General features: G+C 54.7%; 81 protein-coding genes and 5 pseudogenes (2 of these 86 only partly in view). 49 read left to right on the forward strand and 37 right to left on the reverse strand.

What is annotated here, in order from left to right; genetic code table 11:
- From FRY98_RS19580 to FRY98_RS19610, 7 genes are all read right to left on the reverse strand, one after another.
- Positions 1-2,592: the 5' portion of a winged helix-turn-helix domain-containing protein gene (locus FRY98_RS19580; RefSeq protein ID WP_148455108.1), read on the reverse strand. Its footprint begins 36 nt before the window's first position; 2,592 of the gene's 2,628 nt are visible here — the first part of the coding sequence; its start codon is at positions 2,590-2,592; its stop codon lies beyond the left edge, outside the window.
- Between the two features lie 107 nt (positions 2,593-2,699).
- The gene (locus FRY98_RS19585; RefSeq protein ID WP_148455110.1) at positions 2,700-4,181 is read right to left on the reverse strand and encodes a glycoside hydrolase family 32 protein; all 1,482 of its coding nucleotides are present in this window, start codon (positions 4,179-4,181) and stop codon (positions 2,700-2,702) included.
- A gap of 27 nt (positions 4,182-4,208) precedes the next feature.
- The gene (locus FRY98_RS19590) at positions 4,209-5,033 is read right to left on the reverse strand and encodes a carbohydrate ABC transporter permease (protein WP_148455112.1); all 825 of its coding nucleotides are present in this window, start codon (positions 5,031-5,033) and stop codon (positions 4,209-4,211) included.
- On the reverse strand, positions 5,033-5,917 hold the full coding sequence (locus tag FRY98_RS19595) for a carbohydrate ABC transporter permease (RefSeq protein ID WP_148455114.1): 885 nt from the start codon (positions 5,915-5,917) through the stop codon (positions 5,033-5,035). Before FRY98_RS19595 ends, FRY98_RS19590 begins: the two co-directional genes overlap by 1 nt.
- Positions 5,918-6,273: 356 nt before the next feature.
- Complete coding sequence (locus FRY98_RS19600; RefSeq protein ID WP_148455116.1) at positions 6,274-7,611, reverse strand: ABC transporter substrate-binding protein; 1,338 nt, start codon at positions 7,609-7,611, stop codon at positions 6,274-6,276.
- A 1,292-nt stretch (positions 7,612-8,903) separates the two neighbouring features.
- On the reverse strand, positions 8,904-9,881 hold the full coding sequence (locus tag FRY98_RS19605) for a LacI family DNA-binding transcriptional regulator (protein ID WP_148455119.1): 978 nt from the start codon (positions 9,879-9,881) through the stop codon (positions 8,904-8,906).
- Between the two features lie 88 nt (positions 9,882-9,969).
- Complete coding sequence (locus FRY98_RS19610; RefSeq protein WP_148455891.1) at positions 9,970-11,145, reverse strand: GntR family transcriptional regulator; 1,176 nt, start codon at positions 11,143-11,145, stop codon at positions 9,970-9,972.
- A 443-nt stretch (positions 11,146-11,588) separates the two neighbouring features.
- Between FRY98_RS19610 and FRY98_RS19615 the strand changes: the two genes are divergently transcribed.
- From FRY98_RS19615 to FRY98_RS29490, 7 genes and pseudogenes are all read left to right on the forward strand, one after another.
- A complete protein-coding gene (locus FRY98_RS19615; RefSeq protein ID WP_148455122.1) occupies positions 11,589-12,833 on the forward strand; it encodes an extracellular solute-binding protein in 1,245 nt (414 codons plus the stop codon).
- Positions 12,833-13,708: a carbohydrate ABC transporter permease gene (locus FRY98_RS19620; protein ID WP_148455124.1), complete on the forward strand. Its 876-nt coding sequence runs from the start codon at positions 12,833-12,835 to the stop codon at positions 13,706-13,708. Before FRY98_RS19615 ends, FRY98_RS19620 begins: the two co-directional genes overlap by 1 nt.
- Positions 13,709-13,729: 21 nt before the next feature.
- Entirely contained in the window at positions 13,730-14,575 is an 846-nt protein-coding gene (locus tag FRY98_RS19625; RefSeq protein ID WP_148455126.1) for a carbohydrate ABC transporter permease, read from the forward strand.
- An 85-nt stretch (positions 14,576-14,660) separates the two neighbouring features.
- Entirely contained in the window at positions 14,661-16,151 is a 1,491-nt protein-coding gene (locus FRY98_RS19630) for an alpha-N-arabinofuranosidase (protein ID WP_148455128.1), read from the forward strand.
- Between the two features lie 116 nt (positions 16,152-16,267).
- Positions 16,268-16,780: pseudogene (locus FRY98_RS29480) on the forward strand (S-layer homology domain-containing protein); the annotation flags it as partial.
- A 642-nt stretch (positions 16,781-17,422) separates the two neighbouring features.
- Positions 17,423-19,825 (forward strand): annotated as a pseudogene (locus FRY98_RS29485) (LamG-like jellyroll fold domain-containing protein); the annotation flags it as partial.
- Positions 19,826-20,017: 192 nt separating this feature from the next.
- A pseudogene (locus tag FRY98_RS29490) lies at positions 20,018-20,515 on the forward strand (LamG domain-containing protein); the annotation flags it as partial.
- Positions 20,516-21,277: 762 nt separating this feature from the next.
- On the opposite strand, the gene FRY98_RS29030 reads toward FRY98_RS29490, so the two are convergent.
- The 3 genes and pseudogenes from FRY98_RS29030 to FRY98_RS19645 all read right to left on the reverse strand — a co-directional run bounded on the left by FRY98_RS29030 (position 21,278) and on the right by FRY98_RS19645 (position 22,579).
- Positions 21,278-21,469, reverse strand: a complete 192-nt coding sequence (locus tag FRY98_RS29030) for a hypothetical protein (RefSeq protein ID WP_225039689.1) — start codon at positions 21,467-21,469, stop codon at positions 21,278-21,280.
- A 96-nt stretch (positions 21,470-21,565) separates the two neighbouring features.
- Positions 21,566-21,739: pseudogene (locus FRY98_RS29035) on the reverse strand (recombinase zinc beta ribbon domain-containing protein); the annotation flags it as partial.
- Positions 21,740-21,901: 162 nt separating this feature from the next.
- Positions 21,902-22,579, reverse strand: coding sequence for a lactate utilization protein (locus FRY98_RS19645; protein WP_148455132.1), 678 nt, complete (start codon positions 22,577-22,579; stop codon positions 21,902-21,904).
- 113 nt (positions 22,580-22,692) lie between these two features.
- Here FRY98_RS19645 and FRY98_RS19650 point away from each other — a divergent pair, with 113 nt between their 5' ends.
- The gene (locus FRY98_RS19650; protein ID WP_148455134.1) at positions 22,693-23,358 is read left to right on the forward strand and encodes a Crp/Fnr family transcriptional regulator; all 666 of its coding nucleotides are present in this window, start codon (positions 22,693-22,695) and stop codon (positions 23,356-23,358) included.
- Between the two features lie 898 nt (positions 23,359-24,256).
- Entirely contained in the window at positions 24,257-25,579 is a 1,323-nt protein-coding gene (locus FRY98_RS19655; protein ID WP_211373339.1) for an MATE family efflux transporter, read from the forward strand.
- Positions 25,580-25,641: 62 nt separating this feature from the next.
- On the opposite strand, the gene FRY98_RS19660 is transcribed toward FRY98_RS19655, so the two are convergent.
- A complete protein-coding gene (locus FRY98_RS19660) occupies positions 25,642-26,697 on the reverse strand; it encodes a hypothetical protein (RefSeq protein WP_148455138.1) in 1,056 nt (351 codons plus the stop codon).
- 222 nt (positions 26,698-26,919) lie between these two features.
- Between FRY98_RS19660 and FRY98_RS19665 the strand changes: the two genes are divergently transcribed.
- The 4 genes from FRY98_RS19665 (at position 26,920) to FRY98_RS19680 (ending at position 33,169) form a co-directional block, all read left to right on the forward strand.
- Positions 26,920-28,713: a cache domain-containing sensor histidine kinase gene (locus FRY98_RS19665; RefSeq protein ID WP_148455140.1), complete on the forward strand. Its 1,794-nt coding sequence runs from the start codon at positions 26,920-26,922 to the stop codon at positions 28,711-28,713.
- Between the two features lie 2 nt (positions 28,714-28,715).
- Entirely contained in the window at positions 28,716-29,567 is an 852-nt protein-coding gene (locus FRY98_RS19670; RefSeq protein WP_148455142.1) for a response regulator transcription factor, read from the forward strand.
- A gap of 112 nt (positions 29,568-29,679) precedes the next feature.
- Positions 29,680-31,026, forward strand: a complete 1,347-nt coding sequence (locus FRY98_RS19675) for an extracellular solute-binding protein (RefSeq protein ID WP_148455144.1) — start codon at positions 29,680-29,682, stop codon at positions 31,024-31,026.
- A gap of 127 nt (positions 31,027-31,153) precedes the next feature.
- Positions 31,154-33,169, forward strand: a complete 2,016-nt coding sequence (locus tag FRY98_RS19680) for a bifunctional diguanylate cyclase/phosphodiesterase (protein ID WP_338114607.1) — start codon at positions 31,154-31,156, stop codon at positions 33,167-33,169.
- Between the two features lie 121 nt (positions 33,170-33,290).
- Here FRY98_RS19680 and udk read toward each other — a convergent pair whose 3' ends face one another.
- Complete coding sequence (udk, locus tag FRY98_RS19685; protein ID WP_148455146.1) at positions 33,291-33,926, reverse strand: uridine kinase; 636 nt, start codon at positions 33,924-33,926, stop codon at positions 33,291-33,293.
- A 210-nt stretch (positions 33,927-34,136) separates the two neighbouring features.
- Between udk and FRY98_RS19690 the strand changes: the two genes are divergently transcribed.
- Positions 34,137-35,309, forward strand: a complete 1,173-nt coding sequence (locus FRY98_RS19690; protein WP_148455148.1) for a TraB/GumN family protein — start codon at positions 34,137-34,139, stop codon at positions 35,307-35,309.
- A 496-nt stretch (positions 35,310-35,805) separates the two neighbouring features.
- On the opposite strand, the gene FRY98_RS19695 is transcribed toward FRY98_RS19690, so the two are convergent.
- A complete protein-coding gene (locus FRY98_RS19695; protein WP_148455150.1) occupies positions 35,806-36,270 on the reverse strand; it encodes an Lrp/AsnC family transcriptional regulator in 465 nt (154 codons plus the stop codon).
- Positions 36,271-36,396: 126 nt separating this feature from the next.
- Here FRY98_RS19695 and FRY98_RS19700 point away from each other — a divergent pair, with 126 nt between their 5' ends.
- On the forward strand, positions 36,397-36,831 hold the full coding sequence (locus tag FRY98_RS19700; protein WP_148455152.1) for a carboxymuconolactone decarboxylase family protein: 435 nt from the start codon (positions 36,397-36,399) through the stop codon (positions 36,829-36,831).
- 644 nt (positions 36,832-37,475) lie between these two features.
- Positions 37,476-39,008 carry a hypothetical protein gene (locus FRY98_RS19705; RefSeq protein ID WP_148455154.1) on the forward strand — a complete coding sequence of 511 codons (1,533 nt, stop codon included), beginning with the start codon at positions 37,476-37,478 and terminating at the stop codon, positions 39,006-39,008.
- 38 nt (positions 39,009-39,046) lie between these two features.
- Here FRY98_RS19705 and FRY98_RS19710 read toward each other — a convergent pair whose 3' ends face one another.
- Positions 39,047-39,703, reverse strand: a complete 657-nt coding sequence (locus FRY98_RS19710) for a YitT family protein (RefSeq protein ID WP_318249401.1) — start codon at positions 39,701-39,703, stop codon at positions 39,047-39,049.
- A 140-nt stretch (positions 39,704-39,843) separates the two neighbouring features.
- Positions 39,844-40,767 carry a serine hydrolase domain-containing protein gene (locus FRY98_RS19715; RefSeq protein WP_148455156.1) on the reverse strand — a complete coding sequence of 308 codons (924 nt, stop codon included), beginning with the start codon at positions 40,765-40,767 and terminating at the stop codon, positions 39,844-39,846.
- A gap of 391 nt (positions 40,768-41,158) precedes the next feature.
- On the opposite strand from FRY98_RS19715, the gene FRY98_RS19720 reads away from it, so the two are divergent.
- From FRY98_RS19720 to FRY98_RS19750, 7 genes are all read left to right on the forward strand, one after another.
- Positions 41,159-42,172 carry a LacI family DNA-binding transcriptional regulator gene (locus tag FRY98_RS19720; RefSeq protein WP_148455158.1) on the forward strand — a complete coding sequence of 338 codons (1,014 nt, stop codon included), beginning with the start codon at positions 41,159-41,161 and terminating at the stop codon, positions 42,170-42,172.
- A gap of 33 nt (positions 42,173-42,205) precedes the next feature.
- Complete coding sequence (locus FRY98_RS19725) at positions 42,206-42,958, forward strand: alpha/beta hydrolase (protein ID WP_148455160.1); 753 nt, start codon at positions 42,206-42,208, stop codon at positions 42,956-42,958.
- 27 nt (positions 42,959-42,985) lie between these two features.
- The gene (locus FRY98_RS19730) at positions 42,986-43,945 is read left to right on the forward strand and encodes an ABC transporter permease (protein WP_412067008.1); all 960 of its coding nucleotides are present in this window, start codon (positions 42,986-42,988) and stop codon (positions 43,943-43,945) included.
- Positions 43,946-43,961: 16 nt separating this feature from the next.
- The gene (locus tag FRY98_RS19735; RefSeq protein WP_148455162.1) at positions 43,962-44,837 is read left to right on the forward strand and encodes a carbohydrate ABC transporter permease; all 876 of its coding nucleotides are present in this window, start codon (positions 43,962-43,964) and stop codon (positions 44,835-44,837) included.
- A 57-nt stretch (positions 44,838-44,894) separates the two neighbouring features.
- Positions 44,895-46,532: a type 2 periplasmic-binding domain-containing protein gene (locus FRY98_RS19740; RefSeq protein WP_148455164.1), complete on the forward strand. Its 1,638-nt coding sequence runs from the start codon at positions 44,895-44,897 to the stop codon at positions 46,530-46,532.
- A 101-nt stretch (positions 46,533-46,633) separates the two neighbouring features.
- Positions 46,634-48,886, forward strand: coding sequence for a glycoside hydrolase family 3 N-terminal domain-containing protein (locus FRY98_RS19745; protein ID WP_148455165.1), 2,253 nt, complete (start codon positions 46,634-46,636; stop codon positions 48,884-48,886).
- Positions 48,883-52,314 carry a GH36-type glycosyl hydrolase domain-containing protein gene (locus FRY98_RS19750; RefSeq protein WP_148455167.1) on the forward strand — a complete coding sequence of 1,144 codons (3,432 nt, stop codon included), beginning with the start codon at positions 48,883-48,885 and terminating at the stop codon, positions 52,312-52,314. The genes FRY98_RS19745 and FRY98_RS19750 overlap by 4 nt, the downstream gene beginning before the upstream one ends.
- A 964-nt stretch (positions 52,315-53,278) precedes the next feature.
- Here the strand turns inward: FRY98_RS19750 and FRY98_RS29040 are convergent.
- Both FRY98_RS29040 and FRY98_RS19755 read right to left on the reverse strand, forming a co-directional pair.
- The gene (locus FRY98_RS29040; RefSeq protein WP_249043370.1) at positions 53,279-53,449 is read right to left on the reverse strand and encodes a hypothetical protein; all 171 of its coding nucleotides are present in this window, start codon (positions 53,447-53,449) and stop codon (positions 53,279-53,281) included.
- 99 nt (positions 53,450-53,548) lie between these two features.
- A pseudogene (locus tag FRY98_RS19755) lies at positions 53,549-54,504 on the reverse strand (IS110 family RNA-guided transposase); the annotation flags it as partial.
- A gap of 301 nt (positions 54,505-54,805) precedes the next feature.
- On the opposite strand from FRY98_RS19755, the gene FRY98_RS19760 reads away from it, so the two are divergent.
- From FRY98_RS19760 to FRY98_RS19795, 8 genes are all read left to right on the forward strand, one after another.
- Positions 54,806-55,900, forward strand: coding sequence for a threonine aldolase family protein (locus FRY98_RS19760; RefSeq protein ID WP_148455169.1), 1,095 nt, complete (start codon positions 54,806-54,808; stop codon positions 55,898-55,900).
- 144 nt (positions 55,901-56,044) lie between these two features.
- Positions 56,045-56,794 (forward strand): suppressor of fused domain protein, encoded by a 750-nt coding sequence (locus tag FRY98_RS19765; RefSeq protein ID WP_148455171.1) that lies wholly within the window; start codon positions 56,045-56,047, stop codon positions 56,792-56,794.
- Between the two features lie 180 nt (positions 56,795-56,974).
- Positions 56,975-57,655 (forward strand): response regulator transcription factor, encoded by a 681-nt coding sequence (locus FRY98_RS19770; RefSeq protein ID WP_148455173.1) that lies wholly within the window; start codon positions 56,975-56,977, stop codon positions 57,653-57,655.
- Positions 57,652-59,022, forward strand: coding sequence for a sensor histidine kinase (locus FRY98_RS19775; RefSeq protein ID WP_148455175.1), 1,371 nt, complete (start codon positions 57,652-57,654; stop codon positions 59,020-59,022). The genes FRY98_RS19770 and FRY98_RS19775 overlap by 4 nt, the downstream gene beginning before the upstream one ends.
- Before the next feature lie 113 nt (positions 59,023-59,135).
- Positions 59,136-60,857, forward strand: a complete 1,722-nt coding sequence (locus tag FRY98_RS19780) for a S41 family peptidase (protein WP_148455177.1) — start codon at positions 59,136-59,138, stop codon at positions 60,855-60,857.
- Between the two features lie 241 nt (positions 60,858-61,098).
- On the forward strand, positions 61,099-62,217 hold the full coding sequence (ald, locus tag FRY98_RS19785) for an alanine dehydrogenase (protein ID WP_148455179.1): 1,119 nt from the start codon (positions 61,099-61,101) through the stop codon (positions 62,215-62,217).
- Between the two features lie 51 nt (positions 62,218-62,268).
- Entirely contained in the window at positions 62,269-63,690 is a 1,422-nt protein-coding gene (gene pyk / locus FRY98_RS19790) for a pyruvate kinase (protein ID WP_148455181.1), read from the forward strand.
- Between the two features lie 145 nt (positions 63,691-63,835).
- The gene (locus FRY98_RS19795; protein ID WP_148455183.1) at positions 63,836-64,648 is read left to right on the forward strand and encodes an alpha/beta fold hydrolase; all 813 of its coding nucleotides are present in this window, start codon (positions 63,836-63,838) and stop codon (positions 64,646-64,648) included.
- A gap of 7 nt (positions 64,649-64,655) precedes the next feature.
- Here the strand turns inward: FRY98_RS19795 and FRY98_RS19800 are convergent, their stop codons facing one another.
- The 4 genes from FRY98_RS19800 to FRY98_RS19815 are packed head-to-tail and all read right to left on the reverse strand — an operon-like array spanning position 64,656 to position 68,867.
- On the reverse strand, positions 64,656-65,762 hold the full coding sequence (locus tag FRY98_RS19800) for a GerAB/ArcD/ProY family transporter (protein WP_148455185.1): 1,107 nt from the start codon (positions 65,760-65,762) through the stop codon (positions 64,656-64,658).
- A 20-nt stretch (positions 65,763-65,782) separates the two neighbouring features.
- A complete protein-coding gene (locus FRY98_RS19805) occupies positions 65,783-66,019 on the reverse strand; it encodes a hypothetical protein (RefSeq protein WP_148455188.1) in 237 nt (78 codons plus the stop codon).
- Positions 66,020-66,029: 10 nt separating this feature from the next.
- On the reverse strand, positions 66,030-67,259 hold the full coding sequence (locus FRY98_RS19810; protein ID WP_338114609.1) for a Ger(x)C family spore germination protein: 1,230 nt from the start codon (positions 67,257-67,259) through the stop codon (positions 66,030-66,032).
- A 3-nt stretch (positions 67,260-67,262) separates the two neighbouring features.
- Positions 67,263-68,867 carry a spore germination protein gene (locus FRY98_RS19815; RefSeq protein WP_148455190.1) on the reverse strand — a complete coding sequence of 535 codons (1,605 nt, stop codon included), beginning with the start codon at positions 68,865-68,867 and terminating at the stop codon, positions 67,263-67,265.
- A 190-nt stretch (positions 68,868-69,057) separates the two neighbouring features.
- Here FRY98_RS19815 and FRY98_RS19820 point away from each other — a divergent pair, with 190 nt between their 5' ends.
- The 5 genes from FRY98_RS19820 to FRY98_RS19835 all read left to right on the forward strand — a co-directional run bounded on the left by FRY98_RS19820 (position 69,058) and on the right by FRY98_RS19835 (position 74,707).
- Positions 69,058-69,960, forward strand: a complete 903-nt coding sequence (locus FRY98_RS19820) for an aldo/keto reductase (RefSeq protein WP_148455192.1) — start codon at positions 69,058-69,060, stop codon at positions 69,958-69,960.
- A 747-nt stretch (positions 69,961-70,707) separates the two neighbouring features.
- Positions 70,708-71,169 (forward strand): hypothetical protein, encoded by a 462-nt coding sequence (locus tag FRY98_RS28500; RefSeq protein ID WP_170287139.1) that lies wholly within the window; start codon positions 70,708-70,710, stop codon positions 71,167-71,169.
- Positions 71,166-71,921 (forward strand): IS4 family transposase, encoded by a 756-nt coding sequence (locus FRY98_RS19825; RefSeq protein ID WP_148450154.1) that lies wholly within the window; start codon positions 71,166-71,168, stop codon positions 71,919-71,921. Before FRY98_RS28500 ends, FRY98_RS19825 begins: the two co-directional genes overlap by 4 nt.
- A 924-nt stretch (positions 71,922-72,845) precedes the next feature.
- Positions 72,846-74,318 (forward strand): helix-turn-helix domain-containing protein, encoded by a 1,473-nt coding sequence (locus tag FRY98_RS19830; protein WP_148455196.1) that lies wholly within the window; start codon positions 72,846-72,848, stop codon positions 74,316-74,318.
- Positions 74,319-74,545: 227 nt separating this feature from the next.
- Positions 74,546-74,707 carry an aspartyl-phosphate phosphatase Spo0E family protein gene (locus FRY98_RS19835; RefSeq protein ID WP_373317760.1) on the forward strand — a complete coding sequence of 54 codons (162 nt, stop codon included), beginning with the start codon at positions 74,546-74,548 and terminating at the stop codon, positions 74,705-74,707.
- Between the two features lie 92 nt (positions 74,708-74,799).
- Here FRY98_RS19835 and FRY98_RS19840 read toward each other — a convergent pair whose 3' ends face one another.
- Together FRY98_RS19840 and FRY98_RS19845 are read right to left on the reverse strand one after the other, a co-directional pair.
- Positions 74,800-76,380 carry an oleate hydratase gene (locus tag FRY98_RS19840; protein ID WP_148455200.1) on the reverse strand — a complete coding sequence of 527 codons (1,581 nt, stop codon included), beginning with the start codon at positions 76,378-76,380 and terminating at the stop codon, positions 74,800-74,802.
- Between the two features lie 166 nt (positions 76,381-76,546).
- On the reverse strand, positions 76,547-77,116 hold the full coding sequence (locus FRY98_RS19845; RefSeq protein ID WP_148455202.1) for a TetR/AcrR family transcriptional regulator: 570 nt from the start codon (positions 77,114-77,116) through the stop codon (positions 76,547-76,549).
- Positions 77,117-77,254: 138 nt separating this feature from the next.
- On the opposite strand from FRY98_RS19845, the gene FRY98_RS19850 reads away from it, so the two are divergent.
- From FRY98_RS19850 to FRY98_RS19865, 4 genes are all read left to right on the forward strand, one after another.
- Positions 77,255-77,959, forward strand: a complete 705-nt coding sequence (locus FRY98_RS19850; RefSeq protein WP_148455204.1) for a response regulator transcription factor — start codon at positions 77,255-77,257, stop codon at positions 77,957-77,959.
- Positions 77,941-78,894: a sensor histidine kinase gene (locus FRY98_RS19855; RefSeq protein WP_225039721.1), complete on the forward strand. Its 954-nt coding sequence runs from the start codon at positions 77,941-77,943 to the stop codon at positions 78,892-78,894. The genes FRY98_RS19850 and FRY98_RS19855 overlap by 19 nt, the downstream gene beginning before the upstream one ends.
- 191 nt (positions 78,895-79,085) lie before the next feature.
- On the forward strand, positions 79,086-80,009 hold the full coding sequence (locus FRY98_RS19860; protein ID WP_148455206.1) for an ABC transporter ATP-binding protein: 924 nt from the start codon (positions 79,086-79,088) through the stop codon (positions 80,007-80,009).
- On the forward strand, positions 80,002-80,688 hold the full coding sequence (locus FRY98_RS19865) for an ABC transporter permease (protein WP_170287141.1): 687 nt from the start codon (positions 80,002-80,004) through the stop codon (positions 80,686-80,688). Before FRY98_RS19860 ends, FRY98_RS19865 begins: the two co-directional genes overlap by 8 nt.
- A 468-nt stretch (positions 80,689-81,156) precedes the next feature.
- Here the strand turns inward: FRY98_RS19865 and FRY98_RS19870 are convergent, their stop codons facing one another.
- Positions 81,157-82,494, reverse strand: a complete 1,338-nt coding sequence (locus FRY98_RS19870) for a TolC family protein (protein WP_170287142.1) — start codon at positions 82,492-82,494, stop codon at positions 81,157-81,159.
- Positions 82,495-82,654: 160 nt separating this feature from the next.
- On the opposite strand from FRY98_RS19870, the gene FRY98_RS19875 reads away from it, so the two are divergent.
- From FRY98_RS19875 to FRY98_RS19885, 3 genes are all read left to right on the forward strand, one after another.
- Positions 82,655-84,031 carry an efflux RND transporter periplasmic adaptor subunit gene (locus FRY98_RS19875; RefSeq protein WP_148455212.1) on the forward strand — a complete coding sequence of 459 codons (1,377 nt, stop codon included), beginning with the start codon at positions 82,655-82,657 and terminating at the stop codon, positions 84,029-84,031.
- On the forward strand, positions 84,028-87,159 hold the full coding sequence (locus FRY98_RS19880; RefSeq protein ID WP_148455215.1) for an efflux RND transporter permease subunit: 3,132 nt from the start codon (positions 84,028-84,030) through the stop codon (positions 87,157-87,159). The genes FRY98_RS19875 and FRY98_RS19880 overlap by 4 nt, the downstream gene beginning before the upstream one ends.
- A 79-nt stretch (positions 87,160-87,238) precedes the next feature.
- Positions 87,239-88,153, forward strand: a complete 915-nt coding sequence (locus FRY98_RS19885; protein WP_148455217.1) for a TetR/AcrR family transcriptional regulator — start codon at positions 87,239-87,241, stop codon at positions 88,151-88,153.
- A 94-nt stretch (positions 88,154-88,247) separates the two neighbouring features.
- Here FRY98_RS19885 and mmsB read toward each other — a convergent pair whose 3' ends face one another.
- The 6 genes from mmsB to FRY98_RS19915 form a co-directional block, all read right to left on the reverse strand.
- Positions 88,248-89,411: a multiple monosaccharide ABC transporter permease gene (gene mmsB / locus FRY98_RS19890; protein ID WP_148455219.1), complete on the reverse strand. Its 1,164-nt coding sequence runs from the start codon at positions 89,409-89,411 to the stop codon at positions 88,248-88,250.
- Between the two features lie 5 nt (positions 89,412-89,416).
- Positions 89,417-90,949, reverse strand: coding sequence for a multiple monosaccharide ABC transporter ATP-binding protein (mmsA, locus tag FRY98_RS19895; protein ID WP_148455221.1), 1,533 nt, complete (start codon positions 90,947-90,949; stop codon positions 89,417-89,419).
- Between the two features lie 16 nt (positions 90,950-90,965).
- Complete coding sequence (gene chvE / locus FRY98_RS19900) at positions 90,966-92,087, reverse strand: multiple monosaccharide ABC transporter substrate-binding protein (RefSeq protein ID WP_148455904.1); 1,122 nt, start codon at positions 92,085-92,087, stop codon at positions 90,966-90,968.
- 136 nt (positions 92,088-92,223) lie between these two features.
- Positions 92,224-93,459, reverse strand: a complete 1,236-nt coding sequence (locus tag FRY98_RS19905) for a response regulator (protein WP_148455223.1) — start codon at positions 93,457-93,459, stop codon at positions 92,224-92,226.
- The gene (locus FRY98_RS19910) at positions 93,449-95,362 is read right to left on the reverse strand and encodes a cache domain-containing sensor histidine kinase (RefSeq protein WP_148455225.1); all 1,914 of its coding nucleotides are present in this window, start codon (positions 95,360-95,362) and stop codon (positions 93,449-93,451) included. The genes FRY98_RS19905 and FRY98_RS19910 overlap by 11 nt, the downstream gene beginning before the upstream one ends.
- Positions 95,343-96,344, reverse strand: coding sequence for a substrate-binding domain-containing protein (locus FRY98_RS19915; RefSeq protein ID WP_148455227.1), 1,002 nt, complete (start codon positions 96,342-96,344; stop codon positions 95,343-95,345). The genes FRY98_RS19910 and FRY98_RS19915 overlap by 20 nt, the downstream gene beginning before the upstream one ends.
- Before the next feature lie 145 nt (positions 96,345-96,489).
- On the opposite strand from FRY98_RS19915, the gene FRY98_RS19920 reads away from it, so the two are divergent.
- Both FRY98_RS19920 and melA read left to right on the forward strand, forming a co-directional pair.
- Entirely contained in the window at positions 96,490-97,425 is a 936-nt protein-coding gene (locus FRY98_RS19920) for an AraC family transcriptional regulator (RefSeq protein WP_148455229.1), read from the forward strand.
- A 143-nt stretch (positions 97,426-97,568) separates the two neighbouring features.
- The gene (melA, locus tag FRY98_RS19925; protein WP_148455231.1) at positions 97,569-99,080 is read left to right on the forward strand and encodes an alpha-glucosidase/alpha-galactosidase; all 1,512 of its coding nucleotides are present in this window, start codon (positions 97,569-97,571) and stop codon (positions 99,078-99,080) included.
- A 519-nt stretch (positions 99,081-99,599) separates the two neighbouring features.
- Here melA and FRY98_RS19930 read toward each other — a convergent pair.
- From FRY98_RS19930 to FRY98_RS19950, 5 genes are all read right to left on the reverse strand, one after another.
- The gene (locus FRY98_RS19930; protein WP_148455233.1) at positions 99,600-101,588 is read right to left on the reverse strand and encodes a response regulator; all 1,989 of its coding nucleotides are present in this window, start codon (positions 101,586-101,588) and stop codon (positions 99,600-99,602) included.
- A gap of 13 nt (positions 101,589-101,601) precedes the next feature.
- On the reverse strand, positions 101,602-103,434 hold the full coding sequence (locus tag FRY98_RS19935) for a cache domain-containing sensor histidine kinase (RefSeq protein ID WP_148455235.1): 1,833 nt from the start codon (positions 103,432-103,434) through the stop codon (positions 101,602-101,604).
- Between the two features lie 36 nt (positions 103,435-103,470).
- Positions 103,471-104,304 (reverse strand): carbohydrate ABC transporter permease, encoded by an 834-nt coding sequence (locus FRY98_RS19940; protein ID WP_148455237.1) that lies wholly within the window; start codon positions 104,302-104,304, stop codon positions 103,471-103,473.
- Complete coding sequence (locus FRY98_RS19945; RefSeq protein ID WP_148455239.1) at positions 104,301-105,197, reverse strand: carbohydrate ABC transporter permease; 897 nt, start codon at positions 105,195-105,197, stop codon at positions 104,301-104,303. The genes FRY98_RS19940 and FRY98_RS19945 overlap by 4 nt, the downstream gene beginning before the upstream one ends.
- Positions 105,198-105,303: 106 nt before the next feature.
- On the reverse strand, positions 105,304-106,611 hold the full coding sequence (locus tag FRY98_RS19950; protein ID WP_225039736.1) for an ABC transporter substrate-binding protein: 1,308 nt from the start codon (positions 106,609-106,611) through the stop codon (positions 105,304-105,306).
- Between the two features lie 265 nt (positions 106,612-106,876).
- On the opposite strand from FRY98_RS19950, the gene FRY98_RS19955 reads away from it, so the two are divergent.
- Positions 106,877-109,540, forward strand: a complete 2,664-nt coding sequence (locus FRY98_RS19955; RefSeq protein ID WP_148455241.1) for a beta-mannosidase — start codon at positions 106,877-106,879, stop codon at positions 109,538-109,540.
- Between the two features lie 1,123 nt (positions 109,541-110,663).
- On the opposite strand, the gene FRY98_RS19960 is transcribed toward FRY98_RS19955, so the two are convergent.
- Positions 110,664-110,870 carry a hypothetical protein gene (locus tag FRY98_RS19960; RefSeq protein WP_148455243.1) on the reverse strand — a complete coding sequence of 69 codons (207 nt, stop codon included), beginning with the start codon at positions 110,868-110,870 and terminating at the stop codon, positions 110,664-110,666.
- Between the two features lie 170 nt (positions 110,871-111,040).
- Here FRY98_RS19960 and FRY98_RS19965 point away from each other — a divergent pair, with 170 nt between their 5' ends.
- Together FRY98_RS19965 and FRY98_RS19970 are read left to right on the forward strand one after the other, a co-directional pair.
- On the forward strand, positions 111,041-112,054 hold the full coding sequence (locus FRY98_RS19965; protein ID WP_148455245.1) for a LacI family DNA-binding transcriptional regulator: 1,014 nt from the start codon (positions 111,041-111,043) through the stop codon (positions 112,052-112,054).
- 56 nt (positions 112,055-112,110) lie between these two features.
- Positions 112,111-114,030: an LTA synthase family protein gene (locus FRY98_RS19970; protein ID WP_249043474.1), complete on the forward strand. Its 1,920-nt coding sequence runs from the start codon at positions 112,111-112,113 to the stop codon at positions 114,028-114,030.
- Between the two features lie 75 nt (positions 114,031-114,105).
- On the opposite strand, the gene FRY98_RS19975 is transcribed toward FRY98_RS19970, so the two are convergent.
- On the reverse strand, positions 114,106-114,519 hold the full coding sequence (locus FRY98_RS19975) for a hypothetical protein (protein WP_148455249.1): 414 nt from the start codon (positions 114,517-114,519) through the stop codon (positions 114,106-114,108).
- Positions 114,520-114,736: 217 nt separating this feature from the next.
- Between FRY98_RS19975 and FRY98_RS19980 the strand changes: the two genes are divergently transcribed.
- Positions 114,737-115,343, forward strand: the 5' end (the start) of a protein-coding gene (locus tag FRY98_RS19980) for a copper amine oxidase N-terminal domain-containing protein (protein WP_148455251.1). Its footprint extends 2,504 nt past the window's final position; only the first 607 of its 3,111 coding nucleotides appear in the window; the start codon lies at positions 114,737-114,739; its stop codon lies beyond the right edge, outside the window.

The raw sequence follows: 115,343 nt of genomic DNA on the forward strand, positions 1-115,343 counted from the left end.
CAGGGCTTGGGTGCGCGAGGAAACGCCCAGCTTCCCGTAAAGCCGGGACAGGTAAACTTTGACCGTTCCTTCCGATAGGGATAGCGCTCCGGCAATTTCCTTGTTGGAAGCCCCTTGGCGGACCCACCGCAGGATTTCCAGCTCGCCTGACGTGAAGGATTCCGGCGGGTTCGCCTCGCTCCGGGCGTTCTCCGGACGGGCCTCACCCGGATCGGCTTGAGAAAAGCTTGCCAGCAGCGCGGCGATATAGGCGCCGGATATGGCTTTTCTCGCAATCCGCGAAGGCTCCTCCGCCTGCGGCTGAAACGCGGCATACTGCCGCAGCAGCCTGTCCATGGCCGAACCGGCATCCGTAAAGCAGCGGACGTACCCGTTCGCTTCGCCGATTTCCAGCGCATCGTGGAGGAAGCGCCGAGCCTGCTTCAGATAGCCTGCGGCATGGGAGAAGACGGCCTGAAGGCACAGGATTTCCGCGGTGGCCATGACGCAATTTTCCCGCCGCGACAAGGGCAGGAGCTGCTCTAAAATACGCAGGGCTTCCGGCTCCTTTTTCTGCGCCCCCAACACTTTGGCCAGCGTGACATACTCAAAATAACGGTTGAAGGAAGGCTTGTCCTTGGCCGAGATCGAAAGGTCGGCCAGCGATTTCTTGGCTTCTCTCGCCTTGCCTTCCATCACATAGAGCCGGGTCCGCATGGCCCAGAGGTAGCGGCGCCAATGGGGATCGGTCGTATTCGGCAGATGGTCCAGCGCGTCGCCGATCGTGTCCTGGGCAGCCGCCCACTGTCCGCGGGCCGCATGGACTAGCGCCTGGGTCATCCGGTTGGGCACGAACAATCCCGGAATTTCGCCCACCCGGGAGATGCTCTCCAACCGATGGATCAGCGTTTCGCTATCCTCCAGCCGGTTCCACTCATAGTACCCCTCGCAAAGCGATTGGACGACGTAGAGATGAATCAGGGAGTCCTGCCACCCATGGGACTGCAGTACCCCGGTAAACAGATGGCCGATCCGCTCCATATCCTCGGACAGCCCGCCCCGCAGGCCGAGATCCGTAAGCCGGACGAACGGTTTGCTCTGGTTATAGTTGAAATTGTAGAAGATCGGCTCCGGCGTCAATATGTCATCATCCGGGATGGCGCTTTTAAAGGCGAACCATTTCTCGAAGCTGCCGGAGGTAAACAGCAGGTTGGAGCGGACGAACAAAAGTCCGCTCCGCAATTTCTCCGCTTCCTCGCCTTGGGCGGCCGGGAGTTCCCGCCGTTCCATCTTGTCGAGCTCCGCTTCCGCCCGCTCGGTCTGGCCGGTAACGACCTGAATAAACGCCCGCAGCAGCCGCATATCCGAGGAAAGAGGAAACTCGTCCGGAAACTGGTCGAACCACCGGGTCAGGGTGGAGAACTCCCCTTGTTCCACCTTCCCCTGAATCTGGTCGCGGATCCGCTGCTCGGCGAGGCCGAAGTCTCCGGCGGCAAACGTATGCTGCGCGGCCTGTTCCATCGCTCCCCGCTCCGCCGCCCAGACGCCGGCCTTGCGATGACACCTTTTCCACCCTTCGGCATCCCGCTTTTTCATCAAATTTTGCAGAAAGTCCGCGAAAAGGTGGTGGTATCGATACCAAGCACGGTGGGCGTCCAGCGGAATCAAAAACAAATTGTTGGCCTGCAGCCGTTCGAGCATGCTCTGTCCGTCGCTGCGGCCGGTAACGGCGTTGCAGGCGGAGGCGTTCATCTGCGGCAGCACCGACGTCTGCGTGGTGAATTCCTGCTCATCGGCGGAGAGCCGGTTAAACACTTCCTCGAACAAAAAATCGCGGATATGCAGGTGGGAGCTATTCAAATCTGAAATATAGCGGTCAAGTTCGTCTTCAAAAGGGAGCGTCAAGGAAACGAGCTGGAGTCCGGCGGCCCAACCCTCCAGTTTGGAGGACAGGATCTGGAGCTGCCGTTTGGACAGTTCCACTTGGGCGGTGTTCCGGTAGAAAGCGCCAATTTCCGCTGCATTGAACTCCAGATCGCGGGCCGCAAGCCGGACGGCATCGCCCTGCGCCAGCCATTTGACGGTGGGGAAGGGGGGATCCACCCGGCTGGATAGAAGGAGATGGACATTTCCGGGCATATTGTCTATGAAGTAAGAAAGGCTCGAATGAATGGCGGGGTTCGTAACCAGATGAACGTCATCCAGGACAAGCACGATCTCCGCGCTTGTCCTGTGCAATTCATTGATTAACGCGTCAACGGCCAGATTTACGGACAACCCGGGCATTTCGCGGATAAGCGGGGCGGTGCGATCCGCAGACGGTCCATTGCCGTCCTGATACAAGGCCTGGATGACATACCGCCAAAATCGAACGATGTCGTTGTCGTTTTCGTCAAGCGAGACCCACGCCGCCTGAGCGCCGCATTGATGCACCCATTGACTAATCAATGTCGATTTGCCGTAACCGGCAGGGGCGCTGATGAACGTCAGTTTTCTGGACAAGGCCCCGTTCAGGCTATGGATTAAACGTTCTCTCGGGACCAGGGCTTCCTTAAGAACGGGAAGGGCCGTCTTGGTGGCCAGCATCCCGGAATGGGCAGGCTGCAGCAGCATAGAACCTCCTGAGGATCTCAAAGATGATTAGCTAGATTTGCTGCTCCTATTATACGGGAAAAACATAGGCACCGCTTGTCAAATTTATAGAAGAGATTCGTTCGGGATCATCCTTTTACGAGATCCCACTTCCGCAGCCGATGCACCCGACACTCCCCCGTGGAAAATAAGGCCATCCCCAGGGAGGCGGGCCCCGGATAAATCCGCGCCGTCATGACGACCTCCCCGTCCCCGGCAAATACCTCCACGGATGATTTATCCACAAAAATCCGCAGCCGGAGCCGGTCGCCCATAAGGGAGACGGCGGCTTTGCGCCGGCCTCCCGGGCCGATCCCGGCCCGGTCCCGGTCCAAGACAAGCATGCCTTCGGAGCGATCGTAAGCAATGACGGTTTCTTCTTTCCCCGTTCCATCGCATCGCAGCTTCAGCCCGAATTGCGCCGCGGTTCCCGGCTCAAACTCCACCTGAAGCTCATAGCAATCTCCGGAGATGTCCAAAGGAAGCTCGCCATCGAGAGGGGTTGCTCCCAATTCGTATGGAGCGTTGCGCCAGGTCTCCACCTCCGGCACCGGCTGGAACAGAAGCCGGTCACCGTCCGGGACGACCACGCGCGGGAGACTCATGGCACCGGCCCAATGGTGCCCCTGCTGGGTGGGGATGTCCTGTTCCCACATGTCCATCCAGCCGATCACGATCCGTCGTCCTTTGTCGTCGACGGCGGATTGCGGGGCGTAGAAGTCAAAGCCATGGTCCACTTGGGCCCGGAAGTTCGCCTGGAATGACCCGGTTTCCGGGTCAAACTCCCCAACCATGTACATGGTGGAGTGGAGGTTCCGGTACTGTTCTCCCTGTGCGGGCATCCGCTGGGGCGACAGCATCAGAATGTACTTGCCGTCCAGCGGGAACAGATCCGGGCACTCCCAATTGTCGCCCATGGTGCCGTCGCTCTTGGCCAAGATGCTGACAAAAGTCCATGCTTTCAAATCGGAAGAACGGTAGAGCAAGACGAGGCCGTTGCCCTGCGCGTCGTTCGACCCGAGCACCGCGTAATAGTGTTCGCCGATCTTCGTGACCTTGGGATCCCGGAAGTCTTTGCGGCTTACCCCCGCGGGAATTTGACCGAGGCCGATCACCGGGTTCCCCGAATATTTTGTAAAGGCGATCCCGTCTTCGGAAACGGCCAACGCTTGCACTTGCTCATAATCCCGATCCGGATCGGCTCCGGTTACCCGGTGGCCCGTATACATAAGCACGAGCTTGCCGTCCACTTCCACTGCGCTGCCCGAGAAGCACCCATCCTTGTCGTAAGCTTCGCCGGGGGCAAGCGCTACGGGGAGATACTCCCAATGAAGAAGATCCCGGCTGACGGCGTGCCCCCAATGCATGGGTCCCCAAAAAGGCTTGTACGGATAATGCTGATAGAACAGGTGATAGACACCGCCCGAATAAATAAATCCGTTCGGATCGTTCATCCAGCCGTATTCCGCCATCAGATGGTAATTCAGTCTGTACTCCGGGTTTAAGGAAGGTTTCGACTCCCGAATAAATCGATCCGCTCGTTCTACGGTGTAAGTTGATTCAGTAAACATATTTGAATAAGCCTCCTGAAAAATTCCTTATTTGATGGAACCCTGCATGACTCCCTGAATAATGTATCGCTGGGCGAATATATAGACGAGCATGATCGGCATGACCGTCAACACGAGACCGGCCATAAGCGGCCCGTAATCCACGGAATAGGTACCGTAAAAGTTAAACGTCGAGAGCGGCAAGGTTCTGTTCTCCGGCGACACCAGAATCAAGGAAGGAAGCAGGTAGTCATTCCAGATCCAGAGTACGTTCAGAATCGAGATCGTAGCCGTTGTGGGCGCCAGTACCGGAAATACGATCCTGAAAAAGGTTTGCCGGCGCGTGCATCCGTCGATGAGGGCGGCTTCCTCCAGCTCCGCCGGAATCCCTTTGACAAAGCCGTGGTAAATAAACACCGCCAGCGGACTCCCGAAACCCAAATACATATAAATCAGCGACCATTTGTTGTCCAGCAGGTTCAAGGATCCGTAGATTTTAACGAGCGGGATCATAATGGCCTGGAAGGGGATAATCATCGCCGCAACCATAATCATGAACGTGTATTGGTTGAATTTCGTATTGTTTCGTACAAAATAGTGGGCGGTCATCGCGGCAAAAAGCGAGATCAAAGCGACGCCCAACAGGGTGATCACCAAAGAGTTGAAGAAAGAAGCCGTGTAGTTCATTTTTTCGAAGGCGTTCCGGTAGTTGTCCCAGTTAAATACTTCCGGGAAAGCCAGCGGATTCGATGTGATCGCCGTATTTGCTTTAAACGAGTTCAGCAGCAGAAAAAAGAAAGGGAACACGAACAGGCAGAGGACTACAATCAAGCCGGTGATTCTTAACCAGGTTGAAGATTTGGAGCTGCGCATCAGGCTTCCACCTCCATCTTTTTGCCGAAGTAGACTTGAAGCAATGTAATGGCCGCCACCAGAAGAAACAGCACGAGAGCCTCAGCCTGACCGAGCCCGTAATCCCGGGACAGGAAAGCCTTTTCGTAAACATGCATGGAAACCATTTCCGTGCTTTTGAAAGGCCCGCCTTTGGTTAATGAAAGGTTCACATCGTAGACCATAAAGCCGCGTTGCAGCGTCAAAAAAATACACACGATAAACGAAGGGACCATCAGCGGCAAAATCATGCGGCGCAGTTTGGTCCAGCGGTTGGCTCCGTCAATGCTGGCCGCTTCCAGCACATCATGAGGTACGCTCATAAGTCCGGCGATATAGATCACCATCATATACCCCGCGTACTGCCATACTGTAACGACAACCAGAGCCCAGAACGCTTTCTCCGGGTCCGCCAGCCAGGAGTAGCTGAACAGAGGGATGTTCGCTTTTTCGCCAAGGAACACAAAAACATTCGAGAAGATAAACTGCCAGATTAACCCGAGCACGATGCCGCCTACGAGGTTGGGCAGAAAGAAGCCGGCCCGGAACAGGTTTTGGCCCTTTAAGCCGCGGGACAGCCCGAGCGCCAGCAAAAAGGCCACGGCATTGACCAGCACGACGGTGAAAAATACATATTTAAGCGTTAAACCGAAGGATTGCCAGAATACTTTATCCTGAAAAACCTTGGTATAGTTATCAAACCAAACCAGCGTATGCGAGGTCGCGATGCCATCCCAGTTCGTCATGGTCAAATAGATGCCGTAAAGGAACGGGACGATCATCACCGTGATAAAAGCAAACAAGGTAGGACCGGTAAACAACAGCCGGTTCTGCAGCCGGGGCCACCATTCCTTCTCCTTAATCATACTGATTCCTCTTTTCCGTTAAGTCGTGTAGATGGAAGAACAGAGAGGGACAAGACCAGGCTTGCCCTTTCTCTGTTAGCTGATGAATTGCGTGCGGATGAGCCGATTTTTGTAGCTTTGCTTGCTTTCGTTGTTTAACTTGCGTTGCTGCTTAACTTGTTGTTCTTGCTGTGCTTGCTGTATTGCTGTACTTGCTGTATTGCTGTACTTGCTGTATTGCTGTACTTGCTGTATTGCTGTGTTTGCTTTACTTGCTGTATTTGCTGTATTTTGCTGTATTTTCTTAACTTGCTGTACTTTCTCTACTTGCTTGACCTTGTTTTGATTTGCTTCGATTTACTTCGATTTACTTCGATTTATTTTACGGTTTTCCAATATTCCTCAATTTCCTGAATCAAGGTGCCGCGGTCTCCGGCGCCGCTCAAATATTTCTGCATGGAAGCGCCGAGTTTGGCCCAGTGGTCGGCGGGCAGAACGCTCATCGATTCCTGGAATTGACCCTTCGCCATGTACTCCTGAATGGAGCGGCCGAGCGGATCGGCGGCCGGCAGGGTGATGCTCTTGAAGGCCGGAATAATATTAGCTTGATTCACGAGGAAGTCCTGTCCTTTTTCCTCATACACCAACCAGTTCAAAAAGGCTTTAGCCGCTTCCTGCTGTTCGGGCGTGCTCTTCTCCTTGTCTACAACAATTCGCTTGGACGTGGCCAGGGAGATTTCCCGGTTTCCGAAATCGTCGGGAGTATCGCTGATCGGTACGGGAATAAACCCGTATTCGCCGTTCGCCGTATCGAAGGATTTAATCTGCGGCCATGCCCAGTTGCCCTGGAACCAGATGCCGACTTCGCCCTTGCCGAGAAGCTCGGCACCGCGTTCATAGACGCCGGAGAGCGGGGATTTCTTATCGATGTTGTACTCTTTCATCAGATCGAATGTATCGAGCAGCCCATTGAGAGCTTTGTTGTCGGCGAGGGCCGTTTGCCCAGCTTTCAACGAATCGATAAATTTGTTGACTTCCGCCATATCCTTGTTCTGGGTAGCATAGGCCAGCGGCAGGAAGTGAGCCCCGAGCGACCAGTCCATCGGCGAAACAATCAGCGCTTTCTTTCCGGAAGCTTCGATTTGTTTGAACAGGTTTTCCAAGTCGCTTCTGGTCTTTATCGTACTTGGATCAAATTGGCCGCCGACCGCTTGATCGAGCACCGGCTTATTGTAAATGAAACCGTAGCCTTCGATGGCCAGAGGAAAGGCGAGGTTTTTGCCATCGAATGTCGTCAGGCTCGTCGCGTTTTCCACGATGTCGGCGTTCCATTTCTCACCGCTCAAGTCGAGGATCCGGTCCTTGAATTTCTCGACATCCCCCGTATCCAGCATGATCATGGTCGGCGGGTTTCCCGACGCGTACATGGTCGAGGCGCGTTCGAAAGGCGAGGTTCCCGCCGGAGCCGCCATAATCTCGAGAGTAACGCCGGGATGGTCGGCTTCAAACGTCTTGGCCGCCGCCTCAAGTTGGGTTTGAATTTCTCCCTTTGAGTTCAGCAAGGAGATTTTTACCTTGCCGCCCGAGCCCCCGGCCGAGGAACCGGCGCCTTCGGCGTTTTTGGAGCCGGCCTGATTGCCGCCTCCGCAAGCCGAGACGAGGAGCGTCAAAATTGCGATCATGACCGTCATGTTCATCCAGGATACTCGTTTCATCTTTGTTTCCCCCTGTTAAATGTAATCGCTTGCATCATTTACGAGATCATTGTATGTCAAACGTTTAACATATGTCAATCGTTTGACATAAAAAATCGCGAAAAAAATTAGGGGCTGCCTCAAGACGGGTTTGCTCCCGTAACAAATCGAACTCAACTTACCGAGCGGATTAAGCGGTCGTTTATGGCCCTGGCCGCGGCCACCATAGGCGCTATGTCGCGAAAGCTACGCTTGCGGAAATCTAACGGAAATAATAGCTGCTATTTTGCGAATTTTCCCTTTCGCGAAATTCTAACGGAAATAGTAGCGCCTATTGTGGTAATATCGCGTCCAAATGACCTCATTTTGCCAAAATAGCCGCTACTGCGTCCGTTAGAATTTTAAAACATGCCTAAAGGACGAAATAGCGGCTATGGCTTCCGTTAGATTCCCGGGTGATCTTCGGGTTTTTGTTGGAGTACCTGAGTGAGCTTCAGGCTCCTGTAGAATACCTGGCTGATCTTCGGGCTTCCGTTGAAGTGCCCGTGCAGAGCTTCGGGCTTCCGTTGAAGTGCCCGGCGAACTTCGAACTTCCGTTGAAGTGTCCGGCAGAGCTTAGCATTTTCGTCGAAATGCCCATCAGGCTTCGGCCTTATGCGCTCGGCGTTAAGTGCGGTGCTCCCCGGGGAACAATAACGGCCATTATAGCCGCTATGTCGCGAAAGCTACGCTTACGGAAATCTAACGGAAATAATAGCTGCTATTTCGCGAATTTTCCCTTTTGCGAAATTCTAACGGAAATAGTAGCGCCTATTGTGGTAATATCGCGTCCAAATGACCTCATTTTGCCAAAATAGCCGCTACTGCGTCCGTTAGAATTTCAAAACATGCCTAAAGGACGAAATAGCGGCTATGGCTTCCGTTAGAATGCCCGGGAGAACTTCGAGTTCTCGTTGGAGTGCCCGAGCAGAACTTCGGGCTTCCGTTGAAATGCCCCGAGCAGATTCTCGGGCTTCCGTTGAGATCCCCGAGCAGATCTCCGGGCTACCGTTAGAATGCCCGTCAGAACTTGGGGCTTCCGTTAGAATGCCCGGCATAGCCTCGAGCTACCGTTAGAATGCCCGTCAGAACTTCGGGCTACCGTTGGAATGCCCGGCATAGCCTCGGGCTCCTATAGAAACCCGAGCAGATCTCCGGGCTTCGCGTTAAAAAGCCCCGCAAGCCTCGGGCTTGTGCGCTCCGCGTAAGTGCGGTGCCCCCTGGGCACGATACACTCGGAAAATAGTATAGTTACTGCAATTAGTTAGAGCATTTTACGCGGAATCCCGCACAATAAGTTCTACTGGCAAGATATTGGCAAAATCGACGTTTTCCCCTTCCACCTGTCTGCACAGCAAATCTACGGCCAGTTTACCCATTTCGTCAACGGGCTGGCGTATGGAAGTCAATTCGGGCGTTACCCAGCGGGCTGCGCTCACGTCGTCATAGCCGATGATTTTGACTTCTTCGGGGACCTTTTTTCCGACTCGCTTGCACTCCTTGATGGCGAAGGCGGCGATAATGTCGCTTGTGGCGAATATGCCGTCGATATCCGCGTGCTCCTTCAACAGCTGGCTCAGCAGCTCTTCGTACTTGGCCTGATCGAACACGTTCATGTCCGTTTGAATGATCAGATGCTCGGTACCGTGCTGGCGGACCACGTCAAGAAAAGCGCTCGTTCTCCGGTTGGCCAGCAAATCCAGCTGCAAGTTCCCGCAAATATGCGCGATTTTGCGGCAGCCGAGCGCGATGAGGCGTTCGGTGGCCAGGCGGCCGCCTTCGTAGTTGTCCGAGCTGATAAACGGAATCTCCTCCCCGATCTTCCGGTCAAAGGTCAGAATCGGCGAGCGCAGACTTTGGTATTCCTCCACTTCCAAAGTATGGCTCCCCATAAAAATCCCGTCCACCCGGTTGCGCTTCAACATTTCGATATAATCCCTTTCCTTGATGGGATCGCGTTGGGAGTTGCATAACAGCACTTTGTACCCTTTCTGATAGGCGTAATACTCCACCCGGTCCGTCAGTTCGCTGAAGAAGGGGTGAGAAACGCTGGGGACGATCACACCCAGAATATTAGACTGCTTACGAAGCAGGGACCGGGCGATCTCGTTCGGCTGATACCCGAGCGCATCCATGGAATCATATACTTTTTTTCGCGTCGTTTCGCTGATGTATCCCCGGTTGTTCAGCACCCGGGATACCGTAGTGACGGAGACGCCGGCCTTGGCGGCCACATCGTGAATCGTTGCCATTGGATATCCTCTTTCGTTTCTCTAATCTATCAACATCAACAATATACCTTAGGGGCGGGCCGAGGGACAAGAAGACCGGCCGGCCGCTTCATCCTTCGCGTTCGCTTCCCTTTACCGGCGCAGTGGAACTGCGGATGACCAATCTGGGCTCGTATACGACGGACTGGGGCGGCTGTTCTCTGCCCTCGACCGCGGCGACGATCCATTTGGCCGCATCCGTGCCCATTTCCATTTTGGGATGGGTCACGGAGGTCAGCTTTACCTCGGATGCTTCCGCCAGAGGGGAATCGTCGAATCCGACGATCGAAACCTCATCCGGTACCCGAAGGCCTTGTCTCCTCAACAGGTCCAGCACGGCCAAGGCCAATTGATCATTGTAGCAGACGATAGCGGTGGGAAGGGGCGAAGTTCCGTTAAAGAAGGGCTCCAGGCGCCGAATCACCGCACTGCTTTGTTCCTCGGTCGTATACGTCAGAACCATTTCCGGAAAAAAGGTGACCTGGTTCTCGCGAAAGGCGCGAATGAATCCCTTCATCCGGTTGACCCCCTGCAGGTCATCCGTTTTGAACAGCCCGACGATACGTTCATGGCCGAGCCGGATCAAATGGTCCGTGGCCATAAAGCCGCCGAGATCATCATTCACGATTAGATGGGGGGGCATCAACTGCGAGTAAAATTGGTTGATCATCAGGTAGGGGATCTGTTTCTGCTCGAGCGTCAAATAGTAATTGATATTCGGATTGTAATTACTGCTTCGCGTCGGCTCTACGATCAGCCCGTCGATCCCGCGGTCCAGCATCGCCTGCAGGCATTGTTTCTCCTTCTCCACATCGTTGTCCGTACAAGCCAAGGTGAGGGAATAGCCTTCGGCGGTCAAATAAGATTCGATGCCTTTGATAATCGAGGGAAAAATATAATCGGAGATGTAGGTCGTTATGACGCCGATGTTCTTCCGATTGACGTTAGCGGGAGAGAAGCCGGAAGGCCCCGCACCTACACCTGCACTCAAACCTGCACTCAAACCTGTGCCCAAACTCGCACCCGCATGCGATTCGTTGACCGATAAATTCGGGCTTGCGGAACAGAACGTCCCCGCCCCTTGCTCCCTGTAAAGCAAGCCTTCATGCACCAGAGCCCCGATCGCCTGCCTGACGGTGTGACGGCTGACCCCGAACATGCCGGAGAGCTCCTTCTCCGAATATATCTTATCTCCGGGCTTCACCTTGCCGTCCCGAATCCATTCCGTAATTTGTTCCTTGACCATACTGTATTTTGTTTTCTGCACCGACACGGTATCACCACTTCGATCTATATGATTAGCCTATAACACTAAGCTGCCCAATCTGTAAACAAAACTATCGTATCAAATCGGACGCGAATTTACTATGAATAAATAAGAAGCAGAAAAATACACATAAAAATATGTACGTACAAAAATGATGAATACGATTGACATGTACGAACATGTAAATTAATATTTGTTACATAGAATGCGCTTACAACAAATACATCGCTAATAAGTTTTCTTTTAGTTAAGGATAAAACAGCTTTTAGCTTGCTAGAACTGGTTATCCAGCGAGAGGGGGTTCCATAATTGTCTAAACATGTACGTACATCTAAAGGGCTAGTGGGGGCAACGGCATCTGGGAACTGCAGCGTGGTAACCGGGACTTATGCATGTAGAAAGAAATCGAGGAGGAGAACAAATTGAAAAGAAAAACCATTTCTTTAATTTTGCTGACAGCTATATTCAGCGCTTTACTTTCGGCCTGCGGAAGCGGATCGGACAAAAACACCATCGTCTTCTGGACGCCGTTGACCGGGGACGACGGGGCTTACATGGACCAAATCGTCAAGGAATACAACGCGACCAATCCGGAATTTAAAGTGAAGCACGTCATTACCTCGGATATGTACACCAAAATTTCCACAGTCATCAATTCCGGCAAAGGGGTACCCGACCTGGCCATCATTCACGCCGACCGCGTGCCGGGGTTCGTGAAGCAAGGCGTGCTTGAACCGTTGACCGGGGTGCTGTCCGCCCAGCCGGAACTCAAGCAGGACAACTATTTGCCCCAGGCCTGGTCGACCGGCACGATCAGCGGCACGCAGTATACGGTTCCCCTGGATATTCACAGCAACGTGATGTATTACAACAAGGACCTGCTGAAGAAATATAACGCCGAATCTTTCCTGGACGATAACATAGTCACGATCGATGAGATGCTGTCCCTCCAAGGCAAGCTGGACGAGGGGGATTATGTCGTCAACGACGCGCTCCTCGGCTGGGTCATCCTGGCTCAGGTGCAGAACCTGGGCGGCGACATCCAGCAGGACGGCAAGCCGGCCGTCAACACCGAAGTGATGAAAAAGGCGTTTGAGAGCGTGAAAAAAATCGCCGATGCGGGCTTGATGACTCCGTTCGGCGAGGACGGGTACCTGATGTTCCAAGGCGGGCACGTGCTTTTCTCCACGGACGGGACCTGGAGTTCCACCGCGCACGCCAAAGTGGAAGGGCTTAACTTCGGCGTGACCAACATTTACTCGCCGACGCCCGACAAATTCACGAACCGGGCTTCCTCGCACCTGTTCGCCATGCTGACCAACGAGAAGCGCACGGATGAGAAGGAGCAGGGCATCGGCGCCTTCCTGGAGTTCATCCGTCAGAATTCCATGGAATGGGCGAAGGCCGGGCAGATCGTCGCCAGTAAGCAGGTCATCGAAAGCCCGGAATACAAAAACTACATCCAATCCTTCTTTACTTCCGACGAAAAGGAAATTGAATCCCTTTACATCTATACGTATGAGCACTATCCGTACATTGCCGAAGCGGTAGACACGTATTGCGCGGATATCGTCCGCGGCAACGTGGACCTCGATGAAACTTTGGCCACCATGCAGAAGTTTGTCGAAGACAAAATCGCCGAGAACAACAAGGCGGCGGGACAATAATGAAAAAGAGATCTTTTACACCTTACTTCTTTATTGGTCCCCATCTGATCTTGTTTATCGTCTTTATTCTGGTGCCGACGATTTACGGGATTTACGCTTCGTTCACGAAGTGGAATTTGCTCGGGGACCCGGTCTGGGTAGGTTTTGAAAACTATAAAACGATATTGTTCGACAGCACTTCCACCTTTAACGCTCAATTTATGAACGGAATGAAGAACACCTTGATCTTCGTGGGTCTCAGCGTTCCGATTCTTATCGTGATCCCGCTGATGGTCGCGGTGGCGCTGGAGCATAAGAAGGTCAAAATGAAGGGGCTCATGCAGTCCATTCTCTACATTCCCGGTCTGATTTCGATCTCCGCGGCGGCGCTGATCTGGCTGTTGATCTTCAACAAGCAGCTCGGAATCACCGGCAACGTGTTCGGTTCGCAAATTCCGTGGCCGGCGAATCAGCCTTACGCCTGGATCATCATTATCGTGATCACGGTTTGGGGCGGTGTCGGCGGCAACATGATCATTTACCGCGCCTCCATCAACGGCGTGGCGAAGGACCTTTATGAAGCGGCGGAAATGGACGGGGCCGGCTCCATCCGGAAATTTACCAGCATTACGCTGCCGTCGATCCGTTTTCCGCTCATCTATACCTTCGTGATGACGACGGGCGGGGCCTTTAACGTTTTCGGCCAGCCGTTGATGATGACCAAAGGCGGCCCGCAGCAGAGCACGCACGTTCTGATGATGTATATCCGCCAGTTGGCGTTCGGCCACGGGGAGTCTATCGCCGGGATGGCGTCCGCGATGGCGGTGCTGCTGGGTCTGGTGATCCTGGTCATTTCCGCCATGCAGTACTATGTGATGAACCGGAATGCTTCCTAAAGGAGAGGTGGGTGAGACATCATGCTGAAAAAAATCAATCTATCCAAATATTTGGCCTATTTGTTTTTAATCGTGCTTTGCTTGATCTGGATTATCCCGGTGCTGTTCGGGATCACTACGTCCTTCCGGACGGAAGCCGAGGTCGTCTCCAGCGGGTTCCGGCTGCTGCCGGAGAGCTGGAACTTCGAGAACTACAAGGCGATTCTGGAAAACACTTCAACCGCGCCGATTCTGCGCTGGCTGTTTAACTCGCTGTTCATTGCGATTACCCATACCTTCCTGGTGGTTGTCGTCATTTCGTTGACCGGCTACGGGTACACGCGCATTAACTTTAAGGGCAGGGATACGCTGTTTTTTACGCTGCTCGGCATTTCCTTTTTTCCGGGAGTCGTCAACCTGATTCCTTCCTACAAAATCATCGATGCGCTGGGCTGGGTCAACACCGCCTGGGCGATGATTATTCCGGGGCTGGCCGGGATGGGGAATATCTTTCTCGTCAGACAGTTCCTCAAGGGGATTCCGACCGAGCTCGACGAATCGGCCCGCGTGGACGGCGCCAGCGATTTCCGGATTTACTATTCGGTCATTCTGCCGCTCATCAAGCCGGTGCTGATCGTGTGCGGGCTGTTCTCTTTTATCGGCTCCTGGAACGATTTCCTCTGGCCGGTCATCGTATACACCGATGTCGACAAAATGCCGGTGACGGCCGGATTGCTGCTTCTGCAGGACATTTACGGCAACTACCGCATGATCGGGCAACTGGTGGGGTCGGCCATATTGGCGATCATTCCTACGTTGGTTCTCTTTTTGTTTGCGCAAAAGCATTTCCTTCAATCGATCAATCTGAATTCCGGGCTCAAAGGCTGAGCTTTGGAAACTCTCGAATTAGGGAAGCACGGGAAACAACCCAGGACCAAGAAGACAAAGACAAAAGACATGGAGGCGAGTGGATTTGGCGAACCAAGTCATTATCAATACCGATATCGTGAAGGGGAAAATCAACAGGAACATCTACGGCCATTTTGCGGAGCATTTGGGCAGATGCATCTATGAGGGGATTTGGGTCGGAGAGGACTCCCTCATACCGAATACGCAGGGCATTCGCAACGACGTGCTCGAAGCGCTGAAACGGATCAAAGTACCGGTACTGCGCTGGCCGGGCGGCTGTTTTGCCGACGAATATCATTGGAAGGACGGCGTCGGTCCGCGCGAGGGACGGAAGCGGATGGTCAATACGCATTGGGGCGGCGTGGTGGAAAATAACCATTTCGGCACTCACGAGTTCATGCTGCTCTGCGAGCTGCTGGAGTGCGAACCGTATATTTGCGGCAACGTAGGCAGCGGTACCGTTCAAGAGATGTCCGAGTGGGTGGAGTACATGACGTTCGACGGGGAGTCCCCGATGGCGGCCTGGCGCGCCCAAAACGGCAGTGAGCAGCCTTGGAAGCTGAAGTATTTCGGCGTCGGCAACGAGAACTGGGGCTGCGGCGGGAATATGCGGCCGGAGTACTACGCCGATCTGTATCGGCGTTACCAGACTTACGTGCGCAACTACGGCGATAACAAACTTTACAAAATCGCGGGCGGAGCCAATGTGGACGACTACAACTGGACGGAAGTGCTGATGAAACATGCCGGCTGGCTGATGGACGGCTTGAGCCTGCACTACTATACGATTCCGGGCGACTTCTGGCTGGGTAAAGGATCGGCGCTTGATTTTCCGGAGGACGAGTGGTTCATCACGATGAAGAAAGCGCTTCATATGGATGAGCTGATTACGAAGCACAGCACGATTATGGACAAATACGACCCCGACAAGCGGGTCGGCCTGATCATCGATGAATGGGGCACCTGGTTTGACGTGGAACCGGGCACGAATCCGGGCTTCCTGTATCAGCAAAACACGATTCGCGACGCTTTGGTCGCCGGTCTTCACTTTAATATTTTCCACAACCATTGCGACCGCGTGCATATGACGAACATTGCGCAAACCGTGAACGTACTGCAGGCGATGATTTTGACGGAAGGCGAAAAGATGATCCTGACTCCGACGTACCACGTCTTCGACATGTACAAGGTGCATCAGGACGCGGAGCGGCTGGCGGTCGATTCCTCCTTCGGCAGCTACGAGTACAACGGGGAGAAGTTGCCGCAAGTCACGGTATCCGCTTCAAGGAATGACAGCGGGAAGGTGCATATCAGCTTGTGCAACATCGACCACCAAAACGGCGCGGAACTGAGCCTGGAGCTGCGCGGCGGCGCTCGGTCTAGCGAGGCCAAGGTATCGGGCACCCTGCTGACCGCGGCATCGATGAATGCCCACAACACCTTCGAGCGCCCCGATGCCGTGAAACCGGTGGACTTCTCGGACGTGACCATACAGGCCGATCGTCTGCAGCTCAAGCTTCCGCCGATGTCCGTAGTGACGTTAACTGTGGAGTAGTTTGGAGCATAGCAAGGGTTCAAAAGAATCGGTAATAAGGAGAGATGTCCGTGAAGGGAAGGTTCGGCAAGTTTCTGGTCGCAGCGCTGGTTTGGACGCTGTTGTGGCCGTCGAATATGTTGGGTTTCGGTTACGCGGCCGCGGCGAAATCGGGCTCCGATTTACAGGGACACTGGGCGGAGAAGGAATGGTCCTCCTGGATTCAAAACGGCTGGATCCGCGGTTATGGCGACGGCACATACCGGCCCGATCGGCCGATCTCGCGAGCGGAGTTTGCGGCGCTCGTCAATCGGGTGCTGGGTTTTGCCGAGATCGGCGGCGCGGCCTTTACCGATCTAAAACCCGAAGACGCCGCCTATCCGGAAATCGGGAAGGCGGTTGCGGCGGGGTATATGAACGGTTTTGACAATGGGACCGTTCGCCCCGCGGATTTCGTCACCCGGCAGGAAGCGGCGGTGATGCTGTTCCGGGCGTTCCGCCTGGAGCCGGCTGCGGACGGCGTTACCCCCGGGCTTCGGGACCTGGCGTCCATGCCGGAATGGAGCCGGCCGGCGGCGGCCGCCTTGTGGAGCGGCGGTTATGTAAAAGGGTCGGCGGACGGCGCCTTTAACCCGGCCCGGCCCGTTACCCGCGCCGAGGCGGTCGCCCTGCTGAACCGCCTCTCCGGCAAAGTGCTGCTTGCGCCCGGAACGTACGGCGGAGATTCTGCGCGGAATAGGATCATTCAACGCGGAGGGGTGACCTTGAAGGATGCGGTGATTCCCGGCAACCTTTATCTTTCCGAAGCGATGGGCGGCGGGGAGGTTGTGCTGCGAAACGTAAAGATCGGCGGCAAGGTGTTCGTATGGGGCGGAGGGAAGGACACGCTCTCGCTGATCGACTCGGATGTGGCGGAAATCGTTATGGATAAACAAGGAGGAGGCCGTATCCAGCTCGACGCCCGGGGCGCGACATCGGTGAAGCGGGTCACCGCCGTATCCGGTGCCGTATCGATTCATATCGAAGAGGACAGCGTTATCGAGAGCGTCGACATTCGAGGCGGCCAAACCATTCCTGTCACCGGGAAAGGAAAGATCGTTTCCGCCGACAGCCGGTTGGTCCGTCAGGAACAAGGGCAAGCGCAAGAGCAGGGACAGGGTGCGGCGTCCGGAGGCGCGGGCACGAGCCCGGGCTCCGGCTCTGGCTCGGGAACCTCCGGTTCCGGCGGTTCTTCCTCGCCTGGAGGCGGCGGGCCGGCGCCGGTTCCGAATCCGTCACCGGGGACCGGCCTCCCGTCCTTCACCGATGTGTCCGTGCATGATCCTTCGATCATCAAGGACGGCGGCGCTTATTATGTATTCGGTTCGCACATCGAAGCGGCAAAATCGACGGACCTGATGCACTGGACGCGATTTACGAACGGGTACGACACGCCGGGGAACGTGCTGTACGGCGACCTGTCCGCCAATCTGGCGGCCTCGTTCGCCTGGGCCGGGGAGGACGACGCGGACAGCAAGGGCGGGTTTGCCGTCTGGGCGCCGGATGTGTTCTGGAATAAAGATTACAAAAATGAAGACGGCACTACCGGAGCCTACATGATGTACTACAGCGCCTCGTCCACCTACATCCGGTCCGCGATCGGTTATGCGGTGTCCAAGAAGATCGAGGGCCCTTACCGTTACGTGGACACGGTCATTTACACCGGATTCACGCGGGATGAAGCCTACGACAACAACAGCGCTGTCAATAAAAAATGGGATAACACCAATATCAAGCCTCTGATTGAAAAAGGCGATTTGCCGGGCGTCAAAACCGACTGGTTCAACAGCAACGGTTCCTACAACAACGCTTCCTATCCTAACGCGATCGATCCGACGCTGTTCTACGACAAGGACGGCAAGCTGTGGATGACTTACGGCTCCTGGTCCGGCGGGATTTTCGTCCTGGAGCTCGACCCGGCGACAGGGCGGGTCAAATATCCGGGACAGGACGGCCGAACGGCGGACGGCCGGATGATCGACCGTTACTTCGGCACGCATATTGCCGGCGGGTATACGAAGTCCGGCGAGGGTCCGTTCATCCTTTACGACGAGGAGACCGGGTATTATTATCTGACCGTGACTTACGGCGGCTTGGCGGCCAACGGCGGCTACAACATGAGACTGTTCCGGGCGCTTGCACCGGAGGGGCCTTATGTGGATGCCGAAGGAAAAGGAGCGGTGCTGCCGGACCGATCGACGGCCAATACCGCTTATGGCACCAAGATGATCGGCAATTTCCTGTTCGAACGGGAGATCGGCGATCCGGGCTCGGGCCAGGGTTACGGTTACGTGTCCCCGGGGCACAATTCGCTGTATTTTGACGAGGCGACGGGCAAGCGATTCCTGATCTTCCATACCCGCTTTCCGCAAAAAGGCGAAGCTCATGAAGTCCGGGTGCATCAGCTCTTTTTGAACAAGGACGGTTGGCTGGTTACGGCGCCTGCGCGCTATACCGGGGAGACGGTTCAGCCGGTCAGCGCCCGGGATATAACGGGGGATTACAAGTTCGTCAATCACGGTTTGGCTTACTCCGGCGGGATTACGAAGTCCGTAGCGATCCGGCTGAAGGAGGACCGGACGGTGGCGGGCGACGTGACGGGCACCTGGAGCTTAAGCGACGGCTACCGGGCGTCCCTCACGCTGAACGGGGTAACTTATGACGGGGTGTTCGTCCGTCAGTGGGATGAGACGCGGGGAGCGGAAACGATGACCTTCACCGCCAGCTCGGCGGCGGGGGAAACGGTTTGGGGTATCCGGCAGCCGGATAAAAGCGACGAGAGCCTCGTGGCGGACGTCCGCCAAGCCTTGACCCTTGGCGATACGGGGCGGGTGATGGCAAATCTGGCGCTGCCGGCGCGCGGAGCCCGGGGGACGGTTATTTCGTGGAAGTCCTCGGACCCCGGCGTCATCACCGATCAAGGGGTGATTTCTCCGCCGGAGCCGGGAGAACCAAACCGGACGGCTACTTTGACAGCGACGATAACCAAAGGGAACGCTTCCGCCGCCAAAACCTTTTCCATCGTTGTCGTCCCGGTGGACATCGCAGCCGGGTTGGTGGCGCACTATGGGTTCGAGGAAAATCTGGAGGATTCGTCCGGCCGGTTTGGCGTTGGGGTCGTCACGGGGGACCGGATCGATAAATCCTCAGGCGGAAACATCACCTTCGGCGAGGGCGTGCACGGCAAAGCGGCCGTGTTCGACGGGGCTTCCGGCGTCCGGCTGCCGGACGGATTAATCCGAGGGAACAAATACTCGGTTTCGCTGTGGTTGAATCCGGAAAAACATACGGCCAACACGACAACCTTCTTCGGCGGCACGAACCGAAGCTGGATCAGTCTCGTTCCGCAGGCCTGGGACAACAACACGATGCTGTGGTCCGGCGAAGCGTGGTACGACGGCACGACAGGGTCGCGAATCCGCGCCAACCAATGGACGCACATCGCCTTTACCGTCGACGGGGATATGGTTAAGGTCTATGTCGACGGCGTGTTGAAATACTCGGGGACGGGATTCCCCGATGTCTTTAAAACCGGCCAGGAGTCTTTCGGCTTGGGCGTCAATTGGTGGGATGCGCCGTTCCAAGGCCGGATGGATGAAGTGCGCGTCTACAACGTCCCGATCACGGACGCGGTTGTCGCCAAGCTGGCGGGTGCCCGCCCGGACGGAGTGGAGCCGCCGGCCGAACTGACGGCGAAGTTCTCCTTTGAGGGGAACTTGGCGGATGTGGCCGGCAGCGCGGGCGCCGGGACGGTCGTTGGCGAGAAAATCGACGACGTTTCCAAAGGCGGCGTGATCGGCTTTGCCGACGGTGTTAACGGGAAGGCGGCCGTGTTTGACGGGAAATCGGGCGTCCTTCTGCCGAAAGGACTGATCTCCAGTCCAAACTACTCGGTGACGATGTGGGTGTACGCCGAACGGCTGACGACTTACACACCGGCCTTTTTCGGCGCGCAGACCAACAACAGCTGGATCAGCCTGCTTCCGGCCGGTCCGGAGGCCGCCGACGGAGGGAGCGTAGGCGAAGGGGAAGGCGCAGGCGCAGGCACATCCTCCAAGCTCTGGTCCGGATCGGCCTGGTACGACGCCGTCACCGGGGGGAGCACGCCGCTGCGTGCGTGGACCCACCTGGCTTTTACCGTAAATCGGGGCAAAGTGACGGTCTACGTGAATGGCGAGGCGAAATTTACGGGAACGGGATTCCCCGATATATTCACGGACGATCAGGGCACCTTCGCCCTGGGCGTGAACTGGTGGGACCCGCCATTCCAAGGCATGCTCGATGAGCTGCATGTCTACAAAGGCGCCCTTACAGCGGAGCAGGTCGCAGACCTGGCCGCCCGCTAAAAGGGCGAGCGCCGCCTTCCGGCTATCGGGCCGGGAGGCGGCTTTTTTGCCCGAAGGCATAGGGGTGGGGTTAGGTGTAGAGCTAGGTGAGGGCTAGGTGTAGAGCTGTGTAGGGCTAGGTGTAGAGCTAGGTGTAGGGCTAGGTATAGAGTTAGGTGAGGGTTAGGTGTAGAGCTAGATGAGGGCTAGGTGTAGGATTAGGTGCCGGGCGAGGTGTGGCGTGGCCTTAATCGGGCTTGCCTTGTCTTGAACCGCCGTTTTCGCTCCCTGCCCTCGTCTCTTTCAGAATAACCGGTTTTTAAGTAGGGTAGATGCGGCGTTCTTTTGCTCTAACGGACATAATAGCCGCTATTTCGCCAAAAGAGGCTCCTTCCCGATTCTAACGGAAATAGTAGCGCCTATTTACGGATTTCCTTGTCAAACTGATCTCCTTTTACCAAAATAGCGGCTACTGCGTCCGTTAGAATTCCGTTTTGCCCTGAAAGGACGAAATAGCCGCTATGGCTTCCGTTAGAATTTTCGCCGGTCCGTCGAACCTTCAGGCCCGGTTGACTCAGTTTTATTAGGAAAACAAACTGCCTTTTTATTAGCGGCCTATTAAACCGCTTCGGATTGGGTAGTGATTTCAATGTATTCCATTGCTCGGCGTAGCTGGTCGGCAACCTTAAACTTTACACTGAGGTTGCCATTCTCATGTACCTTGATATGGTCTACAAGCTCAATCAAAACCTCTCTTGTCAGCTTGTCGATAGTTTCAAACTTCTAAAAAACTACTAAGCAAGAGCTTTCATCGGTAATGCCATTTTGCAGTTCCTCACGCTCTGCGTGGAGGTTTTTCAAAACTTCGCCCAAAGCGGCTATTTGCCGTTCGTAATCTTTAATCATGTGACGGTAATCACTGTGAGTGATTTCTCCGTCTTTCCAATCCTGATAAATGGATCGCTTGTAACGCATGATTTTGGAGTGTTTCTTTTCTTTTGCTCTATTAAGGCTTCAATCCGAGTGGACTGGCTTTTTTGAAGCGGTGCGGATCTGATTTATTCTAAAAAGTTAGCATAGTGTACCGCAAGATATACCTGTTGTTGAATGGCATAACAATACCGCCGCTCCCAGTCGATTATGCTTAATGGAATGTTCGGTGCAAGCCGATTTTGACTGGTTTTTGTAGGTGCGGCAAAAGTAGTACACAGTGCCTTTTACCTGACTGCGACTAATAGCCTTGCCGCAATCGGCACAATGAGATTGGAAATGCTGTCCGGGTTCAAGTAGCTGTCAATCCTCTGTCAAGCTGATAAACCGTACATTCATCTGCACAAACGGATTTTCAATCAAGCTCCCTGCGTCCGTGTAGTTATGGGATAGGCAAGGCGGTTCAACACCTTCAAATCAAAATCCCAAAGATTCACCAACGAGGATAACCTTTATTCTCCCCGCTGTTTTACACATTCTTGTTTGGACGATGTAAGAACAGATACAATCATCTGTTTTACAATCTCCACAAGCACCGTTGATCAGACAGGGCGTTTTTTGCGGCGAATGTAAAAACGGGCTGGACGAGCACGAACAGCGGTATGCATTAATGGGGGCCGCATATGTTCTGGCTCTTATAACTGCGTCATCAGCGGTCTTGCAAACCTTATTCATCCCAACGACAGCAATAACACTTTTCGGTCCAAAGGTAATCGCCGCCGTTCGATTGCCCACACTGTCGATATTGACCAATATGCCATCTTCGCTAACGGCGTTAAAGCTCGTTAAATAGGTGTCGCACAAAAGAGATTGGCGCATGAGGTCATAACGTTCCTCCATTGTTTGCGCTTTATCACGATCAGTGATTATATAGCTGCCTTGACGTACTCGATTAAGAAGCCCGATTTCCTCAAGCGTGACTGACCCACCCCATGATACCGAAGAATGTTCCGGAATAAATGATAGTGCCTTTTCTACAGCTTCTTTGGCGTTATCACAGTAATAAGCCTCAAACTTTCTGCTTTGCAGATTTTTAATAACCTTTGAGGCTAATAGTCGATTTCTCGCTTTTATTGAATTTTCTTTTCCTTGCATTGTGTTTCCTCCATTCTGACGTTAGAAAAGGTGACTAAACTTCTTGTGTATTTATGATTAATATAGGATAGTAAAAAGAAAAAGTATGTTGCACGTGCAACGAGGGGCCTCTCATGAACAACTTAGATTCCCTATGTCAATCACGTTTATTTTCGGGGATTTCCCCAAATGATATTCCCCAAATACTTAAATGTCTGTCAGCCAAACGGAAAGAATATGCAAAAGACGAGATGGTTGTCCGTGAGGGTGATTTAGTTGATGATGTCGGTATCATATTGCAGGGCAGCGCTCAAAGTACGAAATTGAGCGTCACGGGAAAACAAATTATTGTATCCCTCCATTATCCGGGTGGATATACCGCTGTCTTAACAGCGGCTAGCCGTGGAAGAAGATGCCCTATGTCAGTACAGGCAATAGAACCGCTTGAGGTTCTGTTTATTCCTATCAAAAGCATATTGAGCCGTTGTACGAAGTTATGTATGGCGCACGAACAATTACTTGGCAATCTTTTTGATAGTATTGCAGAACGAGCGTTAGAACTACATGACCGAAATGATTGTCTGATTATGCCTACTATTCGGGATAAGGTCTTAACTTATTTAACAAGGGTTATGCGTGAAACTGGAACAGAAGCTTTTACTATTCCTTTTGATAGAGAAGCGATGGCCGATTATTTAGATGTAGATCGAAGTGCTTTATCCAGAGAGCTTGCATGGATGAAGCGGGACGGCTTGATTGACTTTTATAGAAACGAATTTAAGCTATTGCAAAAGCAGTAGAAAAAGATTTTCACTAACCGGCAAGCAGAGCAAGTGTATTGACACTTGCCGCTTCCAGTGTGACGGGTGATAAGGCGGGGAGTTGCCATGTGCATTTCCTTCTTTCCTCTAAAAACAACTTCGAGCCAAGTTGACCCGAAGTTCCGCTATCCAGATACAAAAATACCGCCCATCTTGTCCAATAGGGCGGAGTATCCTGTGTAATGTGATAGCTCATATTTTATTTTGGTATTCCCTGGTTCAGTGGTGGCAGGTACGACGCCGAAGAACGGGGGCACGATATTTAGCGATGCATTGGCCGATCAACTCTCCGGTTACTGTCATACCGGCTCTTGCCATTCCGTCGGCAACCACGCCGGGCGGACGCGAGTTCCCCTCAATCGGTTGCTCTAACGGACATAATAGCCGCTATTTCGCCAAAAGAGGCTCCTTCCGGATTCTAACGGAAATAGTAGCGCCTATTTGCAGGTTTTCCCGCTCAAACGACCTCCTTTCACCCAAATAGCGGCTATTGCGTCCGTTAGAATTCCGTTTTGCCCTGAAAGGACGAGATAGCCGCTATGGCTTCCGTTAGAATTCTCGGCGGTCCGTCGAACCTTCAGGCCCGGCGGTGGCAGGTACGCCGCCGAAGAACGGGGTCACGATGTTTATAGCATCCGATGACCCGGTTCATTGACATAACCGACCCCGAGTGATATGTTCAAACAGATACGGTTTAAATAAAGAGTGATTTCGATTTCGATATCTATAGTTCTTTTTTGTAAAAGCTCTTCATTTCGAAGGGTTTTTTCCATTTTATTTTTCCATTTTAAAAGTAAAGATGTGATGAATAGTGATTCGTTTACCCGAACGTTTGCGAAATCCGGCGATTTTGAACAAATATTTTACCGGCGAGACGATGGATTACCGGCAGATTATCGCCCTCTTCATTCCGATTCTGATCGACCAGGCCTTCATCGTCGGGCTTAACCTGGTGAATACCGCCATGATCAGTTCCTCCGGTGTGGCCGCGGTCAGTGCGGTGAATATGGTGGATTCCCTCAATATTTTCTTGATCAACGTGTTTGTCGCCGTGGCGACCGGGGGCACCGTGGTGGTGGCCCAGTACAAGGGCAGCGGCAACGATTCGATGGTATCCCGGGCCTCGGCGGCTACCGTGACGGCGGTGGCGATGATCGCTTTGGCTATCGGCCTGCTGATCATGGGCTTTCACAACCCGGTGCTGAACGTGCTGTTCGGGACGGCCTCGGCGGAGGTCCTCGGCAACGCCAGGGTTTATCTGATCGGCAGCAGTATTTCGTATGCGGGCATCGCGGTGGTTCAAGCGGTCTGCGGCGCCTTGCGGGGGATCGGCAAGACCCGGGCCTCGCTGGCCCTGTCGCTGATTATGAACCTGCTGTACGTGCTGCTCAACATCGTCTTCATTACGCTGCTTCATATGGGCGTGGTAGGCATGACGATCGCGGTAAACATCGCCCGTTACGCGGGGGCGGCGTGCGCGCTGTATTATTTGTTCAAACTCGACGTCACGCTGCATTTGCGCATCCGCGATCTCTTTCATTTTCCGCTGTCGATGCTGCGCAAAATTATGTTCATCGGCGTGCCGTTTGCGGCGGAACAGATGTTTTTCAACGGCGGGAAATTGTTGACCCAGGTGTTCATCGTCAGCTTGGGGACCTATGCCATCGCGACCAACGCGATCAGCGGTTCGCTCGCCATGGTATTCCAGATTCCCGCCAGCGCGATGTCCCTGGCGATCGTGACGGTGGTCGGGCAGTGCATCGGACGCGGAAATATCGCCGATGCGCGGAAGTTCATCAAGTCCTTTCTTTGGCTGGGATCGATCTCCCTCGCGCTGATCGGACTGATTTTAATGCCGTTTTTCCGGCCTTTGGTAGGCTTGTTTGATCCGCCGCCGGAAATTGTGGACGACATCTTCCTCGTCCTGCTGGTCAACACGCTGGCCCAGGTACCGCTCTGGGCGATCAGTTTTATTTTGCCCTCGGCTCTGCGGGCCGCCGGCGATTCGAAATTCACTTCTATCACTTCGATGCTGACGATGTGGCTGTTCCGCGTCATCCTCGGGTATATTTTGGGGATTACGCTGAATTTCGGCATTCTCGGAGTCTGGCTGGCGATGAACTGCGAATGGGGCGTTCGCGGGGCGATTTTCCTGTGGCGGTTCCGCGGCAAAAAGTGGTACGCGCATAAGCTGATATAACGTCCGCCGTCCTCCATAAAACTGGAAACAAGAAATCCCGGCCATCAGGACCGGGATTTCTTTTATTCGTAATCGACGTTCTCCTCGTCGAATATACTCATGTCATACTCATATTTCTCGTTGACGTAGTAATCGAGGAACCCGTCTTTGTTCTCGTCTTCATGCCACATCACATAGTAAGCCCCGTTTACTTTTTTCAGAATAAACAACTGCGCGTAATCATCCTTCTCCCATTCTACCATCAAGGCGAAATCCTCACCGTATTCCTTGGCCATTTTATCGCGCAAGTCCGCCTTGATCCAGGCTTTATCGATTTCTTCAATCCGCAGACCTCCCGTCGATCCGGCCTTCATAACCCGTTCGGCCATCCAGGAGGAATGAATCTTCTCGGTACTGAACTGCGTGATATTCTCAAAAACGTCCTTGTCCCCATTTAATGCCGCCTCATAAAGTGCGACGATCGTGTTGTAGGGGCTGCCCCGCATAATATCGGTCAGCGAGACCTGGTCCTGGCCGCCGCCGGAGTTCGCGGATTTCCCCGGCTGTTGTGCAGTCTGGCCGGTTTCCTTTCGCTCGAAGAAGGTAAACTTGCTGCCCTCTTCCAAATCAAGGTCCCGCCGAATTACGCGGTTTTCCTGGTCCCGGCGCTCAACGATCCAGGCCATCGGCTCCGTATCATGGCTCAGACTCCACTCGATGACGACGACTGCTTTTTCCCCGTAAGGGCCAAATTGCTCTTCAATGCGGGCCAAATAAAAGGGGGCTAATTGTTCCTTTGTCGCTTCTTCCAGGGTAATCCCTTCGGCTCCGCCTTTCATCTCAAAAAGTTCCGCCAGGTTCCCCATCGTTTCGCTCGGCGACTCCGCCGTAGAATTTGCGTATCCTTCGGCAATCTTTAAAAAGGTTTCCTGATTCCCCGTACTTGCCGCCCGGTACATGTCCAGGATCGTTTCTCTGGCTCCGGTAACGACGCCGGGATCCTTGGTGGTTTGGGCCGCGGCTTCTTGCGCGGGCGGGTTGGGAGCGCTGCTTTCGGAAGGGGCTTTCTCCTTGGACCCGCAGCCGGCAAACAACCCTGCAATTAATATGAAGCTCAGGCATACTTTACTAGTTCTCATGACTTCCTCCTATAGTCCTATTCGTGCTGCTAAATCATTTATCGGAGAAACGTGGTAAATTGTTAAATGGATTTTTGTTCCTTTGGCTCTCCTTTCGCCATGAACCTGACAGAGATATGCCCTTATTTTCCTCTAGAAAAAAAGGACTTTTTCCTTCAACCTAGAATTTAGGTAACTCGAAAACGGAGAACCACCGTCAAGGGATGGAAAGGGGATGGACGGATGCGGCGTTTTCGAGAGTGGAATACCTTGCGCAATCAAATGCTGGTGGGGTTCCTCGGGGTTATGATCATTATTTTGTGCGTGGTCGGGGTCTTTACCTTCGATTCCGTATCCCGACTGTTAAAAAACAATGCGGAGAAGCATATCCAACAGACGGCGGTGGAGGCCAACGGCCGGCTGGAGGCCGTGCTGAACCAGATCGATTCCTTGACGACGCAGGTCGCCACGAATGCCTATGTCCAGAAAGTACTGCTGAATGAACAGGGGGGAAAGCGGGCGACATTTGCGGAACGCCAGGCCCTGCTCTCCAGCATCAAAATCGTGCAGACCTATGCCGACGGCATCACCTCGGTCGAACTGTACAGCGGCGATAATCGACGGCTGTTTCCGCTTGACGAGGGGCGTCTGGACAAGAAGGTGGGCCAGGAATGGATCGCCAGGGCGAAGGAAGGCAAGGGGCGGATGGTATGGATCGGCAAGGATCCGCTGGAGCCGAACACGGTGCTGGCGATCCGCAGCGTCAGTCTGATGGACCATTGGTTTACGCACGGCGGGTATGTCCTGGTTCGGATGGACCGGGAGGCGTTCAGGCTGAGCGAATCGTTAAGCGGCGATGGCGGTCGTGAGACGATGCTGGTCGTGGGACCGAATTACAGTCTCATTGCCAGCAGCGCCCCGACCTTTAATGCGGGGGCGATCCAGCCGTTGGTGGAGGCGGAAGAGACAGTCGTCTCGATCGGCAAGGAAAAATACATGTTGGTGAAGCAATCTTCCGAAGTAACGGGGTGGATCTTTTTGATTCTGACGCCCGTCAGCGCCATAACGGAGGGGATTTCCGTACTGCGGACGGCTATTCTGATGTCGGCGGGGCTCGGTACGCTGCTGTTTATCGTGCTGTCCTTTCCGATGTCCACGATCATCACCAGGCCGGTGTTCAAGCTGATCAAAACGATGCGCAGCGCCCGGCTGGGCGGTCTGAAGCCGACGACGCGGATTTCGTCGACGATCGAGATCAACGAACTGAATCACACGTACAACCAGATGGTCGAGCATATGAACGAGCTGATCGAGCTGGTTTACGAAAAGGAGCTGATCCAAAGCCGAACGGAACTGAAGGCCCTGCAGGCGCAAATTCATCCGCATTTTTTGTTCAATACGCTGGAAGCGCTTTATTGGTCTTTGCAGGAGAAGCAGGAGGAGGAACTGGCCGAATATGTCATCGCCATGGCGGATTTATTTCGCTATACGATAACGGGACCGAATAAAGAGGAATGGGTCACCTTGGGGGACGAACTGGAGCATATCGAGCGTTATTTGCTGATTATGAAAATGAGGCTCGGCGACCGCATCGCCTGGAGCGTTTCGATGCCGCCGGCTTACGCGGCGGTAAGAATGCCGAAGCTGCTGATCCAGCCGCTCGTCGAAAACGCGATCCTGCACGGCATTGAAGGGCGGATCGGCCCGGGGACCGTGACGATCCGGGTAGAGCCGGCCGGAGACGGGATCCACTTGGGGATCTCCGTCGAAGACGACGGCCGGGGGATGGATGAAGAGACCCTGCGCTCGGTGAACCGTGCGCTGGAGTCCGGCCAATCCCCGCCTTCCAAAGGGACGGGGATGGGAATCTTCAACGTGCGGCAGCGGTTGAAGCTTTACTACGGCCGCCGCGGAGGGCGCGCCGGCGGAGAAACGGAGCGTCCCGGCCGGTTGGAGCCGGGATTGTCCGTCAGCAGCGGCAGCGGCGAAGGGACTCGGGTCACGATAACGATTCCATTGCGGACGGGAGAGGAATGAACATGTGGAGGAGAAAAGTTATTTTAATCGTCGATGATGAACCGAGAACCCGCCAAGGGCTGAAAAATATGCTTGAGTCCTGGAGCGGCGGCCGTTATGAAGTGTTGACGGCGGAGCATGCCCCCCAAGCGATGGAACTGCTGGCCAAAGAGCCGGTTGTGCTGCTGATATCCGATATCCGTATGCCGGAAATTAGCGGGCTGAGTCTGGTGGAGCGTCTTTCCGCGGCCGAAGCGGAGGGGGAGGCGGGGGCGGCATACCGGCCGGCGGTCATTCTGATTTCCGGTTACGCCGAATTCGAATATGCTCAACAAGCGATCCAGCTCGGGGTGGTCAACTATCTGCTGAAGCCGATTCGGAGGGAGAAACTGATCGATACGGTGGAGCGGGCGCTGCAGATCGGCGAGGAGCGAAGTCGGGCGACGCTGCTGGCGCGGATGATGGACCGCAAGCTGCTGGAGGCGGCGGGAGAGCTGAACTCGGTGGCGGAGCCCGTGAAGGAAGCGCTCCGCTATGTGGAGGAGCATCTGGAACAAGGCCTTGGCCTGCGCGATGCGGCGCAGCACGTGCACTTGAACCCGAGCTATTTCAGCGTGCTGTTCAAGGAGCAGATGGGGATGACCTTCATCGAATATGTCACCCGCCTGCGAATCCAGAAGGCGAAGGAACTGCTCCTGCAGACGAAGCTGCCGGTAGGGGAGATCGCGGAGCGCGTCGGATATCAGACAACCAAATATTTTAACAAGGTATTTAAAGAGTACGAAGGACACAGCCCCGGTTCTTACCGGAACGAGGTGAAGGGACAGGCGCCGGAAGTGCCGGGACCGAACGAAGATCCGAATGAACCAAATTAATTGGTATAATTCCCAATCGATATGACCTTGTCTCCCGGCGGTAGGGTGCTACACTGGCTTCAGGAAGGAAGCGCATACATTTTTCCAAGGCGAATAAGGGGGATAGGAAGAAATGAAAAGAAAAATGTTTTCCGTATCCCTGCTTTTGCTGGCGCTGGCCTTGGTACTGGCTGCTTGCTGGGACAAAAACAAAGCCGGACCGGAAGGCTCGCCGGCCACGGACGCAAAGGGATATGAAGCGAGTCAAGGCGCTTCCGCGGACAAGGTGACGATCAAAATGATGCATCTTTGGCCGGATGTTAACAATTCCGCGCAAAACAAGCTGGTCAAACAGATCATCGGCGAATACGAGCAGGCCCACCCGAATGTAAAAATCGAAATCGAAATGCTGGAGAATGAACAGTACAAAAATAAAATCAAGGTATTATCCGCTTCGAACAGCTTGCCGGACGTCGGTTTTACCTGGGCCGCGGGATTCCTGGAGCCCTACGTAAAAGGAAGGCTGTTTGCCCCGTTGGACGATCTGCTTCAGGACGAACTGAAGAACAAGTTCGTGGCCGGAACGACCGAGGCTTACGCTATGGACGGCCAAACCTACGCGCTTCCCGTAGAGCTGAACATCGTGCCGGTCTATTACAACAAGGAGATTTTCGCGAGGTACCGCCTTCAGCCGCCGCAGACCTATGAAGAATTCAAAAACATCATCAGGACGCTGAACGAGCACAATGTAACGCCGGTCGCCCTCGGTTCGAAGGATGCGTGGACCGGATCGATCTGGTACATGTATCTGGCCGATCGAATCGGCGGGCCGGATGTGCAGGATCAAGCGGTTGCCCATAGCAGCTTCAGCGACCCAACCTTATTGGAAGCGGCGAGGGAGGCCCAGGCTCTGGTCAACAGCAACGCGTTCATCAAGGGCTTCAACGGTTTGTCGAATGAAGAAGCGAAGGCCGAATTCATGAATGGGAAGGCCGCCATGTACGCGATGGGGACTTGGGAAGTGCCGAACTATACGACAAACCCGGACATACCGAAAGCGTTTAAGGACAAAATCGGCTTTTTTAAGTTCCCCATCGTCGAAGGCGGTAAGGGAAATGTCAACGATTGGGTCGGGGGCGTCGGCGTCGGATTGTTCGTGTCTGAGAACTCCAAGGTGAAGGAGGACGCCAAGAAGTTCGTCAGCTTTTTTGTGCAGCGGTGGGGGGAATTGTCCGTGACCGATGCGGGCATCATTCCCGGAACGAAGGTGGATACGTCGAGCGTCGAACTGCCCCAGATGTTTAAGGATGTCCTGAACGAGCTTAACAACGCCAATAAGGTCATTCTCTATTTGGATGTGCAGATGAAGCCGGTGGCCTCCGAGGAACATCGGAATCTGATTCAGGCGCTGCTGGGCAACGCCTTGACGCCGGAGGAGTTCGTCAAGAAGCAGGAAGAGGTCTTGAAGGCCGGAAAATAAACCGCCGCACGGTGGAGCCGATGCCCGGAAGGGCGCTCGGCTCTTTTTATGTTCTCTTGTCAGATTATTCTGTTCATTTATTTCATTATCATATTATAATCACTTTAGACAGCAGGTGAAGACAGGAGTGAGTGCGTTGGTTATGGTGGGCATCTATAATTACTACATTGTTGCGCTATCATGTTTGATTGCCGTATTAGCTTCGTACTCTGCGCTAAATATTACGTCGCGGATTTCCCGGGCAAGCGGAGGAATCCGCTTTTTTTGGACATTGGCCGGGGCGTTCGTTATGGGTACGGGGGTCTGGGCTACCCACTTTGTAGGCATGCAGGCGGTGCATTTGGGGATGGAAGTGAGGTATGATTGGTGGCTGACCGTCTTTTCGATGTTCGCAAGCATGATGTCCTCTTGGATTGCTTTTTACATCACCTTGCCCAAGAAGGTCGGCTGGAAGGCCTTGATCCTCGGCAGCGGCGCGATGGGCGGCGGGATCGTGCTGATGCATTACATCGGGATGGAAGCGATGATTATGCCGGCCCGGCTGGAATATGATCCCCTATACGTGGCGCTGTCCGCCGCGATTGCCGTAGCCGCCTCCTTGGTGGCATTGATGTTGTTCCTCCGCTTCCGCTATCAGCCGAAGGGAAGCGGGATGAAATGGGCGGCCGCCCTGACCATGGGGGCGGCGGTGTGCGGGATGCATTATACGGGAATGAAGGCGTCCCGCTTCCTGGGTCATCCCGGGATGAAGATGACCAACGAACCTACCGTGGACATGTTATTGCTGTACGGAGTTACCGTGATCATCCTCATCATCCTGTTTATTTCCTGGACGGCGATATTCCTGGACCGCTTCGTTCTCGAAAGCATGGCTTATCGCGACACGGTCACCGGACTGCCGAACCGGAATGAAATGAACCGCTTTTTTAATACGATTTCGGACCGGGATAGCCTGGGGGTCTTGTTCCTGGATCTCGACCAGTTCAAAGCGATCAATGACACGCTGGGGCATCCCGTGGGGGATCTGATGATCGGTCATGTGGGCCGCAGGCTGCTCCGGTTTGCGGGCGATGGCCGGGAGGTGTTCCGAATCGGCGGGGATGAATTTTTGTTTATCGTCTCCCCTTGCGACGAGGACCGGGCCAGGCGGCTGGCGGAGCATATTTTGCAATGCGTGAAGCAGGTCTATTTTATCCAAGGAAATGAACTATACATAACCGCAAGTATCGGAATCAGTCTCCGTTCACCGCATATGACGGACGGCTCCTTTCTGCTCAAATCGGCGGACACGGCCATGTACCGCGCAAAGTCGGCGGGGAAGAACCGGTACTGTTTCTACAGTAATGAAATGGAACTTCAAGAGATTCGGAGAATGGAACTCGAGAAGGATTTGAGAAAAGCGCTGGACAACCGGGAATTTTATTTGGTGTATCAGCCGAAATGGAGCGTCAAGGAAAACCGGCTGGTCGGGTGGGAAGCTTTGATCCGGTGGAGCCATCCCCGTTTGGGGACCGTGTCCCCGGGAGAGTTCATCCCGATTGCGGAGGAGACGGGCTTGATCGTTCCGATGACACGCTGGTCTTTGAAGCAGGCCTGCCGTCAATGCGTCGCCTGGGTGTCTCGCGGCATTCTTCAGCCGGTTTCGGTCAATTTGTCGGTCGGCATGTTCTGGACGGGGAGCCTGCATAGCATGATCAGCAGCGCGCTCGACGAGTCCGGTCTGGATCCCTGCCTCCTGGAGCTGGAGATTACCGAATCCATGGTATTGCATGATATTCATGAGATTATCCGGCAGATCGAAAGGCTGCGCGAGATGGGCGTTCGCATTTCCATGGATGATTTCGGCAGCGGATATTCCTCGATCGGTCTGTTGGACAGGATTCCGTTGGACGCGCTGAAACTGGATCGCCTGTTTACTAACGATCTGGAAACGCCGACGAAGCGGGCGATCATCAGCGCCATTATTCAGATGGCCGGAAATCTTCATCTGGATGTGATCGCCGAGGGAGTGGAGAACGAGGAGCAGGTTTCCTTTTTGACCGAGCTCGGCTGCCATGTGATGCAGGGGTATTATTACGGCAAACCGATGCGGGTGGAACAAGTTGACGAATGGATGCTTCGGAAAGGCATTTTATCCTCATGATCCTCATCGGAATCCCTCTTGTGCCAGGCCAAAAAGCAGGAAAAAACCGGACCGTCCTGCATGTACCCGAAAAAGGTTCATAAAGCGGGACAACGTCCGGTTATTATCATAGACGGATTCTTTATCCGACGGGCCATTCTTCTCCACCCGTCAGGTATTTCTCGGTAAGGATTCTCAGGAGCTGAATGCCGACCTCGTTATGCCCGCCCTCGGGAATGATGAGGTCGGCATATTTTTTGGATGGCTCGATAAACGCTTCGTGCATCGGCTTCACCGTGGCCAGATACTGTTGGTAAATCGAATGAATCGAGCGGCCCCGCTCCTCCATATCCCGCAGCACGCGGCGCAGCAGACGGACATCGGCATCCGTGTCAACAAACACTTTGATGTCCAGCAGCTTGCGCAGCGGTTCGTCATAGAGGACGAACAAGCCCTCGACGATGGCGATCCGGTTGGGCTGGAGCAAGACGGTTTCCGAGGTCGAGCGGGTATAGTCGGTGAAATTGTAGACCGGCGCGTGGGCAGGCAGCCCCTTTTTCAGCAATTGAAGATGTTCGATCAGCAGTTCATTGTCGAAAGCGAAAGGGTGATCGTAATTGGTCAGCAGCCGTTCTTCCATGGTCAGGTCCGCCTGGTCTTTATAGTAATTATCCTGGGATATAAATGTGACTTTGTCCGAGCCGAGCTGCTCGATGACAGAGCGGGCCACCGTGGTTTTTCCCGAACCGGTGCCGCCGGCGATTCCGATAATCAGCATGCGATTTTGTTAACCTCCTAGGCAATTTCCCGTTGAACATTCCGTTATTGTAGCACAGCGGGCGTTTTTTTTCATCTTGTCTTCCAATAGACGAGGGCCGCCGGATTATATTAAATCTGCCCAACGGCAGGCGTTTCTTATGCGGGGTTGGCTTCGACGACCGACTTCGCTATACTAATTAGATATACATAAGAGAGGAGTTACTAGAAAATGAGATTTAAAAAATGGACAGCCTCGCTGTTATCCATGATCATGTCGCTGGTTGTGCTCGTCCCTGCGACTTCGGCTGCGCCGAATACGGTATCGGTTAAAGTGGACGGAGAATGGGTACAGTTCGGTGAACATGCGCCTGTCATCGACCAAGGATCGACCCTGGTTCCCGCGGAAGAGATCTATAAAGCTCTGAAACTGAAGCCGGAGCAACAAGCCCAAAACGTTTCGGGCTCCAAAACGGTGGACGGCGTCACGTACCTCCCGGTCCGTTCGTTCGGGGAAATTTCCGGTTACGATGTACACTGGGGCGCCTCGGAGCGCGCCGTTTATATTTGGTCCAAGCAACCGGCGGCCGCCAGCGGCCGCGGCTTCCTGTGGGAAGTCGAAAATGCCGGAAATAAAGTTTACCTGCTGGGAACCATGCATGTCGCGGACGATAGCTTCTATCCGCTCGACCCTGCGATTGAAAGTGCCTTTGCCGAAGCGGATAACCTCGGAGTCGAAGTCGACGTGACCAAGGGGTCTTCTCCCGAGATGCAGAAGCTGCTGTTGGATCTGGGGACTTATCAGGACGGAACCACTTTGAAGGACCATATTTCCGAGACAACTTACGCGAAATTGGCCAAATTCCTCACCGAAAACGGGATGGAACGGGATGCGTTCGATCCGTTCAAACCTTGGGTGGTCGAAATGACACTCCAGACCCTGCAGGCCAGCAAGAGCGGGTATCAAGGACAAGTCGGCATCGATTACTATTTCGTTTCGAAAGCTATGGAGCGTAAAATTCCGGTTATCGAACTCGAAAGTTATGAATCGCAGCTGGGAATGTTCAACGAGTTCTCTCAGGAACTGCAGGAAGCCAATCTCTTGACCACGCTGAACAGTCTCCAGGCGGTAGACGACAGCGTAAACTCGATGGCCGAAATGTGGAAAACCGGCGATGATCAAGCGCTGATCGAAATGGTTAATGCCATTAAATCCAGCGGCGACGAGTACTACAAAGCCATGCTCGTGGATCGCAATGTTAAAATGACCGAGAAAATCGAAGGTTATTTGAAAGGAAAGGACTCCTCGACGTACATGATCGCTGTGGGCGCGGCTCATATGCTCGGCGAGAAGGGCATCGTAACCTTGCTCCAAGAAAAAGGCTACACCGTTACGCGTAAATAATTTGAAAGAACCCTTGCCTCGGTGATGAGGAGGGGTTCTTTTTTTGTGCTGTGGGAGAGCCCGGGATAGCCGGAGGCAGATCAGGGATAGGTTCGGGGGTGGTCGGAATAGGTTCGGGGTAGGTGGGGAGTTCGGGATAGGGTCGGGAGTTTCGGGATAGGTCGGGAGTTCGGGATAGGTCGGGAGTTCGAGATAGGTCGGGATCGTCCGAGCTAGGCCTGTCAGTGAGAATTCCTGCAAATCTGCAGGTTTTTTTCTCATATGGAGCCCCGATGGAAAAATTGATGCAAATCTGCAGCTTTTATCGGGAAATAGCATCCTGCGGCCCCAGCCGCCTGAAAATTCCTGCACATTTGCATCTTTTTGAGCGGAAGTCTAGATGGCTGGCGAAAATTCCTGCAGATTTGCATCTTTTTGTGCATGAGCGCCTCCTTGCGCCAAGTCGGGATAACGAGACGGAGCACTTGGAGCGGCGGGTAGCGGGGCAGGCATACAGTTAAAAATCAGCAGGGCCGCCGGACAACTGGTCTTTTAGCGGGGTACGAATTTTGACCTCGGAAAAAATAATGTTGGTGGAGGGAGCGGTAAACGAGGCGATTCGGTCTACAAACTCCTCGATCTCCGCCAAGTCTTTGGCGTACAAATGTACGAAGAAGCAGGCCTTCCCCGCGGTCCGCCAACAGCCAAGGACACGGGGATGATCCTGAATAAGATTCCGGAGCCGTTCGTAATCTCCATTCCGCACAGTAATTTCCATGATGCATTCCAGTCCGAAGCCAAGCCGTTTCCGGTTCAGGCGGATCGTGTAACCCTCGATGATCCCCTCGCTTTCCAGACGGCGTACCCTCTCGGTGACGGAAGGTGGGGACAGATTGACCTTTTTGGAGAGTTCCCGCATGGACAGCCGGGCGTCTACAGCCAGTTCGTTCAGGATGGCGATATCGATTTCGTCAATTTTCATATGAAACCTCTTTTTCTATAAAATGATTATATATGATCGGAAAACCCATATGATTAATATCAATTATAATTCATTCGCCCCCGGTTGGTATATATAATCAAAATAAATCCAAAGGGGGTATTTTTTATGCCAAGAATTGCTTATTCCGACCGGGGAGACACGCCGTTTCAGAGGCTGTTGGGACATAATGAGGCGATCTTGACGGAGTGGACTAGACTCGAGGAAACGTTCTATTCCGCGGGAACGCTGGATCGGAACTTAAAGGAGCAGGTTCGCCGCACACTTGCGTTCGGCAACGGCTGCGAGTACTGCCAGGCCAAGGGCCGGGCTGACGCGAGCCAGGAGGACATGCGCACCAGCCTCGCGGTCGGGTTCGCGGAGCTGTTTCTGAAGGACCGCGGCGCCATAGGGGAAGCAAGCTTTAACATCCTGCGGGAGCTGTTCACCGAGCAGGAAATAGCCGAGCTCTGCGCTTATATTTGCTTCACCACGGGCTCCCAGTTGTTCGGGGCGATGATGGACTTGAAGCCGGAAGGCCCGGCGGGGAGTGAGGGGGCTTAAAGGGAGAAATTCCCGTTAATTCGGAGGCGAACCGCCGCAGCTCACAATTAGCTGGAAAACCTCCAGCAAATCTGCGGGCAGAGGCCTCGTTCGCCCCTTTTGGGCGGTATTATCGGGATAATTTCCAGCTAAGTTCACTAGCGTTGCATGAACCCGAGGGGTCTAATGGCCGTAACCGCCACCTTTTGAAGCCGGGCGGGTGGATAACGGCCTTTTGCGGCGCTATTTTGTCGAACTTGGCTCTTTGCTGTGAAATAGCGGTCTTTTGGGGCCTTATTTTGAAAAAAAGCGGGCCAAAACCTGATTTCTGTACTCGCACCAGAGAAATAAGGCCCTTTTTAGCCGCTATTTTTCCCGAAAAAGCATATCTGGGCGAAATAGCAGCCCAAAATGCCGCTATCATAACGGGCGGTAAGTGAGATGGCGGGGGCGGCAGCACCATGTCAGGTTTGATGCAACGCCAGTGAGCTAAGTTATGTCCTATGGACGTAACGAGCTAAATTAACGGGAGAAACTTCCGTTAACGCTGGATTGAGCCACCTAAATATTAACATTTTCACCTGTCCCACCCGATAAATGAAAAGATAAATAATTCATTAACAGATTTTGGATGGTGGGAGGAAGCTATGAGAATGAGGCAAGGAATGGATAGGTTGTGGTGGCTTGCCTGCATCGTGCTGTTCGTTTTGATTACGGGATGCCAGTCGGGGGAGAACGGCAATGCAAATCCTGTTCAAGGGAAGGAGCAGGGCCTTACTTTGTTGCGCGAGCCGCTTAAAACGGTCGGGAGCAAGGACGGGACGGTTCAAATTTCCGTTCCGGAGTCTTGGTGGTTGGATGAAGGGGACCATACCTACGGAAGTACCCGTCTTGTACTTCACGGCTATGGAACAAATCGAACTCTTGTAACTTTAAGCATTATGCAGGAACTTCGCGCGGATGCTAGCGAAGGAATGACTCTCGAAGTATGGGAGAAAGAGTTGGATAAAGAGTATGCGAGTGTTGATGTACAAGTCGTCCAAACCGTAGAGATCGATGGGGTTACGGCAAAAGAGAGATATATCATGCGAATACATAATAACGCAACGGAATATGTAATGCAGACATTTTTAGAAAAGGAAGATGCATTTTACTTAATAGAAATTACCGGCCCGGAGGCGTCTTCTCACCCAAAAGAGGAGTCCCGGAAACTAATGTCGACGTTTAAAGTTCTGAAACCTGCGGAGAAGGAGCAATTTATAGAATATCAAAGTGAAACGATCGTTAATAATGATCAATCCTTGCAAATCAAGGTCCCTTTGAAATGGAACAAGATGAGGACCCCGTATGATCAAGTCGCCGAGTTTATACTGCACGACGACAGGAATGCCCAATTATTAGTTGCTAGGGTGTTCGAGTCGAAAATGACGGAAGGGAAAGAACCTGAGGCGATTGTCAATGAGAGGTTCGATTCTCTTCAACTAGTGGGACACGGTGAGAAGACCGGCTGGAGAAATCTTACCATTGACGGTCAGCCGGCGTACCAGTTGGAAGGAAGAACGGAGTTGGAGGGGGAAAAGCGAGGAGTACTGATGACAGGGCTAAAAAAAGGGAACGCTTATTATTTTTTAACGGTCACATGCCCACCCGAAGATTTTGTTTCACACAAAAGGGAGTATAAACGTATTGTGGATTCCTTCAAAGTGCTGAAAGAGGTAGAAGAACCAAACCTTTCATTTGACTTCAGTAAGGAAAAATCCAAGGTATTCAAAAATAAACGTGCTTCAATGAAGGTCGAGCTTACCGAGGTATGGAAAGAATTTAAGCTGTTTGATGATGGTGAGATTGAGCTGCGTCACGATGGCAGCGACAACACCCTTTTTACGGCATATGCCGAAGACGCCGCTGGACTCGAATCCGTAACAATGGAAGATGCTTACCAACTCTATATCGAGAGTTTAGCGCTGGAAAATCCCAGTTGGACCAAGCCCGAACCCATCAACATCAAAGGTTATGAAGCGATTTATTTTAAAGGAACTGGAATCTTCAATGGGAGAAGGGCGATGGTAATCATGGCGATTACCCGCTCATCACGTCAATTTACCCAAATGATGTTTATAGGGGAGCAGGATTTTATGGAAGCTAACGAGGATTGGTTTAAAAAAGCTCTGACCACATACAAGGAAACTCTGGACTAACCGTGAAATCTTCCCCACTCGGTACGCAGGGATGGCGCTCAGCCATCCCTTTTGTTGCGCCAGGCCATTTGCAAAACGGGCGGAAATGAAACGCGGTAGAGCCAGCTCACGATTCGGGTGGACAGCCACTGGCAGAGCAGCGCCTGGATCACGATCTGCCAGTTGATCACAACGGCCGTAAGGAGGAAGATGAAGCCGTTCATCCAGAACAGGGCTTTGCCGGGATCCACTTTCTTCTGTTTGGAAAGGGCGAGCGCGACGAATCCGATCCCGCCGTTGGACACTCTTTGCTTGAGCAGAAGGGTAATGCCGAGGCCGAGAAAGATGGAGCCGATCAAGAGGTCGAGCCAGATGTTCTCGAAGGGAGAGCGGAAGTAAACCTCGAAGAAATTGACGGATACCGCGGTCGTCGTGATGACGCCGATCGTGCCCACCGCGCTGATTTTACCCAGATACTGTATCGAAGTGATCAGAAAGAGAAAGTTCATCAGCCATAACCCGATGCTCATCGGCAGTTGAAACCAGTAGTTCAGCAGCACCGCGAGACCCGCGGCCCCGCCGGAGGGAATGGCGTGTGGAAATAAAAAGACGGCCATGGCAAACCCCTGAATCATGGAGCCGGCAAAAATCATGGAGCCTTTTTGGAGAGAACGGCGAACAAGATAGGCTTTGGTTCTGCGTGTTAATAAATTCACAAGGGACCATCCTTTATTCGAGATGAAGGCATTGGTTCGGGCCAGTCCTACAGCCTGCTTGTCACAAGTGTATGCTGGCCGGACATCGAACATGCCTTCAATCCATGGAACCGGATGTTCCAACTACCACGCATTTATTTTCAGAGCTGAGGGTAGATCTCCTCCCAAACGGCGTTCAAGATCCCCTGCATATTTTCTTCCTGACTGTTGATGGCGACCACCGCATCCCGTTCGGGAAGGACGATGCAGAATTGTCCGTACATGCCGTCGGCCCGGTAGGCCCCGTGCGTGCAGCGCCAAAATTGATAGCCGTAACCGGCCCCCCAGTCACCGCCGTCTTCGGGCGTGGCGACCTGCTTGCTCGTCGCCAGATCGATCCAGGCGGCGGAGACTAGTCGTCGGCCTTTCCACACCCCCCGGCGCAGCAAAAACTCCCCAAACCGGCTCAATTCTTCGGTGGTTAAATACAATCCGGTGCAGCCGAGCGTTCGGCCAAGCGGACAGGTATCCCAACGCACGTCATCGATTCCCATAGGTTCGAACAAGCGGGGGACCAGGTAATCCTTCACCGTCTGCCCGGTTACGGCCTCCAGCATGGCCGAAATCATATAGGTATCCCCGCTGCTGTATGTGAACAATTCCCCGGGAGGTCGGTCCAGCGGCCGGGATAAATAATGCTTCACCCAGTCGGGCTCCTCCAGCACGGCTCTCTCCTCATAAGTTAAAGGCGGGGTATCATGGCCGCTGGACATCCGCAGCAGATCGATCAACCGGATTTGTGCGGGATCCAGGGCTTCGGAGGCGCAGGAAGCCCGATCCGAACCGGCCTCGGGAAACACGTCTCCGATCCGCGTATCCAAATCCAGCCGTCCTTCCTCAAGGGCGAGGCCGACCGCCATACTCGTAAAAGATTTGCTGACGGAATGCTGTAAACGACGAATGTCGTCGGCACCCGCAAAATTTTCCGCCCCTACCGCCTCGCCATGCTGCACTACGCGAACGGAAAAAACATGAAGCCCTTCACGCTCAAGCCTTGCCTGAAACGCGGACAGATTCAGCGCCATCTTGGTTCCTCCTTTATGAGACACTCCAATCCGAATAAAGAAAGGATATTAAGTATAGGGAAACGTTTCCCTATACTTTTCTGTGGTTTATCTAAGACGATCGTAAAGGAGCGCCGCAAAAATGTCAATAACATGCCAAGCTGCGGGGGAACTCATTGGAAAATGGTGTAAATCAACTTTGTAAGCGCATTAAATCAAGAGACCCGCTTTAAAAATTGATTATTGACAACTCGGAAACATCGGGTGCATAATGTTATCCATCGAAAGAATGTCTTGCCATGGGCTGGATTTACCCTGAACGGGAAACGTTTCCCGAAAACAATGGAAATCCTGAAATCCCCGATCCACCCAGGTGGGATAAGGCATTATAGCAGAGGTGGTCCGTAAGAAAATGAATATAAAAGACATTGCAAGGCTCTCCGGAGTTGGCATTTCCACCGTTTCCAGAGTTTTAAATAATACGGGATTTGTAAGCGATGCCACCCGGACCAAAGTGATGGAAGTGGTAAAGAAGTACAACTATATCCCTAACAGCAGCGCACGCAACCTGAAGATGACGCAGTCCAACACGATTGCGCTTATGGTTAAAGGGATATCCAACCCGTTCTTTTCCAACATGATTAAAGAAGTCGAACGCCAGGTGAACCTCCGGGGCTGTCCGCTGCTGATCCAACATGTCGAAGACGGCAGCGACGAGATTAACGCGGCGCTTCAACTGGTCAAAGAGAAAAATTTGTACGGCGTTATTTTTATGGGGGGAACCTACGATCACTCCGAAGAGAAGTTCCGGCAGCTCAATATTCCCTTCGTTCTGACCACAATCACGACGACCCAGGAAGTGGATCCCACGGTCTTCTCCAGCGTCATCATCGACGATGTCCAGGAGGCCTACAAGGCGACAAGTTACTTGATTTCCCTGGGACATACGAAGATCAGCTTCCTGGCCCGGTTTCCGCTTGTACAGCATACGACGGGGAACCGGCGGCTGCTCGGTTACATCAAGGCGCTTGAGGAGCATGGCATTCCTTACGACCCTTCCCTGGTCGAGGATTGCGAGTACAGCCCAAGCTCGGGATTCACCGCCACGAAACGGCTGATGAACAAGAACAAAGATATGACCGCGGTGTTCGCGGCCTCGGATACGATCGCGATCGGGGCGGCCAAGGCGATTCTTTCCTCGGGTTTGTCCATCCCGGGCGACATTTCGGTCATCGGCTTCGACGGGATCGAGATGGCGGAGTACTACCACCCTTCCTTGGACACCATCAGCCAGCCGGGGGTAGATATGGCGAAGGCCAGCGTGGAAATCCTGTTCGACCTGATTACGGGTCAGTCGACCAACAAGCATGTCGTGTTTGATTCCGTGCTGGTCAAGCGGGGGTCCTGCAAGAAAATCGGCAAATAACGGATCGGCAAGGAAAAGGAGAGGAGCAAGCAGATGGCGCTTTTAACCGTGGAAACAGGTTCTCCTACGCTGCGGATGACGACATCCATTCATGTCATATCGCCTTGCGACGCGGGCAGGCAGGATGGGGGGACCCTCTATCTCCTGCACGGAGCCGGCGACGACGCCAGCACCTGGCACAGGCTGACCACGATCGAGCTTTATGCGCAAACTTACGGCTGCACCGTGATCATGCCGGAGGTGAATCGCAGCTACTATACCGACATGGAGTATGGGCTCGATTATTTCACCTATCTCACGCAGGAGCTGCCGGAGCTATGCGCCCGGATGCTGAACCTGGATACGGACCCCGCCAAAACCTATGTGGCCGGGCTCTCGATGGGCGGGTACGGAGCGCTGAAGTGCGCGCTGACCTTCCCCGAGAAATATGCCAAGGCGGTCTCGCTCTCCGGCGTCACCGATATCCGGGAACGCTTGCGGGATCCGGACATGCCCCCGGGGATGATCAAGGAGATGAAGGCGGTGTTTGGAGAGCGCCTGGAGGTCAAGCCGGAGCAGGATTTATACGCTTTGGCCGACACGCTCGTCCGGGAGAACAAAAGGCTTCCTTCCCTGCTCGCCTGCTGCGGGTCGGAGGATCCGTTTTGCGGAATGAATCGCGCTTTTGCCTCCTACATGGAAAAGTCACCTTTTGATTTCAGGTATGTCGAAACCCCGGGAACGCATGAATGGCGTTTTTGGGAGGAACATTTAAAAACCGCTTTTGACTTCCTGTATCACAAATAGATTCTAGTAGAGCGAGGAGATGCAAAATTGAAACCGGCAGCCGCAGTACCTCAGAATAGCCGCACCGGCGGGAATAAGCTGGGAACGTATTTCAGACAAATTTGGAAACACCGGATGACTTATACGCTTCTGATTCCCGGCTTGGTATGGCTCGTGCTATTTGCTTACATGCCGATGGGAGGTTTGTCCCTGGCCTTTAAAGACTTCAAGGCGAACCTGGGAATATGGGGCAGCCCTTGGGTCGGGTGGGAGAACTTCGAGTATGTGTTCCGGGATCCCGCCTTTATCGACGCGGTGTGGAAAACGCTTGCAATCAACGTCACCAAGCTGATCATTCAGTTTCCTTTCCCGATCATGCTGGCTCTGCTGCTGAATGAGCTCCGCATGAGCCGTTATAAAAAAGTGATGCAAACCGTATTTACCTTCCCGCATTTTTTGTCCTGGATCGTCGTTTCGGGGATCGTGATCAACGTCCTCTCTCATGACGGGCTGATCAACAGTGCCTTGACCTTGTTCGGGGCGCAGCCCATCAACTTTATGGGCTCGGAAAAACTGTTCGTGCCGATGGTCATCGTGACGGACATATGGAAGTCCGCGGGGTGGGGGGCCATCATTTATTTGGCGGCCATTTCGGGGATCGATATGGACCAGTACGAATCCGCGCAAATTGATGGGGCGACCCGGCTGCAGCAGCTGTTCCGGATCACGCTCCCGAATATTTTGCCAACCATTACCGTCATGTTCATTCTATCCGTCGGCGGCTTGATGTCCTCGGGCTTCGATCAGATCTTTAACTTGATGAACGCCGCCACGAAGAATGCGGCAGAGGTGCTTGACGTCTACATCTACCGGATTACGTTCCAATCCGCCACCGACTTCTCGTTCTCCTCCGCGGTCAGCTTGTTCCGGTCCATTATCAATATGGCGCTGCTGCTGATTGCCGACCGGGCGGCGAAGTGGATGGGCGGCGACGGGCTGTTCCGATGAGAAAGGAGTGCGAACGATGATACAGAAACGCAAATTTTCCTGGATGGATGCCATCATCTTTGTTTTGTTGACCTTGGGGGCCTTGGCCATCCTCATTCCTTTCTGGAATGTCGTCATGATTTCGTTTTCGACGCAAAAGGAATACGCCGACCATCCATTGATGATCTTCCCGAGCCAACCTACCTTGGACAATTACAGACAGCTTTTTGAGAAGGGAGGGATCGGCACCGGCTATCTCAATACCCTTAAACTTCTGCTGCTTGGCCTGCCGCTCAGCCTGTTCCTGACGACCAGTATGGCCTACGGGCTGAGCCGGACGGGATATCCGGGGAAAAAGCCGATTTTCTTCCTCGTCTTGTTCACGATGATTTTTAACGGGGGGATTGTCCCGCTGTACCTGATCATGAAGGATTTGAACCTGACGGGCAGCCTGTGGTCGGTCGTCCTGGCCGGCGGTTTCAGCGCCTTCAACATGATTTTGATGATGAACTACTTCCACACCCTGCCGGAGTCGTTGATGGAATCCGCGCGGCTGGACGGTGCGGGAGAGTGGAAAATCCTGTTCTCGATTATTCTTCCGCTATCGGCGCCGATCGTCGCCACAATTACGTTGTTTTACGGCGTGGCGATCTGGAACGGCTGGTATGACGCGATGATCTTCCTCCGGAAAGCCGAGCAGATGCCGCTGCAGAACGTGCTGCGCAGCATCATCGTGGAGTCGCAACTGAACACGTCCAACGCGGCCAGTCTGGATGCCTCGGCGGGTCAGAGATTCTCGATGGGGATGAAAATGGCGGCGGTTTTCGTCACCATGGTGCCGATCATGTGCTTTTTCCCGCTGCTTCAAAAGCATTTCGCCAAAGGGGTTATGACAGGGGCTATCAAGACCTGATTCATACACATAAAATTCTCGCTTTGCAACTACTTAAAAAAACAGGGAGGTCAAAACATGAAAGCAACCCAATGGCTTTCGATCAGAAGAATTATGGTTTTATCGCTGTGCATCGTCCTGATGGCGGTGACGGCCGCTTGTTCCAAAGGGGAAGGTAACAGCGGAAACGGCGGAAATGCGCAAGGCTCGAATGCAAGCTCAGGCGGCAATGCCAAAGACGGCTACGACAAGAAACTGAAAATTTCTTTGGCCAGTACGATCAAACTGGAAAAACCCGACGTGCTGGATAACGAATTCCATAAATATTGGTCGGACAAGTTCAATTTGGAGTGGGACTACAACTATGTGGAATGGGATTCCTGGCCGGAAAAGCTCCGCCTGTGGATCAACTCCGGCGACTTGCCCGATGTAGCCAGCTGGAACTATGTGCATGGCGACGCCATTAACTATATCGAACAAGGGTTATTATACAAGCTCCCGGACGACTGGAAAGAGCGCTGGCCAAACGTAGCTGCGGCCTATAAACAAACCGGGCTCGGCGAAAAGCTGGAGGAGTTGACCGGCGGAACTTACGTATTGCCGAAGCCGGTGTATTTCGAGAACAAGCCGGCCGATCCGCTGTTGAACCAAATTGGGGTCATCGGCCTGCGTAAAGACTGGGCCAAGGCTGTCGGTTTTGAACTCAAAGACGCTTATACCGTCGGAGAACTGATGGAATACGCCCGGCTGCTTAAAGAAAAAGATCCTGGCAAGGTAGGCAATAAACTGGTGCCGATTTCTTTCGACATCAACGATTCGCTGACCAACATCATCATGGCAAACAGCGCGCATTCCCGCGTAGAATCGGCCTTCTATAAAGGCGCAGACGGCAAGTATCAATGGGGTCCCGCCAACGAGGAAACTTTGAACGCGTTGAAGCAGTATCAAGCCGCATACAAAGAAGGATTGCTCAGCCCCGAATTCTATACATGGAAAAGCCAGGAGGCCAGCCAGAAATTCTCCATTAACGGCGTAGCCGGTATCACAAGTATTGGCGGTCTGGCTTCTTACAGACAGGATATCGATACGCGGATGAGAGAGAACCTGGGCCTCGACAGCTCGGAAGTGGTGCACACGGCGATCGTGCTCGGCGATGACGGGAAGTACCGTAACCTGGAGCAAGCGAACTTCTGGTCGAGCATTATTTTCTCGCCGAACATCAGCAAAGAGAAATTCGAACGCGTTATGGATTTGATGGACTATTCGATCAGTCAAGAAGGACAGCTTCTGCTGAATATGGGATTTGAAGGAAAAGACTGGAAGTATGACGAGAACAAGGAACTCGTCAGCCTGCTTCCGGAAGGAACGACCTTGGAGAAGAAATACCCTAGCCGCTTCGAAGGCCTTTATCTGCTGGGCGACGACTTCAGCGTCGTGAACCCGGCGATCAAGAAAGAATTCCGCGAAAGAGCGGTCAAGCACTATCAAGACAAGGCGAAGCTCAGTACGGAAGGCGGAGCGATGGCCGAGTACGATTGGGATGTACAATTGTATGACTCCAAGGCCAAAAATCAGGCCGGCTTCGACTACGCCACAGAATACACCAACCTGATCTTGCAGGAAGGGGATCTGGAAGCGAACTGGAAAGCATGGGTGAACAGCAAAATGTCGCTCGTGCAACCGGTGCTCGACGAATTGAACAGCCTGAAGAAATAGGCAGCAGGCCAAGAACCCGGCGTGGGTTTCCCGCACCGGGTTCTTCCATTCATTGGCGCGCTGCGAATCAAAACATAAGCAAAAGCGATGGAGGACTAGACATGGACAATCAGCAGCTGCTTACAATGGTGACGCAAATGACACTGGAGGAAAAGGTTGCTCAGCTGATGCAATTGGCGGCTCCGTTCTTTGAAGGGGCGGAGGGAGAAGGGCAAATCACGGGTCCGATGAAATCGATGGGCGTGACGGAGGAGATGGTGCGAAACAGCGGTTCGGTGCTGGGGTACGCGGGCGCCGAAGGAACAATCGCCGTTCAGAAAGCGCATTTGAAAAAGAACCGGCTGGGCATTCCTCTGCTCTTTATGGCGGACATTGTGCATGGCTTCAAAACCATATTCCCGATCCCGCTGGCGATCGGCTGCTCCTGGGATCTTCCGCTGGCCGAGCGGAGCGCGGAAATCGCCGCCCGGGAAGCCGCGGTCTCCGGCGTTCACGTGACCTACGCGCCGATGGTCGATCTCGTCCGCGACGCCCGGTGGGGAAGAGTCATGGAGTCGACGGGGGAAGACCCTTACCTGAACAGCGAGCTCGCACGGGCTTTCGTGCGCGGCTTCCAGGGCCAAAATCTGCGGGAGGATGTACAGCGGGTGGCCGCCTGCGTGAAGCATTTCGCCGCTTACGGATTGTCCGAGGGCGGGAGAGATTACAACACCGTGGACCTGTCGGAATGGCAACTGCGCGAGTATTACCTTCCGGCTTACCGGGCCGCCCTGGACGAGGGCTGCGAGATGGTTATGACCTCCTTCAATACGGTCGACGGCGTACCGGCAAGCGGAAACACCAGACTGATGCGGAAGCTGCTGCGGGAGGAGTGGGGCTTTGACGGCGTCCTGATTTCGGATTGGGGCGCGGTGAAAGAATTGATCCCGCATGGGGTGGCCGAAGATGAAGCGGAAGCCGCCTATAAGGCGATACAGGCAGGGGTAGATATAGAAATGATGACCTCCTGTTACGTCCATCATCTGCCGCGGCTTGTCCGGGAGGGACGCGTGGAGGAGGAAATTATCGACGAGGCGGTGCTGCGCATATTGCAGTTGAAGGAGAGGCTGGGCCTCTTCGAGCGGCCGCACCGCGGGGCGGATCCCGAGGCGGAGAAAGAAATCGTCTTCTGCGCCGAACACCGGGCCGCCGCGCGAGAGCTCGCCGAGAAATCGTGCGTGCTGCTGAAGAACGAGCGCGGCGTCCTGCCGCTGGCCCGCGGACAGCGGGTGGCCCTGGTCGGGCCGTTCGCGCAGAGCGGCGACATCCTGGGGCCGTGGTCGTGGACCGGATCGCGCAAGGATGCGGTCCGGCTGGACACGGCCATGAAAGCGGCCGCCGCGGAGCCGGGCGACATCTCCGTGGCCGAGGGCTCGGGCATCGAGGCGATGACGGAAGCCCAATGGGCGGAGGCGGCCCGCGCCGCCGCCGACGTGGACGTCATCGTGCTCGCCCTCGGCGAGTCGTCGGAGATGAGCGGGGAAGCGGGCAGCCGCGCGGATATCACGCTGCCGGCGGCGCAGCTTGAGCTGCTTCGGCGCATGAAGGCGCTCGGCAAGCCGGTGGCCGTCGTGCTGTTCAACGGCCGGCCGCTGGACCTGCGCGGCGTGTACGACACCGCCGACGCGGTGCTGGAGGCCTGGTTCCCGGGCAGCGAAGGCGGCGCGGCGATCGCCGCCCTGCTGTACGGGGACGCCAACCCGTCCGGCCGCCTCAGCATGTCTTTCCCGGCCGCGGTCGGACAGATCCCGGTTTACTACAACCATTTCAGCACCGGCCGCCCGCTCGGCGCGCCGGATGCCCAAGAGCGCTATGTTTCGCATTACCTGGACCTTCCGAACGAACCGCTCTTGCCGTTCGGTTTCGGGTTGAGCTACACGACGTTCATTTACGGCAAGCCGCAATTGTCCGGGAAAATCATGACGCCGGACCGACCCCTGGAATTATCGGTGGTGCTGACGAACGCCGGTCCGGCGGAGGGCGAAGAGACCGTACAGCTCTATATCCGCGATTGGGTGGGGGATACGGTTCGTCCGGTCAAAGAGCTGAAGGCTTTTGCCAAGGTACGCCTGGCGGCCGGGGAAAGCAGTGAGGTTCGTTTCACGGTAACGGAACAAATGCTCCGTTACACGCATCAGAATCTGGAGTTTGCCAGCGATGCCGGACAATTCTCGGTATTCGTGGGGCCGAACAGCCGCGATGCCGAGGAGCTGCGATTCCGGCTGGAGAAAGGCCCCGTCACGTCGGGAATCCGGCTTCAGGGAGCAAGCCTCGGGAACAACCAACACGAACAGATGGGGAGTGAAATGCGATGACCAAACAGGTGCATCAATATCAGCTGGAGGCCGGAGGCCTGACCTTTTCCTTTTTGAATAGCGGCGATCTGTATCAAGCTTCGTCGGAGACCACCATGATCAATCAGCTTCTGCCGCACGCCGCCGACGGCGCGCTGGGGAATCTTTACCTGCGCCTGCACCGAGAGGACGGCATTCGGGCCGTCCCGCTGCTGGGCATCCGTTCCGGCGCTTCGGTGAGCCGGACGGCGCGCCGGATGATTTGGAACGGGATTGCGGAAGGCATCGGGTACCAGGTTGTGTTTACGCTGACCGGGCGGGGCGTCTGGTTCTGGGAGGTTACGCTGGAAGGCGGCCGGGGCAAGGCGGACGTGCTGTACGGGCAGGACATCGGCATCGCCGCACCGGGCGCGGTCCGCAGCAACGAGGCCTATTTGTCCCAATATATCGACCATGCCGTATTCGAGGACGAGGAATGGGGTTACGTGGTTTGTTCCCGGCAAAATCAGCCGCAGGGCGGGCGCTTTCCTTATATCCAGCAGGGCGTGTTGACGGGGAGCGCCGGTTTTTCCACGGACGGGTTTCAGTTTTTCGGTTTGTCCTACAAAGAAACCGACGTGCCGGAAGCCCTGACCCGTCCGAAGCTGGCGAATGAGGTGTATCAATACGAGTTCGCATACACCGCCTTGCAGACCAAGACTGTGGAACTCGGCGGGGGAGCCCCGGTTCGTTTTGTTTTCTATGGCCTGTTCAAGGAAGATCATCCGTTTGCGATAGAGCGTCTGGAATTCCGCGAGGAGATTCGTGCGGCCTGGAGCGAGGCGGAGTCCGGGAACCCGGCTGCGGCGGAAACGGAATCGGAAGCGGAAGCGGATGCGGATGCGGAAGTTCTGCCGCGCGCCGTACGTTCCCCGGAAATCGGCAAGCCGATAACGGGGCGTTCGCTGACCGCGGAGGAACTGGATCGGTTGTTCCCGCGGCGCAAGCAGGAGGAGCGGGAGGACGGACAACTGCTGTCGTTTTTTACGGACACCTACGAGCACGTGGTATTGAAAGAAAAAGAACTGCGCGTGGAACGCCCCCACGGCCATATTTTGATGAGCGGCGGTAACGACCGGATGAACAGCCGGGTGATCACGACGACTTCTTATATATATGGCGTGTTCAATTCGCAGGTCGTGATCGGCAACACCAACTTCAACAAGCTGATGTCCAACACCCGCAATGCGCTCAACGCCGCCAAAACATCGGGCCAGCGTTTATATATCGAGCAAGGCGGCGTCTACCGCCTGTTGACCATGCCTTCGGCTTTTGAGATGGGCTTCAACTACGTGCGGTGGTACTATCAATTGAGCGATGATCTGCTTACGATCACGAACTACACCCGGAATGACTCGCCGGAGGTGGTACTGCACTTTGCCTCCGCGAACCGTAACACCTACCGCTGCCTCGTCACGAATCAGATTACGATGCACGTGAACGAGCATGAAATCCCTTACCGGTTCGAGGTGGACGGAGAGAACGCCGTGATTTTCCGGGCCGACCCGTCCGCGCTCAGCGCCGGGGCAGACGCGTACCCTGGATTGCAGTACCGGATGGAGGTTTCCGGGGGAGCCGGCATGGGGATGAAGCTGTTCGACGACCGCAAGCTGGTCTCGCTGCCGCAGTCGGAAACGGCCCCGCTGGCCGTGCTGGAGTTGAATCCGGCCGCTTCGTGGTCCTTGACGATCCAGGCGCAGTTGGAGGATGAAGCGGCGGCGGGGGCGCCTTCGCTTTCCTCCTCCGTCCCGGCCTCCGCGGAAGAGGAGATCGCCCGCTACCGCGAATTTTTCCGCGGCGTCATGAACGGTTTCCGCCTGTATCGAAACGGCGGCGACGAGGGCGAGCTGTTCAAAGTCAATGCGCTGGCCTGGTGGTACACGCATAACATGCTCGTCCACTACTCGGTGCCGCACGGGCTGGAGCAATACGGCGGCGCGGCTTGGGGGACGCGCGATGTCTGCCAGGGGCCGGTCGAGTATTTCCTGGCGACCCGCAAATATGACCGGGTCCGTGAAATTTTGCTGACCGTCTTCGCTCACCAATACGAGGATGACGGAAACTGGCCGCAATGGTTTATGTTCGACAATTACACCCGCATCCAGCAGGAAGAGAGCCATGGCGATATTATCGTCTGGCCCCTCAAGGTCCTGGGCGATTACCTGGCGGTGACCGGGGATTACGGCATTCTGGACGAACCCATTCCGTACACACGGAAAGGTTCCTTCGACTTTACCGCCGAGACGGCGACCTTGATGGAACACGCGGAAAAAGAAATCGGCTATATCCGGCGGCACTTCCTCCACGGCACCCATTTGTCCTCCTACGGGGACGGGGACTGGGATGATACGCTGCAGCCGGCGAACGCGCAGCTGAAGCAGTACATGATCAGCAGCTGGACGGTGGCGCTGACGTACCAAACGATCGGCCGGTTTGCGCAGGTGTTGTCCGGCGTCCGTCCGGAAGCGTCGCAGGAGCTTCAGGATATGGCGGACGGCATTCGCGCCGATTTCGGCAAGTACATGCTGGGGACCGGCGTCATTCCGGGCTTCGTGTACATGGAGCGCCCGGAGGAGGCCAAGCTGATGCTGCATCCGAGCGATACCGAAACCGGCATCCAGTACCGGCTGCTGCCGATGACGCGCAGTATGATCAGCGAGCTGCTGACGCCGGAACAGGCGGAGGCGCATTACCGGTTGATCCGGGAGCAGTTCTACTGCCCGGACGGCGTGCGTCTGATGAACCGTCCGGCCCAATATGCCGGCGGGGTCAGCACGCACTTCAAACGCGCGGAGCAGGCGTCCAACTTCGGCCGGGAGATCGGCCTGCAGTATGTGCACGCGCATATCCGCTACGTGGAGGCGATGGCCAAGCTCGGCAAACGCGATGAGGTTTGGCGCGGCCTGGCAATGATCAACCCGGTCGGCCTCCGCGAAGTGGTGCCGAACGCGGAGCTGCGTCAGGCCAACGCGTATTTCAGCAGCTCGGACGGGAAGTTCAACAACCGGTACGAGGCGCAGGAGCGTTTTGACGAGCTCCGCAGCGGCGCCGTGCCGGTCAAAGGCGGCTGGAGAATTTACTCCAGCGGCCCGGGAATCTATATGAATCAGTTGATCTCCCAGGCTCTCGGCGTTCGCGAAGAGAGCGGGGACCTGATTCTGGATCCGGTGCTGCCGGAGTCTCTTGACGGCGCGGCCTTCGATTTTGAGGTGGCCGGATCGCCGGCGACGATCGTCTACCGCCTCACGGGCCGGTCCGCGATCGAGCGGGTTACGGTCAATGGCCGGGAGGCGGCGGCCGAGCCGATGAGCAACCGCTACCGGGCCGGTGGCGTGCGCATCCGCCGCGCTGAACTCGAGCGGCTAGCCGAAAGCTCGCGCGAGCGCCAGGTCATCGAGATTCATATGTAACAATGTAAGGAAATCGAGAAGCCGCCCCGCCGTTCATCCGATGAACGAGGGGCGGTTTCTTTTTAAATTATGCGGCCTCCGTCCGCCGGATGCTGACGATGAATCATCTTCGTCGTCGGATCGATCGTCCTCGTCGGATCGTCCTCGTCAAACCGCCGCCGAAATTCTAACGGAAATAATAGCCGTTATTTGCCCCAAATCGGCGGTTTTCAAAAGCTAACGGAAATAATAGCCGCTATTTGCTGAAAATCTGTCCTTTTTGGCGGTGAGGCAAGCAAATAGGCGCTATTATTTCCGTTAGAATGCGGGAAAAGCGCTTTTTGCCGAAATAGCCGCTACTGCGTCCGTTAGATTTACGTCTGACGTAGGCGGTTGCTGCGTCCGTTAGAATTACGGCTGACGTAGGCGGTTGCTGCGTCCGTTAGATTTAGGGCAGACGTAAGCCGCAGCTGCGGCCGTTAGATTTCAAACTGGCGTACAGCCGCTGCTGCCTCGGTTAGACTTTTAGATGACATATTCCCGCTGCTGCATCCGTTACAATTTCGGCTGGCGCTTGGCTGCCGCTGTTCCTTTCCCGCAAGGGGGTATACAATAGATTCAACGCATTAGAATCCTATGGTTCATTTATCGATGATCTTATAGATTACCTTTCAGATAATCTTAGCAATGAAGTCATAGGTCTAAGCTAATGAGCTTGGGAAATTATCGGGATTTTCTCCCGTTAATTGGATGTCAACGCCACCGCAGAGGGCAATTAACTGGAAAACCTCCCGTAAATTCAACTGAAATCGAGTAATTGGCGGCTGGGGGCACGTAACAGATGGAGTTTTTCCAGCTAAATCCGATTCAGGGGGCTATAGCGGTCAATTTATACGAAAATGAATTTGTTGCTTCACAGCGCGAAATTAAAATTGACTTTAAAGCATCCCTTAAATGATTTTTGCCTTTTTTTAAAAACTAATATTTAAGCAGTCTCGGTTAGTTCGACGTGGTAACCTAGCTTTTGTAGCTTCTTCACAAGGGACTCTGCTACTTTTTTGTCGGAAACTAAATACTCGCGCCCTAATTCTTCATAAGGCACTTTATCACGAAGCATTACATAAATGATTCGTATCATCAAATGGGCGATCGCCATGTTAGCCTTCTGTGTGCCTGCCCTCTTTGCAATTCGGGAGTACACTGCTGTAAACCGGCTATCCTTCTTTTTTATCGCTGCCCATGCCGCTTGGCATAACACGGACTTTATATGCTTGTTTCCGCGGTTGTTCTTTTTTCTTTTTTTTTACCGGCACTCTCATGGTTGGCTGGACAAACGCCTGCCCAAGAGGCTAAGTGAGCTTCACTTGGGAAATGCGCCATATCGGTACCTATTTCCGCTACGATGCTCGCCGCAGCATCGAAGTCAATTCCCGGAATCGTATCGAGCAACTGTATTTCCCTCATGTGAGGCTCTACTGCCGATTCAATCTCAGCCTCGAGTTCCTGAATCTGCTTTTCTAAATAATGTATATGTTCCAAGTGCCGCTTGATCATGTTTCGGTGATGCAAGCGCAGGCGACCATTCAGTGCTTCAACCAGCAACGGGACCTTCATCTTCAGCCGGGTGTGTACCATTTTGCGTACCTCATGTACGTCAAGGACTTCCCCGTTGACGATGGATCCCAGTAAGGCACGTCCAGAAACACCGAACAGGTCCGAGATGAACGTGGTTAGTTTGATATTTGCATCCTGAAGAATTTTGTGGATTCGGTTTTTTTCCTGAGTAAGGTTTTGAATGAGTTTTCGACGGTAGCGAGTAAGATCCCGCAAATCTCGTATGGATTCATCCGGGACGAAGCTACCATCGATGAGCCCACAACGGTGTAATCCCGCAATCCATTCCGCATCGTTTACATCCGTCTTCTTGCCAGGAACGTTTTTGATATGTTGCGAATTTGCCAAGGTTAAAGTACAGGTGCCCTCAAGTATGTTCCACACCGGCTTCCAATAAACTCCTGTGCTTTCCATGGCAACCTCTGTGCATTCGTGCTTTACGAGCCAGTCTTGTAACCGCAAGAGCTCTCGTGTAGTGGTACCGAATGTTTCAATAACAGACTTGGGCTTCTTATGAAGCGGCCCGCTCAGCAGGCAAGCTACTACAGTTTCCTGGTGGACATCCAGTCCAGCACAACATTCGCGTATGGCGTCCATATTATCCCTCCAGTTGCAGTATGGGTGTGAATCATGCAACCTTTTGAGGAGAAAATTTATACACGTGCTCAAGGCAACACTCGGCGATCCTCATGGCTGCAGTTGGTCCGATTAACGGACGGGGTAGATCCCCAATATTTGGCCGACCTATGACTCACACTTTAAATGTAACAGAAAAGTAGGTGAATGACCGTACCATTTTCATTACTGGCGGTGGCCGCTAGGCCATGTTTGATTAACGGGAGGTTTTCCCGCAAATACGCGGTAACCATTAGCGGTAACATGAAAGGAGCGGACCAGGATGAGCGAGCGGCCGACATTGGCGGAGGTTTTCAGCCGGGCGGAGTACCGGTTATCGGGGCACGGGCCGAGAAATGCGGACGTGCTTAAAGCGGTATTGGAGCAGGTTGACGGGAATATGGAGAGCGACATGTACGGCAAGGGCAAGGTGATTGAAGATTTTCAGGAGGAGATGGCGGCCTACCTCGGCAAGGAGGCGGCGGTGTTTTTTCCGAGCGGCACGATGGCGCAGCAGATAGCCTTGCGAATCCATTGTGATGAGAAAAAGCTCGCGCAGGTTGCCTATCACCCCCTCTGTCATCTGGAGATCCACGAGGAAGACGGGCTGAAGGAGCTGCATGGCATCCGGCCGATTTTGCTGGCCGACCGGCACCGCCTGATTACGCTGGAGGATGTGACCGGGCTCGGGGAGGAGATCGCCTGCCTGCTGCTGGAGCTTCCCCAGCGTGAAATCGGCGGGCAGCTGCCGGAGTTCCGGGAGCTTGAAGCGATTGCGGCGTACTGCCGGGAGAAGGGCATCAAGCTGCATCTGGACGGGGCGCGGCTGTTTGAAATTCTTCCGTACTACGGAAAGACGGCGGCGGAGGTCTGCGCGCTGTTCGACAGCGTGTATGTTTCTTTTTACAAGTCGATCGGGGGGATTGCCGGGGCGATTTTGGCGGGGGACGCGGGGTTTGCGGAGCAGTCGAAGGTTTGGAAAAGAAGGCATGGCGGCGATCTGATCAGCCTGTATCCGTATATTTTGACGAGTGCGCATTACTTCAAGGAACGCATCGGCCGAATGGACCGTTATTACCGGGAGGCCTTGGCGCTGTCCGAACAATTTCAGGCTTGCCGTGGAGTAACGACCCGGCCGGCGGTTCCCGTGTCCAACCTGTTTCATGTTCACTTCGACGCGCCGAAGGACAAGGTGGAGACGCTGCTGATTGCGCTCTGCGAAGAGACCGGCATCGGGGTGACCGGGAGTTTGCGGGACTTTGACGGAGAGACGAGCTATTTTGAACTTAGTGTGGGGGATGGTTATGCCTTGGTGCCGGAAGAACGGCGCAACGACATGTTCCGGTCCTTGGACGGCAAGTTGAGCGGTATTTTGTAATATGCGTTTTAAGACCCATGGCTCACAGGCTGTGGGTTTTGATATACTTCCTGGAGAGTTCCGCAATTTTCCATAGCAGGATACAAGAAATACATACTCGAATGGAACGGCAATGATTAAATTTCGGATGAGGAGAGCAGAACAATGAATTTTTTTAAAAAGCTGTTCGGCGGCCGGGAAACCGGGAAGTCGGAGGACGGCACGACCATCTACCGTTATGATGAACCCCAGGAGCAGGAATGGGCGCCGCCGTCGGAAATTTTGTACATGGAGGAAATCGGCGAGCATTTTAACAAGGTGTTTCCGAACCGGGAAACGGCGGTATTCCATGAAATCGTATCGGATCTTGTACATATTGACGTAAACGTTATGGAAGCGACGCCGGACGAGCCCTACCGCGTGCTGTTCACGAACGGAATGAGCGATCTGCCGATGACGCTTCCGCCGGAGATTCGGGAGGAGTACAAGCATTTGGAACGGGCGGAGCTGATGATGTTTCTGCCGCCGGACTGGCCTTTGGAGCAGAAAGATTTCGAAGCGGAGGAGAATTACTGGCCGATCCGGCTGCTTAAAGTCCTTGCGCGGTTTCCGCATCAATATCACACCTGGTTAGGCTACGGGCACACCATTCCGAATTCGGAGGATTACGATCCGTATGCGCCGAATACGGAATTGTCGGGTGTGGTCCTGCTTGCGCTCCCGGAAGAGGTCAGTACGATTCATACGAAAGACGGAAATCAGATCCAGGTGTATTTTCCGGTACCTATCTATCGGGAGGAGATGGAGGCGAAGCTTCAGCTCGGCTGCGATGCGCTGATTGAAAAACTGGCCGAGCTGCCCGGTGACTTTTTAATTCTGGATCCGCAACGGAAGAACGCGTACAAAGACATTTAAACATCGCATGAAAGGGATGGCCCAGGGGGGCATCTCTTTTTTTGTATAGCCCGGGATCGATCATACGCTAGCAACAACAGCCCGGATTCTACAAAAAAGATCGTACGCCGCGGCTATTCCCGGTGCGATCCCCGCTGTTATAATATGTCAGAATAAACAGGAATGGAGCGTGGCGCCGTTATGGTAAAAATTTTGATCGCCGATGACGATCCCCATATTCGCGAATTGATGGGCCTCTATCTGCGGAACGAAGGCTTCGAGGTCGCGGAGGCGGACAACGGCGAGGACGCGCTTGCGCTCGTCGGGGGGGCGGGCGTCCAGTTGGTTATTCTCGATATTATGATGCCGCTCATGGATGGCTGGGAGCTGTGTCGGGAAATTCGCAAGCGGAATGCCGATCTCCCTCTGCTCATGGTGACGGCCAAGGGGGAAGCGGCTGACAGGGTGAGAGGCTTCCAGTTGGGCAGCGACGACTACCTGACCAAGCCGTTCCACCCCATGGAGCTGGTGATGCGGGTCAAGGCGCTGCTGAAGCGGTATCGGATCGCCGCCTCCCGGCTCATTCAACTGGGCGGGATCGTGCTGGACGGCCGCAGCAACAAGGTGATACGAGACGGCCAGGAACTGGCTTTGCCCCTTAAGGAATTCGAGCTGCTGTTCAAGCTCGCCAGCCATCCCGGTCAGATCTTTACTCGCGAGAGCCTCATCGTCCAGATCTGGGGGATCGATTACGAAGGAGACGACCGGACGGTCGACGTCCATATCAAGCGGCTGCGGCAGCGTTTCGCCGGGGATACCGCGCATTTCCATATCGAGACGGCCCGCAGCCTCGGCTACCGGCTTGTGGTGAACGCGGGATGAGGACCTTGTACGTCCGCGTCGTGCTGACTTTTTTGGTGATCATGATCATCAGCCTGTTGTCGTCTTCGATCGTCGGCCTCGTTCTGTTTCAGACGAAGCTGAACCGCCTCGGCCAAGAGGAGATGACCGAGGCCGGCGAGCGGGTAATCCGTCTCTACGAACTGACGCGTCCGCGGGATCTCGACGGTTTTCTAACCCATACTTCCAAGCTGATCTCCTATCCGTTGATTCTGTTCCGCGATAAGGATCATTACCGGGCCTATGGCCGGGAACTGAAGGAGCTTCCTTCCAGCCTTGACCCGCAAGCGGTTCGGCAGGTGCTGGACGGGCAAGCCTACCGCTCCGCGCTTCGCGGCGTCGATGAATTGACGGTCGGCCTGCCGTTGGCCGCCGAAGGCCGTTCCTACGGTTTGTTTATGTTAACCTCCTCCAAGAACGAAATGACGATCCTACAGTTCATATCGGCCATTCTGCTGATGGTGCTGGTTGTCGGCAGCTTGTGTATTCTGGCGGCCGCCCGCTATCTGGTGAAGCCGCTGCAAGGCTTGACGGCGGCGACCCGGGAGCTGGCCAAGGGCCGCTTCAACGTCGAATTACAGGCGAAGCGTCAGGATGAGCTCGGGGAACTGGCTCGCAGCTTCAACGCGATGGCCCGCGACCTCAAGCGATTGGAGCAGATGCGGCAGGACTTCGTCTCCAATGTCTCGCACGAGATTCAGTCGCCGCTGACGTCCATCTCCGGCTTCGCCGAGGCGCTCAAATCCCCGGGGTTGACGACGGAGGAGAGCCGCGCCCGTTATATCGATATTATTTTGAGCGAGAGCGGTCGTCTATCCCGGCTTAGCGACAATCTGCTGAAACTGGCGTCTCTCGAATCGGAGCATCATCCGATGGCGGCGCGAACCTTTCATCTGGACGAAAATATCAGACAGGTCGCGGTCACGCTGGAACCGCTGTGGTCCGCCAAGCGTCTGAACCTCCAACTGTCGCTGCCCCCCGCGCTTAAGATTCAGGCCGATCCCGACCAGTTGAACCAGGTTTGGACGAACCTGCTCGGCAACAGCATCAAGTTTACCCCGGAAGGCGGGAAGATCACCGTCGATCTGATTCCCGAGGACGACGAATATAAAGTCACGATATCGGACACCGGAATCGGGATTCCGCCGGAGGATCTGGATCGCATCTTCGAGCGTTTTTATATAGCCGACCGGTCCCGCCGAAGCGGCAGCGGCAGCGGTCTCGGACTGTCCATCGTCAAGCGGATCGTTCTCCTTCACCAGGGTCGGATCGAAGCGTCCAGTTCCCCCGGCCGAGGCACGACCTTCACGGTCCGGTTGCCGCGGAACGCCGTTCCCGCCCCCCTCTAGCGTTGAATGAATGTTTCGTCCGGCTCGCGCCAGTTCATGCTCCGTTCATATTCCGCTTCTACGCTTCCGGTGAGTGTCACGGAATTTTCAACGATTAGACTGGAGGCGGAACAGTGAGTACTTTGGCGGATAGTTTGTTGGGGGCGTATAAGTGGTTAACCCCGTATGAGATGGTGCTGTGCGCGATTGATCTCTTTTTGCTGGGATGGTACGCCGTCCCGGCTCGCCGCTCTTACCGGTGGGTCGATTTTGTGCCGAGCGCGGGCGTGCTGACGTCCGCCCTGAGCTTGATTCGCGGGGATATGACCTTGCCGGCCCTGATCCTTTACGGCCTGAGCGGCTTGTTTTTTCTGTTCACCGTGAAAAGAATCCGGGCACCCGAGCGGCGTGCCCCGCTTCCCAAGCGCAGAAGACTTCGCGCGATCTTCCGCGCCGCGTCATGCCTCGCCGCCATGAGCGCGGTCGTTCTCGCGCTCCTGCTAGCCGGGGAGCTGCGTTACAACCCGGCCAGCGACTTCCGGAAGTTAAGCTACTCCGAGGCCTTCGTTCGGTTAAACGAGCGGCTGTCCAAGGAGTATCCCTTCGGCGATCGGAAGCGGGTCGACTGGGAGGCTCTGGAGCGCAAGTATGCGCCGGTCTTCCACGAGGCGGAGAAGAAGCGCGATAAGAAGCTCTATTACAAGGCTTTACGGGAGTATCTGTTCTCATTTCGGGACGGTCACATCCAGATCGTTAACGAAGCTTTGTACGAGGACAATCCCGTCTTCAAACGGGAGGCTGGGGGCGGCTTCGGGATCGGCGCCGTGCTGCTGGATAACGGCCAAGTACGGGTCGGCCTGCTGTTGAAGGGCAGTCCGGCGGAGCGCGGCGGGATGGCGCTGGGCGACGAGATCGTCGAATGGAACGGGAAGCCCGCGCTGGATGTTTATCGGGCGGCGGCCTGGAGCGATAATCCGACGGCGACGGAGGGGGCCCGGAGAATGAATCAGGGCCGATTCATGACCCGGGGGGCGGTCGGGAGCCGGGTCGAAGTTGAGTACAGGAGCCGGGCGAATGGCGAGCTAAGAAAAACGACCCTGCAAGCCTACGAAGACGACTATGCGACCCTGAAGGCTACCCGGGCCAAGCCGACGCGGAAGGATGCCCCCGTCGAAGGGCTCGTTTTGGAGAACGGTTACGGTTATATCCGGATCCGGTACTTCCTGCCGAACGATGCCGTGCCGGATCCCGCCGGATTGTTCGCGAGCATCTTAAAGGATTTTCAGAACCGGTCCGTGAAAGGCCTGATCGTCGACGTGCGCGACAATCCCGGAGGCGACGACGATGTGGCTGCGGCTATTGCCGGATATTTAAGCGTTTGGAAGCGGCATTATGAATTCGTCAGTTACTATAGCCGGACGACGGGCCGCTTCGAAATCAACCCCGGAGAGACTCGCGTCATAACGCCCAAGGAGTCGGGATACAAAGGGAAGGTGGCCATCCTGATCAACCACGGTACGGCCAGTTCGGCGGAAGGCTTGCCGCTCGTACTGAAAGGGCGGCCCCGAACCGTCATTGTCGGCTTCAACTCCACGAACGGCTCTTTCGGCGTGATGAGCCGCCCGATCGAGGCGAAGATGCCGGAGGGCTACCTGCTGCGCTTCCCGGACGGGAGATCTCTGGACGCCCATTATGCCGTTCAAGGCGACAGCGACGACCAGGGCCGGGGCGGCGTCTCGCCCGATATTCAAGTGCCGCTGAACGAAGAGACATTCGCCGCGAAATATATCGAGGGCCAGGACGTTGAACTTCAAGCCGCCATAGAAGCGCTGGAGAAGACGCACTCCGCCCAATGAGGCCCGAGCAGGCCGCCTCCTTTCCGCATCCTGCTTGCCGCGTTGATCGCGGGCCGGTGCCTCCTTACCGCCATCCTGCAAAAAAATACGCCGGTAGCATAGCCCGTCCTCTCCGCGGGAACCCTATCCTGGAAAAATCACGACGGGAATTTCGGAATATACTGAAGTATAAGAAGGATCAGCCATTTTTCGGGTTTTTCGGGTAATAGAAAGTATAGTTCGGATCAAGGGGATGGGATCGATGATCATCGGAGTACCCAAGGAAAGAAAGAATAACGAGCACCGTGTCGGAATGACGCCGGGAACCGTGCTGTCCTACGTGCAGGCGGGCCACCGGGTGTTGGTGGAATCCGGGGCCGGGCAAGGCATCGGATTTACGGATGAAGCCTACGGCGCGGCTGGAGCCGAGGTGGTGCCCACCGCCGCCGAGGCATGGTCGGCGGAAATGGTAGTGAAGGTGAAGGAACCGATTCCCGAAGAGTACGCATTTTTCCGGGAAGGCCAGATTTTGTTCACCTACCTGCACCTGGCGCCCGAGCCGGAACTGACCCAGGCATTGGTTCAAGCGGGCGTAACCGCCGTGGCTTATGAAACGATCCAACTGGACGACGGCCGGCTGCCGCTGCTGATGCCGATGAGCGAAGTCGCCGGGCGGATGTCGATTCAGATCGGCGCGCATTTTCTGGAGAAGGCCCACGGTGGCAAGGGCCTTTTGCTCGGCGGCGTCCCCGGCGTGGAGCCGGGGAAGGTAACGATCCTCGGCGGCGGGATCGTGGGCACGAATGCGGCCCGGATGGCCATCGGCCTGGGCGCGGAGGTGACCATCATCGATCTGAGCGCGGAGCGGCTTCGTCAAATCGATGAGGTGTTCCAGGGCCGGGTGAAAACGCTGATCTCCAACCCGTACAACATAGGAGAGGCTGTCCGCCGGGCCGATTTGCTGGTGGGAGCCGTGCTGATTCCCGGCGCAAGAGCGCCGCGGCTGGTAACGGAAGAGATGGTGAAGAGCATGACACCCGGCTCGGTCATCATCGACGTGGCGATCGATCAGGGCGGCTCCATCGCCACCGTGGACCGGGTCACGACCCATGACCGGCCCACCTATGAGAAGCACGGCGTCGTGCACTACGCCGTTGCCAATATGCCGGGAGCCGTCGCCCGCACCTCGACGATCGCGCTGACCAATGTCACCGCGCCGTACGGCCTGCAGCTCGCGGGCAAAGGATGCCGGCGGGCGGCGTTGGATAACCGCGCTCTGGCCAAGGGGATCAACGTCATGGCGGGGCATGTGACCTATCCGGCTGTGGCCGAAGCGCAGGGGCTGCCCGCCAAGGATGTGTTCACGCTGCTGAACCAATAGAACCAATAAACACCCAGTAATCACACACTACATCAGACCAGGAGGGATTTCATGCTGCGGACAAAAATCATTTGTACGCTAGGACCGGCCTGTGACTCTTTGGACACCCTGAAGGAAATGATCCGGGCGGGAATGACGGTAGGGCGTTTGAATATGGCGCACGGGGAACCGGAAGAACATGCCGCAAGGATCAAGCGGGTCCGGCAGGCGGCCGGGGAGCTCGGCACCTTCATTCCCATTATGATGGACATCAAGGGGCCCGAGGTCCGGATCGGCAAGCTTAAAGAAGCTTCTTGCCGGCTTGAGCCCGGCGGAGAACTAATCCTGACGACGGAGGTCATCGAGGGCGATTCGCGGCGCATTTCCGTCAACTATCCGGAGATGCCCCAAGTCGTACATGAAAACGACCGGATTCTGATCGACGACGGTCTGATCGAGCTTCGTGTTCTCGCGGTCGAGGGATCCGAAATCCGCTGCCGGATCATTAGCGGCGGTTCGCTGAAGCCGCGCAAGGGTGTGAATTTGCCGGGGATTAAAACGACGCTGCCCGGCATTACGGAGCGGGACATCCGGCATATCGGCTTCGGCTTGGAGCAGGGGATCGAAATGATCGCCGTCTCGTTCGTCCGCAAGGGCGACGACATCCGCGAGGTGAAGCGAATCCTCGGGGAACGGGGAGCGGAGCACGTCCAAGTCATTTCGAAGATCGAGAACGACGAGGGGATCGAAAATCTGGACGATATCATCGAGGCTTCGGACGGCATCATGGTAGCGCGCGGGGACTTGGGCGTGGAGGTTCCGGTCGAAATCGTGCCGATGCGCCAGAAGGAAATGATCGACAAATGCAATCTGGCCGGAAAACCGGTTATTGTCGCCACCCATATGCTTGAATCGATGCAGGTCAACCCGCGGCCGACCCGGGCCGAGGTCAGCGACGTGTACAACGCGGTCCTGCAGGGAGCGGATGTGGTTATGCTGTCCGGCGAGTCCGCGGCCGGCAAATACCCGGTCCAATCGGTGCAGACGATGGCGAGGGTGGCTCAGCAGGCGGAATCGATGATCGATTACCGCGAGCAATTCGACCGCAAAAGAGCGCAGCATGCCACGAACATTACCGAAGTGATCAGCCAGAGCGCGGTCAGCGCCTCGCTGGAACTGGACGCCAAGGCGATCATCACCTCGACGGAAAGCGGGTTTACGGCCAGAATGGTGTCCAAGTACCGTCCGAAGGCTCCGATTTTGGCCATTACGCATGACCGGCAGGTGCTCCCTAAGATTTGCCTCCTCTCCGGCGTATTCCCGTTCCAGGGCGAGCAGGTCTCGACGACGGACGAAATGTTCAAATCGGCGATTCATAGCGCTTTGAAGACAGGCTATGTACTGCCCGGAGACACGGTCGTTCTTTCCGCCGGACTGCCGCTTGGACAGGCCGGGACGACGAACCTGATCCAAATCCAACAGGTCAATCCTTAAATCCATAATATGGCGCAAGCCTCCGCCCCGATTTTGCGGGATGGAGGCTTTTTGGCTTACATCAATATCTTGGGCATTCACCTATTTAGACGGGGCTGAGTATGCTGTTGGGAGAGCAACTACTTGAGCCATCGGAGGGTGAAGAATGGGATATTATGTGAAGGTCGCGCCGGATGTCCGGCTGTACGTGGAAGACGTCAACCCCCGCGGAGATAAGACGATTCTGTTTATTCACGGCTGGCCGCTCAGCCACAAGGCGTTTGAATATCAGTTCAATGTGCTGCCGGAAAAAGGATACCGCTGCATCGGCATCGATACGCGAGGGTTCGGCAAATCCGATAAACCGTGGGACGGCTATTGCCTGGACCGGATGGCGGATGATGTGCGGGGCGTGGTCGATGCGTTGGGACTATGTGATTTCATACTCGCCGGTCATTCCTATGGCGGGGCGACGGCGATCCGGTACATGGCCCGGCACCGGGGACACGGGGTTTCCAAGCTGGCGCTGTTTGCGGCGGCGGCGCCCAGTTTGACCCGGCGGCCGGGATATCCTTACGGGATGCCGAAGGAAGATGTGACGAAGCTGGTCAAGGACACGTTGAACGACAGACCTCAGATGCTTCGGGGGCTGAAGGAACTGTTCTTTTTTCAGAACATCTCAAACGCCCTTGGCGACTGGTTCTTCGACATAGCGCTGCCGGCTGCGGGTTACGCCACGGCAAAGGTGGCGATGTCCTTTCGGGACGAAAGCCTGTTCTCCGATTTGGGCAAGATCGGGGTGCCTACGCTGATTCTGCACGGCCTTCATGATAAGGTCTGCTACCCGGAACTGGCCGTCGCGCAGAAGGAGGGCATTTCCGACGCCAAGCTCGTCTGGTTCGAATACAGCGGACACAGCCTGTTTTACGAGGAACGGGACAAATTCAATTCGGAACTGATGAAATTCATAGAAGGCTAGCCGGCGGCTACGCCGACTTCCTTGACCGCAGTTTCCGGATTCCGTGAAGACCCAGCAGCAGCATGGGAAGGAAAACTCCTACGACAAGCGTATAAGGGACCCAAACTTTGGCGTCCCAAGACTGCCTATAAGCCACATTGGGATAGATGAAGACCGCCAGGGTACTCATAATCCACCCGGCGGGCAGCATAAGGGCTTGCCTATTTTTTATCCCCAAAATAATGGAAAGGCCCGCGACGATCATATACAGATAGAGGGCGAGCCGGAAAAACAGCGAGATAAACCACATGATGGCCATGACCGCTTCGATGCGCTGCAGAAAATTACCGATGCTGATTTTTTGGGCGAGCATATAACTGGGGTACATGCTTTGGGCCGTAATACTCGGGCCGAGTACGAGAATGGTCAGCGCGATGACGATGACGAGAACCACGCTGCCGAACAGACTTCCGATATAAACGGCTTTATAGGCCTGTTCCGGTCGGTTGACGCTGGCCGGATAAATCATCAACAGCATAATATGCGGAAAAAAAACCACGCTGGCAAAAGTGAGGGCGGCCGAAAACAGCGGAAGCGCCCCAAACTCGAATACGGGAAACGTCCGTTCCAGCTTGACTTCGGATAGCAGGAGCAGAGTCATGGCCGTAAACAGAAACACAACCCAGGGAAACATCAGCTCGATGGAACGGGCCAGGACTTCGAGCCCCAAACGGGCCCCTAGGGTCATGATCGCGCCAAACAGGAGAATGATCGCCTCGATGGGGGTCTCCGGCATCATTTGGATGGTCACAAAGTTTCCGATTTCTTGCAGAACCGTTGTGGGACCGCAAAGAAAAAAAGTGACCAGGAATAGAAGGCCTATGGCTTTTCCAATCCATTTGCCCATCAAGGTTTCGCAGATTTGCATCAAGTTCTTTGTTGGATACATTTTGGCCAGCAGCAGATGTACCGAGACGGCGCCGAAGCCGAAAAGAACGCCGATCAACGCGGCGATCCAGGCATCTTGTTTGGCGATCGAGGCCAGGCCCGAGGGGACGAGCAAGATGCCGCTGCCGACCGTAAACATCGCTGTCACGATCATAAGTTGACGCAGGGATATTTTATACTCCGGCATAGCTATGTTCCTTTCGTTAATTAGATTAGCCCCAGTGCCGTAAGGAAGCGGCTGAACGGTCGGAACGCGATCGCTATATAGGTCAAAGGCGTCGGAAGGCTGGTAAATAGCACCTTGGCCACCGATATTCCGACGGCCAGGAGGAGTAAAACGGAGAACCCCCAAACGGCACTCCGTTCTTTCCTGCGGATCATCCGGGGAAGCTCGATCCAGGAGATCAAGGCTGCGACGGCTAAAATCAATAATATTCGGATCAATCGTATCGCCTCATTCTTTCATGTCATTTATAAAAGAATTGTTGAGCGTCCCCGTTCGGCGAATATGGTAATCCACCTTGATCCGGACGGCCAGGTTCGGAAAAAAACGGTCGTCCCAGTCTTCTTTGTGCCGTCTCCAAAAACCGGGATGGGACCGCCTGATGGCTTCACCGAAGCCAAAGATATCGACCTTATACTCTTCCTGTACTTTGGCGATGACCGACTTCATCAATTGTTCCACCTTTTTTTCCATTTTGCTTTCCAGTTCATCAATGGTCTTTGTCTGAATCAGATCGAGCCCTCTGCATTCTACGGCCCCCACATTTCCTTCGACAAAGGCCTTAATCTCAATTTCCGGTTTGGAGCCGAGGATCTTTCCCGTTACTTTCGTATGGCTTCTGACGGTTTCCAGGGTGACTTTCCCTTTATCGCCGCAGGGAACAAAAGCGACGGAGCTTTTGACGCCGCCTTTAATATAGCGGTACCCGCGGCTTTCCGTCTCGTTGAGCCAACCGATAAGCTTGTCGACTTTAAAAATAGCGAGCCCCACAAATCGAAGATTGGCGTCCGTTTTGATTGCATTCACGTTCTCCGGGGTTTCTCCGGCTTCACGGTTGCCGGTGATTTCCAAGCCGGTTAATATGGGATGCTTCCCTTCATTGCTCAAGTCGTTAATCAACTCGTCCAGCGTCACCGTTAAGCTGGGGGACCACACCCGCTCGGAGGTTTGCAGCGAATTGAACAGCTTGTTGGCCGGTATGGATTCCAGTGGGGTCATGATCTTCAGGGTATCCTCGGCTGTTGCGCCTTTTGTGGTTACCAGGTAGAAATCGGTCCGAAACTCATGATCCCGCATCAAAAAGTCCAAAAACTTGGCGATCCCCGCTCTGGCCATGGATTCCCCGATCAGAAACATCCGCAGGTGCGAAAAATAAATTTTTCGCGGACTTACTTGGGTCATTCTTCGCGCCGCTTCAAAGATCGTATCTCCCTCGGCCGTATACAAGGTGGCCGGCGCCTGACTGCCACCCGCTTTTTTGGAAGCCACCTGCCCGGGAACCACGACTTGAACGGACAGCCGGTAACGGTCGTCCACGCGGTCAACCCCGGCGGCCACCGCAATGGCCAGTTCATTCAATTCCCTGCGGTTCCAACAGCCGCTCAACAGGAGAGTGAGGAATGCGAAGAGTACAAATAAGGCTCCTATCCGTTTCATGCCCAACACACTCGCTTTCCACATAGCTTAATTCTCGCTTCGTGATTTCTTTGGAGGATTGCCCGGTCTGCGCGTGCGGTTCGCCTTACTGAGCAGCCTCGGTCGGGTGGAAAGCAGCCAATGGGGTAACCGCAGGATGGAGTCCTTTTGGGATTCCGGGATGAGCGGGGCCAAAGGCGCCATATAAGGAACTCCAAAGGAGCGAAGACTGCACAGATGGAGAATCAGGGCCATCACGCCGACAAAAATGCCGAACAGTCCAAAGGATCCGGCCAGAGCCATGAGCGGAAATCGCAGCATCCGGAAGGCGATCGACATATTGAAGGCGGGAAGCACGAAGCTGGATATCGCCGTAATCGCCACGACGATTACCATGGCGGCGGAAATAATCCCCGCTTCTACGGCTGCTTGGCCGATGACCAGGGTTCCGACGATGGAAATCGCGGAACCGATGTTTTTAGGCAGCCGAACCCCGGCTTCCCGTAAAATCTCAAAAGTCAATTCCATCAACAACGCTTCCACGAAAGCCGGAAACGGAATTTGTTCGCGCTGTGCGGCCAAGCCGAACAGCAGTTGGGTCGGGAGCATTTCCTGATGAAAGGTCGTGACCGCGATATAAATAGAGGGACCCAGCAGCGATATAAAAACGCTAAGATAACGCAGAATGCGCAGAAAGCTGCTGATGTCCGCCCGCTGATAGTAGTCCTCGGAAGCGTGCAGGAAGGAAATCAGCAGGGCCGGGACCACCAGAACAAAGGGGGTTCCGTCCACCAGGATCGCAACCTTTCCTTCCAATAGTTCAGCGGCGATGACATCGGGACGTTCGGTATTGTAAATGGTCGGGAACGGCGTGAACGTGGTGTCCTGGATGAACTCTTCGATATAGCCGCTTTCGAGAATGCTGTCCACATCGATTCGATTCAGTCGGTCGCGAACTTCCTGAACGATCTCCGGATTGGCAATTCCGTTGATGTACATTATGCCGACATCCGTATGCGTCACCCTTCCGATCTGCATCGTTTCCAGCCACAGATTCGGGTCCTTGATTTTTCGGCGAATTAACGACGTATTGGTGCGAAACGACTCGGAGAAAGCTTCCCTGGGACCGCGGACGACATTTTCCGCCGACGTTTCCATCACGCCGCGATCCTTCCAACCCTTTGTGCCGGCAATAAGGCCTTCCGCGGAGCCATCCACCAAAATGACGGTATCCCCGGACAAAAGAGAGCGGAACAGGGTAAAAAAATCGTTCACGGTCCTGCTTTGTTGATTGTATAGCGAGATTTCCGCCAAAAGGCGCTTCCCGTCGCTGAACGGAGAGCTTTGCTGATCCTGTTGCCCGGCGGCTTTGGAGGCAAGGTGAGCCACGGTTTTCATGATCGACTCATAGATCTTGTTCTGATCGGCCAGTCCGTCCGTATAGAGAATGGCGATATAGTTTTTTTGCGATTCGCCCAGCGGGATTTCCCGGATCCCGATATCGCTACTGTTTCCGAGCGTCTGCCGGATCTTTTTCAAATTGGCCTGCAGATCGGGAAACAGCTTGTCCTCCGACGAGTCGGGTGAATGATCCGGGCTTTTCCCTTGGTGGCCGATTTCCCCGGTCTGGCGGTGTTTTCTTCGAAGCGGCATGGGATCTTCTTCCTCTCGAGATTCTAGCCCCATTATTTCCGAAGCGCCCGGCGACTAAACTCCTGCGGAATTTAAAAAAACGGGGCGCGGAAGCAACGCTGCAAACGTCATTTTTGAGACGCGGGCGGGCCGCGTGATACAATGAAATCGACACTCAAATCCATTAGTTAACCAGCGGGAGGGAAACGTTATGAAGTATCGCAGATTGGGAAAAACGGAGCTTGACGTCTCGGTGATCGGGATCGGAACGTGGCAGTTTGGCGGCGAGTGGGGCTTGCAGTTTACGCAAAAGGAAGTCGATGCCATCCTGGACAAAGGTCAGGAATTGGGAATCAATCTGATCGATACGGCGGAATGCTACGGCGATCATTTGTCGGAATCGTTCATAGGCGATTACCTGAGCCGCCGCAAACGGGAGGACTGGATTGTCGCGACCAAGTTTGGCCATCACTTTCATGAACGGTTCACCCGCAGCGACAAATTTGGGGCCAAGGACGTGCTGGAGCAGTTGGACGGCTCCTTAAAAGCGCTGAAGACGGATTATATCGACCTGTACCAATTCCACTCGGGGCCTGACGAGGCCTTCGATAATGACGAATTGTGGACGACGTTGGACAAGCAGGTTCAAGCCGGAAAAATCCGCCATCTCGGCACATCGATCGGCAGCAATGACAACCTGCATCAGACCGAGGCTTCGACCAAGGTCAATTCGCAGGTGATTCAGGTTGTTTACAACCGGCTGGACCGTACGCCGGAGCAACGGGTTTTCCCGTCCTGCGAGCGGCAGGACTTGGGCGTACTGGCCCGGGTTCCGCTGGCTAGCGGCTACCTCAGCGGGAAGTATAAACCCGGGGCCGTGTTTGACAGCACGGATGTGCGGCACCGCCATGACCCGGAGAGCACGCGGCAGAAGCTCGAAGAGGTGGAGCGGATCGCCCGGGAAGAGGTGCCGGAGGGCGTGGACATGGCCCGGTGGGCACTGGCCTGGTGCCTCCGCCATCCGGCAGTCAGCGCGGTCATCCCCGGCTGCAAGAACCCGGCGCAAGTCGAGGCGAACGCGAGCGCGGCCGAGCTAGTCGAGAATGAGGGATGACGCCTGGCGAGCGTCAACCGCCGGAACGCTAGTGGCCCATCAACCGGCCTTGATAGCCTTGATCACATAGAATTCCTGCAAATATGCATGTTTTTTCTTGTTCGGAACCAAAAAAATGAAAATTCCTGCGATTCTGCAGGAATTTCGACGAAACCGGCTTGTTTCTCTAAAATCACTAGAAATGCCTGCAGATTTGCATCTTTTTTCGTATAGGGGCGTCGATCAGCCAAAATACCTGCAGATTTGCATCTTTTTGAAGTCGGAAGTGTACTAGGCAGCGCCTAGCCGGAGCGCCACAAAAGTCCCGCCGCTTCATTCCATGCCTGGCCGGTCCTTTTGGCGGCGGGTCAGGAGGAGGGACGGACCGGTTGACCGAGTTAACGGGAAACCCTCCCGGTAACTCGGTCCCTACGGGCGGTCCGCCCGGACTTAGCGGGAAAATCTCCAACTAATCACCTCACCTGTAAAGGGGGCAAATTTGCACTGGTGCTGCATTAAACCTAACATGGTGCTGCCTGTTTAATAACGGCGTTTTGGGCCGTTATTTCGGCCCGATTCGCTTTCGCGGGTAAAATAGCGGCCCAAAAGGCACTAGCATTGCATTAAACCTAACACGATAAAATAAGATCTCAGTATTTACTAAATATGTTAAATATCATGTTATTTTCATGGATTAAAACAAAAAAAGCTCCTATTGTTGAGTTAGATGCGTTACCCATAACTCATCTCAACAAAAGGAGCCAACCCATGGGTAACATACACAATTTATCTGTGATTCGTCAATGCTTTTCTTATATTTCTGAAGAAAATTTTTGCTTACCAATTTCCGATTATCGTGTTCGTAAGCTTACAACCTTCAAAAGTATCAAGTTGATTTTGGCCTCCCAACTCGCTAAGTGGGATTCTTATGAGCAAATATCTCAAGCGCTTCGAACAAGCACAACATTGCAGGAAAGCCTGGAACTATCCAGCATCAGTGGCTCCCAAATCTCCAGGCGTTTAAAGACGATTCCTACCGAAATACTCGAAGGTCTATTCCTTGAACTCATCGGCAAGGTCAAGCAGAAAGCCCTCCCATCAGGGATCAAGGACAAACAGATTCGGATTATCGATTCGACTTGTCTAAAACTTCCGGCGACACTGGCCAGTTGGGCGTACGTAACCGTGATCATACTCAAATCAAAATTCACGTTCGAGTCTTGGTTTTGACCAAAAGTGAAGAAAAAGAGGTCATTCCTGAGAAGGCCATCCCTACTACGGGAAATGTGAGTGACTACGAAACCATGAACTTACTGGTTGAAGACGATGGCACAATATACGTTATGGATCGCGGCTATGTCAAGTACAAACAGTTCGATACTTGGCTAGAACAAAAAGTTCAATTCGTAACCCGTATCAACGAAAACCATAGGGTTTGGCAGGTGGAGCAAGAGCTGCCGGTTGATCCCGATTCAAACATCACCCGAGATGCTATCGTTCAATTAGGGAGCGCCTTCCGTAAGACAGAGAATTCTTTACGCCTTGTAGAGTTTTTGGATGAAAAGGGTCGCAAGTATCGTCTGGCAACTTCGTGCTTGGATCTAAGTGCTGAGGAAATCGCGGATATCTATCGGCAGCGCTGGCTGATCGAGCTATTTTTCAAGTGGATGAAGCAGCATTTGCGATTAGTGAAGCTATATAGCTATGATCCTCAAGGGATATGGAACCAGATCTTTATCGCTCTGATCGCCTACGCTATTGCCATGCTCATTCACGTGAGCAGTGGAACCCGAATGAGTTTATGGGAAGTGCTTCAATCCCTTCGTCTTTTATGGGAGAAGCCGAATTTGCTACTTGAAACCGAGCTTCATCGAAGGAGTAAAAGCCAGAGCAACAAAGGGCGTCAAAGGGGTACAAAAATATACAAGGAACCGCCTATTATGAACACGTCAGTTGGAATAATCAAGCCAAGGGGAAAATGAAGCTGAGAGAAGAGGCAAAATAAAACAAAAAGTTAATATCCAAAAAATGGAATAACGCATCTATTTTCTGCCCCCCTTCATTTTTTGACCAAATACTGAATAAACCAAATGGAAAATATTTACACAGTATCTCTGTGAGTCACCGTGTAAGCTTTGATGCAATGCCAGTGCCCAAAAGGGCCTTATTTCTCCGGTACGGGTCCCAAAATCAGGTTTCGGCCCGCTTTTCCCAAAAATAAGGCCTCAAAGGACCGCTATTTCACACAGAAAGGACGATTTCGACAAAATAGCGCCTCAAATGGCACTTATTCACCCGTGCGGCTCAAAGGGAGGCTGTTACAGCCGTTAGTCCCCTCGGGTTAATGCAGCGCTAGTGGCAAATGGGCCATTTGGAGGGAGATTAGCTGGAGGAATTCCAGCTAAAATGGGCCTCAGGAGCGAAGTAGACCAAATTTACGGGAGGAATTCCCGTTAATGGATCGTCGCGGCTTATGGGTCTACCGGTTGCTTCTCGCGATGCCGGGAGGAGGAAGGGAGTTATGCAGCATTTGTGCCCAAACAGCCGATCTTTAGTCAAAAAGCAGCTATTATTTCCGCCAACGTTTTCCTTCAAATTTTAAAGTTGAGCCTACTTTGGAGAATTTGACGACTTCGTCCGACAGAAACATTCCCCCGCGGGGCAACGACCTTCGCAAAATCCACTTTTTCCTTTTCTTGTATAAATTCCAATTGTATATCATCCGAGCAATCTATGTTGAACAAACCTGACATTTGTCGAACTATAGCGGTATTTCCCGGGCAATTCAACAAATAAAATGAAGGAAGGACAAAACACCCAAATTATATATGAATTTTGTCTTTTTCCTGTTGACGTATGAAAATATTGGAAGTATATTCACTAATAACATCACAAGTTGTTATTTTATGGATGTAGATTTTGAGGCACGCGATAATGGCTTGGGGGGTGATAGCTTTTTGATTTCCACAACCACGCTTCGCGCAAAAATAGAAAACCATATCAAGAGAGAAGGGGTTACCCTTCATCAATTTTCCGGAATTTCCGGAGTGAATGTTGGGACAATAAGCGGCATTCTGAACGGAAACCGGTCTATATCCATCGGGCAATTGGACCGGATCACGGCAGCGATGGGACTTCCCGAAGGGGAGTTGTACGAGCTGTACGTGGAAGACTGCTTTGCTTTCCAGGCACCGCATTGGCGTCGGCTTAAGCCTTTTTTGTTGCGCTGCGCGGAACTTAAACGGCATGACTGCATTAGCGAGATCTTAAATCGATTGCTTGAGGATCTGAAGCAGGTCCCCGGGATCTTTGAAGCCGCGGAACTCATGTTTGCCCAAGGCTGGAAGGAAGCCGCCGTTATCTTATATGAGAGCGTTATTGAGTGTGAGCGCTCCAGCCATTCGGAACGGTTGGCGATGAGCTATTATCGCATATTTCAGATTTTAAAAAACGACGGGCGAAGGGGATTTAAAGCGGCACTGCAGTTTTTGCCTTACCGTTATCGATTACCCGAAGCGCTGGCGCTTGAAGGTTTATCCATGCTTATTCAGATTTATGCCTTTAGATTTAATTGGACGGAAGTTGAAAATTACGCGGATGAACTAATTAAACTGGCTTGGACATTTTATGAAAAGAAAGTTTGGAAGCAACCGGACTTTAAGCCGGTTCGCCCTCTTGTGTTTTACTATGGCAGAGCCTTTTTGTTTAAGTCAGGGAGTTACGAATACCGCGGCATGTATGAGGAGGCAAAAAAGTGGATTGCCGAATATGCCGATTTAAGCTGGTTTGAATGGCAGGATGACGAGGCAAGGGCTGAAGTGGAGCAATTAAAAATGTTCGCTAAAGCCAATTACTTATGTTTGGATATTAAATCCGGCAACCAATTGAGAATTCCGGAATACGTCTCTTTTTTGGAGACTCATCCGGGCGAGATTGTTGAAGGTTTAATTACATTAATCGAATCCGCCAACAGATATGATTTTTATATTGATGAGGTCCTAGACAAGTTCTCGGAAGAAATTGAGGTATATAGAAGATTTGGCGAGGAACATTGGCAGGCCAGAGATGCGTTGGAAATGGACTATTCTAAAGAACCCCCTTACTTTTTTCGGTATGCCGTGTTTTTTCAAAACTATGCGGTTTATCTCTTCAGAAAAGGCTCTTATGAGGAGGGGCTCAACAATATACTGCACAGCATGAAAATGTCTCTCCAAATCAGCAGCAAGGATATCTTTGTCAATATTGCTATGGTCATCTTTGAACTCCATCGGCAGTTTTCTACGGAAGAGCAAAATCAAGAGTATATTAAACTTTGCAGGAGGTTGTGGGAAAATGAAAAAGAACATGTCTTGGTTGGTTTCGGGTATTCTAATGCTTAGTGTCACGTTTGTTGGTGGGACTGGCTTGATAACGACCATGGCGCATGGTTGGAGTGGATAATCTCAATATCTTTAGGGTCAGCCACAAGCTGGCCCTATTTTCATTTTCATGAACATTTTGGTATATTATCTCATATTTGCAATACGTCTCATAATGCTATAAATGGCAACATCTTCTAATATGTTTCATAGGGTGAGAGGCTATGAATAATAAGGAGAGAATGATAGTGCGAATTGAACAAGAGAGACAGAAGTTAAACCAGTTGGCGGACCGTTACGGACTGCGTCACAAGGCGGTGCTCAATCAATCCGTACTGCTGGATAAATTGATTAATAAGTATAACAAGGTGAAGTATGAAGATATGAAGAGAAGGCAGCCGACGGCATGATTCGGCTTCGGCGGGATCGGTTGGGTTGCATGAATAGCGGATGACAAAGAGCTGTGCCCGAGACAGGGACGCAGCTCTTTGTGTGATGTATTTTACCGGAACGAAGTGACAAAACCCTGCAGCAAGGTCCTTACATCGTATTGGTACTGGTTGATCGGCGCAATCGGCTTATCCAAGCCAAGCAGCGTGTAAACCGCAATCCGCGCCGCCCGGACGGAATACTCCTCGGTAAATACCACATCGTCCGGAATCTCGCAGAACTGGCTGATGAACGCCAGGTTTGTGGAGCCGTCCGGAACGACTTTGGGACGGTCGCCCAAGGCACGAGGCATGAATTGTGCCGTTATGAACGGCATCATGCAAGGAATACAGTTGGCGGTAGAGATGATGGCATCCCTATCCTTCTCAAAATGAAGATGATGCAGCAGCTCGGTCAAAATTTCTTCCCCGGTACAATCGCTCATCTTCTTTTTCACGTAATCCCCGACCCGATCCGGGAACAGGCCGTATCCCCAGAACACTTTCACATGCTCCGGTTGATTGCGGAAATGCGGCTGATGGGCGAGTACGATGGACATGAACCAGCTCGAATCCTTGAAAGTAACGAGTGCCCCCGTACCGGCCTTATTGCGCGAGAACGCCTCCATCAGATCGAAGAAACGGGAGTCCTGGCAGGTCACCGTAAACGATTCCCACTTGGAGCCTTCGATATGATCGGCGAAAGGCGAAGGATTTCCCAATCCCGGCTTTTTGGCCGCAATGCGCTCCCAAAGCTTCCAGGAGCTTCCCTTCCCCAGTAATTCGGGGGCGGAGGTCATGGAGCCCAGGCTTGAGCTTTCCGTCATGGACCCGTTGGTGACGATCACCAAATCCCCTTCGCCCAAATCCAATACTTGCTCCGCTCCATCCTTCATGTAATGCAGGCGGGTTACGGTAATCCCGTCGCCTTCTTTGAAATCCAGATCCGTTACCGTACATTTCAGCGTAAAATCCACGCCATGCTCTTCCAGATACTTATGCAGCGGAAGAATGATCGAGTCGTACTGGTTATACGGCGTGCGCGTAACGCCCTCCAAGGTGTGAATCCGCGGGTATTCGTGCATGAAGCGAATCATATATCTTTTCAGCTCGACGGCGCTGTGCCAAGGCTGGAACGCAAAGGTGGTCGCCCACATGAACCAGAAGTTGGTTTCAAAAAAATGGGGGCCAAACCAGTCGTTAATCCGGGCCGTGCCCAATTTCTCCTCAGGCGTGACGATCAGCTTGGCCATCGCCAACCGGTCGGCCATATCGAAGCCCATGGAAGTGACGTCTTCGACCTGTCCCTCCTTGTTGACCAGCCGCGCATTGGAGTGGGTCGGATGGGCCGTGTCAAAAGCGACGATTTCCTCCCGCACGGACAAGCCGGGTTGATCAAGGGAAGGGATGGAGCTTAACAGATCCCATAAATTTTCGTAGGTTTCATCGTTCAGCATCCGGCCGCCGCGGATCACATAGCCTTGCTGTTCGTTTCCCGCGCCATCGTTGCTTCCTCCGAGAATTTTCATTTCCTCCAACACGTGAATTTGTTCACCTGGAAAGCCGCAATCCCGCACCAGAAAAGCCGCACCCGCCAGTGACGCTATACCGCCGCCGACAAAATACACCTGTCTTCCGTTTCCGTTCTCTGCCATATCTGTCGCCTCCACAAAAAGGGATTGTTCATGTTATGAACAATTTTAATGTAGTACGCCGACCCCCGACTTGAAAATCAACAAAGGAATGCGCGTGTTTAATTTTTGTACACCCGCCCCGGATTGTCTAGAGAAGCGACGCGATCAGCCATGGAGCTTTCGGACATTACAGGCGGCTCTCCTCGTAGCGCTGCAGGGCTCGTTCAAAATTTCCCTCCATTAAGCGCGTCAGCCGTTCGATGATCAACTCCGGTTCCGTCACCATGCCTTCCCGCATCCACTGGATCACCAGACCCGTGAACGCCAGCGTATAGAAATCGGCCATAAATTTCTTATCTTCGTCGCTTACCTGTTTGTTGCAGGAGAGCTCCTGGACAACGCCCATGATCAACCGATTGGTGACGGCGAACAAATAGGCGTCAAGATGTTCGTGGGCCAGAGAGTGAAGCGTGTTCAGGCAGAAGCTCCGATTCGTTTCGATATACTTGAAAATTTTGAGCAGTCCTTGCGGCCAGGTATCGTAGCTGCGGTAACCCGCGATGGTATCGACGGCCTCGGTTTGATAGATCCATCCCAGCAGCTCGTAAATATCCTGAAAATGATAGTAAAAGGTTTGGCGGTTGAGACCGCAGCGTTCCACCAAATGCTTAACGGTTATTTTACTTAAGGGAGTCGTACTCATCCGGTTCTTTAAAGCGGCGGCCAGCGCCTTTTTGGTGAGAAGGGAATTCGACATCGACATCACCTGCACCTGTAAAATTTTTCAAAAACCTTATCCTCATTATACGCCTCCGCCTCACGATTCTCAAAAACGGCCGTCCGCTTTTCCGATAGTGTATAATCAGGGAGAGAATGAGAGACGGGGTGGGCAAGTGTGCCGCATAAAATTTTGCTGATAGAAGATGACGCTTCGATTATAGATATGCTGACCGGCTATTTAACCAAAGAAGGTTACGTCATCCGGTCGGCCGGCGATGGTGAGGACGGGCTGGCTCTGTTCCGGAACGAGAACTTTGATTTGCTGGTGGTCGATTTGATGATGCCGAAGCTGGACGGGATGGAAGTGATCAAAAGGGTCCGCGAAACCAGTTCGGTCCCGATTCTGATCATGTCCGCCAAAGACAATGATGTCGACAAGGCCATCGGTCTCGGCTTCGGCGCGGACGATTATATCGCCAAGCCGTTTTCGCTGATCGAAATCACGGCTCGCATCAAGGCGGCGATCCGGCGGGCGACCTTGTATGCCCGGCGCGAATCCGAAGAGAAGCCGGAGACGGTCGTCGTCTTGGACGGTTTAACCGTGGATCTGGATAATTACCTGGTTCGCAGGAATGGGGAGGAGATCAAGCTGACGGCCAAGGAAGCCGAAATTCTCGGTCTTTTCCTGCGGAATCCGAATCGCGTATTCACGAAGGCGCAAATCTACGGGTTCATCTGGAACGACGATTACCTGGGCGACGAGAATGTCATCAATGTGCATATCCGCCGGCTGCGGGAAAAAATCGAACAAGATCCTTCCGAACCCCGCTATTTGCAAACCCTTTGGGGCATCGGCTACAGATGGACGGTTGCGGAATGATCTACGGCGTGCTGGTCGGCGTGATTTTCATATTGGCGGGGTGGGTATACAAGCTGCATCAGGACAACCGGAGAAGATCCCGGCAGCTTGGGCATATTCACGACAAACTGGAGCGGATTCTGACGGATGAATCGGGCGCCAAGCTTCTGCTTTTTACCGGGGACCCGGAGCTTCGCCTGCTTCTCACGGATATCAACCGGGTGCTGGAGTTAAATCAGCGCATTTTGGCCGAGCGGTCGGGGACCGAGCAGTCGACCCGAAGAATGCTGTCCAACATCTCCCATGATTTGAAAACCCCGCTTACGGTGGTCCTCGGTTATTTGGAGGCGATGGAGCTGGACCCCGGCATGCCGGATACCGAGCGGACGGAGCTGATACGTAAAGTTCACCGCAAGGCCAACGAAGTGCTGGAGATGATCAGGCAATTCTTTGACCTGGCCAAGCTGGAGGCGGGGGATCTGCCCGTGCCGCTGACCCGGGTTCACATGAATGAGGTCTGCCGGCGGAATATGCTGGCTTTTTACGAGGTGCTGACGGGGCAAGGCTTCGAGGTTAATCTGTCAATCCCCGAGGAACCGATTTATGCCTACGCCAACGAGAGTGCGCTGGATCGGATTCTGGACAATCTGATTTCGAACGCGATCCGGTATGGTGGAGACGGTAAAGTGATCGGCTTGAGTTTAAGGGAAGAAGAGGACCGGGTGTGCATCGACGTATGGGACCGGGGGAAGGGAATCGGCGAAATTCACCAGAGCCGGGTGTTCGAGCGGATGTATACGCTGGAGGATTCCCGGAACAAGGCGTATCAGGGCAGCGGTTTGGGTTTGACGATTACGAAGCGGCTGGCCGAGCAGATGGGAGGGGACGTCCGGCTCTACAGCCGGCCCTTCGAGAAGACGATTTTCTCCGTATACCTCCGGCCGTTTCGGTATTAATTGCTGGCTTAGCCTATAGATAAGCAGGTTCAACTGCATGCTATGGGCTTTTTTTGTGCGCTGTAAATGCGGCAACTTCAACTTAAGAAACAAGTAAGATTTGATTAATAAACAAGAACGGAAGGGACTTTACAATAAAAATATAGTGAAAAACAGATCACGAGTAAGGCAAGACCAAAAGGAGAGATACGATGAGCTCTATTCTGAGAACGATCGGACTGACGAAGGTGTTTCAAGGCAAGGAGGTCGTGTCCGAGGTAAACATGAACGTAAAGAAGGGTGAGATTTACGGGTTTTTGGGGCCGAACGGAGCGGGGAAAACGACCGTGATGAAAATGCTCACCAATCTGGTGAAGCCTACGGGTGGGGAAATTGAAATTTTCGGAGAGAAGTTGACGACAAAATCGTACCAGATGCTAGGCCGCATGGGGGCGATTATCGAATACCCGATTTTTTACGATAAACTGAAGGCCCGGGAAAATCTCGAAATGCATTGTGAATATATGGGTTACTACAATAAAAAGGCGGTCGATGAGGCGCTGGAATTGGTTAATTTGCGAAATATCGAACAGAAGCCGGTAAAAGACTTCTCCCTCGGGATGAAGCAGCGGCTCGGGATCGCGCGGGCGATTATTACGAAGCCGGAACTTCTTATTCTGGATGAGCCGATCAACGGGCTTGACCCGCTGGGGATCAAGGAAATCCGCGATTTGTTCAAGCTGCTCTCGAAGGAGTACGGGATGACGCTGCTGGTATCAAGCCATATTTTGGGCGAAATGGAGCAGATGGCTGATACGATCGGCGTGATCAACCACGGGCGATTGATCGAGGAAGTGGCGATGGACCGGGTGCGCGAGCGGAATACGGATTACATTGAACTGAAGGTCGGCGACAGCAAAAAAGCGGCGTTTGTTTTGACGAATCAGTTAAGTGTGTCCAATTTTAAACTGATGGATGAGGTTACGGTACGGGTCTATGATCCGCAGGTCCGGCAGAACGAACTGACCAAAACGCTGGTGCTGCATGATGTGGTGATCGAATCGATCCACAAAAAGAACAGCTCGCTGGAGGATTATTTCTTTAGCCTGTTGAATGGAGGCAACCGGAGTGCTTAATTTAATCAAGCTGGAATTGAAAAAGACGAAAATCGGCCGCAGCATCCTTGGCGGATTCATCGCCTCGTTTTTGATCATGTTTTTTGTCATCGTCGTAAACTACGATGGTTCCGAGAAGCCGTTTACCAATTACGGGGACGTGTTGACGAGCGTCGATCTCTTCGTGTCGTTGACGTTCATCATCTATGCCTCCGTACTTCTGTCCAAGTTCATTATCGACGAATATAAGAACAAATCCATCACCGTACTGTTCATGTATCCGATCCAGCGCAAGAAGCTGCTCGCGGCAAAAATCATCATCGTGGTCCTGTTCACATTCCTGTTCGGCATCATCGGCCGCGTGGTGGCCTTTTACGGGTTTTATGTTTACAATAGCTTCACTCATTTTATCCCGGGGGAGCTGCCGACATCGCTCCTGATCGAACATGGCATCCGCTTCCTGGTAAACTCGGCGATGTACAGTTGTATCGCCCTTATCCCGCTTTATTTCGGGATGAGAAAGTACTCGGTACCTACGACGATTGTGTCCTCCATCCTTGTCGCGATGGCTCTGAACGCCAACACCGGGACGGAATTTACGCTGAGTAAAATCGTAATCATCCCCGTGATCATTGCGGTGCTGGGTCTGCTTGTCGCGTACCTGGCGATCCGGAACGTCGATACGAAGGACGTGGCATGAATATGCAAGGCCCCTGGCTGTCTGACAGCCGGGGGCCTTCATCGTTGGCGGGGGGTGAGACCGTGGAGCGTAGTCGCCGCTACGACCGAGTCCGCCTGCGTTCCGCTGGGCCAACGCCCCCGGTTCGCTAGCGCAAGCGGACGACCGTGGTCCGCGTTCTGCGCTAACGGAAGCCATAGCCGCTATTTCGTATTTTAAAGGCGAATCGGGGTTCTAACGGAAATATTAGCGGCTATTTTGGCAAAATGAGGCCAGCCGGGGACAAATAAGCAGAATAGGCGCTATGGCTTCCGTTAGAATTTCGGAAAGGTGAAAAAGCGCGAAATAGCGGCTATTACGTCCGTAAGGGAAACGAGAAACGAGAAACGTCGAGCGTAGTGAGCGTAGTCTTGCTTTTTCACGGAACCGGGTTGACCGCAAAAAAGACTGTTCCACCGGCACTGCATGGTCGGCGGAACAGTCTTTAATTTACTTGATTAACCCTTCCTCCATTTTGTCCGCGGCTTTATTGGCCATGTACACCTGCAGGCGCGTCAGATCCCGCGCGAGCTCTTGCTGGGTGAGGGTGAATCCGTACTTATAAAAGTCATAAGACGAAACGAGTCCGTTATTGAAGCGGGCTTCCATATGGATATAATCCTGATTCGCCTCGGCCAGGTCCTTCTCGGCGGTCCGATAAGCCCGGTAGGCGGTATCGGCGTCGCTGTAGGTTTTGCTGATTTTTTTGCTGAGTTCGACGCGGGTTTGTTCCGCTTGCTGCTCCGAAATTCGCGTCATCGTGTTCAGGTAATCCTCCTGATGGTCGTTGGCTGCATCGGTGCCGTACTCTTCATTTTTGGCTTGGACGATTGCGTTCCACTGTTTTTTCATTTCATAGGAATTCTCCAATAACGCCTTGTTGTCCTTGCGGGTGACGGGCTGAGGCGTATATTCGATATCTTCCAGCGTAATCTCCGGGTCGTAGACAATCCCCAAATCGAAGCACATTTGAATCAGGGCAAGCTGGTAATTTTCCCTTAAGGACTCCAACTGCTCTTCCTGGTCGCTTATGGCTCGCTGTGCGTTCATGACGGTTTCCGAGCTTGCCAGCCCTTCTTCCTGCAACACGGAGGCTCTATGCTCATCGCGCTTGAGCAGCTCCAGATATTGCTCCGCCAGCTCGATTTGCTTGTCCAGGGACAGGAGCTGGACGTATTGGGAGGTGATTTGCAGCTCCGCTCCGTCTTTGGCCATCTCCAGATCCAGGAGGGTATTGGATTGCTCCGTATTCAACTGCTCCAAGCCTTGCTCCAGTTGTTCCCGTTGGCTCTGCAACTGCTTGTTCAGGGCGGAAGCGATGCCGCCGACCCCGTTCATGACTTGGTTGACCACGGTGTTGGTTTCGATCACAGGCCCCAACCATAAAGGCGGTTCAGTTGGCATTTGGTCCGGCGGAAAGTACTTCTTCATGATTTCATCCGGGCTAGTCGGCAATGTATAGCTCCCCGAGCCCGTATCCATCTTCGCCTTATCCAACTCTTTCTTTTGGTCTTTTAAATTGCTCTCATTTTGCTTTAACGCGGTCAGCTTCATACTGAGCAGCGACAAATTATAGGAATTGTCGATGGCCCGCTTTACGATCGTATCGAGGTCCCAATGCTTGAGCGACGCAAGCGTGCCGGAATCGACAAAAGACGTCTTCAGTTTCTCGCCTGTCGTCGCGTGATGTCCCGTCTGGGTCGTATCGCCGTCGGCGGCCTTCACGGAAACGGGGCCTGCGGCCAGTAAAGCGAAGGACAGGACCAGTGCGGCGGCTTCCTTTTTCATCAAAAATTCCCTCCCCATTCTTCTCTCATTTTCCCATGCTAACACATCAAGATTCTGAAAATCAATGGCAGGGGGGTTCGCTTGACAACCGTGTCCTGACTGGGTTACTTTGGAGTTAAAAAAATAACCGGTGAGTTAGACGGGGGAGGAGATTAACCTGATGAAAGGACGCTGGGCATGCCTTTTTGCAGCAGCTTTATTAACGCTGTCCATCACCGCATGTTCTTCGGGAACGGACGGAGGGAAAGCGGCGGCGGAAAGCGACAAAGTAAGCGATTCGGTTGCGGTAAAAACCATCAAAGTAAAGAATGAACCTTTGAATTCAGTATATGATTTGTCGGGCACGCTTCAGTCCAATCAATCCGCTACGGTCTCGTTCCAGGCCGGGGGCGAGGTCAAGAAAACGCAGGTTGAGGTCGGGGACACGGTGAAGGCGGGCGACGTGCTGGCCGAGCTCGACACGGAGCTGGCACACATCCAATTAACCCAGGCCAAGAGCGGAGTGGCCCAGGCCGAAGGGCAGTTGAAGGCGGCCAAGGCGGGGATCGCCAACGCGGAGGCCCAGATTCAAGCGGCCAAAGCCAATCTGGCCGCGGTGGAAAAAGGCGCAAGCCAGCAGCAGCTGGCGCAAGCGCAGAACGGTGTAAAACAAGCGGAGGAAGCCTATAACAAAATCAAGACCGACGCGGAGCGCTACAATAAGCTTTACGCGGAAGGTCTGATTTCGCTGGACGATTACGAGAAGTCCCAGGTCCAGCTGAAGAACGCGGAAATTACGCTGGACAACGCGAAGCAAGCCTTGTCGGAGGCCACCGAAGGAGCGACGGATGAGCAGGTTCAGGCGGCGAAATCGACCGTGGCCCAGGCACAGGCCGGAAAAGAGTCGGCTTTGGCGGCGGAGGCGCAGGCGCAGGCCGGTTACAAAAACGCCCTGTCGGCCCAAGCCCAGGCGGAGCTGGCCCTGTCGAAGACGAAGCTGACCGCTCCGATTTCCGGAACGGTTCTGGAGAAGAACGTCTCCGTCGGTCAAACCACCGGAGCCGGTACCCCGGCTTTCGTCATCGGCTCGACGCAGACGCTTAAGGTGATGCTGCCGGTTCCCGACGGCCAGATCGGAGACTGGAAGGCCGGACAGAAGGTGGACCTGGACCAGTCCGGCAAAACCCGGACCGGAACGGTCACCCGGATCCATCCCCAAACGAATGCGGGGACAGGCACGATTTCCGTGGAGGTGAGCGTGCCGAACCCGGAGAAGGACTGGTTCCCGGGGCAGGTCGTCAAGGCCGGTCGCCAGACAGCCGGGAAACAGGGGATTCTCGTTCCGGCCGAGGCGGTTATCAGCAGCGGTCAGGAGCCTTATGTATTCCGGGCCGTGGACGGCAAGGCGGTGAAGACGCCGGTGGAGCTGGGTGAAATCAGCAACAACCGGTTCCATATCGTGGCCGGCCTGAAGGAGGGCGACGTGATCGTCAGCGCCGGAGCCGACGGGCTGTTTGACGGCGATGCCATCGCGGCTTCGGAGGACGTGACCCCATGATTGAATTTTTCGTCAAAAAACGCAAAATCACGCTGCTCTTTTTCACCATGCTGATCGTGTTCGGCGTCTACAGCTTTACGGGGCTGGCCAGACAGGATATGCCCGACGCCTTGGTCAAGACGGCGCTCGTAACCACGGTATACCCCGGGGCTTCGCCGGAAAAAGTGGAGCAATCCGTAACCAAAGTGCTGGAGCAGGCGATTAAGGGAGTCGAGACCGTCGAGACGGTCATTTCGACCTCAGGTAACGGTTATTCCAGTATTCAGGTTCAGGCTTATCCCGACGCGGACGCCGAGAAAACCTGGGATCAGCTGCGCAAAAACGTGCAGGACGCCTCGGCGGATTTGCCGGCGGATGCGCTTCAGCCGGTCGTCAATGATGATTTGGCCTCGGCGTTCGTCGGCTCGTACGTCATTTACGCCGATACCCGGGAGGAGCTTTACGCCCTCAACGATACGATGATTCAGTGGCGCGACAAGCTTCGTACCGTACAGGGAGTAGCCGGGGTTGAGCTCGGCGGCCTTCCGGACCGGGAAGTACGGATACAACTCGATATGCAGAAACTGCAGCAGTACGGCATTCCGTGGGAAAAGGTGGTTCAGTCCGTTCAGGCCATGAACGAGCGGGTGCCTTTAGGGGATCTGGATGTCGACAGCCGCAATTATCAGCTGCTGGTCGATAGCATCGAGGAAGTCGACGAATTGAACGATGTGCTGATCATGCGCACGCAGACCGGATTTCCGGTCTATCTGAAAGATGTCGGCGAAGTGGCGGTGACCCAGGCGGAAGCCGATTATTTGCCGTATTACAACGGCAAGCCCGCCATTTTGATCAATGTGAACGCCCAGACGGGCTCGGACGTGCCGTCCATGGATAAGGCGATCAACGTCAAACTGGACGAATTGACCAAAGATTTGCCGAAACATGTGACGTTTACCAACGCGTTTGCCCAGCTGGATGTGGTAAACAAGATGTTCAGCCACTTGTCCCGGGAGATGCTGATCGCGATTATCGCGGTGATTATCGTGTGTACGCTGGGGCTCAACTTGCTGACATCCGCCTTCGTGGCGCTGGCCATCCCGATTTCGATCGCGCTCGGCCTGATCGTGCTGCCGATCACCGGCGTTTCGCTGAACGAAATTTCGATCGTGGGCCTGATTATCGTGCTCGGGATTCTCGTCGACGACGCCGTCGTCGTCAACGACAATATCGAGCGCAGGCTGAGCGATCTGGGGGAAAGCCCGGCGGTCGCTTCCGTCAAAGGCGCGAAGGAAGTCGCCGTTTCCATTTTGACGGCCACGCTGTCGACGATCTTCGCCTTCGCGCCGCTGCTGTTCCTGACGGGCGACGTCGGCTCCTTCATCAAGCCGATCCCGATCGTCATCTCCAGTTCGATGCTCGCTTCCATGTTAATGTCGCTCACGATCATTCCGATCTTCCGGGAATGGCATGAACAGCGGAGAAGCAAGAAGCAGAGGAACGGGGGCGAGCCTAGGCCGCCCGGCCTGCTCGGCAAGCAGATTCAAACCGTGACCCGGGCGTATTCCGGGAAACTGATTCCGAAAGTGCTGCAAAGACCGCTGCTTACGGCGTTGGCCGGCCTTTTGATCGGCACCGCGTCGTTCGGTTTTGCGCTGCTTACCCCGGTGGACCTGTTCCCCGAGGCGGAGGATCCGAACGTGAACATCAATGTGGAAATGCCGGTCGGCACCTCCTTCCAGGAAACCGATCGTACCCTCTCCAGCATCGCGGAGTGGGTACGCAAGCAGCCGGAGGCGGAGCTGGTGAGTTACGCCGCGGGAGGCAAGGCGCCGCAGCTGTTCTCCGATATCACGAACATGATGAGCTCTTCGCCGACCGTCGGACAAATCGCCGTCGTGGGTAAGGAAGGCGAGTTTGATTTGCAGGAGACCGTAAATGCGTGGCAGAAGGAGTTGGTGAAGCGGTATCCCGCGGCGAAGATTTCCCTGAACATCCCGAGAATGGGGATCCCGGTCGGCGCGGCCGTCTCGATCCGGATCGCCGGAGAAGACTTGGATGAGCTGCAGCGATTGTCCCAGCAGGTGAAAGAGAAGATCGCCAAAGTGGACGGGACTACGGGAATCAAGGACAACTTCGGAAACCAGAGCTACACGTTAGAGTTCGAGATTGACAAGGAAGCGATGAACCAGCATCTCGTGGACTACAAAACACTGACCCAGACGCTGCGCCTGATGGGCGACGGACTGGATATCGGCGATTTTGACACGGGCGAACAGATCATTGACGTCAACCTTTATATGAAAAACAACAACGGCGACCCTGGCGAGCTGTTCCAACAACTGAATGTGACGAACGCGCAAGGAATGCAGGTACCGCTGTCGCAGATCGCGAAATTGAAGCCATCCTTCGCGATCCAGAAGATTCAGCATTACAATCTGGTGCGGACCGTAACGGTCGAAGCGGACGCGAAGGGGAAAACGGCGACCGAGCTGAATACGGAGATCCGCGCCATGCTGGAGGATATGCCTTTCCCGGACGGGTATACCTGGGAGCTTGGCGGCGAAACTTCCGACCAGTCGGAAATCTTCGGCGATTTGGGCAGCCTGTTTATCATCGTGATCTTCCTGATTCTGCTCTTGATTACGGTTCAATTCTATTCGTTGTCGGCACCGGTCATCATTATGACCACCGTCTATCTGGCCGCCGCGGGCGGGGTGATCGGGATCTTCATCTCGGGCTCCTCGATCGGCTTCATGAGCATCATGGGCATCATCTCCCTCGCCGGTATCGTCGTGCGGAACGGGATTGTCCTGATCGAGTTCATCGAGGAGGCCCGCCGGGAGGGCATGGAGTTGAAGGAGGCCATCATCGAGGCCACCGCCGCCCGGTTCCGGCCGATTCTCCTGACCTCGCTCACCGCGATCATCGGGATGCTGCCGCTGGCCATATCGGGAAGCATCTTGTTCCGGCCTATGGCATACACGATTATTTTCGGGCTGATGTTCTCGACGATCCTGACGCTGGTCGTTGTGCCTTCGCTTTATATGGTTGTAGCGCTCTACAAAATCAAGCGTCAGGAACGTAAAGCGAACAAGTCCGGCGTTAAACCCGGCACCGATGCGCCGCAGAATCCGTTATCGATGTAAAACCGCCTTTATGATCGGACCGGGAATGTTCCCGGTTCGGCCTTTTTGGCGGAAATCCAATTGAAAGGACCCGGTAGCTGTGGACAAGAAAACCTTAATCACTCAGACAGCGATTCGGCTCTTTGCGGAAAAAGGATATGCCTTTACGACGGTGGACGAAATCGCGAAAGCTTGCGGAATGACCAAACCGTCCCTGTACAAATATTTTCCCGGAAAAGAGGACCTGCTGCTCGAAGCGATGGCGATGCTCTCCGAGGAACTCGAGGGTAGGGTTCACCAGCTGTACCGAAAAGCCGGTTTATCGAAAAGCGATCGGATTATCGAGCTGATCGTGATTTTTCTGGAGTATATTTTCAATCACCGGACCTATATGGTGCTGTTTATAGAGCCGCTGATGCCGATTTATGAAAATGAAGATATCCAGAACGCCTTTATGGTCATCGAGCGCAAACTGTTTATGTGGTTCCAGGACAGCATCATCGACTTATGCGGGGAAGAGGTCGAAGGCTACGCGACGGACTTGACCTTTGTCGCGAGCAGTGTGCTGCTGGATTACATCCGCGTGGTCGGCCCGCACCTTTCCCACGAACACTGCTACAGGCTGGCCACCTATGTGGAGCATTTGATCGGCGTACTGGTGGAGGGCTGGAAGATTCGCAAGCCCGAGATGCCGCTGTTGTTCGAGACGCCTTCCTGGGTGATGAACTGCCGTTCGGAGGAGATGACCCCGGTGCTGCGTTCCCGTCAGCTTCAGAAGTCGTTTCGCAATATGGAGTTGATCGTAAAAGACCACGAATCGCTGAAGGAGGAGGAAAAGGAAGATTACCTCGAAGCGATCGGGAAATTAAGAACGGAGCTGAACGACTCCTTAACGGAGAGCGTGGTATTCAAGGCGCTGCTGATATACCTCGAACAACTGGAAGACCTGCGCGAAGAATGCGCCAAGCTGCGGGCCTTTTTGTTCGAGCCCGATGGGCAGCCATTGTCGTTCTAAGGCGAAACAAAGCAAGTCCCTTTACCGCCGTTCAAGGCGAAAGGGACTTGCTTTTTTGGCGCTGCGATTTCTTCCGTGCTGACGGCAGGGGGAGTTACTGGGTTTTGGATTTGTTGTAGATATCGAAGGCGACCGCCAGCAGCAGCACCAAGCCCTTGATTCCTTGCTGCCAGTCCACGCCGAGACCGATGAGGGACATCCCGTTGTTCATGACCCCCATGACCAGACCTCCGATAATCGCGCCATAGACCGTACCGATCCCGCCGGTGGCCGAGGCGCCGCCGATGAAGCAGGCGGCTATGGCGTCCAGCTCGAAGTTCGTGCCGGCCTTCGGCGTGGCGGAATTCAGCCGGGCCGCAAAGATCAGGCCGGAGAGGGCGGCCAAGGCGCCCATGTTCACGAACACCCAGAACGTGACCTTCTTCGTTTTGACCCCGGACAGCTTGGCGGCCTTCTCGTTGCCTCCGAGCGCATAAATATGGCGTCCGGCGATCATCCGGTTCATCACGAAGGAATAGATGACGATCAAGAAGAACAGGATGACGAGAATGTTGGGAATCCCATGATACGTGGCCAGCACGTAAGTGAACAGGTTAAGCACGACGACGAGCGCCGCCAGTTTGAGGCCAAAGATCCATAAAGCCGGTACCTCGAACCGGTATTTGATCCGGGTCCGCCGTTCCCGGTACTCCTGCCAGACGACGAGCAGGGAGAGGAGGATTCCCAGCACCAGGGTCAGTACGTGAAGGGAGCCGCCCCCGAGCCAGTCGGGCAGGAAACCGGAGCTGATTTTTTGAAAAGACTTCGGAAACGGCGCAATTGACTGGCCGCCCAGCACGATCATCGTCAAGCCCCGGAAGAGCAGCATCCCGGCCAGGGTGACGATAAACGCCGGGATATTCACATAAGCGACCCAAAAGCCCTGCCAGGCGCCGATCAGCGCACCGATCAGCAGCGAGAGAATCACCGCGACGAAAGGATGGAGCTGCATATCGACCATCATAATGGCGGCCAGGGCGCCGATAAAGGCGGCGACGGAGCCGACCGACAAGTCGATATGCCCGGTAATGATCACCAGCACCATCCCGATCGCCAGGATGAGGATATAGCTGTTCTGCAGGATCAGGTTGGTGATGTTCAGCGGCTTCAGCAAAATCCCATCCGTCAAAATTTGAAATAATACCGTAATGAAGACCAGCGCGATAATCATGCCGTATTGCCGGATATTTTTTCTAAAAAGTTCGCCGATCGCTTGCATTCCGGTTACCCCCTTCCCCGTGTCATCAGTTTCATCAGCACCTCTTGCGAGGCTTCTTCGCGCTTGACTTCGCCCGTAATCCGGCCCTCGCTCATCACGTAGATTCGGTCGCACATCCCGAGAATTTCCGGCAGTTCTGACGAAATGAACAAAATGCCTTTGCCTTCATCGGCCAGTTGATGGATGATCGAGTAAATCTCATATTTGGCGCCGACATCGATGCCGCGTGTCGGTTCATCGAGGATCAGCACTTCCGGTTCCGTAAAAATCCATTTGCTCAGCACGACCTTTTGCTGATTTCCGCCGCTGAGATGGCCGGTTTTCTGCCAGATGCCCGGCGTTTTGATGTTCAGTCTGCGCCGGTAATCCTCGGCGACAAGCACCTCTTCCTTCTCGTTGAGGACGCCGAACCGCGAGAGCTTGCCGAGGTTGGACAGCGTAATGTTCCGCTTGATATCGTCGATCAGCACGAGCCCGTATTGTTTGCGGTCCTCGGTCACATAAGCGAGGCGGTGACGGATGGCCGTGGCGATATCGGTCAAATGAACCTCCTTGCCATGCAGAAAGGTCTGTCCGCGCACATATCGGCCGTAGGAGCGGCCGAACAGGCTCATCGCCAACTCGGTCCGCCCGGCCCCCATCAGCCCGGCGATGCCTACGATTTCGCCGCGGTGGATATGCAGGTGGATATCGTCCAGCATCTTGCGGTCCGCTTGCTGAGGGTGCCGGACTTCCCAGCCTTTCACCTCGAAGATGACCTCCCCGGCGTTGCGGGAGGTCCGCTCGGGATAGCGCTGCGTCAAATCGCGGCCGACCATGCCTTTGATAATCAGGTCCTCCGTAACCGGCTCCTCATCCATGCGCAGCGTTTGGATCGTTTGGCCGTCGCGGAGAATCGTGATGGCGTCAGCCACTTTTTCGATTTCATTCAGCTTATGGGAGATGATGATCGAGGCGATCCCTTGATGCTTCAGCTCGACGATCAGCCTAAGCAGGTTTTCGCTGTCGGCCTCGTTCAGCGCGGCCGTCGGTTCGTCCAAAATCAGCAGCTTTACCTTTTTGGACAGCGCCTTGGCGATCTCCACCAGCTGCTGTTTGCCGACGCCAAGCTGAAGCACCGGAGCGGTCGGAGACTCCCGGAGACCGACGCGCTCCAGCAGTTCCCTGGTCCGTACCGTCGTTTCGTGCCAGTTGATGACGCCCCTTTGGGCCTGTTCATTGCCGAGAAAGATGTTCTCCGCGATGGACAGGTAGGGAATCAGCGCAAGCTCCTGGTGGATAATCACGATACCGAGGTTCTCGCTTTGCTTGATATCTTTAAATTCGCAAGTTTGGCCTTTGAAAATAATGTCGCCCTCATAGGTGCCGTAAGGGTATACGCCGCTGAGCACCTTCATCAGCGTAGATTTGCCGGCACCGTTCTCCCCGCATAGCGCGTGGATCTCGCCTTCCCGAACCTGCAGATGGACTTGGGACAGCGCCTTGACGCCGGGAAAGGTCTTGGTGATGCCTCTCATCTCCAAAATGTGCTCGCTCATCGGTCGTCACCCCGCCTCAAAGGCCCAATTCTTCCTTGGTGTAATAGCCGCTCTCGACCAGTACGCTTTCCACGTTGTCCTTATCCACCGATTTTGGCTCCAGGAGGTAAGAGGGCACCACTTTAACCCCGTTATCGTAGGTTTCGCTATCGTTGACCTCGGCCTCCGTTCCCTCGAGGATGCTTTGAGCCATGGCGACGGCCTTTTTCGCCAGCTCCCGCGTGTCCTTGAATACGGTTTGCGTCTGCTCCCCGGCCAGGATCGACTTGATCGAGGCCAGTTCGGCGTCCTGGCCGGTCACGATGGGCAGCGGCTTGTCGCCCGATCCGTAACCGACGCCTTTCAGGGAGGACAGAATGCCGATACTGATTCCGTCATAGGGCGAAAGCACGGCGTCCACGTTTTCCGTCGCATAGTGGGCGCTCAGCAGGTTATCCATCCGCGACTGAGCGGTAGCCCCGTCCCAGCGGAGCGTGGCTACCTGCTCCATTTTCGTCTGACCGCTGCGGACGACCAGCTTTCCGGAATCGAGGTAAGGCTGAAGCACGGACATGGCTCCGTCAAAGAAGAAATAGGCGTTGTTGTCGTCCGGCGATCCGCCGAACAGCTCGATGTTAAACGGCCCCTTCCCCTCTTTAAGGCCGAGTTTTTCCTCGATGTAAGAGGCCTGCTGGACGCCGACTTTAAAGTTGTCGAACGTGGCGTAATAGTCCACATGTTCGCTGTTCATGATCAGGCGGTCGTAGGCGATCACCTTGATGCCTTGATCATGGGCTTTCTGCAGCACATCGGTCAGCGCCGCTCCATCGATGGAGGCGATGACGAGGATCTTGACTCCCTTGGTGATCATATTTTCGATCTGCGAAATCTGGTTTTCCACCACATCCTCGCCATACTGCAAGTCCGCCCCGTAGCCCAGCTTCTCGAATTCCTTGACCATGTTGTTTCCGTCATTGACCCAGCGCTCCGAGGATTTCGTCGGCATGGCGATGCCGACCGTTCCTTTTTCTCCGCCAGAGCCGCCGCCGGAGCCGGATTTCCCGGCGGTCCCGCCCTCCGTTCCGCCTCCCGCCCCGCCGCAGGCGGTTAATAAGGCCAGCAAGGCGCAGGCCAGAAGCAGAGCCGTCCATTTTTTCATCATTCGATCTCCCCCTCGATTAGGAATGGAATACAATTTCGCATTCGCCAATGAATGCGTTTGCAGTTTTCATGACCGAGTATAGCAACGGGGGAGCGTCGCGTATTTATACGGAATTTACTCTTTTTATAAAAAATTAACTTTTCTCGCCTTTCCGGAATTGCAGCGGCGAAACGCCCGTCGTCCTTTTGAACGCCGTACTGAAATAATGCTGTGTTTCGTAGCCGACCCGCTCGGCGATTTCATGGATCGCCAGCTCCGTAGTATGAAGCAGCTGTATGGCTTTGCGCATCCGCAGCCGGGTCAGATAGCCGTTGAAGGATACGCCGAGTTCCTGTTTGAATAGACGGCTTAAATATACCGGGGAGGTATGCAGTTCGGCGGCGATTTGCTCCAGCGTCAAACCACGATCGGCATAGTGGTCGTGGATATAGTATTTGGCCCGCCGCACCAGCGGAGAGAGCGGGGCCTCCTTCAACACGGCGCTTTTGCATTTCCGGTAAATCGCCGGAATCTCCGTCAGGTCACCGCCGCCTTCCATGACCTCCAGATCGACGGCGATCTTCAGAAAGGTGCGCGCCGCAGGCTCGATCCGGCGGAAGGCGGCTTCGGCCGGAGCGGACGCATCCCACAGCAGGACGACCACAAACCCGAAAGGATCGCGATAAATCGCTTTCGGGTAGGGGGCGAGCAACTCGGCGGCGATATTTTCCACGGCGTATAGAAAAAGCTGCCGCTCCTGCTCCTTCAAGGCCGGCTGGGGCAAGATCGCTTCCCGCAGGCGGATCACGCCAAGCAGGGCGGGGGGGAGGACGGGAAGGTTCAGAAACCCCAAATGTTCCGCGATTTCATCCGCGTCCATATGGCCGTCCATCCATTCCTGGCAAAACCGTTCCCGCAAGAGGGGATAATTTCGGGAAAACTGCCGGGAAGCCGTTTCCAGCCGCTGCTGCCGGTCGGTTTCCTGCTCCAGTTCCCCGCGGACCTGACGCAGCACGCGCTCCAGTTGGGCCGGATTGGCCGGCTTGAGGATGTAGTCCTTGACCTGAAGGCGGATGGCTTTCTGGGCGTAAGCAAATTCATCATGGCCGGTAATAATGATGATCTTGCAGGCGGGGAGATGTTCCCGCAGCTTCTCCATCAAACCGATGCCGTCCAGAATCGGCATGTTCAGATCGACGAGCACGATATGCACGCCATGCCGCAGCGCCAGTTCGAGGGCTTCTTCGCCATCCTCGGCCTCCGCGACGACCCGCATCCCGAGTTCGGACCAGCGGACGCTTTCGCGGATGCCCTCGCGGATAATGGTTTCGTCGTCGGCGATCAGCACCTTGCAGTCGGGGAGCACGGTCCCCGGGTTGTTATTCGTCATCTTCACCAGCTCCTTTCGTGAGTAGGGGTTCCGTTAAAATAGGGTGGGTTACTGTAACGGTCGTACCTTCGCCTTCTTCGCTCTCGACCGAGATTCCGTAGGCACCCCCGAAGGTCAGGGCGATTCGGGCCTGGACATTGAGCATGCCGTAGCCCTTTCCCCCGGTGGGGTCTGGCTCGGAGGCCACCCCCGCCGGTTCGGCCGTTCCGGCTGCGGCCAATGCGCGGCGGAGCGCAAGCAGCCGTTCCGCCGTCATCCCCTTTCCGTCGTCCCGGACGGTAAGCAGGAGTCCGCCGTCTTGGATGCTTCCCCGAACCTCCACCTTGCCCGGTCCCCGCCGCTCCTTAATGCCGTGGTAGATGGCGTTCTCGACGATCGGCTGGAGAATCAGCTTCAGCACATAGGCTCCCTGCACGCGGGGATCGATGTCGATCGAATAGCTGAGCTTGTTTTGGTAACGCACCTGTTGAATCTGCAAGTAGCTGCGGATATGCTCGATTTCATCGTTCAGCGGGATGATATCGTTCCCTTTGCTGAGACCGATCCGGAACAGCCTGGACAGCGACTCGGCCATTTGCGCGATATCCTCGGCCCCTTTGCGCCGGGCCATCCAGTGAATCGTATCGAGCGTATTGTACAGAAAATGCGGCTTGATATGAGCCTGCAAGCTGCGCAGCTCCGCCTCCCGCTTTTGCCGCTCCTGGCGCTCCGTCAGCTTGATCAAACGGTTGATCTGCTGCAGCATCGCGTTGAACTTCCGGCCCAGCAGCCCGATTTCATCGGAGCGGCTGCCCCAGTGGCGGACGGTCAGGTCACCGGACTGGGCTTTCTGCATGAAGGACATCAGCTGCCCGATCGGCCTGGACAGGGAGTAGGCCAAATAGAAGGAGGCGGTCATCCCGAGCAGGCAAACGAAGAACACGAAGCTGACGATCGAAAAGCGGATTTCCCGTGTCTCCGCGGCGGATTCCTTAAGCGAAAAAACACCGACCGTTGTCCATCCCGTAAAAGCCGACTCCCGGTAGATGAACTGCAGCTTGCGCCCGTTCACCTGACGGGTGGCCGTGCCGGCTCCGGACTGGTTTTTGAGCCACGAATGCGGGATTTTCTCGACATAAGGCTCCGGCGGCGCATAGATCATCTCGCCGCCGGGATCAAGGACCGTCAGGTAGCCGGTTTTACCCAGCCGCACATCCTGCGCCGTTTCGGCGATAACCCGCAGCTTAAGGTCGATGAGTACGACGCCCAGCGTCTCGCCGGTTTCGGGATCCAGGATGGCCCGAACGACCGAAACGACCTCGTTGTCTTTGTAACTGGCATGCGTCGTCACGTTGCGGCCGGAAGGGTGGCCTACAATTTTGAAGATGCCTTTGTTCCGGACGGCTTCCAAATACCATTCCTCCTCCGTGAGGCTTTGGTTCGGATAGCGGGCATACATTTCGTTGCTGAGGTAAGCTCCGCGGCGGTTGACGATCAGAATGCCGGCGACTTCGGAATGCAGGGTGGTGAAGCCCTGCAAAAATTTGCGGATCGCATAGGATGCCGGTTCCGCGCCGCTTTCGGGCTGTGGACTGCCGATGGCGATACGGCTACCGGTCCCGGCGGTCCCTTTTTTCAGAAAGTCCTGGACTTCGGGATTAAAAGAGATGAAATAGGTGATGTTCTGCAAATTCTCGACATAGGCCTCCAGCGTTTGGTTGACCTTCCCGATCAGCTGCAGCGTATTCTCCGTCATCCGGCGCTCAATGACGCGGTCCGCCGACCAGTTGACGAGAAAGCCCAGTCCGATCGAAGGGAGAATGCTGATCAGCAGGAAATGAAGGATCAGTTTATAGCGGATCGGCATATTGTTCATGGACATCCGCGCCAGTCCCGTTAACCGTTTATTTGGCGTAATAATCATCGACATTCCTCCGCGTCACTACCGTAATGCCGGTGTCGGTTCTCCGGGGAACGGAAGAGCCGGAATTTTGCGCCGCAGGGGGATCGTGTTTTAAGGCAAAAAGATACTGGAGCGACCAATACCCCATATTCCAGGTTCCCTGCGCCATCGTGGCCGCGATATCCCCGCTCTTCACCAGATCGAGCGTACCCTTGTCGGTATCGAAGCCGAGTATTTTCGGCCCCGGATTGCCCCGTTTCAGGTGCTCCCGAACGGCTTCGGCCACGCCGATCCCCCCGTTGGCTTCCGTGGTGAAAATCCCGGCGATCCCGGGGTCGCCGGACAAAATATCCTCGGCGGCTTGTCTGGAGAGGAGCGGATCACCCTTGCCGTTCTTAACGGCCATCACCTTCATCTCGGGAAACTCTCGGGAGATCGTGTCGGCAAATCCCCGGGTGCGTTCCTCATGGTTTTGCTGGCCGGGAAGCGTCACGATCGCGATCCTTCCCTTCCCGCCCGTAAGCTCGGCCATCTGCCGGGCCGCCTTGACCCCGGCGCTGTAGTTATCCGTGCCGAGAAAGGAATACGCTTTGCTGCCGGGAGCGTCCGAGTCGAACAGAACGACCGGGATGCCGGCCTCCACGGCCTTATCGATCGTGGCGTTCAGCTCCAGCGGGTGAATGGCGGAAATGGCGATCCCCGCCGGCTTTTTGGCGATCGCCTGCTCAAGGACCGTAATCTGCTCATTCACGTCCCGCTGGGTGGCTCCCCGATATTCGACGGAAACCTGAAGCGCGGAGGCGGCATCTTCAAACCCTTTGAGACTGCTTTTCCAATAATCGATGCCCATTTGAAACGTGATCATAATGTATTTTTCGCCGATTTCGCCCCGAAGTCCGCCCGCCTGCCGGGAGGCCTCAAGGTGGCTCTTGCTGCGGTAGTCCGCCGCGTAAAGCAAAAAACATCCGATAAGCAGCACATAGATCAAACCTAGCTTTTTCATTGTGCAACCCCTTTCATGAATATGGATAGGATACCGCTCGGGAGGGTTCCAGCCATTCCCAGCCATATCATACAAGGTTTTGCCGGGGAAACCTATCCCCTGATAAAATAGGGGCAGGACGATTCCGAAAGGGAGGAGGGGACCCATGGAACGCGGCAGTCTGTACCGTACAGGCTTAATGGACGGGGAATATCAGCCGGAGTTTACGGCTTACTATTTTAAACAATGGGATGAGCTGCATATGTCCTTTCATCGCCATGACTCGACGGAAATTATGTATATCCTTTCAGGAGTTTGCCGGGTGGAGGTTCGGACGCCGGAACACCTGAGTCCCGTGGGGAAACAGCTCAAGAAGGGCGAATTTATTCTGCTTGACGCCGGCGTTCCGCACCGGTTGATCGTCGAGCCGAACTCCCCTTGCCGGATGCTGAACATTGAGTTCCGCTTTGCTCCCAGCAGCGGCCGGTTTCCATCGCTTCGCCAATGCCTGGACGGGGCGGGGAGGGAGGTCGCGGCCATGCTGACCCGCCCGTTTCAATATGTGGTCCTGCGCGATCCCGAGGAAATTTACCGTACGCTCAAAAGCCTCGTACTGGAGCTGGATCGGCAGCACGCGGAGGAAGGAGAAGGAGACTCGGCCATGGTCCGCCTGCTGTTTGCGGAGCTGCTGATTTCCTTGAGCCGTCTTCGCGATGAACATGAAAGCGGCAACCATCAGGAGATGGACTATTACGTCAAACAGTGCCTCGGCTACCTGCACGAGAATTACGATCGCGAGATCCGCGTGGAGGATGCGGCGGGGATCGTTAACCTGCATCCGGGGTATTTGCAGCGGATTTTCAAGCTGCATACGGGCGAAACGCTCATGCAGTACCTGACCCGCTTGCGGATGGATAAAGCGGCCATGCTGCTGCTCCATACCAATATCCCGGTCGCTGATATCGCCGATTATGTGGGGGTGGGGAGCCGGCAATATTTTCACGCGCTGTTCAAAAAGCATATGGGCGTAACTCCGATTGAATACCGGAATTCCCTGCACGCCCAGAAGGATGCGCCGGATACGATAAGTGAGGATTTTTGACAGGAAGCCGGCGGATAAGTCAGAATCCTGATAACGTTTACTCGGGTCTCCCTGATAAAATGGGTGGTGCAAAGGGATTCCGGGTTTTCTGAGATCTCCGGGATCTTAAGCCTGATTTTAAGCTTGGGGGAGGTCATGGGAACATGTCTTTTAAAGTGGCGTTTATCGGGGCCGGCAGCATCGGATTTACAAGAGGGCTGCTTCGGGACCTGCTGTCCGTGCCGGAGTTTCGTGATATCGAGGTTTCTTTTACTGACATCAGCGAACCGAATTTGCGGATGGTGACGGAGTTATGCCAGCGGGATATCCGGGAAAACGGATTGCCGATTACGATTCGGGCTTCGCTGGACCGCCGGGAGGCGTTGAGGAATGCGAAATACGTCATCTGCACCATCCGCGTCGGCGGACTGGAGGCGTTCGCGACGGACGTCGATATTCCGCTGCAATACGGCGTTGACCAATGTGTCGGCGATACTCTTTGCGCCGGGGGGATTATGTACGGGCAGCGGGGCATCGCGGAGATGCTGAACATTTGCCGGGATATTCGGGAAGTGGCGGCGCCGGATGCGCTGCTGCTGAACTACGCCAATCCGATGGCGATGCTGACCTGGGCCTGCAACCAATACGGCGGCGTGCGGACGATCGGGCTCTGCCACGGCGTACAGGGCGGTCACCATCAGATCGCGGAAGCGTTCGGCCTCGAAAAAGAAGAAGTCGACATCATTTGCGCCGGGATCAACCATCAGACCTGGTATATCAGCATTAAGCACAACGGGGAGGACTTGACGGGCAAACTCCTGGAGGCGTTTGAGCGGCACCCGGATTTCTCCCGGACGGAAAAGGTGCGGATCGATATGCTCCGCCGGTTCGGTTACTACAGCACGGAATCCAACGGGCATCTGAGCGAATACGTTCCCTGGTACCGCAAACGGCCGGAGGAGATCCAAGAATGGATCGATCTCGGCAGTTGGATCAACGGCGAGACCGGCGGTTATCTGCGGGTTTGTACGGAGGGGCGCAATTGGTTCGAGACGGATTTTCCGAACTGGATGAAGGAGCCGGCCCTGGCCTTCAAGGCGGAGGAGCGGAGCGAGGAGCATGGCTCCTACATTATCGAGGGCCTGGAAACGGGCCGGGTGTACCGGGGCCATTTCAACGTCGTCAACCGCGGCATCATCGCCAATCTGCCGGATGACGCGGTGATCGAAGCGCCGGGCTACGTCGACCGCAACGGCATTTCCATGCCGCATGTCGGCCCCCTGCCCCTCGGCCCGGCCGCGGTGTGCAGCGCCAGCATCTCCGTGCAACGCCTGGCGGTGGAGGCGGCCGTCCATGGCGACGACCGGCTGCTGCGCCAGGCGTTCATGATGGACCCGCTGGTCGGCGCGGTCTGCAATCCGCCGGAGATTTGGCAGATGGTCGACGACATGCTGATCGCCCAGGAGGCCTGGCTGCCGCAGTACAAGGCGGCGATCGCGGATGCGAAGCTCCGCCGGGCCGAAGGGAAGCGGCGGCCGACCCGGGAGGGCTATGCCGGAGCGGCCCGCCTGGCGGTCAAGAGCGTAGCGGAGATGATGGAAGACCGCGAAGCGGCGAACAAGAACGCCCGCGAAGCGGACAAAGGCAAGGATCGCGCTTCCGCCGGCGCGAACTAGCAAAAAGGGGCGCCCCCTATACCCATCCGGCATTCGGATGGGGGAGGGCGTCCCCTTTTTGAGCAAATTCCTGCAAATGTGCAGGGATTTTCGGCAGTGAGGCGCTTGTTTACTCAAAAACCTGCAAAAGTGCAGGTTTTTCATGCGCAATCGCCCTGGTTCGGAAAAAGAGTGGAAAATGCCTGCAGATTTGCATCTTTTTAATGGATGACCGAGCGAGTCGGCGGAAATGCCTGCAGATTTGCATCTTTTCTGCTCGGATGGCCCGGCCGGTGCCCGCGCTTCGTGATGCGGGTTTAGAGATTTTCCACTAGCCGAGCGCAATAGCGGTCTTTTGGGGCGCTATTTCGGCCCGATTCGGCTCCACGGGGAAAATAGCGGTCAAAAAGGGCCTTATTTCCTTTCGAGTAGGCCAATAATCAGGTTTTGGCCCGCTTTTCCCCAAAATAAGGCCTTAAAAAGCCGCTATTCCTCCCCGATGACCCAAATTCGACAAAATAGCGCCCCTGAAGGCCGTTATTACTTTAAGAGATCCTTTTTCACTTCCCCGCTAGGAGGGGGGGCGTCTTTGCTGTGGCTGATCCGCTTGTACTCATTGGGCGTGACGCCGACCATCCGCTTGAACAGCTTGTTAAAATAGGCTGGGTCGGGATAGCCGACTTCGTGTCCGACTTCATGAATCTTCAGGTTGGAGGAGTCGGCGAGCAGTTGCTTCGCCCTTTTGATCCGGATCTCGATCAAATAGTCGGTGATGGTCATGCCGGTCTCCTGCTTGAAAAGCTTGCTTAAATAGGTGGGGGTCAGGTAGACCAGGCCGGCCAGGCTGCTGAGCTCGGCCTGCTCGCTGTAATGTTCTTCGATCCACCTTTTAACGACCTCGACCGATTTCCCGCCTTGCGCCAGCCGCTTCTCGCGAATGTCCTGAAGCGTTCGCCCGACTATGCCGATCAGGAGCTGTTTGTATTCGGCGAACTTCAGGCAAGCCTCCAGCTTCCGGTCCAGGGAATCCGGCGTTCCCATCGGCGCGGACGGTGAGTCCGACAACGGGTCTGAAGCCGGTGAAGATGCCAGTGCGAATTCCCGTACGGACGCGGTTGTCGGTACGGAGGCAGATGACGATGTAGCGGCCGGTGCTGAAGCGGATGCCTGCGCCGAAACAGATGCCGATGTCGATGCCACCGAACTTGCGGAGCCTACGGACCCCGCTGAGCCCGCCGAACCTGCCGAACCTGCCGAATGCAGCGAACCCGCCGAACCCGGGGAAACTTCCGGGGCTGCGGCCGCCGTGGCATCCCATGCCGAGCTTGGTCCGGGTCCCAAGGCCGAACTCGAACCTGACCGCGTATTAGAACTCCGAACAGAACTCGGAATAGAACTCCGAACAGGGTCCGATCCAGAACCCGGCCCGGGTTCCTTACCAAGGCCCCGTTCCTGGCCATCCTCCTCGCCCGGGACCGCCGCGGCCTCTCCGAAGGCCTTGCGCCATTCCGGCAATTCGGCCGCCGTCGTCTCCAGCACGACCCGGCAGTACTGGCGGAGGGCGGCTTGGGAGGCCCGGACCCGCCGGAGTACGTCCAGGTGCCGTTCCATCGTATGGAGCGTCTCCTGGACGTTCAGCACCTGGATCGGCGGAACCAACGCCTCGCGGGCGGCGGCCAGAACCCCGCCTGCCTCTGCCTCCGCAGCAGCCGCGTCGAACGCTTCGCAGCTCCAGGCCTCCTCGCGGTACATGCCGCGCTCGCAGGCGAGCTTCGCTTCGGCGAACGCCTGGCCGAGCCGGGCGGGGTCGCTGTAGCCCCGGCTGACGCCGACGAGAACGACGCCGGGGTGGGGGAACTGGCGCAGCGCGCCGGTCAGCCGGTCCGTATCCTCCGCCAGCGGAGGATCGGCATAATAGCTGACCAGCGAAATCAGCCGTTCCCCGGTGTCGACGGCGTCGAACAGATGCTGCGGCTGGCGCTGCAAAAGCCCGACGCTGGAGCGAAGCGCGTCCATATCGCTGCCCTTGATCACAATGACCGCAAAGTAGGGGAGGGGCAGCGCCAATTCCGGAAGCTTCGGACAGAGGGAGGGGGAGCTTTTCATGTAGGATATGAGAAGCCCCGAACGGAGCTGCAGGTTTTTGCCGAGTCGGGCCGCCTTTTCCTCCCCCAGGTTTTGGAGCAGCTCGAACAGCTGTTTTTTATTGATCGGCTTAAGCAAATAATCCACCGCCGAATACCGCAAAGCCTGCCTGGCGTATTCAAAGTCCGTAAATCCGCTCATAATGATGCAGCGGGTCTCGGGCTTCACCGCTTTGAGCTCTTTGATCAGCTCCAATCCGTCCATCAACGGCATCCGGATGTCGGTAATGACGATATCGAGCGGTTCCGACCGGGCGAATTCCAGCGCCTCTTGTCCATTGGAGAACGTACCGGCCACTTCGTATTGTTCGCTCTCCCGGCGGATGATTTTGCCCAGCCCCTCGCGGATGGAAGCTTCATCGTCAACTATGGCGATGCGAAGCATGACAATTCCTCCTTTACTCCTGTCCCCTTGGACTCATCAGTTCCAGCGGCTGCGTCGGACCGTTCCCGAGAAGTCCGGCGATCCGCAGCGTGACGGTCGTTCCCTCGCCGGGACTGCTGTCCACGGCCAAACTGGAGCTCTCCCCGTAATACAAACGCAAACGTTCATTCACATTGCGCAATCCGATGCCGAATTTGTCGATTTTACCGTCGCTCAGGCTTTCGTTCAGCGAAGCTAGCCGTTCCGCGCTCATTCCCACCCCGTTATCCTGTACCGAAAACAGCACGTCACTGTTCTCGAACCAGCCCCGGATCGTGATGGTGCCGGGCTCCTCCTGCTTTTCCAGGCCATGAAACATGGCGTTCTCCACAACCGGCTGAAAAACCAGCTTGATCAGCGGCAGGTGCATGCAAGCCTCGGGCACGATAAAGCGGTAGCCGATCTTGCCCGGGAAGCGGATTTGCAGCAGCTTCAGATAATTCTCCACATGCTCAAGCTCCCGGCGGACGGTGACGATCTCATCGCTGCGGGTAATGCTGTAACGCAGCAATTGACCCAGCAGATATGTCAGTTCCGCCACCCGGTCGTCATCGTTCAACTCGGCCAGCATGCGGATGGATTCCAGCGTGTTGTATATGAAATGCGGATTGATCTGGTTTTGCAAGGCCAGCATATCCGCCTTTTGTTTGCTTTTTTCCGTTTCGTACACTTCCTGAAGCAAATCGCGGATCCGCCCGATCATCCGATTGAAGTGGCTGCCCAGCATGCCGATCTCGTCATTGTATTTGACATTGACGAAGACGTCCAGCTTGCCGCGCTGTACCTGCTTCATCAGCTGTACGGTCCGCTTCAGCGGTTTGGTCAGCGCGTAAGAGATGAAGATGGCGACCAGCAGGGCGAATCCGATGATGGAGAGCGCCATAATCAACATCGTATTCCGGGATTGCTTCATCGGCGCGAGCAGCTCTTCCAGCGGAATGTAAACGATCGTTTTCCATCCCGTATGGCTAGAGACCGTATATACCGCCATGTAAGGTTTGCCTTCAATCTCGAGCCGGAAGCTTCCTTTGGTTCCGGTTGCCTGGGTCAGAAGCGGGCTCCCCGCCAAATCTTTCCCCAGTTGACCCAGGTTTTTGTTATATACGACGCGTCCGCGTTCATCCAGGATCAGGGCGTCCCCATGGGTTACCTCATTCAGGGGGGTGATGATTTCCTCGAACAGACCGATATCCACATCGATAGCGATGATGCCGATATCCTGAAGCGTGCTGACCGACTGGATCGAGCGCATGACGGTGAACACCTGGCGCTGGGCGGTTCCGTTGACCCGAATGGACTGCGTCCCCGTCAGCACCGGGGCCACCCCGGCTTCCCGCGTCCGTTGCCGCCACTCGGCCACTCTTTCCTGGGGATAGAGTTCATTTAAGCCCGGCTTGTTGTAGTAAAAAATCGAGCCGTAGTGGTCCATCATATAGACCGCGGAGATTTCCTCCTTCGTATTGGTCAAGTACATCAGGAACATGTTGACGGCCGAGCTTTTGTCCCAATCCGTACCCTGCTGGTCCAGATATTTCTGAACGTCCTTGTTATAAAGCGGCAGCATCGTATAGCGTTTGAGATCCGCAATATACCTGTCGACTTTGTCCATGGCATTGTCGGTTAACTGCCCCGCCGAGGTGGTGGCACTGGCCAGCACGACGCTGGAGTTCGCTCTGTAGGAAGCATAGCTGACATACGTGATCGGCAGGGAAATCAGGAAAATGAAAATGACGACAAGCTTTTTCTGCATCGACAGGTTGGCAAAAAACATCCAGCATGCCCGGACTAGAAGGCGGATTCTCTTCATGATGTGGACCCCTTGTTCGTGTTGACGGTATTTCTCTTATTTTACAGCGCCGCTGGCGACGCCTTCAAAGATATATTTTTGCAGGAAAAAGTACAAGATGATCGTCGGGAGCAAAATCAGCAGAATCGCCGCGCTGATCAAGTTCCAGTTCGCCACGTTGATCCCCTGGAACCGCATAAGCACGGTGGTGACGACCCCGAGGCTTTGCTTCGGCATGTAGAGATACGGCGTATACATATCGTTGTAAATGCTGATGGATTTCAGAATAATCAGCGTCGAAGTCGCCGGCGTCAGCAGCGGAAAGATGACCGACCGGTAGATCCGGAAGAGCGAAGCCCCTTCCACCATGGCGTTTTCGTCGAGATCGACGGGAATATTGCGGATGAATTGCAGATACAGGATGATCTGGATCACGTCGGCTCCGATATACAAAATAATGGGCGCCCCCAGCGTGTTGTAAAGCCCCAGCGATTTGATAATGCCGAAGGTGGCCACCTGGGTCGTGATGCCCGGAATGACGGTGGCGAACAGGTAGGCGCCGAACACCGCTTTTTTCATCCGGAAGTCGAACCTGCCCAGGACGTAAGCGACCATCGTCCCGAACAGGATGTTGAAGATCAGCGCCACGGCCATAATGATCAGCGTATTTCCGAACCCGCTCAGGAGTCCGCCGCGCTCAAAGACAACCTTGAAGTTTTCGAAGTTGAAGAAGCTCTTCGGCAAAGCCATCGTACTGGCCGTGTTGAATTCTTCATCCGCTTTGAAAGAGTTCACGATGACCACGTAAGGAGGGAAGAGCACAACGAACACCCCGATGAGCAGGGTCAGATATTTCAGGGCGCCGATGACCGAAAATTTTTTGGAATTCATTTGCTGCCGCCTCCTCTGCTAAGCACGAATTGCTGAAGTGCCACGACCGCCACGACGAAGAAGAGCAGGATAATGCTCATCGCCGATGCCAGGCCGTAGTTGTTGTAGGCAAAAGCCGTCTCCACGACGCGCTGCACATACGTTTGGCTCGCGCCGGCGGGGCCGCCCTTGGTGAGTACGAACGGAAGGTCGAACACTTCAAGCGCGCCCGTCACGGTCAGGAACAGGTTGAGCTGAATGACCGGTTTCATGTTGGGCAGCGTCATGCGCCAGAAGGTCTGCCAGGCATTGGCTCCGTCGATTTTGGCCGCCTCGTAGATATCGCTCGGAATCGCCTGCAGCGAGGCGATGTAAATCACCATGTTATAGCCCATAAACCGCCATAGTCCGGTGGAGGCCAGGGAATAGTTGACAAGGCCCTCGGTACCGAGCCAGCTGGTTTCACCGAGGCCGGTTAATCCGATGCTGTTCAGGAACAGGTTTAGCGACCCCTGGGTGGTGTCGAACACGTAACCGAACATAAAGGCCACGGCAACGCCGTTCATAATATATGGAAGGAACAGCAGCAGGCGGAACATATTTCTCCCCCGCAGCCGGCTGTTCAATATCACCGCAAAATAAATCGCGATGACGTTCTGGATCAGCCCCATTACAAAATAGGCAAAGTTATGCGCGAATACGCCGAAAATATCCGGGTTGGAGAAGACCTCCCGGTAATTGTCGAGACCGACCCAAGGCTTCTCCGGGCTATAGCCGTCCCAGTTCGTAAAGCTGAAATACACCAGCTTGGCGGCCGGATAATAGGTGAACAACAGCAGCAAGGCTACCGGAATAAGCAGGAAGGAGAAGATGATGAGCCTTTTTTGTTTTTTGTAAGATAATGTTCCGAACATGCTTTAAATCCCTTCTTTCCGCACTTCAGATGAATGATCTTGAAAGCAAAATGGATTATCTCTGGCGGATAACCCATTTTGCCGGTTTTAGGCTAGTCTCTTTATATTAGTAGCCCAAGTCTTTTTTGGCTTTGGCCCAAGCTTTGTTCCACTTATCGAGAACGGTCTGCGGGTCCTTGGCGAGCACGAACTCCTGAGCGATGGCAGGCAGATCGATTTGCGCCTTGTTGGAGATCTCGATGACTTTCGGGTCGTCCGGTTCCCCTTCCTGAAGCTCCACGCCGGTAGCCTGAAACTCGGCCAGCTGCGTCAGTTTGGACTCGCGTCCTTTCAGCGGAGAAATGAAGCCGGCAAAATCTTCATAACCGGATTCTTCGATCATCCACTTGAGGAAGGTCTTGGTCGCCTCCAGGTTCTTGCTGTTCTTGTTGACGGCATAGAAGAAGTCCGGGCTGAGCGCGGCTCTCAGTTCTCCCGAGTTGTCATAAGGAAGCGGGAAGAAGCCGATGTTGTCCGATTCCGCACCTACGCCGATGACCTGATTAATGACCCAGTTACCCAGGAAGTACATGCCCATTTTGCCGCTGGCGATGTCTTTTTTGGACTGCTCCCAGTTGGTGGAATTGATGTCTTTTTCCAGATAGCCCTTGTCGGCCAGCGTCTTGAGCAGCATCATCGCTTTGCCGTAGCCGTTGTCCATGGAGAACGGGGCGTCCATGTTGATTCTTTCGTTCGGGAAGCCTTTGTTGTTCTCGATGATCCGCGGCATATCGAATACCCAGTTGCCGAGCGGCCATTTGTCTTTGAAGTTGGAGGCGAGCGGAATGACGCCGTTCTGTTTTATCTTTTCGCAAGCGGCTAGGAACTCGTCCCAGGTTTTTGGCGTTTCGGTGATACCGGCATCGGCGAACACTTTTTTGTTGTATACGATGCCCGAAGTCGAGTTCCCGGTGGTAATACCGTAGAGTTTGCCTTCGTACGATTTGAAATCCTTGAAGGTCAGTTCACTGCTGAACTGGATATCGTCGAGCGGCGCAAAATATTTCGGTAGATCGGAGTTCGGAATATCCGGAACGAACATCAGGTCGGGAAGCTCACCGCTGGCCATCCGGACTTTGGCTTGCTGGTTATAGTCCGTTTGGCTGGCTTCGAATTCGATCTTAATGTCGGGGTATTTCTCGTTGAAACGCTTGACGTATTCGTCGTATTCTTTGCCGATCATGTCCGTACGGTTGGTCAGGAAGGTGACTTTGCCGCTGAGCTTATCGCCGCCCGATCCTCCTCTGCCTCCGGTATTGGCCGTATCGGTACCGCCGGCATTTCCCGTTTTGGCGCCGCCGTTTCCGCCGCAGCCCGCCAGGACCGCGGAGAGAGCAAAGACCATTAGAAATGTGAGCAGAAGATTTCTTTTCACTTGAATCGCCCCTTGTTTAAGGTATTTGTTAGCGCTTACACCTATATATTAGACTAATTGTTAGGGTTCTTAAATGCACTGAGTTATTATTTGTTGTCTTGAATTGTCATGTTGTATAGGTGCGCTTTCATGCTATTTTACAGGAAATGTTCTGAAAACGAGCTGTTTGTTTGCGAGATGTATCTAACAAAGTGCTAACAAAAACATTGATATTTGATATGAAATAAGGATAATGGGATTATAACACAGCGAAGATGGAGGTCTTATGTACAACCAACATTTGGTATTGGGCGAATGGCGCTTTAAAGCTTGCGACGAATCGGGATGGAGTGAAGCGAGAGTTCCGGGGACGGTACACAGCGACCTGCTGCGGAACGAAAAAATCTCCGACCCGTTCTACGGCACGAATGAGCATGATCTGCAGTGGATCGATAAGAAAGACTGGGAATATCAGACCGTATTTAACCTAGCGGAAGATTGGAAACGCTGCCGTCACATCGAGCTCGTGTTTGACGGTTTGGATACGTATGCCGATGTTTATGTAAACGAACAACATGTATTGTCCACGGACAATATGTTCCGGGCTTGGAGCGTGGACATCGGGGAATTTATCGTGCCCGGGGAAAATACCCTTCGGGTCCGCTTCCGTTCCCCGATCGCGGAGGATTTGCCCAAGCTGGAGAAGCTCGGTTATCCGCTGCCCGCGACGAACGATCAATCGGAGCTGGGGGGCTTGGGGGACCGGAAAGTCAGCGTTTTTGCCCGCAAAGCTCCTTATCATTACGGATGGGACTGGGGTCCGCGTTTCGTAACCAGCGGGATTTGGCGGGAGGTGCGGCTGAACGGATGGTCCGGTCCGCGGTTGACGGATTTGTTCATCCGGCAGGATAAGGTCACGGCCAAGGAAGCGAAGCTGACGGCCGTGGTGGAGATCGAAAGCGACGCTGCCTGGCAGGGGACGCTGGAAGTTGCCGCGGACGGGCGGACTTGGGCCAAAGAGGTCGCCCTGACGCCGGGACGCCAGACGCTGGAATTGGCGGCCGAGTTGGCGGAACCGAGGCTGTGGTGGTGCCGGGGACTGGGCGAACCGAACCGGTACGCGTTTACAACCAGTCTCCGCGAAGGCGGGGAAACGGTGTCGAGCCGGCGGGTAACCACGGGGCTGCGGGACATCCGGCTGGTCCGCCAGCGGGACGACGCGGGGACTTCGTTCCTGTTTGAACTGAACGGCGTGCCTGTCTTTATCAAGGGGGCCAACCATATCCCGAACGACAGCTTTTCGCCGGAAGTCACGGCGGAGCGCTACCGTCACGAGATCGCCTCGGCGGCTGAGTCGAACATGAACATGCTGCGCGTTTGGGGAGGCGGCATTTACGAGGAGGAAGTCTTCTACGAACTGTGCGACGAATACGGCCTGCTCGTCTGGCAGGACTTTATGTTCGCCTGCAGCATGTATCCCGGAGACGACGCTTTCCTGAACAGCGTTGCCGCTGAGGCGGAATACAATGTCAAACGGCTGCGAAATCATCCGTGTATCGCACTTTGGTGCGGGAATAACGAAATCGACTCGGCCTGGGCTCATTTTGAAGAGGAAGGCGGCTGGGGATGGAAAAAGGACTACACCGCGGAGCAGCGGTCGAAGATCTGGGCGGATTACGAAGCGATTTTCCACCGGATTCTCCCGGAAGCCGTGGAACGCTGGAGCGGAGGCATCGCTTACTGGCCGTCCTCGCCGCTGCGCGAGCTGACCGGAGATGAGCGTCAGCACGCGACGAAGGTCACCGGGGAAGGCGATATTCATTATTGGGGCGTATGGCACGCCGTGGAGCCGTTCTCCAATTATAACGAACGCATCGGACGCTTCATGAGCGAATACGGCTTCCAGTCTTTTCCCGAGCTGTCCACGGTGCTGAAGTACGCGACGGAAGAGCAGTTGGAGCTGGAATCCGAAGTGATGCTCGCCCACCAAAAGAACGGCCGGGGCAACCAGCTGATCAAGGAATATATGGAACAGTATCTCCCCGTTCCGCGGGATTTCAAGGCGTTTTTATACATGAGCCAGGTGCTTCAGGCCGAAGCGATCCAAACCGCCATCGAGGCGCACCGCAGAAACAAGCCGTACTGCATGGGCACGCTGTATTGGCAGATGAACGACTGCTGGCCCGTGGCCTCTTGGGCGGGCATGGACTACTACGGCCGCTGGAAAGCGCTGCAGTATGTCGTGCGCCGCAGCTTCGGCGAGATCATGCTGTCGATCGACGGGGGAATTGAAGCCGGCGATGGCAGGGGTCCGGGCGAAGAGGCTAGGGCGGAAGCTCGAGCGGAAGCGAATACAGGAGCGGGTACGGAAACGGATATGGGAGCGAGTACGGGCAAGGGCATCGTAACGGTCCATCTGGTATCCGACCGGAGGGAGCCGCTCCATGCCCGGCTTCGCCTGGAACTGTTCGACTTCGGCGGACGTTCACTCGGAGAACATACGCGCGAAGTCACGCTCCCGGCGGATGCCGCGCAGGTGGTCTACACGGCTCCGGCGGCGGAACTGCTGAACGGGCATGATCCGCGTAGCGTCGTGCTGCTGGCGACGGTGGAGCAGGAGAACGACGGAGAACGCGTCGTGCTGGCCCGCCGGCCTCATTATTTTGCCTCCTTCCGGGACATCGAGTTGCCTTCGGCAAAGGTGATCGTGGAAGAAATGCCGGGCAGCGGCGGCAGCGCGTTTAAGCTGAGCACGGACGCTCTGGCCAGACAGGTTTGGCTTCATGCCGAGGAGGAAGGGATGTTCACGGACAATTTCTTTGACCTGATTCCCGGCCAGCCCGTGACTGTGGAGTTCCGCCGGCGCGGCGGATTGGGGGGCGAAGCTTTTGTGGCGGGCTCGCCCGGGTCGCTGAGCGTAAGCACGATGCGGGATTATACCGCGCAATAAGCTTTCTGGCGGCTGTTCGCCTGGGAGACTGGCCGCCTCGCCGTCGGTGTAAGATACGCCGCGGCGGGGCGGCCTTTCCGCGTGCTGCCGGTTTACGCACGCCCAGTAGCGGCCTTTTAGGGCCTTATTCTGGGAAAAGATAGGCCAAACCCTTATTTCGAAGCCCGCAACAAAAAAATAGGGCCGTTTTTGGTCGCTATTATCCCCGTGGAGCCGAATCGAGCCGAAATAGCGGCCCAAAAGGCCGCTATGGGTACGGGCCCCGGCTAGGAAGCCCGCCCGGCCCATTTGCACCGAATTAGCGGGAGAAAATCCCGTTAATTCTCTCCCCATGGGCGATTTGAGCCGGATTAACGGGAAGAAATCCCGTTAAGTCCCGGCCACAGCGTCCCAGCCTCAGCATCCGGGTTTGCAGCGTCTCGGCCCACCTAGATCCCACCAACAAGATGCATTGGCACGGATGAGACAGACTAGTTAGTTGGAGTAACATGATAGGTTTGAGTATTAGCGGCTGAAAGTGGTGTACGAGTTACATGAAGTGGGCGGGGAGGAGGGGGAGTTAACGGGAAAACTTCCCGTTAATTTCAGCCCTTCAAGCCGGCGGTGAACAAATAGCAGGAAAATGTCCAGCTAATTCCGCCTCGGAAAGCCCGCCCGGCCCATTTTGCACCGAATTAGCGGGAGAAAATCCCGTTAATTCTCTCCCATGGGCGATTTCAGCCGGATTAACGGGAAAAAATCCCGTTAATCCCCGGCCATATAGCCTTGTCCGGCCATATAGCCTTGTCCGGCCATATAGCCTCCCACCCCTTCTCGTTCCAGGCAATCCCCCACCCCCGAGGCACAAAAAAACATCCGTAAACCGGGCGCTTTTATGCCCAGATACCGGATGCTCTCCACGAATATGAAACTTCATTCCTCTGGTTTCAATCTACTTTGGCTGCACTATTCCGGTTATTTCTGCGAGAAAGCTGCATCGGAAGCATAAGTTAAAGTTCACCTTTGTGAACGGATTTCTACCTTAGTAAGTTTAATTAAGAAATCTGGGGCGGGCAGCGATCCGGAGAACATTTCACACGGCTGCGGGCTGGAACCTTCTGCGGTAAGCTTCTTCCGCGCATACTTACCAAGCCGATATAAACTGAATGACGCCCACTAACGTCAATAGCAGGAAGAGGCCCACGACAAAGGCGATTCCGAACTTGACCGCTTGAGGCAATTGCGCTTTCGGCCTTTGGGCCAACTGCTGTTCGGCCAAATTCAGGCGTCTTTTGAGTTCCTCGATCTCCCGATCCCGTTGATTGTCGTTCAAATTCCGTTCCATATCCATCCTCGCTCTCTCGTTTCCGTCATTCATTTTATTCTACTATATTTACCCAAAAAATGCAGGAAGTTAGGCATCCCGGAAGGGAAAATTGCCCTTGCGCAAGATTGCAACCCTCGGGGAAACAGAGTATCATTCTTGAATAGACAAAAATCGTCTGAAAAACAAGGTGAGCTATGGTACGAAATATTCGTGATATCGCAAAAGCCGCCGGGGTTTCGGTTTCAACCGTTTCCAAGGTGATGAATAATTATCCTCATGTCAGCACGGAAACCCGCGAACGGGTGCTTGAGGTCATACGCAAGGAAAAATTCGTTCCGAACTCCACGGCGCGGGGGCTTGTTATGGGGAGTTCGCGGACGTTGGGCTTGTTTTTGACGACCGGATTGTCCAATCCCTTTTTTGTGCAGTTGCTGGCCGGATTGGAGGAATCCCTGAAGGAATCGGGATACGACTTGATCTATCTGGCGCAGATTGATTGGCATCCGGAGTATAGCCCGCTCCGCCACTGCCGCAGCCGGAATGTGGACGGCGCGCTGGTGTTCGGATTTCAGCGCCATGATCTGAATTTTGCGGAAATGCTGGAGTCGGAGATTCCGACGGTATTTATCGATCTGGACATGCGCGGCCCCCGGGCGGGATACATCACCTCCGACAATGTCGGGAGCATCCAGGGGGCGGTCCGCTATCTGGCGGGGCTTGGCCACCACCGGATCGCCTTTGTGGCCGGCCAGCTCGATTCGTTTATCGGTCGGCTGCGCATGGAGGGATATCGCCGGGGAATGGAAGAGGCCGGACTGTCTTACCGGCCGGAGGATATTTATGACGGCGATTTTACCAGAGAAAGCGGGTATATCGCCACGCGGGACTTTCTCCGCCGGGAGTCGCCGCCGACCGCGATCATCTGCAGCTCGGATATGAGCGCGGCCGGCGTGATGGACGCCGCGGCGGAGGCCGGGCTGTCCATCCCTGGCGACCTTTCGGTCATCGGCTTTGACGATATCGAAATTTCGCGGTACACGCAGCCTCCCTTGACAACGGTGCGGCAGGATCTGTATACGATCGGCCGCGAGGCGATCGAGTATCTGGATCGGATGATCCGCATGCCCGATGCGCCGCCGCCGGAACGGATCGTGCCTACGGAACTGATCATTCGCGGCTCCTGCGGGCCATGTCCCGAATCCGGCTAGTAATTTCAGATTTCGGATTAGATTTACTAAGTTATAGAGAAGAGATGAATGGAATCATGAGAAGTCGCCTGTCATCGAATCCGGGCCAATTTATACTGATCTTTGTCATACTGCTGCTCAAAATCGTTCTGATGCGTTTTTTCTTCTATGAAGGTTTCCGTTGGAACGGCTTTCCCGCGGAGGCGCTGTCGGCGCTAATGCTGCTGGGGCTTTTTGATCTGCTGTTCTTCCCGCTGCAAAAGAAGAGCCCCGTCTATTGGTGCTTTAACTTTGTTTACTCCTTCACGCTTTTTGCCGCGACCTTGTATTTCGCCCACTTCGGCACGGTTCCGACCTATGCGGTGCTCAGCGAGCTGCACCAGGTGCCGCAGGTGCGGGCCAGCGTTAACGCGCTGCTTCGCCCCGAGCATTTTCTGTTCTTTGCCGACTTTGCGCTGCTCTTGATCGCGGCGGTGTTCCGGCGCATCCGCAAATATGCCGGAAGCCGCACGCTCAGCTTCCGCAGCGGTCCCGCCGGTCCGGTTCGGAGCGGATGGCCGTGGGGGGCCGCGATGCTCGGCATCCTGATCGTGGGGATCGGCGGATCGGCGCTGTCCGTCCGCGCCGGGCAGAAGATCGACAACGAGCTCGTCCGGGCCGAAACGGTGGGATTCGTGAACTTCCAGGCGGACGCCGCTCTCCGTAACCATGAAGAGGAGCGTATGATCGCCGAAGGCGATATCCAGGAGACCATCGGCAAAATCCAAGGTCTCCAGGCCGGGTATCCTTACCGGACGGATGCCGGCAAGGCCGGTCAACCCGCATATTTCGGGGCGGCCCGGGGGATGAATTTGATCGTCATCCAAATGGAGTCTTTTCAAAATTTTGCAATCGGTCTGAAAGTGAACGGCCAGGAGGTCACTCCTGTGCTGAACGGGCTGATTAAGGAAGGTTTTTATTTCCCGAAAGTGTTCCAGCAAATCGGGGTCGGCAACACTTCGGACGCGGAGTTCATGTCCAATACTTCGATCTATCCCACCGCGGCCGTCGCGATGTCCAAGGGATTCGGGAACCGGGAACTGCCGAGTCTGCCCCGGTTGCTGCAGCGTCACGGGTACGTCGCCAACACGTTCCATATTAATGATGTAACATTTTGGGACCGCAATCGGCTGTATCCGGCTTTGCATTTTGACAAGTATTACGACAAGCCGTTCTATGAGAATGACCATTTCAATGATTTCGGAGCTTCCGACGAGGAGATGTACCGGGTGGGAATGGACAAGCTGACCGAGCTCGAGCATGAGGGCAAGCCTTTCTACGCGCAGTTTGTGACGACATCAAGCCATTCACCGTTCATCGTTCCGGAAGATAAGGTAAAGATTCAACTGCCGGATTCCCTGAAGGGCACGAATCTGGGCAACTACTTAACGGCCCTGAACTATACGGATTATGCGATCGGCGAACTGATCGGGCAACTGCAGGAAGCCGGGATGTGGGACCATACGATGCTGGCGATCTACGGCGATCATTTCGGGATACAGCCGAGCGAAACGGGGGCCGCGGAAATCCGGGAGAAGCTAGGAATTCCTTACGAGGATCGGATTAGCCGGTTTAATATTCCGTTTATCGTCCACGTTCCCGGACAGCCGGCGGGCTTCGTTTCCGACGTCACCGGCGGGCAGGTGGATATGTTGCCGACGATAGCCAATCTTCTCGGCGTGTCTCTGAAGGACGAGAAGTTCACCGCACTCGGGCAGGATTTGCTCAATATCGACCAAAACGTGGTCGGAATGCGCTACTACCTGCCGACCGGTTCCTTTTTCAACAATGAGGTCATGTTCGTGCCGGGCCAAGGGTTTGAGGATGGGACCGCCGTATCGCTAAAAACGTTGGAGCCGGTAAGCGATATTACTCCTTATCGCCGCGATTTCGACTATGTGACCCAACTGATGAAACTGTCGGATGAATACGTCAAATTGCTGCCGAAACGGCATTAAACCGCAAGTCACATTGAATCTGCACAAAAAAGAGCGCTCCCTCTTCCGTTAATGGAAGAGGAGCGCTCCTTTTTATTATCCCAATATCCGATAAGACTGCTCCGCGCTGGTCCGAATGAGATCCGGGACCTCCTTCATTTGCGCCAGGTAGGCGGTTCTGCTCAGCTGTCCCCGAACAAACCGCTCGGTCAGCTGCCTCTGCAATTGCTCGGTCTGAAGCCGAATGACGGCTTCGGGATCGGCTTCGCGGTTGGCTGCCAGCTCCGTCAGCGACCGACCCTCCAGTAGGGCGTCATAAAGCGCATGCTCCGTCGGCAGGCCAAGTGTCGCCAGCAGCGCATCTTCCTCCGTTGGGCCGGCCTTGCCGCAATCGGTCAGTTTGGCGTGCGCGGCATGGCCTTGATATTTGGAAAGATGGCTGGAGGTGCCGGGAACGACGGTGATGACGCAGGCGATGGTGCCCACAATGACAAAGTGTTTTATATTCATGAGTTAAATCCCTTTCCCGCTTAAAAGTTTATGTAGCTAAGTTTTATCCAAGTTTACTACGTTTGAACGGCGATTCCGTTTCACTATTACCCGAATTCGGTTGATAGCTAACAGGGGGATTTTTTGCAATGTAAAAAAGTTAGAAACTTTTCCCGGGGTTGATGCGTCATATAGTTCAGTAACATGAAAGTTGTTCTATTGACGGGAGGATGAAACAGTGAAAAAAATTTGGGCAACGCTCTTGGCGGCCGCATTGCTCGCTCCGACGCTGCCGTTGAATACGGCAGAGGCGGCGAAGGCCATTTCTATTACAATCAACGGTTCCCGCTTGGCCACCGACCAGGCGCCGGTAGCGGTAGGCAGCCGCGTTTTGCTGCCGCTTCGGGCGATATTTGAAGCGCTGGACGCTTCGGTCGACTGGAACTCGCGGACTCAGACCGTGACGGCCAGCAAGAACGGCACCACCGTAGTGTTAAAAATGAAATCCAGAACGGCGACAATCAATGATCAGACGGTATTGCTCGACGTTCCGGCCCAGGCCATTAAAGGCAGAACGATGGTTCCGGTCCGCTTTGTGAGCGAGGCGCTCGGCGAGCAGGTCGACTGGAATTCCGGCTCCAGAGTCGTCTCCATCGTGACAAGAGGGGGAGTTGTAACGCCGAATCCGACCTCGCTTAGCCCGGTATCCTACGTAACCTTACGAGATGTAGGCAACGCGGGAGACGGCCGCGATCTGGAAGTCAGCTTCTCGCGTTCTTCCACCGAATCTCTGGTGGATCATTACCGCGTTTTGATCGTGAAGGCGTCCAACGCGTCGAGATTTA

Source organism: Paenibacillus faecis, assembly GCF_008084145.1.
Classification (GTDB): Bacteria; Bacillota; Bacilli; order Paenibacillales; family Paenibacillaceae; genus Fontibacillus; species Fontibacillus faecis.

Bases quoted from the DNA above. Each gene is read 5' to 3' on its own strand.
- FRY98_RS19585 (WP_148455110.1), bottom strand. From the start codon at position 4,181: ATGTTTACTGAATCAACTTACACCGTAGAACGAGCGGATCGATTTATT.
- FRY98_RS19590 (WP_148455112.1), bottom strand. From the start codon at position 5,033: ATGCGCAGCTCCAAATCTTCAACCTGGTTAAGAATCACCGGCTTGATT.
- FRY98_RS19595 (WP_148455114.1), bottom strand. From the start codon at position 5,917: ATGATTAAGGAGAAGGAATGGTGGCCCCGGCTGCAGAACCGGCTGTTG.
- FRY98_RS19600 (WP_148455116.1), bottom strand. From the start codon at position 7,611: ATGAAACGAGTATCCTGGATGAACATGACGGTCATGATCGCAATTTTG.
- FRY98_RS19605 (WP_148455119.1), bottom strand. From the start codon at position 9,881: ATGGCAACGATTCACGATGTGGCCGCCAAGGCCGGCGTCTCCGTCACT.
- FRY98_RS19610 (WP_148455891.1), bottom strand. From the start codon at position 11,145: ATGGTCAAGGAACAAATTACGGAATGGATTCGGGACGGCAAGGTGAAG.
- FRY98_RS19620 (WP_148455124.1), top strand. From the start codon at position 12,833: ATGAAAAAGAGATCTTTTACACCTTACTTCTTTATTGGTCCCCATCTG.
- FRY98_RS19625 (WP_148455126.1), top strand. From the start codon at position 13,730: ATGCTGAAAAAAATCAATCTATCCAAATATTTGGCCTATTTGTTTTTA.
- FRY98_RS29030 (WP_225039689.1), bottom strand. From the start codon at position 21,469: ATGCGTTACAAGCGATCCATTTATCAGGATTGGAAAGACGGAGAAATC.
- FRY98_RS19645 (WP_148455132.1), bottom strand. From the start codon at position 22,579: ATGCAAGGAAAAGAAAATTCAATAAAAGCGAGAAATCGACTATTAGCC.
- FRY98_RS19650 (WP_148455134.1), top strand. From the start codon at position 22,693: ATGAACAACTTAGATTCCCTATGTCAATCACGTTTATTTTCGGGGATT.
- FRY98_RS19655 (WP_211373339.1), top strand. From the start codon at position 24,257: ATGGATTACCGGCAGATTATCGCCCTCTTCATTCCGATTCTGATCGAC.
- FRY98_RS19660 (WP_148455138.1), bottom strand. From the start codon at position 26,697: ATGAGAACTAGTAAAGTATGCCTGAGCTTCATATTAATTGCAGGGTTG.
- FRY98_RS19665 (WP_148455140.1), top strand. From the start codon at position 26,920: ATGCGGCGTTTTCGAGAGTGGAATACCTTGCGCAATCAAATGCTGGTG.
- FRY98_RS19670 (WP_148455142.1), top strand. From the start codon at position 28,716: ATGTGGAGGAGAAAAGTTATTTTAATCGTCGATGATGAACCGAGAACC.
- FRY98_RS19675 (WP_148455144.1), top strand. From the start codon at position 29,680: ATGAAAAGAAAAATGTTTTCCGTATCCCTGCTTTTGCTGGCGCTGGCC.
- udk (WP_148455146.1), bottom strand. From the start codon at position 33,926: ATGCTGATTATCGGAATCGCCGGCGGCACCGGTTCGGGAAAAACCACG.
- FRY98_RS19690 (WP_148455148.1), top strand. From the start codon at position 34,137: ATGAGATTTAAAAAATGGACAGCCTCGCTGTTATCCATGATCATGTCG.
- FRY98_RS19695 (WP_148455150.1), bottom strand. From the start codon at position 36,270: ATGAAAATTGACGAAATCGATATCGCCATCCTGAACGAACTGGCTGTA.
- FRY98_RS19700 (WP_148455152.1), top strand. From the start codon at position 36,397: ATGCCAAGAATTGCTTATTCCGACCGGGGAGACACGCCGTTTCAGAGG.
- FRY98_RS19705 (WP_148455154.1), top strand. From the start codon at position 37,476: ATGGATAGGTTGTGGTGGCTTGCCTGCATCGTGCTGTTCGTTTTGATT.
- FRY98_RS19715 (WP_148455156.1), bottom strand. From the start codon at position 40,767: ATGGCGCTGAATCTGTCCGCGTTTCAGGCAAGGCTTGAGCGTGAAGGG.
- FRY98_RS19720 (WP_148455158.1), top strand. From the start codon at position 41,159: ATGAATATAAAAGACATTGCAAGGCTCTCCGGAGTTGGCATTTCCACC.
- FRY98_RS19725 (WP_148455160.1), top strand. From the start codon at position 42,206: ATGGCGCTTTTAACCGTGGAAACAGGTTCTCCTACGCTGCGGATGACG.
- FRY98_RS19735 (WP_148455162.1), top strand. From the start codon at position 43,962: ATGATACAGAAACGCAAATTTTCCTGGATGGATGCCATCATCTTTGTT.
- FRY98_RS19740 (WP_148455164.1), top strand. From the start codon at position 44,895: ATGAAAGCAACCCAATGGCTTTCGATCAGAAGAATTATGGTTTTATCG.
- FRY98_RS19745 (WP_148455165.1), top strand. From the start codon at position 46,634: ATGGACAATCAGCAGCTGCTTACAATGGTGACGCAAATGACACTGGAG.
- FRY98_RS19750 (WP_148455167.1), top strand. From the start codon at position 48,883: ATGACCAAACAGGTGCATCAATATCAGCTGGAGGCCGGAGGCCTGACC.
- FRY98_RS29040 (WP_249043370.1), bottom strand. From the start codon at position 53,449: ATGGCGATCGCCCATTTGATGATACGAATCATTTATGTAATGCTTCGT.
- FRY98_RS19760 (WP_148455169.1), top strand. From the start codon at position 54,806: ATGAGCGAGCGGCCGACATTGGCGGAGGTTTTCAGCCGGGCGGAGTAC.
- FRY98_RS19765 (WP_148455171.1), top strand. From the start codon at position 56,045: ATGAATTTTTTTAAAAAGCTGTTCGGCGGCCGGGAAACCGGGAAGTCG.
- FRY98_RS19770 (WP_148455173.1), top strand. From the start codon at position 56,975: ATGGTAAAAATTTTGATCGCCGATGACGATCCCCATATTCGCGAATTG.
- FRY98_RS19775 (WP_148455175.1), top strand. From the start codon at position 57,652: ATGAGGACCTTGTACGTCCGCGTCGTGCTGACTTTTTTGGTGATCATG.
- ald (WP_148455179.1), top strand. From the start codon at position 61,099: ATGATCATCGGAGTACCCAAGGAAAGAAAGAATAACGAGCACCGTGTC.
- pyk (WP_148455181.1), top strand. From the start codon at position 62,269: ATGCTGCGGACAAAAATCATTTGTACGCTAGGACCGGCCTGTGACTCT.
- FRY98_RS19795 (WP_148455183.1), top strand. From the start codon at position 63,836: ATGGGATATTATGTGAAGGTCGCGCCGGATGTCCGGCTGTACGTGGAA.
- FRY98_RS19800 (WP_148455185.1), bottom strand. From the start codon at position 65,762: ATGCCGGAGTATAAAATATCCCTGCGTCAACTTATGATCGTGACAGCG.
- FRY98_RS19810 (WP_338114609.1), bottom strand. From the start codon at position 67,259: ATGTGGAAAGCGAGTGTGTTGGGCATGAAACGGATAGGAGCCTTATTT.
- FRY98_RS19815 (WP_148455190.1), bottom strand. From the start codon at position 68,867: ATGCCGCTTCGAAGAAAACACCGCCAGACCGGGGAAATCGGCCACCAA.
- FRY98_RS19820 (WP_148455192.1), top strand. From the start codon at position 69,058: ATGAAGTATCGCAGATTGGGAAAAACGGAGCTTGACGTCTCGGTGATC.
- FRY98_RS28500 (WP_170287139.1), top strand. From the start codon at position 70,708: ATGGGTAACATACACAATTTATCTGTGATTCGTCAATGCTTTTCTTAT.
- FRY98_RS19830 (WP_148455196.1), top strand. From the start codon at position 72,846: ATGGATGTAGATTTTGAGGCACGCGATAATGGCTTGGGGGGTGATAGC.
- FRY98_RS19840 (WP_148455200.1), bottom strand. From the start codon at position 76,380: ATGGCAGAGAACGGAAACGGAAGACAGGTGTATTTTGTCGGCGGCGGT.
- FRY98_RS19845 (WP_148455202.1), bottom strand. From the start codon at position 77,116: ATGTCGAATTCCCTTCTCACCAAAAAGGCGCTGGCCGCCGCTTTAAAG.
- FRY98_RS19855 (WP_225039721.1), top strand. From the start codon at position 77,941: ATGGACGGTTGCGGAATGATCTACGGCGTGCTGGTCGGCGTGATTTTC.
- FRY98_RS19860 (WP_148455206.1), top strand. From the start codon at position 79,086: ATGAGCTCTATTCTGAGAACGATCGGACTGACGAAGGTGTTTCAAGGC.
- FRY98_RS19870 (WP_170287142.1), bottom strand. From the start codon at position 82,494: ATGAAAAAGGAAGCCGCCGCACTGGTCCTGTCCTTCGCTTTACTGGCC.
- FRY98_RS19875 (WP_148455212.1), top strand. From the start codon at position 82,655: ATGAAAGGACGCTGGGCATGCCTTTTTGCAGCAGCTTTATTAACGCTG.
- FRY98_RS19880 (WP_148455215.1), top strand. From the start codon at position 84,028: ATGATTGAATTTTTCGTCAAAAAACGCAAAATCACGCTGCTCTTTTTC.
- mmsB (WP_148455219.1), bottom strand. From the start codon at position 89,411: ATGCAAGCGATCGGCGAACTTTTTAGAAAAAATATCCGGCAATACGGC.
- mmsA (WP_148455221.1), bottom strand. From the start codon at position 90,949: ATGAGCGAGCACATTTTGGAGATGAGAGGCATCACCAAGACCTTTCCC.
- chvE (WP_148455904.1), bottom strand. From the start codon at position 92,087: ATGAAAAAATGGACGGCTCTGCTTCTGGCCTGCGCCTTGCTGGCCTTA.
- FRY98_RS19905 (WP_148455223.1), bottom strand. From the start codon at position 93,459: ATGACGAATAACAACCCGGGGACCGTGCTCCCCGACTGCAAGGTGCTG.
- FRY98_RS19910 (WP_148455225.1), bottom strand. From the start codon at position 95,362: ATGATTATTACGCCAAATAAACGGTTAACGGGACTGGCGCGGATGTCC.
- FRY98_RS19915 (WP_148455227.1), bottom strand. From the start codon at position 96,344: ATGAAAAAGCTAGGTTTGATCTATGTGCTGCTTATCGGATGTTTTTTG.
- FRY98_RS19920 (WP_148455229.1), top strand. From the start codon at position 96,490: ATGGAACGCGGCAGTCTGTACCGTACAGGCTTAATGGACGGGGAATAT.
- melA (WP_148455231.1), top strand. From the start codon at position 97,569: ATGTCTTTTAAAGTGGCGTTTATCGGGGCCGGCAGCATCGGATTTACA.
- FRY98_RS19930 (WP_148455233.1), bottom strand. From the start codon at position 101,588: ATGCTTCGCATCGCCATAGTTGACGATGAAGCTTCCATCCGCGAGGGG.
- FRY98_RS19935 (WP_148455235.1), bottom strand. From the start codon at position 103,434: ATGAAGAGAATCCGCCTTCTAGTCCGGGCATGCTGGATGTTTTTTGCC.
- FRY98_RS19940 (WP_148455237.1), bottom strand. From the start codon at position 104,304: ATGAATTCCAAAAAATTTTCGGTCATCGGCGCCCTGAAATATCTGACC.
- FRY98_RS19945 (WP_148455239.1), bottom strand. From the start codon at position 105,197: ATGTTCGGAACATTATCTTACAAAAAACAAAAAAGGCTCATCATCTTC.
- FRY98_RS19955 (WP_148455241.1), top strand. From the start codon at position 106,877: ATGTACAACCAACATTTGGTATTGGGCGAATGGCGCTTTAAAGCTTGC.
- FRY98_RS19960 (WP_148455243.1), bottom strand. From the start codon at position 110,870: ATGGATATGGAACGGAATTTGAACGACAATCAACGGGATCGGGAGATC.
- FRY98_RS19965 (WP_148455245.1), top strand. From the start codon at position 111,041: ATGGTACGAAATATTCGTGATATCGCAAAAGCCGCCGGGGTTTCGGTT.
- FRY98_RS19970 (WP_249043474.1), top strand. From the start codon at position 112,111: ATGAGAAGTCGCCTGTCATCGAATCCGGGCCAATTTATACTGATCTTT.
- FRY98_RS19975 (WP_148455249.1), bottom strand. From the start codon at position 114,519: ATGAATATAAAACACTTTGTCATTGTGGGCACCATCGCCTGCGTCATC.